Below are 92106 nucleotides of genomic sequence, written 5' to 3'. Positions count from 1 at the left end.
AACCGAGGAGAACCAGCCGCGCTGAGCAGCAAGAGATAAACTTACACCAAACCAGACTCAAAAGCAAATCACCCCCACACCAACAAGCCAAAACCATTGAAACAAAGCCAAAACATCGGCGTGTTGAAAACACGGCAACTAATCAACCTTAAGTCCAAAAAGATCTGCAAGCTTGCAAACACTCGGTCTACCGTATTTATTAACCAAGCACATCCAACGTTTTGCGTTCTCTTCGCCAAAGCGCGCAGCCTTACGCTTATAAGTATCTACCGTTAAAAATCGCGGCGGAATCGACTTACTGTTGTATTTATCTGCAACCATCACAATTTCTTGCTCAACTGTACGCGGAATATAATCGCCAGCAGGAAGCGGCAGATTTTGCAGGGCAACTTGCTCACTAGTCAACCCAACACCAGTATGATTGCGCGCAAACTGCGCAATATCTTCGCTAAAACCACGCTCAATCAAATATCTGTATCCACGCAAACCGTGCAAAATGTAATTCGGCCCGTCAAACTCCAACTTTCCATTCGCTGCCTTCGAACCGTCTTTAGCTAAAACAAAATACGTTCCAATATCGTGCAACAATCCGCCAGCAAACGCAGCATACTCGTCTACATAATCTTTCGGCGCGATTCCGCCACTAACTTTAGGAAGCTCAAGCGGATTTATGCCAATCAATTCTTTAAGACAAGACTTTGCTAAATCACACCTGTTCTTTAAATCTTCATTGATTTTAGACATTTGACTAAGCATAATTTGCTCAACAGCAGCTTGCGACTTATCCGCAAAATCCGCAAGATTCTCAAAATCCCCAAAATCCCCACTCAAATTAAGCTGCTTAAAAGCCAACAACTGATTTTGACGCCGCGCAAGCATCCAAGAAATCGTAGCAATAACAACACAATGGCAATGAATAAGATTATAAGCGTCTTCGCTAGGCGAGGCAGCGCGATGCAGCTTTTCAATCGTATTAAAATCAGGAATATTTGCAAGCATAATAATCGCACTCCTTAAACCCACTCAATTGCAAAACGGCCGTTTATTGAAAGCAAGCGCACAAGCAAACATAAGCACATACGCAAGCCAACACAAACGGCCGATTAGCAATAAAGCAATAAAGCAATAATTCGGGTTTTAATTATTTTTTAACTGCTTTAATCTGACCAGTATCTATTCTAGCGATTTTGCCAGTATTAGATATTTTAGATTCCTTAGTCTCTTTATTTTCGGACTTGCTTCCAGACTTCTCAGACTTCTCAGACTTCTCAGACTTACCTTCTCCAGAAACATTTGCCGCAGCAATATCTCTAGCGTTCATAATCGTAGTTTGCTCGGCGTCAACAGCAGCTTGCGCTGCAACATCATTGCCTTGCAAAGACTGAACAGCTCTAGAAGCAGCAACCTCTTCTCGCTTTAATCGCGGAGGCCTACGAGTAGAAACAAACAATGGCTGAACTTCTACAATCGGATTGTATGGAGCTAAACCAAACCACTTAACTGGCGTTCCAGCAATATGACGAATCGCATACTTCATCTTTAGCGATAACGCGCCACGCAAAGAAATATTCGACTCAGGCATTAACGCCTTGTGCAAAAGCACGTAACGAATTGGGCCAATATCTGGATCCGCATCTACCTTAGGGTAAACAGACTGCTGCTGCGGCAGCTCGCCCGTATGCGACAAATCGTGCATAATCTGATGCAAATACGCAGGAATCGAAGGAGAAACCTTAAATCCAAGCTTGATTTTAACGCGGAACAAATAGTCCGTGCCAAAATTCTCCACGCAATATTCGCGAGTAAACGGAGCGTCATCAGTTTCTACAGAAACAGCCCACCACGCGCGAGCGCGCTTAGGATGATCCGCAAAAATCGAGAAGAAAATACCAGTATCTAGACGCTTCATCTCCTTATCGGAAGTCAAATACACAATATTGTCTGCAAAATAAGGGATTCTAAAATCACTGTGTAACTTATCTAGAACAGGCAAAAAGTCCTTAGGCTTCATGTGCAATCGCTGCGAGCGCTCAATCTTAGTGCCATCTTTCCAAGTGAGCATAATAATCAAAATCGAAGCACCAAGAAGCATGGTAAACCAGCCGCCGTGCATAAACTTTGCCATAGAAGCTATAAAGAACAAAATCTCAATAATCAGGAAGACTACAGCAAATACTAAGGCGCCAAGCTTCTTATTTTGATACCACATGTGAACCGTAAGAAGTATTGTTGTGGCAATCATGGTAAGCGTAAGAGCAAGACCGTACGCTCCAGATATATGCTCAGAATCCTTAAACACAGCCAAAACTGTAAGCGTGGCAAGGCAAAGCACAAAATTGACAACAGGAATATAAAGCTGACCGCGAGTTCGCGCAGGGTATCGCACCTGAAGATGAGGCATCCAGTTAAGGCTGGTAGCTTCCGAAACCATAGTAAAAGCACCAGTAATCAAAGCCTGAGATGCAATAATGCCAGCTGTTACAGAAAGCACAACGGCAACGTAACGTAAATTCGGGCTTAGCATCTGGAAGAACGGGTTTAAGCCTTCTATAGACCACAATGCTTTATTGTTTTGATGCTGAAGCATCCAGCTGCCTTGGCCAAAGTAGTTTAGAATAAGCGCCACTTTAATAAACGGCCAAGTAACATAAACGTTTCCACGACCAACGTGACCCATATCGGAGTACAAAGCTTCCGCACCAGTTGTAGAAAGGAAGATAATGCCCATTAAGGCCATTCCTTGCATATTGTGCGAGCTGAATAAGAACTTTAATCCGTAAATTGGGTTCAAAGCCTCAAAAATCGCCAGATTTTCGCCAATATTCATGATTCCAACAAGCGCTAGGAATCCAAACCAAATCATAACGACTATGCCGAAAACTTTTCCAATTCTTTCAGTTCCGCGCTGTTGAACAGAAAACAGAATCACAATAATAATTACTGTGATCATTAAAGAAAGATTGTCGTTTTCTAAGAAGATAGGCCTAAACGCAGATATTGTGCGCAAGCCTTCTACTGCGGAAGATATTGAAACTGCTGGAGTTAAAACAGAATCCGCAAGGAACGCCGCACCACCAATCATTGCTGGAATCGCAAGCCATGCGCCTTTTCGCCTAATAAGCGAGTAGAGCGCAAAAATTCCGCCTTCGCCCTTGTTGTCTGTGCGCATTGCCACAAACACGTATTTTACAGTTGTGATTAGCGTAATTGACCAAAACACAAGGGAAAGCATTCCGTAAACTGCTTCGCGACTAATGTTTTGCAACCCACCTTGGCCAGCCAAGAATGTTTGAGCGGTGTATAAAGGAGACGTTCCAATATCTCCGTAAACAACGCCCAATGCCACTATTGACATTCCTAAAGTGAATTTATCGGAGCTGGTTTGTATCTTTGCCCACAATCTTCCAAGCGGGCCTCTAACAGCACTATCCGCAAGCTTTTCGGCTTCTTTAACCTCTTTTGCTTGCTGATACGCCAACGCCTCTCGTTCTTCGCGAGTGGTGGTTTTCTGAGAAACCTTTGGTGCCTTTGTAAAAGAAGCGGCCTTTAGAATCGCCTCTTTAGGGTTTGTTATGCCCTTAGCGGCTTTCTCAGATTCCTTTGCCACGTTGCGAAAATCTTTAGCATTATCGCCAGATAACGCTGAAACGCGTGACTTAGTCATGCTTGATTTTTCCTCCAAAAAGTAAAACCGCTTCTTGCATAATCTGCCATAATAAGAAGTCGCATACGGTCTTACTGCTTACAGTTTTATTTATTTATACCTAAATATTGTATACAACAACAGATATATAGCGCAAAATTGACTCAGAATCCTTGAAAAATAAGGGCTGATTTAAGCGCGATTAATGCCTAAATGTTAAAACCCATAGACTTCTTAAAACCCATAGACTTCTTAAAACCCATAGACTTCTTAAAACCCATAAACTTCATGCGTTGTTTTTAAGGTTGACTTTGCTACCTCCATCAAAGAACAATCAAGCGCGGTTGCTAACGATTCAAGAGTGTAAGGCACCATATAAGGCGCGTTCGGCCGCCCGCGGTAAGGCATCGGAGTAAGGTACGGCGCATCCGTTTCAACAGTTATGCGGTCTTTGCCAATGATTCGCGCAGACTCTTGCAAATCCTCATTTCCCTTATAGCTAATCGTTCCAGAAAAACTTGCGTACCATCCGTTTTCTTTTAGCACTTGAGCTAAGTCTTTTCCGCCAGAATAGCTGTGAAAAACTGTTCGCTCTGGCGCTCCGTCTTTTAGCAAAATTTCTACAACATCGCTATGCGCATCTCTATCGTGAATTTGAAGCGGCAAATTAAGCTCTTTTGCAAGCGCTATATGCGCACGGAACGAGTCGCGTTGGTAAATTCTTGCGCGTTCGCCTGTGCGGAAATAGTCTAATCCCGTCTCTCCAATCGCCACTACTTCTTTTGGATGCTCCATTACTAGCGAGCGCAAGCGTTGCATTGCTTCGTCAAATGGAATATCGTGATACGGCTTATAAACTACTGGCAAGCCGTCTGGCCCTTCTGCTCCCCTATGGCCATGTAAAGGCGCTTCGTTTGGGTGAATCGCTATTGCAGCACGTACGCAATCCGCGTGATCTGCCGCAAAGTCTATTGTTGGCTGCCAATCTGGGTATTCGCATCCAACTTCAATCATTTTAGAAACGCCTGATGCTTTTGCATGATTTACTAAGTCGTTTGCGCTAGGCTCAGCTATTAAATCTCGACCTTTTTGCTCTAATTCTTGATTAAGATTTTTTGCAAAATCCACTACGCTTAGCATATGCGTGTGGTCGTCTGCGATTGTTATGCCTTCTTTAATTAGATTCTGCCATATTTGGGACTTCTCTGTTAAAGAAGGCGCCCAATTGTGTTCGCGATGATGCTTACTCATGATTTACAAGTGTAGTCGCATATTTAACGCGACTTAAACGCGACTTTTGCGCTTATTGAATCGCCGCACTAATCGCAGCATACTGCGATTCCACAAGTCTGTAATACGCACCTTTTTGCGCCATAAGTTGATCATGGCTTCCGCGCTCCACGATTTGCCCATGGTCAATCACGCAAATCAAATCTGCATTCTCGATTGTAGAAAGCCTGTGCGCAATCACAAAAGAAGTGCGATTTTTAAGCAATTGAGCTAATCCTGCTTGCAAAGCTTCTTCTGTACGCGTATCTATATTGCTTGTTGCTTCGTCTAGGATCAAAATTCGCGGGTCTGCTAAAAGCACGCGCGCAAACGATATAAGCTGCCTTTGGCCTGCAGAAAGAGTAGCTCCTCGCTCTTCAATCTTAGTATCGTAGCCATTAGGCAATTCTTCAATAAACTCGTGCGCGTGAACTACTCGAGCCGCAGCCTCAATCTCTTCGTCCGTTGCGTCAAGCTTACCGTATCGAATGTTTTCTTTAACAGTTCCGCTAAATATAAAGCTGTCTTGAAGCATAACGCCCATTTGTTTGCGCAAAGATGCTAACGTTATTGAACGCACATCGTAGCCGTCAATTGTGATTGAGCCTTCGGAAACGTCGTAGAATCTAGAAAGCAAGCTTACAAGCGTTGTTTTGCCCGCTCCAGTAGGGCCAACAAGAGCAACCGTAGTTCCAGGCTCAACGTGCAAGTCAACTAAATTCAAAATCGGCTTTCCGCCCTCTTCGTAGCGAAAAACAACATCGTTTACGTCAACCTTGCCTTTAATTTTCGGCAATTCTTTTGCATCTGGCTTATCTACAATATTTGGCTTAATACTTAAAGTCTCAAAAATGCGCTCCAAATACACTGAGCATGTTACAAGTTGCGTGTAGAAGTTACCAATGTTTACAACTGGCTCCCAGAAAGTGCTCGAATACCACACAAATGCTATAAGCGTACCCGTGCTTATGTTCATACTGCTCGCGTTTGTTATGCCAACATAGTAGAGCAGCGAAATTGCTGCGCTTTCAATAATCGAAGCTCCAGGCCAAAGCAGCATTTGCACTCTAACATTTTGCATCCACGCTTTTCTAACTCCCGACTGCTGCTCTTGGAATGTAGCGTATTGCTCCGATTCGCGAGCAAAAGTCTGAGTTGTTTTTACGCCTGCGATTGATTCGTGCAAATATGCGTTAAGATTGCTTTGCTTATTTGATAGTTTTTTAGACGCTTTTCGTTGCAAAATTTGCAAAGTGCGAGTCCAGATTATAAAAACTGGGAATAATACAAGACTCCACAATGCCATTCGCCAATCCAGAGCAAACATTGCGATTAGTGTAATGATTAGCACAAAAACATCGGAAAACACGTTGATTAAACCAGAAGAAAGCGTGTCGGAAAGCGTGTTTATGTAGTTTACTATGCGAATCAAAATCTTGCCGTGTGGGCGCGAATCGAAGTAATCAAACGATAACGATTGCACGTGCGTAAAAATATCTCGCCGCATATCTTTAATTATCATTTGACCGAGTCGCGTAATTGCAAGCGTTCTGTAGGCTAACCCAAGCTCATACAGCACAATAAGCACGCCAAACAATGCAATAAGCGCGTACAAATAAGAAACGTTTTTATTAGGCAAAACTACGTCTATAAGTGTTTTTGTAATCATTGGAGTTACTGTCATAATGCAACTTCCGCTAATAACAACTAAAACTATTTTGACTAGCTGCCATGCGTACGGCTTTATGTATTTGCGAACGCGCATCAACTCGTGCAAATTTACGTGCTCTTCTTGGCCTTCGTCTTCTCTATAAGTGTTGCGCTGCGCCATTCTACTCCCCCTTAGCCTCGTTTGAATCTTCAAATCCCAAAGCTTTGCCCGTTTGCATACCAAGCTGCTTTTTGTAGATTTCCCAATATCTTCCATGCATTGCCACAAGCTGCTCGTGTGTTCCGCGCTCTACGATTTTGCCGTGATCTAGCACAACAATCATGTCTGCGTCTTTAACAGATGAGATTCTGTGCGCAATTGTGATTACTGTTCGCAAGCCGTCTAACTTTTTTAGCTCTTTTTGAATATGCTCCTCAGTTTCCATGTCTACTGCAGAAGTTGTATCGTCCATAATCAAGATTGCAGGATTGTTTGCTAGCGCGCGAGCAAGACTTAAACGCTGCTTTTGACCTCCAGAAAGGCCGACTCCTCGCTCGCCTACAACAGTTTCGTAGCCTTCTGGCATGCTCATAATAAAATCGTCTGCGTCTGCAATTCTTGCCATACGCCTAATCGTGTTATCTAATTCTTTGCAATTTTCCTCGTTTTGAGGCAATCCAAAGCTAATATTTCCTGCAATCGTATCGGAAAACAGGAATGTTTCTTGCGCGACTATGCTAACTTGATTTCTAACAGTTTCTAGAGGCCATTCGCGAACGTCTTTTCCATCAATCAAAACGCGACCGCGCGTAGTGTCATAAAAACGCGCTATAAGACTTACAAGCGTTGACTTTCCAGATCCCGTTTCGCCTAAGATTCCAAGCTTTGCGCCTGCTGGAACGTCTAAATCAATATCGCTTAAAATTGGCGAATCAAGATCGTCTGGGAACGCAAAATCAACGTGTTCAAAAGTTACACGACCCTTAACTTTAAGATTTTCCGCAGATGTAGATGGCAAATCAATATGCGATTCTTGCGTAAGAAGCTTACGAATATTTACGCATCCTGCGTTGAATCGCTGCCAATCGTTAATAAGCCACCCAACCATTCTTACTGGCATGTGGAGCATCCAAAGGAAGCTGTTAAACGTTACAAACGCGCCTAAAGTCATGCTTCCATTAAGCACAAGCCATCCGCCAAATCCTACTGTTACAAGCTCCAGCGCAAAGCCCATACCGTCCAGCCATGGCATGTATTTTTGCGTGTTTTTTGCAAGCGTAATATTGCGATTAAAGTAGTCTTCGTTGCATTTATCGAATTTCTGAGTTTCAAAAGGCTCGCGCACAAAAGCTTTTACAACGCGATTGCCTTCAATGTTTTCTTCTACCATTGAGTTCATGCGTGCAAACGATTCGCGAATCGCAAGGAACTTCGGCCTAGCATTCTTGCCCATAAGCTTTGCAAGCCAGAATAAAAATGGTGTAATTGCCATAAGTGCTAGAGCCAGCTGCCATTGGATTGAAAACATTATAACTAGCGCAAACACAAACATTACTAAGCAATCCAGCGCCATATAAGACACCCAGCTTAAAATGTGGCGAATCGCGTCCGTATCCGAAGTCATGCGGCTCATAATGTCGCCTGTGCGCGTGTGATTAAAGTACGTAAAGTCAAGTGAATGCAGCTTCTCGTACTCGTCGCTTACAAGGCGATACACGGCGTTTTGGCCGAATCTTTCCATTTGAAGCTGGTAAATATATCTTGAGCCTACGCGAACAATCATCATTGCAACCATTAGCACGCATACAAAAGCAAGCAAATCATGCTGTTTTCCAATAATGACTTTGTCTACAATAAAGCCGGAAAGCAGCGGCATTGTCATTGCCATTGTGTCGTTGATAGTAAAAAGAACTAGCGATACGCCTACTCGCCACATATCTGGCTTACAATATTGCAAAACCCAGCGCACATTACTCGCGTCTTTGCGTTTATTTGGATTTACATACATGCGCTAGATTCTCCCTTATTTTTGACTTCGCGATTTATTTTTTATTAAGTTTTATTAAGTTTATACTATTTTTCTGAGTTTATTTTTGCGCGACTATTTTTTACGCGACTATTTTTTACGCGACTATTTTCTGCGCAAGCACACGCACGCAATTACAAGCAAAAGCATGTGGCGTGCAGCCAAAGACCACACGCCACATGCTATAAGTTAAGCAATCAGCTTAGTAAACTTGCGCGAGTTATCGCTACAAATTTACTCACTTCTGCCAACCGATGTTTTCAACGAAAACGTTAGCATATCCAGCAGGACCGCCGTTAGCGAAGCCCTTCTTGTATGCCTGATAGGTTGGAGGAGCAGAAACTGGGAGTGTACCATACTCAGCGAGAGCCATGGACTCACCCTTGTTGCTCAATGCAGTCTGTTCTTTGTAGTCGTAAGTCTTACCAATCTTGCCGAGCAGGGCATCAATCTTCTTGCTGCCAGTGCCAGTGAAGTTGGAATCGCTCTTAGAACCGTAGACCTGGGAAGCGGATGCCAAGAAGCTCAATGGAGATTGGGAAACCCAAGCCATTGGAAGCACCTGGAAGTCGAAGGAGCTTACAGTCTTAGAGAACTTAGATGCAGGCTTGTTTACAGTCTTGCACTTCATTCCAGCCTTCTTCATCATGGCCTGGAATGCGTTAGCAAGAGCTGCCTGAGTGGAGTCATCGCCGAAGAAGGTAAATGTGAACTGAACGGTCTTACCATTCTTAGCGTAGTAACCGTCTTTGCCCATCTTGTAGCCAGCGGCCTCAAGAGTCTTCTTAGCGTTTTCTACGTTGAACTTACCATCAGCTGGGAGGTTGTTCTTGTAGCCAGCCTGGAACATGGAGAGAAGCTCCGAACCTGGCTGCTCGCTCTTCCAGTTCATACCCTGGAACTGAATCTTGTTGTAGGTGGCAACGTCGAATGCCTGGACAACGGCCTTACGCACGGCCTTGTCTTTGAATGCGCCAGCCTTTGCGTTTAAGTTAATAACACGAATCTTGGTGCTGTAGCCGTAACGGAGCTGAGCGCCCTTAACGCTACGAGCAGCCTTAACCTTATCCTTGGTGGAGATGGAATCCACGGAATCGATTTCGCCGTTCTGGAAGGCGTTCATTGCAGCGGTATCTTCCATACGCTTTACAACAACCTTGTCAAGCTTTGCCTTCTTGCCCCACCACTTTGGATTGCGCACGAAAACAACCTGATCTTCGGTTGCGGACTGAATCTCGAATGGACCTGCGCCCCACTCGTTGTGAGGATTACCTACCCAACCCTGGTTGAACACGGTTGGATCGGTTGCCTTTGGATGAACCAATGGAGCGAAAAGCAATTCCCAAGTTGCGCATGGCTTATTGTACTTAACGATTACTTGCTTAGGATTTGCGCCCTGCTCAACGGACTCAATGCAGTCGTAGCCCTCGTGAGATGGAACGGAGTAGGCTTCGTTCTTGCCATTCATAACTTCCCAAGTGGCCTTAAAAGCAGTGTAATCAATGTCTGTGCCGTCGTTCCACTTAGCCTTTGGATTCAAATCGTACTGAACTACGAGTGGCTTGTCGCTAACCTTCTTAACAGAAGTAATGTAATCAGGGTTGTACTTAACCTTCTCGCCCTTAACGGTATCGTAATAAGGAAGCGATGGCTGGTAGAAGCCCCACAAAGTGGCCATATAAGCGGTGTTACCGTCGTTAGAAGCGTAGTTCCAGTTTGGACCCATGTCGGAAAGCGAGAACGTGTAAGTACCGCCATCCTTAACATTGTCACGAGGCTGTGGATTGTCGTAACGCTTGTCAACCTTAGGCATTGGAAGAGCGCCAGTGTAGGAAGTATCCACACCTGCGGCTGGCTCTTCGGTCATTCCGCCCTTAGCTTTATCTGCCGTAGTGGCGGTTGTACCACCACAAGCGCCGAGCAGCATTGCAACAGAAAGTGCAGCTGCGGCGAATACAGTTAATTTACCTGCATTAGTTTTTTTCATGATTCCTCTCATTCCCCAGAAATGATGTCCACTTTCTGGTATGTGTGTAGAGTATATCTAATCTTTTGACATTTTGTGTTACGACTTTTTTAACAAATGCTGAATTTAAGCTTTTATTACTTAAGATTTAATCCAGAAAAAAGAAAATTAAATGCAGAAAACAGCAAAACAGAAAATTTTTTAGTTTATTTTGATTAAAAAACAAAATATATTACTTTTTTTAGAATTTATGCGCCTGTAACAAAAAATCGCGTGTGTCTTGCATAACACACGCGATCAAACTTGCCCTAAACAAAAGTTTAGGCGTATTCACAAAAGATTAGAATCAGACGCTTGCAACGTCATCAAACGAATCTTCTTCGTTGAGAATAATACGCTTGCGATTCTTCTCAATAACAGGATCTGGAATTGGCACAGCGCTAATCAAAGCCTTAGTGTACGGGTGCTTAGGATTATCGAATACCTCATCCGTTTCGCCAGATTCAACAATGCGTCCGTGGTACATAACAGCAATTCGGCTAGAAATATGACGAACAACCGCCATGTTGTGAGCAACAAACAAGTAAGCAACACCCAACTTGTCTTGCAAATCTTCAAGCAAGTTAATAATTCCAGCTTGAATAGAAACATCCAAAGCCGAAACAGGCTCATCAAGAAGAAGCAGCTTAGGGTTTACAGCCAAAGCGCGAGCAATAGCAATACGCTGACGCTGACCGCCCGAGAACTGCGTTGGGAAGCGATCAACCTGGTCTGGATTCAGCTCAACAAGCTGCATAAGCTCCGCAATACGCTGACGAATCTCTTCCTTCGACTTCTTTTGAACATGAAGAGGCTCTGCCAAAATATCGTAAACAAGCATACGAGGATCAAGAGAACTCATGGGATCCTGGAACACGTATTGAATCTTGGAACGAAGCTCGCGACGCTGCTCGCTAGTCAACTTATCGTTAAGCTCGGTGCCAAAGACGGTAATAGAGCCAGCTTCTGGCTTCTTTAAGCTCATGATTTCCATCAAAGTAGTTGACTTACCAGAACCAGATTCGCCAACAAGAGCTACAGTTTCACCTTCGCGAATCTCAAGGTCAATGCCATCAACAGCGCGAACCTCGCCAACCTTGCGTCGCAAGAAACCGCCACCTGTAATTGGGAATGTTTTAACTAAGCCCTTAACATCCAAAACAACCTTGCGATCTTCGCGAGGAATGCCTTCAAACATTGGCTTAATCGTTTTTTCGGTTTCCGCATGAAGCATCGCGCGAACAGTTTCGCTTTCTGCCTCAAGGCCCATCATATCGCTGGTATCTCCACTCTTTTCTTCTGCCATCAACATATCCATTGTTGGCTTAGAAATTGGAGTTAAGCGGCGAGTGCGCTTTTGATCAACGCGCGGAACAGCACCAAGCAAGCCGATTGTATATGGCTGAGTTGGGTGAGCAAAAATCTCCTCAACGCTGTTATGCTCAACCAAGTGGCCCGCATACATAACAATAACTTCGTCGGCAACGCCAGCAATAACGCCCAAATCGTGAGTAATGAAGATCATTGCGGCGCCAGTTTCTTTCTGTGCCTTCTTCAAAACATCCAAAACCTGAGCCTGAATCGTAACGTCCAAAGCGGTAGTAGGCTCATCGGCGATAATAATATCTGGGTTGTTAGCAATTGCCATTGCAATCATAACGCGCTGACGCATGCCGCCAGAAAACTCGTGAGGGAACGCCTTTAAACGCTCGGCTGGCTTAGTAATACCTACCAAATTAAGAAGCTCAATAGAGCGATCGCGAATCTGCTCTTCGGTCATATTTGGATTATGAATAACCAAAGCTTCCTTAAGCTGGTCTCCAATAGAAAACACTGGAGTTAAAGCAGAAAGAGGATCCTGGAACACCATTGCAATGTTCTTACCGCGAATCTTGCTCATTTCGGCATCAGACTTTGTTAAAAGCTCTTCGCCCTTATAAACAACAGAACCCTTAACCGAAGCGTTCTTATCTAGCAAGCCCATAACAGCCAAAGAAGTAACGGACTTACCAGATCCAGACTCGCCAACAATACCAATGGTCTTGCCGCGGTACAAATCAAAGTTCATATCGCGAACAGCGTGAACTGTACCAGCTTCCGAAGCAAAGCTGACTTGCAAGTTGCGTACAGAAAGAAGTGGTTCGTTGTTCTGATTTTCCATTGCAGAATCTTCCTTAATTGCGTTATTACCCATATCAGTCATGTTTACACCTCCAACAAGCCTTACTCGGCCTTGCCAACAGACCTAGAATATGGATCAATCGCATCGCGCAAGCCATCTCCAATAAGCTGAACGGAGAAAGTCAAAATAACCAAAACAGCCGATGGAACCAAAAGAACCCAAGGAGACGTCATAACGCTACTTTGACCAACATTAAGAAGAGTACCCAAAGAAGTATCTGGAGCCTTAATACCAAGACCCAAGAAGCTTAATGCGGTTTCGCCGTTGATTGCGCCGATAACACCAAGAACCGTGTTAATAATCAAAACGGAACCAAGATTTGGAACAAGGTGGCGAACAATAATGCGGAACGAAGAAACGCCTTCAAACTTAGCGGCACGCACATATTCACGTTCACGCAAGCTCAAAGTCAAAGTTCTAAGCGTACGAGCATAACCAATCCAGCCAAAGGAAGTCATACCAAAGGCAAGCCACAGCCAGTCGTTGCCGCCAGTAGCGGAGCTAACAATCAAAGCAATAAGCAAGAAGGATGGAACAATCAAAAGCATGTCTAGAAGCCACATGCCAACCTGCTCAAACCAACCTTCAAAGTAAGAGATAGCAGTACCAACCAAAGCAGCAATAATCGTAATCGAAATGGAGCTTACAATACCAATAGAAAGCGAGCGGCCAAGTCCGCGAACAACCATTGCATACATGTCTGATCCGCCAGGCGTAGTTCCAAGCCAATGCTCGGCGCTAGGAGGAGTTGCAAGAGCCGTAAAATCAGGCTCGTCGTAGCCCCACTTGCTAATCTTAGAGCCAAACAAAGCAAGAAGAATCAAGAGAACAAGTAAAACTAAGCCAACAACAGCGGATGGACGCCTAAAGAAGCGGCGCGTATAAAGCGTTATTTTGCCTGTGCGCTTAAAATTACCCCAAGAATTAGCAGTTGCCTTCTTATCAGCAGCAGACTCTTGAGCCTTTGAAGATACATCTTTTTTACTCATATCAATACACCTACACTATTGCGCAATTAGCTCAAACGAATACGAGGATCAAGCCAAGCGGAGAAGATATCTGCCAACAAGGCTCCGGCCAAAGTACACACGGCTCCGAACGCAGCAATAGCAACAGAACCATTAATGTCGTTATTAGAAATAGTTTGTACGAAGTAGCTACCCAAACCGTTAATTGCAAACACGGTTTCGGTAATCACAGCGCCCGTAAACACGCCTGCAATAGAGAAGGCAACGTCTACGGCAGTAGGAATCAAAGAAGTACGCAAAGCGTGACGACGAATAGCCACATTTAGAGGCAAACCCTTAGCGCGAGCAGTACGAACGTAATCAGCATTCATAGTATCAAGCAAATAGGTGCGCTGCGTAAGATGGTAGCCAACCATGCCAGGAACGGTCATAACAATTGTTGGCAAAATCAAATGCTGCAAGAAGTCAAGAATAAAAGCAATAGGATTAGAACCCTGATAGGAATGTAATCCAGTAACAAAGAACAAACGAGAACCAGCAGCGTTATTAACGCTGATTGCAGCTAAAACAATAAGTAATCCAAACACGGCGGCTGGAACAACAAGCAAGAACGTAGCAATAGAGTTAAGAACCCTGTCTTGCCACTTATATTGGCGAATAGCAGTATAAACACCAACGCTAACGCCTAAAACAATACCAAGAACAGTTGCGCATGTAACCAGCTGCACCGATGCACCGATTCGCGCAGCAATCGCAGGACCAACAGGCGCTTGCTCTGGGCTTAATCCCCAATCCCAACGAGTAAGAACACCAGTAATCCAACGCAAATACCTTGTAATAACTGGAGTTTGGTCGTTAATATTTGCTAAATCCAAAGAACGGTTAATCGAAGGAATTGGCGGATGCGGATGCCTAGACATATAGTTCGATCTCGGATCCATAAATGCACTTGCCAAGAAATACGTCATGGATACGGACACAAACAGCATCACAACATAATTCAGGCATCGTTTAACGATGTATCGTATCATTGTGACTCTTTTCTACGTCTAAACATTGTTACCTCCATCTGGTAACTGCAAACTTACGCTTGCACACTGCCATCATTTAATCACTAATTAAAAAGGCAAATCATAAGCGTTTAAGGCACACTTAAGTAAGCCCTAATAATTTGGACGTGTAATTAGTATATTTTTAGCTAACCTATGTACATTGCTTAAAATAAACATGTAATAACACGTAATAAATAGTAATCTTAACCAAAATTAATACATAAAATTGGCAAAATATCAAAATATTTAACGAAGTTACTTAAAATTTACGAAAATTAGTTGCGCAAATCGCCATAAACACATAAAAATGCATATTTTGCATAAATAAGACACGAACACTCGCGAACACTCACGAACGCTTTAAGCCACGCAAAACGCGACTCGTGCATTGAGCAAGCTACAATAACGCTTATTCACTGTTTTTAACAAGATAAAGGAGATATATGTCTGAAAACGTAAAAGCCGTTACACTAAACGACGTTCGCGAATATTCTAAGCATTTTAACGAACAGCGAGCAAATCGAGTAGCAGCAAACGCTTCGGTATCGAGCGGCGTTCTTAAAGCAGCAACAAGCTACCAGGGTCAGCGCGCACTTCCACGCGAATTTTCTATAGAACTAAAGCAAGGAACAATAACAAATCAGCAGCATTCTGGACGTTGCTGGATGTTTGCATCGCTTAACACTTTGCGCTACGAGCTTATGCATAAGTGGAATCTAGAAGACTTTGAGTTTTCCGAAAGCTACTTGTTCTTCTGGGACAAGATCGAAAAAGCAAACGCATACTTGGAAAACGTTTTGGCGACTTTAGATGAAACATTAGATAGCCGAATTTTTGAGAGCATCAACTACGGTCCGATTGACGACGGCGGATGGTGGCAAATGTTCGTTAACTTGGTAAACAAGTACGGACTTATGCCAAAGAGTGCATACCCAGATTCGCAAAACGCTACCGATTCCGAAGCATTCGTGCAATACATTAATAGCAAGCTTCGCGAGTTTGCATGCGAGTTGCGCGAAGCACACAAGAATGGCACTTCTATGGAAGAGTTGCGAAAAATGAAGATTCGCGACTTGGAAACTGTGTACCGCATGACTGCAATCGCTCTTGGCGAACCACCAGAGCGTTTCGACTTCTTTGCGCGCACTAAAGATGACGAAGATAAGAAGGACAATAAGAAGAGCGACGAAAATAGCGAGTCTAAGAGCGACGAAAAGAACAGCGATAAAGGCAGCGAAAAGCCAAAGAGCGGCAAAGACGATCGCCCAATGATTTGCGAATATGGCATTACGCCACTCGAGTTTGCAAAGAAGTACGTGCCAGTAGACGTAAACGACTTTGTAAGCTTGTGCAACTCCCCAATGGAACGCACTCCGTTCAACAAGCTCTACCAGCTTAAGTACACCACAAATGTTGCTGAGACGAAGGAAATGGAGTTTGCAAACGTTGCGCTAGAAGTGTTCCGCAAAGCCGCTGTGGATCAGCTAAAAGACGGACACCCAATCTGGTTTGCTTGCGATTGCACGCAGTTCTCGCTAAGGCAAGAGGGCTTCTTTGACCCAGCAGTTGTGCGCGTAGACGAGCTATTCGACGTAGAGTTTACATTCGACAAAGCTAAAGGCTTGGAATACATGGATTGCCCAGGCAACCACGCAATGACCTTTACTGGCGTAAATCTTAACAAAGATGGCGAGCCAGACCGCTGGAAGATTGAAAACAGCTGGGGTAAAGATAACGGCGAAGACGGATATTACGTTGGATCCGCGCAGTGGTTTGACCGCTACGTTACCGAAATCATTATTAACAAGAAGTATCTTGATGAAGCAACGCGAGCTGTATTGGATCAAGAGCCTGTAATGCTTGATCCATGGACGCCACTTACAAAGCGCTGCCGCTAAACTTGATTTATTGATTTAGCACAAGCTGATTTACAAACGCAGATTGCATTCGCATATTGCAAATGCAGTCTGCGTTTTTGTTTTATTACGCCTTCCTATTTGGTGTTGTATGCTCCTTGTTTGGCGTGTAGGAGGGCTGGGTGTTTCTACGCTCGCACGTTACAGCGCGCTCACGCCTTCGCCGCGCAGAAGCAGTGCTTCTGCTCTAAGCGGCTCAGCGAATCGAGGTGACTTCTCGCGCGCTATGCAGCTCGAAGTCGTCGATTCGCACAACGCTCCGCCTATTACGTGTGGTTTGTTGTTGCGGTTGTTCCGATTTGGCTTTGATTTTGTTTTTGGTTGAAGTTTGTTTGTAGGGTGAGTCATTGGATTATTTGGTATCGGCTGCCGCTCTTATACTGTTCGACCAAGAATCACCCAGCCCTCTTGCATGCTAGAACAATTTCGTATCGCTAATCGCCTGAGATTCTCGATTTTTCTTCTTCATTCGATGAATCACCATCAAAGATGCTGAGGTTCATCTCATTCAGGGCGAAAAATCTCGAATCTCTACCTAGCTTGCGCGACAACCTGCCTTCGAGCTTAAAGCGTAGCGCGCGAACGACGACCTACATTTCCGCTTTTTGTAGTCCGACACGCCGCAAATCAGCTACAAAATCGGGAAAATCTTGCGCATTTTGTTGTTGATTTTGACGTTTAGAGCTACAAAATCGGGGCAAGCGGCGAACACTTGAAAAAGATAAAAAGAAGCCCGGTGGGAAAGAGAAGACCCACCGGGGCAGAGAGAAAGAGAGAAGAAGGTTTCAGTTATGGGGTTCGCGAACGAACCTCACCGATGGATGAACCATCAGCAATATCTATTATAACCATACTTTTCTCGCGAAACACGCATATAAGCTAAAAATTTCCTGAAAAATTTTTTTAATTCCTGGTAGTATGCCTGTTTTTTGTTACATACGTCACTTGCAATAGAATCTTTTGCTCAAATCACTTCGATTCCAGCGATTTTTTTGCAGCGGCCAATCTTTCTTCGTCGGCTTTACGACGAGCAGCAAGCGCGGACTCAAAGCGCTCAAGCTCCTCATCAATCGCCTCTTTAGGAATCTTGGCAAAAATCGGAGTTGGCTTAGCAACAGGTGTGCCAGTAACCAATTCCTCGCTTTCCCACGGGTGAACAGTTTCACCAAGACGATAATCGCCAGTAATAATCGGATACTTAAAATCTGGATTATCTAAATCGGTTACCTCTTCGATTCTTGGAAGCGGCGAGAACACACCCGTGCCGCCAAGAGCTTCCCACACTTTTTGCGCGGAATGAGGCAAGAATGGCGCAAGCAAATGATTAGCATCCGAAACAGCTTGTGCAGCAACGTGCAAAACCGTTCCAAGACGAGCTTCGTCATCCTTAATCTTCCAAGGCTCCGTAGCAGAAATATACTTGTTGATATCTGACACAACGCGCATGGCCTCGTTAAGAGCGTTCTTTTGATGATGGCGCTCAATCAAGCCTCCAACAATCTCAAACGCGTTGGAAGTCTGATCCAAAAGCGCACGATCCATATCGGTCATGCAATCTTCATCCAACGGAGGAATAGCGCCAAAATTCTTGTGAATCAAATTTGCAACACGATTAACAAGATTTCCCCAGCTTGCAGCGAGTTCCTCGTTATTGTGGCGAACAAACTCTGCCCAAGTAAAGTCGGCGTCGGAATTTTCTGGCCCCGCAATGGAAATGTAGTAGCGCACAGCATCCACTGGGTAGCGCGCCAAAATATCTTTAACATAAATCACAATTCCGCGCGAAGAGCTGAACTTCTTGCCTTCCATAGTCATAAATTCGGAGGCAACAACCTGCTCTGGCATATTGAGTGGGCCGTAAACGCCAGATTCTCCACCCTTAGAGCCAGCGCCATTATACGCAAGCATCTCCGAAGGCCAAATCTGAGAATGGAAAGTTATGTTATCTTTGCCCATAAAGTAATAGCCAGGAGCCTTAGGATCGCACCACCAATCGCGCCAAGCGTCTGGCTTGCCCTGCCTACGCGCCCACTCAATGGAGGCAGACAAGTAGCCAATAACGGCGTCAAACCACACGTACAAGCGTTTATTTGGGTTATCAATCCAGCCTTCTACAGGAACTGGAATACCCCAATCAATGTCTCGCGTAATTGCTCGAGGCTTAACTTCCTTAAACAAGCCAATCGAGAAGTTAATAACATTTGTGCGCCATCCATCCCTGGAATTAAGCCAATCCAAGTTTGCGTTTGCCAAAGCTGGCAAATCGAGGAAGTAATGCTCTGTTTCTTCAAAACGCGGAGTTTCGCCGTTAATCTTAGAAACAGGGTTAATAAGCTCGTCTGGGTCCAACTCGTTTCCGCAAGCATCGCACTGGTCGCCCCTGGCGCCGTCCGCACCGCAAATCGGGCAAGTGCCCTCAATGTAGCGGTCTGGAAGAGTGCGGCCTGTAGAAGGCGAAATCGCAACTTTTTGAGTTCCCTTGTAAATATAACCATTCTTAAGGCACTGGCGGAACATCTCTTGAACAACATGCTCATGATTTGCCGTTGTTGTGCGCGTAAACAAATCGTAGCTTAATCCTAAATCGCACAAGTCTTTAGTAATCACGCGATTGTAGCGGTTTGCAAGCTCTTGCGCGCTCACGCCTTCTTTATCTGCCTCAACTAAAATCGGCGTGCCGTGTTCGTCGGTTCCCGAAACCATAAGCACGCTATTTCCCTTCATACGCTCGTAGCGCGCGTATACGTCGGAAGGGACGCCAAATCCCGCAACGTGACCAATATGACGAGGGCCATTTGCGTAAGGCCATGCAACATTCACCAAAATATGACTCATAGCCAAATATTATCTTGTTCAGCGAGGACACATTAGATAATGCAACGAAAAATCGCAGTAAAAATCACAGTAAAAATCACGGCAAAAATCACGGAAAAAATCGCAAGCATAAGCATGACTAGTCACACATAAACGCATAAACACATAAACACATTTTTTAAAGAGCAAAAACTAAAAATCCACTTTTACACAATCCCAAAAAATCGCGTAGACAAAAGATCAAAACACACTATTGTGTATAAAACCTAAAACATTAAAAAGATACATATTCGCGAGCATTACACAGAAAGGAGAAACATGAGCACTTTAACGCTGAGCAAAAAACGCACAATCCGCAATGACGAAAAAGATAAAAAATCAACAAAAGACTACAAAAGACACAAAGATTACAAAGTCAACAAAATCAGCGAAAACAATAAAGCTAGCAAAACTAGCAAAATCAACCAAATCAGCAAAGACGAAGAGCTGATTTTATTTTCGGAACAAGAAAACAATGATTTGCCATTGCTTATAGACACAAAGCATTTACCAGGGCCATTAAGCATGAAAAAACTGTGTAACTACGGAGCATTCAACAATCTTTCAATACGAAGCGGATTCGCTCAATCCACTGCAAAAACGCCAGAAGGACGTTGCGCTGTATTAAAAAAGTTGCTTCCAAGCGGAACCGTGGCCTGCGCTTTTACAGCATCTTGGATTTGGCTGGGCGGAAAAATCCCAAACATACTAGAGATAATATCCAACAGTCATTATCGAATAAAGCCACACGACCATCAGCTACAAGTGTTTAGAAGAAAATTGTTAAAAAAAGAGCAAAGAATGATTAAAGATTTGCGCGTAACTTCTGTTGCACGCACTATCTGCGATATTGCGCTAACTCCATCAAAAAACATTTACGACGAGATGCGAAGAGTAGATACAGTGTGCGAGTTGGTGCAAAAGTACAACACAAGTTTTAAAGACTGCGAAAAAATTATAGACAGCAATCCTTATTTTCCAGGGGCCGCTAAAGCCAAAGAGTGGATTAAATACATAATAGACAAGGAGGATATTCTTTATGACTATTAACACTGGAAATACTGGCGATACTTACGATACTTACGATACTGGCGACTTTAGCTCAATGCCTCCAAAGCCGCCAATCGTACTCACTGAGCAAGTTGCGTGCTGCGAAAACACAAGCAAAGACGTGCTATGGCATATTGCAAAGAACGTTCCTGACTTAAGAAAATGGGTTGTTGCAAACCCAATTGCGGACGCAAAAATGCTGGAATACATATCTCAGCAAGGCGGACCAGGCGTTAAACACAGTTTAGACGTGCTTTTAGAAGCCTACGAATACGCAAAAAATGGGGATTAATTGCTAGAACTTTTACACATTTCCACATTTTCCGCTTTTATTGCTGCAGCTTTTCCACATTTCCACATTTTTCGCTTAATTTCCTACTTAGTTGCTCACATTTTCCTTGATTTTTAAGCAAGCAGCATAAACTTCTTTGCGATTAGCAAAAGATCCATCGTAAAGCGGATGGCTGGAAACAACGCTAGTTATAGCATCTTTGATTCGCAAACCCTCGTTTTGCGAAAGGTCGCAAGCCATTTGCGCAAGCTGATCCACGCTTAAATCAACGTTTTGCTGCGCAACTTCATCTTCGCTTGCGCCCGCAATAACAAGCACAATCTCGCCGCGAGGAGGGTCATTTTCTACGCTTTTTGCAATCTGTTCAACAGTTCCACGGCGCACTTCTTCAAAATCCTTAGTAAGCTCTCTACAAAGGGCCATTTTTCGGTTGGCGCCAAAAACATTAAGAATATCGCGCATGGATTCGGCAATTCTATGCGGAGCCTCGTAAAACACGATTGTTCGCTTTTCCGAAAGAAGCGAGCGCAAATGCTGGCTGCGCTCCCCCGACTTGCGCGGCAAAAAGCCTTCGTAGCAAAAACGGTCTGTTGGCAAGCCCGAAAGCGCCAACGCGTCTAAAACAGCACTCGGCCCAGGCGCGCACGTAACTGGCAAATCGCGCTCTATTGCGCGACGAACAATGGCGAGGCCTGGATCGTTAATCGTAGGCATGCCAGCGTCGGAAACAACAAGAACCGTGCTGCCCTGCTCAACCTGGTCAAGCAGGCCATCCGCCTTATTGCGCTCATTATGATCGTGATACGCCACAACCTGCCCCGAAACGCGCACGCCAAGGCGATTTGCAAGGTCGTAAAGTCTGCGCGTATCTTCCGCTGCAACAATATCCGCGGTTTCTAGAAGATTAATTAGGCGCGCAGAAGCATCGCCCATATTGCCAATCGGAGTGGCCGCAAGAACAACCTTGCCTAAACTATCTTCTTCATTACGCATCTTAAATCTCCTTATAAAGCCTCTTAAGACTCTACACGAATTTATAAAATATAGCACTAAATAACACAATTAAAAACACACTAAATATCGCACTTAAAAACGCACTTAAAAACAAGGTATTTGATTAGAATTATGCTTAAGTTTATGTTTAGCATAAATTGCAAATAGGCAAAAGAAAAGAGATGCTATGAAAATTATAGAGCGCCAAATTAGAGGCATTGACGGAAGAGACGCAAAACTTACTGGCTACCTTTTAAACGACAATTTAGACAGTAAAGGAAAACAAGATAGGCCAGCCGTTTTAATTCTTCCAGGCGGCGGATTCTTGCGTGTTTCTAATAGAGAAGCAGAGCCTATTGCAATGAAGTTTGCAGCGGCAGGGTTCCACGCTTTTGTTTTGCGCTACTCTCTTGTTCCAAGCTCATACCCTACGCAACTTTTAGAGGCGGCAGAGGCAATGCGATTGATTCGCAACAACTCCGAAGAGTGGCACATAAACTCGCAAAACATTGCGATTATTGGCTTTTCAGCAGGAGGCCATGTTGCCGCAAATCTTGCTACTTGCGCAAGCAACAACGTTAAAGAGGCAAACGGATACAACGCCGAAGCCGTTAAGCCAAACGCTCTTATGCTCGCCTACCCAGTGATTTCTGCTGGAGAATACGCGCATAAGCCAACTTTCGAGCGTCTTTTTGGAAACGTTACCAGCGAGGAACGCCAGCAGCTTGTTGAGCAACTTTCGCTTGAAAACCACGTGGATTGCACAACTCCGCCAGTATTTATCTGGCAAACCATTACGGATCAAACGGTTCCAGTGCAAAATTCGATTATGTTTATAGACGCGTGCGTTAAGGCGGGCGTGAGTGTTGAGGCGCATCTTTTCCCTAAGGGGCCGCACGGTTTGGCGCTGGCGGTTAAAGAGACCGCCAAGCGCGATGAAAATGGAGCGGTGCTGCCTGAGTTTGTTCAGCCAGAAGTTCAGCAATGGATTGATCTTGCTTGCGATTGGCTGCGTCGCACATTTGCATAATCTAACTGCGTGCGCGCACTAGATTTTTCCCGAGAATGTTGCTCAAATCGGCAAAATCAACTACAAAATCGGGAGATTTTCCCCGAAAATGTTGTTCAAATCGGCGTGTCGAGCAACATTTTCGGGAAAGTCTCGGGCAAAATCACACGATTTTTGGCATAGGCGTTGTTAGTGAAGCTGTAAGGTTGACTTGAACAACGCCTGCGCCAGAATGAACTTCTACCTTTTTAAGCGTTACAGTGCGAGAATCAGCAGGCGCGTGGTCGTCATCCGTCATGGTTGCTGGCGACTTTACAGCAACAAGAGCCAAGCTATCAAAATCAACACCAGCCTTATTGCACAAATCTTGCGCTTCTTTCAACGAATCCGCAAAACCTGCTTTGTCGATTACGCGCTCAGCAGGCACACCATACGCCTCGGAACAAAGCAGATTAATACGCTCACGAAGAGACTTTCCACGGCGGCTTTCTGGAACTTTCGTTTCTGCATCATCTGTAATCACAGACACAAAATCGTCTAGCTGATCTGCCAATCCATCTCCGCCATCTCGGAAAAGATTGCCAACAATCGGCTTGCGGAATCCCAAAACCTTAGCTTGTTCAAGCAAATCTGGAACCTGCCCATCTTCCCCATCCCACAAATTAACAAGAGGGAAAGTAGGAATATCAAGCGACTCAAGGCGCGAAACGTGGAACGGGTAGCGCCAAGCAAGCGTTTCGTCATCTCGCCAAGTGCTGGCACGAGTAACAACAACCGCAGCAGCAGGCCACTTTGCGCCGAACTCGCGAGCAGCAATATCTAGCCACTTTTGCGCACCAGCATCCGTGCCATACCCTGCCTCCACAACAACAACATTGTGTAGCGCGCAAGCCATCTCAACGCTCACAAGGCTTGGAATTCCAAGAGAAACGTTGGCAAATGGCCCGCAATGAACGTAAATCGGAGAACCATTAATCGTCTCTGTTTTTGCAGGCTTTACAGCATCAGCAAGAATATTTGTGATTCGCCACAAGTCAACAAAATCGCCAAATTTAACAGGATTCCCGTCTTTTGTGCCAGCAATCATAGAAGATACACGATTTGCGATTTCTTCCATGCTTCTAGAAAGCACTACGATTTGCATAAGTTCGCAAGTTGGCGTTAATACAACGCGCTCCGCAACCGTGCTCTTGCCAAAATCAACAGCAATACTACGCAAAGATCTTGAAGGCACTTCGCTTACTCGCGGCACTAAAATCGTGTCTAAAATACCGTCGTCAATCGCCTTTTCTGCAAAAGAAACAAGCAAATTCTGCGCACATTCAATAGCCGCCATTTCTCCGCACAATCCCCAGTCAATCAACTCTGGGTGTGCAAGAGACGACTTTCCGCCACCGCTAGCGCCGCCTTTAGAACCCGCCGCAGTAATGCCCATGCTTGGCTGCCTCAAAACAGCCGCCGCATCTACTCCGCGTTCGCGCAAAGCGTCTACAAGCGCAATAGTGGTGGTTGTTTTGCCTTCTCCTCTAGAAGCCTTAAGAGGAGTATCTGCAGTAACGAGCAACACTTTACCGTGCTTTCTTGGCTCGCTTGGATTCCTCTTTAGATAATCCATAAATCCAAAAGCGTCGATTTTTTTAACCAGTCCAAATTGTGCAGTAAACGAATCAAGAATGCTCATATTCCCCACTTTCAGGCAAAACGCCTAATAGACGCTCAACAACAAATACTCAACAACAAACGTTCAATAACAGATGCTCAATAAGCGCTCAATAATAAACGCGCATAGCTAATGTAAATGAACAATTTTTATACTATACGATTGCATAGGCGTGGTATAGCAATATTACATTAAAACTATGCGCGTTATTAGTAACGTCTATAACGGCTTGCGATTAGTGATCGGAGCGATTAAAACCATTCTTCATACGCATGCTAGTTATGTACAGAACTGTATCGAGCAAAGAATCGGTTTCTTTCTTCAACTTTGCAGCCATACCCTCGTTCGCTTTAGCCAAAGCCGCGCGCACTTTGTCGTTACGAAGCTCTGCAATAATAGCTTCAGGATCGCGAACTAAATCACCGCAATCATCGCAATCATCGCCTTCGCGCTCTGGCTCGTAATCTTTCAAAGAAACGCCAAGAATCTTTGCAGCGGCAGCATCCGTAGCCTTAACCATCGCATGCCCAAGAGAACCAACAACCTCCTGGTAGCGCTCAATCGCATTTGCAGTGTCGTTAAATGCAGCATCCGCAAGAGCCGCAATAATGCGATTTTCCCAATAGAAGTTTTCGCTTGTTACGCGAGTAGTTGTATCTTCCAAATACTTTGGCGTTTCGTTTACATTTGGATAGAACGGCACAAGCGCATTAAACGGGTTAGAGCCGTAGGCCATCCACTGAATTGCGCGGAACGCTTCTGGCATATAAGGGCGGATTTGCATAACAGCCAACTGGCTTTGGCGATTAATGCCGATTGGGCGGAAAAGATGACGCGTATGCTCATCGCCAAGCTTTCCGTAAGGATCATACTGCGTGCCCTGATAGTGCGAGCTAAGCACGTACTTAACATCTTCAATCGTCACCTTGCGTTCAGGCTGACGCGCCCACGGAATATCGTTGCTATCTGGCCTATGATCCGCGTCTTTTCCATCCCACACTTCGTCATACGGATTCAAGAAACGCTCCATAAACCACGCGCGCGGCGTGTTGTACACATGATCGGCGTCTGAGTGAGAGCCAAAAGCATCGCGAGGATTAAATGGCGAAGCATTTTCCACCGCCAAATCCAAGTGATTTTCTTCAATAAACTCAAGCAAATCAGCCGAGCACATATGCTCTTCTTGGTCACCCAAAGCGTCTTCCAAATCGAACTCGTCGATTCCAAGCTGGTTTGGCATAACAACATACGCCTCGTCTGGCACGCGCTTAGCAATCCAGTGGTGTCCGCCAACAGTTTCCATCCACCAAATCTCGTTTACATCCGAGAACGCAACGCCATTCATCTCGTACGTGCCATACTTTTCTAGCAGCGCGCCCAAACGCTCAACGCCTTCGCGAGCGCTACGAATATAAGGCAAAACAAGCGTTAAGAAGTCTTCTTCGCCAATTCCACCAGGCACTTCTGGCTTATAATCAGCATCGCCTTCCTTGCCTTGCGCTTTTTGAAGCTCCACCATTGGGTCTGCGCCCAACACACGCTCGTTGGATGTAAGCGTTTCGGTTGCGCTCATTGCCACGTTTGCTTCGTTAACGCCGGCTTCTCCCCAAATTCCTTCGCGCAAGTCTGCGTTTGGCACGCTTGTGTATTGCATTGGATTATCTGGAAGCTCTACTGTTACGTGGCTAAGCACGGACTTATAAACACGCGGCTGGTCTTGTGGCTTTACCACCACTAAGCGCTTTGGGTTAAACTCGCCGTTTGCGGAGTCTTCGTTACGCGCAATAAGCGTGGATCCGTCGTAGCTCGCTTTGCGTCCTACTAAAATTGTTGTGCATGCCATATTTGCATCCCCTATTTTCTAATTTTTGATTATTTTGGTTATTTGATTATTTTGCTTGTTTAGATTATTTTGCTTATCTAGCTTATTTTGATTATTTTACGCACGCACATCTAATCGCAAGCTGCTTGCGATTTTCCAGCGCGAAGTCATATAAATCCTAAACGCTACGCCTCGCCCCTTAAATAAAGGCCATTAACGTCTACATAAGACTTGCAATGCCTAATCTCGTTTATAAGCTCGTTAAGATAAAAGCCCTCTTTAAGATTTTTAAGAGGCTCTTGCGTGCCAAAAACCTCTAGCATGTAGTCGTGATCCTTGTCTGGCGGCTGCGGGCCGTTGTAGCGCATTGTAACCGCAGGATTCGTGCAACCCACAAATCGGCTGGCTTGGCTGTTTCGCCCTTGCACCGCTTCTGGAATCATGGTTGGCATTGTGCGCGAAAAGTCTTGAGGAATTTGCAACGCGCGCGAATCGTTAAAGTCAAACATAAGCGATTCCACGGGCAAGTTTGCTACCGTCCAATGAATCCACTGGAATCCGCACACTGGTATAGCGTCGTCGTCTACAAATCTCCAATGCAAGTAGTGAACAAAATCTGGCAGATTATTTACATAAAACGGAAAAGACACAACGGGAACGCCGTCAACCTTATTTTCATTCGGCGCATCTTTTGCAAAGTTGCTTGGAATGGTGGTGAAATCTGTTGAAATATCCATGTTTTAAGTATCTCCCACCGCTGTGACTATACAAAATAATTCATTTTTACACAAATGCACTTCCGCACTTTGTACCATATTTGACCTAAATCACGTACAAAACCCGGAGTTATTTTCCGCACTTTGTACCAAAATCGACCCAATTTACGTACAAAAAGCGGAAAATCGTTCGCGCATTACAGCGCGCTCAGGCAGATTACAGCGTGCATAAAAGCGCTTCAAAAACAAGCGTTGCATTGCCATTGCCAGCAAGCCGCTTTTTAGCCACAGCAAGCGCGTCCAGGCATTTAAGCGCGCGCTCGGCACTAAGATTTTTTGCAAGAGCCGCAATTTGCGCCTTAAAATCTTGATTTACCAGCGGCGCTTTATCTTGCGCGTTGTTTATTAAAACAAGAGCATCGCAATACACGCTGCAAATGGCGTCGATTGCGCGGTTTAGAACGTCTCTGCTTACGCGAGTTACTTTGCGTTTAACATCGTCTTTTTTGCCAATCGCATTGTATGCGCTACGAATTTTAGGCGGAATTTTATCCGTTGGTTTAAGGCCATTTATGCGCAAAAACTCGCTTTGCTCAGCTTCAATAGACTTTTGCACTTCGTCTTCTGCTTGGCTTTTAGCATCTTCGATTAGCGTTTGCGCCAGCATAATCGCATCTATTGCGCTGCTAATGCGCAAAACGCCTGCCACAAGCTCTTCTCGCCTGCTTCTGGCCTGCTCGCTTGTAGCGTAAAGCATTGCCAAATCAACGTTTCCTTGCGCAATTCGCGCAACGCTCGCCGCCGTTTTTGCATCCACATTAGAGTGTTTTTGCACGTATTCTTGAACATCTTGGTCGCTTGGCTGCGCCAAATTCACTATTTGAGACCTGGATCGAATTGTTGGCAAAACATCTGCCGCGCTTGCAGCGCAAAGAATCCAAATTGTGCGAGGTGCTGGCTCTTCGATTTCTTTTAGCAAAACGTTTGTTGTGCGCTCAAGCATGCGCCCAACATCTTCGATTATTATGATTCGCCACGGCGCAACACTTGGCATCTGCTCGGAAATTGACACAATCTCGCGCACTTCGTCAATGCTTACTGTAACTTTGTCTGTGCTTAAAATGTTTACGTCTGGGCTTGTTCCAGCCAACACTTCACTTGCGATTTTATCTGTGTTTATTTGAGTGGCGGAGTTTTCGGCGGTGCGGCTGCTTGCGATTTTTTCGCGCGATTGCAATGCTGCTGCAAACGCTCTTGCCACTTTTGCGCACCCAAATCCCGAAGCGCCGCAAATAAGCCACGATTGCGCGATCTTGCTTGAATCGCCTTGCGCCACTTTTTTAAGACGCTCAACAACTTGCGCTTGACCAACTACCGATTCCCAAACGTCCATTGCTAAAATCCTAAAATCCTAAAATCCCTGATTTTCTAGCGATTCTGCGGCGTCTTGCGATCCTTGCGATCCTTGCGATTCTTCCTCACGCACACCAGCATTATCCAGCAGCTCGCCCATATCTTTAGCAATCAACTTAGATAAATCGCAAGCTGGCAAAGTGGCGTCTAAAACGCAAAATCTTTGCGCGTTTTGTTTAGCAAGATCTAAGAACGCTTCACGCGTGCGGCGCGCAAAATCAAGTCCCGCGCTTTCCATGCGATCCGCCTGCCCGTGCAAGCGCACAGCAGCATCTTTCTCGCTCATATCTAGCAAATACGTGCGATTTGGCCAAAGACCATTAGACGCCCACTCGCTTAAATCTCGCACGTCTTGCATAGTGAGTTCGCGCCCACCCGATTGGTACGCTAGCGAAGAATCAATGTAACGATCCGTTATAACAACCGCACCGCGCTGCAAAGCTGGAATAATGATTTGCGCAGCATGTTGAGCGCGGTCTGCCGCAAAAAGCAGCGCTTCTGTACGCGCGCAAATCACTCCGCCATGCAAAAGAATATCTCGCAACTGTTTTCCTAGCTGCGTGCCGCCAGGCTCTCTAGTCACAACAACCTCAAGTCCACGCGCCTGCAAAAAATCGCGCAAAGCGTTAACTTGCGTGGTTTTTCCAACGCCGTCTATACCTTCAAAAGATATAAAAAGCCCTTTGTTTAAGCCATTAAGCTCGCTGTTTTTAAGATCTATAGCCATTTTGCATACCTCTACCAGGTTTACTCGGCTTTAGACGTGGACTTTTTTGCTGTGCTCTTTTTTGCAGCAGGCTTTTTTGCAGCGCTCTTTTTAGTCGCAGTTTTCTTAGCAGCAGGCTTCTTTGCAGTCGTCTTCTTTGCAGCAGCTCTCTTGCGCTTTACAGGCCCTGCCGCGCGCTTTTGCGCCAAAAGCTCAAACGCAACTTGTGGCTCAATCGACTCAGGCGTATATTGCTTTGGCAGCGTGCGATTCGTAACGCCATCCGTAATATAAGCGCCGTAGAAGCCGTCTTTAATCACCACTGGCTTGCCGCTTTCTGGGTCTTCTCCAAGCTCCCTAAGTGGCGGTTTTGCAGCTCCACGCGTGCGCTTTGCGTACTTTGGCTGCGCAAAAAGCTCCTTGGCTTCGTCTAAAGTCACACTAAAAATCGCATCTTCGCTTGCAAGCGAACGATTGTCTGGCTTAGAATCCGCAGCCGTTTCGCCAGACGCCGCGCGCTCGTAAGTCTTAGTCAAATAAGGTCCGTATCGCCCATTATTCGCCTCAATCTTTGCACGCTTAACCTCGCCCTGCTCGTCAACTTCTTCCACAACGCCAACCAATCGAGGCAAACTCAAAAGTTGCAAAGCCTCTTGCAAAGTTATTGTTGCAGGATCCATTGTTTTAAACAAAGACGCCATTTTTGGCTTATTTTGGGCAGACTTCTTAGATTTTGCAGAAGACTTTGCGCCAGTTTTAGCGGAATCTGCGGCTGCTTGCGATTCACCCTCATCCGAAGCCTCACTCGAGGCCTCAACAAGAGCAACGTACGCACCAAAACGCCCGTTTCTAACTTCTACACTTCCGCCAGTTTGCGGATCCGTTCCCAAAACGCGCGGGCCTTCGGAGTTGTTTTCAATCAAATCCCTCGCAACCTGCTCGGTAAGCTCGTCTGGAGCCAAAGTGCTTGGAATCGAAGCTCTGCGCGCATTGCCCTCTTCGTCTAGATTCTTAGTATCTTCCAAATACGGGCCGTATCTGCCTACGCGAACATGCAATCCGCCGCCAATATCAATCGTGTTGATCTCTCGCGCGTCAATCTCGCCAAGCTGATCAACCTGCTTTTGCAAGCCTTTGTGTGCGGAAAAATCGCTAGCAGCCGCAACCACTGCCGCAGAATCGCCAGCTTCCGCCCCGTCATCTCCAAAGTAAAACTTGTAAAGCCAATCTTTACCAGCTTCCTCACCATGCGCAATGCGATCCAGGCCATTTTCCATGTCTGCCGTAAACGCGTAGTCAACATAAGTTGGGAAATTAGATTCCAAAAGCTTAATAACCGCAAAAGCAAGCCAGCTTGGAATCAACGCACGCCCACGCTCATACACGTATCCGCGATCAATAATCGTGGAAATAATGCTAGCGTAAGTAGACGGCCTACCAATCTCCTTAGCTTCCAACGTTTTAACTAAAGACGCTTCCGTGTAGCGAGCTGGCGGCTGAGTTTCGTGGCCATCCGCGCTAACTTGCAAAGCTTTAAGAACATCTCCATTAGCCATAGGAGGCAAAGCCTTAGACTGCTCGTCTTCGCTAAATCCGCCAAACACCTTCATAAATCCAGCAAACTCAATAACGGTTCCAGAAGCTTGGAAATTAGCCGTTCCAAAGCTGCCAGCTAAAGCGTCTAGCTTAACTGTAGCTGTAAAACCAGTGGCGTCCGCCATTTGAGATGCAAGCGTGCGCTGCCAAATAAGCGTGTAAAGCTTAAGCTGATCGGCAGGCAGCGCGCCCGCCAAATCCGCAGGATTTTTAAACGCAGACCCAGCAGGACGAATACACTCGTGCGCCTCTTGAGCGCCTGCAGAAGTCGTAGCGTACTGTTTTGGAGAATCCGCTAAATACTCGTCTCCAAAATTAGACTTAACGCAATCTCGAGCCGCAAAAATCGCCTCTTTAGAAAGCGTTACAGAATCCGTACGCATGTATGTTATATAACCGTTTTCATACAAAGATTGAGCCGCGCGCATAGTTTGGCGAGAGCTCATAGACAAGCGATTTCCAGCAGTCTGCTGAAGAGTAGACGTTGTAAACGGAGGCAACGGGCGGCGGCGATACGGCTTAGTGTCCATTGAGTTTACAACAAAATCGGCCGCGCCAAGATTTTGCGCAATCGCGCAAGCGTCCGCCTCGTTTAAATAGTGCGCTAAAGCAGATTCGCCCTTGGCTTTTTGAAGCTCGCCAAGCGAGTTAAAATCTTTAGAACCCGCCAAACGCGCTCCGTTTAGAGCCGTCATTCGCGCCTGAAAATCTACGCCGTTTGCGCTCAAATCCGCGCAAACATCCCAATAGCTCGCTTTTCTAAACGCCATTCTCTCGCGCTCGCGCTCAACAATCAAACGCGTTGCAACAGATTGCACTCGACCAGCCGAAAGACCCGGCCCCACCTTGCGCCACAAAACTGGCGAAAGCTCGTAGCCGTACAATCTATCCAACACGCGGCGCGTTTCTTGCGCATCAACCATGTGATCGTCAACGTCTCGCGTGTTAGCAAGCGAAGCCTGAATCGCGGGCTTTGTAATCTCGTGAAACACCATGCGCTTTACTGGCACTTTTGGCTTAAGCGCCTGCACAAGATGCCACGCAATCGCCTCTCCTTCGCGGTCCTCATCAGTTGCAAGGAACAACTCGCCCGACTTTGCCAGCGCGGCTTTTAAGTCGGAAACGGTTTTCTTTTTATCGGCCCCAACAATGTAGTACGGCTCAAAACCATTGTTTACATCTACGCCAAACTTGCCAAATTCCGCCTTTTTAGCGGCTGGCACCTGACTTGGCTGTGCTAAATCGCGAATGTGGCCAACGGACGCCATAACCGTGTATCCGCTTCCAAGATATCCGCCTATTTTACGCGCTTTAGTGGGAGACTCCACAATGACAAGCTTGTTCTGCTCTGTCATACTCTCTCCTTTCGTATCTGCACTCACATGCACTCGCATGCACTAAACACTAAATGCACTGCATATTTCGCGCTCACTACCTGCGCCAACTCTAACGCAACTTGCTTTATGCAACCTACTCTAACGCAACCTACTCTAACGCAATTTACGCATCATTCCCAATAAATCAAATTTTGCGAAATATCAGCATATACTCCTATATATACCACTTTAATGATTTTTTATTCAATTTTACTTATTTTTTTTATTTAATTAGACGATAGCATTTTTAACAAATCACTTTCATCAGGCTGACTTTGCGCATCGCTTTTTGCTGGCGGCGTAGGCGGCGCGCCCACTAGCCCGAGTCTGCTCAAAGGCGCGGCCGTGCAGTGTTTAAGAACCATCAAAACGCCGAACGTTAGGCCGCACACTCCCGCAACTGCCCAATATGTTAAAACGTGCGAAACGCCAATCGCCCATTTTGCACCCAATTCAACACCTGGCAAAATCTGATAAAACATGTACGCAAAATACACGATGCCAATAATGCCCATTGTAATCATTGCAGTTCCAACAATTTGCACGCTTATAGAAGACCTTCTACGACCAGGTAAATCCATTGCAGATCCGCGCGTAAAAGCCATTGCAGCGCAAGCGATTGCTCCCACCATTAGCACCGACATTACAACGTCTGCAGGCCTATGCCAACGGCCTCCCATAAGAGCCACAGCCAGCAAAAATGTTATTAACGCGGCCCCAGCTGCAACCCACGCTCTAAACGCTCGACTAACAGCGCAAATAAGAATCGCGCAAGCGGCCGCCATTAAAAGAGTGTGCCCCGAAGGCGCAGAGTTCTTTGCAAGAGTGGCAACGTTTACCAGCATTGGTCGCGGAAGAACGCGCTTTAGTGGCTCTGCTGCAAGCGATAAAGCAAGTATTGCAGCGCATTGGGCAAGCAGCCACCAGCGTTTTCTTATAATCACAACTATTAGCGCAGCAACGCATATTAGCACGCTCAAAACTATAACGATTATGGAGTTTCTAAGCGGCGCTAAAATCGCAGCAAGCGTTGATGGAATGGCGCTATAGCCAAAAGTGCTAATCACCATTTCTTCGTACGACTGACCTAACGAAGTTCGTACAGCTAAAAACCACACTGCCGCAGCAGATGCTGCAAAAAGAACTGCGCATACGACGCATAGCACGATTGTAGATATTCTAGGGCGATTCATCAATGGATCGAGCTTAGATATATCTTGATTAGCTTCGCTGCTATTAGAGTTTTGAGTTAGCTGACTATCGCCGCTAATCTGGCTGCCTTCAAATTGACTCATACCAGCATTTTATCAAACAACACTCCACTCGCTCCGACATACCTTTTCGCTTGAGAAGCGTAGCGCGAGCGATTTTCCCGCGTTTGTTTCTTTTCCCCCGCGTTTGTTTACGTTTTGGCCAATTTTGGGAACAAAGTCGGGAACACTTGCCCGCGTTTGTTTCTTTTTGCCCGCGTTTGTTCCCATTTCGACCAATTTTGGGAACAAAGTCGGGAACACTTGCCCACGTTTGTTTCTTTTTTCCCACGTTTGTTTACGTTTTGGCCAATTTTGGGAACAAAGTCGGGAAGATTTTTCAAAGATATTAACAAAAATACAGAAAACCCCCGCGCACCCACCAGAGGCCACTTACCCTTGCTGCATTCCTGCCCTGGGGGGATTGGGTGACGTAGTGCCACGCGGAGGCTCTACCTATATTACACGATTATGGATAAAAGTCGAGCGCAAGCCGCACGCAAGCCGAGCGCAAGTCGCAAGCAACCGCACCATTAGGCGCATCGCTAGGCGCGCCACACGCTTTTGCCGCTCTTCTTTGCATCCTCAACATCTGCATTAAGCTGCGACTCATCTGCCTCAACATCTCCAGCAATATAGCGCTCAACGAGTTCGCGCGCCTCGCTATCTTCATGCTGAACAGCTGGCGACTTCATAAAGTAAGAGCTAGGAGCCAAAATCGGCCCCGAAAGCTTGCGATCCAGCGCAATCTTCGCCGCACGCACAGCGTCTATAACAATGCCTGCGGAATTAGGCGAATCCCACACCTCAAGCTTGTACTCCAAGCTAAGCGGAACATCGCCAAAAGTGGTGCCCTCCAAGCGCACAAACGCAAACTTGCGGTCGTCAAGCCAAGCAACATAATCCGAAGGGCCAATGTGCACGTTGTGGTCATCCATATCGTGCGGAACAATCGAAGTAACCGCGCGCGTCTTAGAAATCTTCTTCGACTCAAGCCTAGAGCGCTGCAACATGTTCATAAAGTCCATGTTTCCGCCAACATTAAGCTGGTAAGTGCGGTCTAAACGCACTCCTCTATCTTCAAAAAGTCGCGCCATAACGCGGTGTGTAATCGTGGCGCCAACCTGGCTTTTAATATCGTCGCCAATAATCGGCACGCCTGCATCGCGGAACTTTTGCGCCCAAACTGGGTCGGAAGCAATAAAAACAGGAAGGCAATTTACAAACGCGCATCCAGCTTCCATAGCCGCCGTAGCATACGCCTTATCTGCCTGCTCGGAGCCCACTGGCAAGTAAGAAACAAGCACGTCTACATGCAAATCGCGCAAAACCGCGGCAACATTTACAGGCTCTTCTTTAGACTCGTCAATCATCTGCTTGTAGTAGTCACCCAAGCCGTCGTAAGTAGGGCCGCGCTGCACTGTAACGCCAAGATTAGGCACGTCTGCAAAGCGAATTGTGTTGTTTTGAGAAGCATAAATCGCCTCGCTTAAGTCGTGACCAACTTTTAAAGCGTCAACGTCAAAAGCAGCTACAAACTCAATGTCTCGCACGCGATATTGCCCAAAAACAGCATGCATTAATCCTGGAATTTTATCGCCATCATTGGCATTTTTGTAATATTCAACGCCCTGAACTAACGACGAAGCACAATTGCCAACACCGGCAATGGCAACGCGGATACTCATATAAACTCCTTAGCAAAAATTAGCGGCACACACCAACGCCGCACTAATACACTTTTATAATACTAGCTTTTACAAATATTACACATGATATTATGCATGATTAAAATTCCTCGTTGCATATGATTAAAATTCCTCGCCAAGCGCTAACTTGGATTGTATGGTTGCAAATAGTTATGGACGAAATTCGCACTCTTCTAGCACAAGACGCACTATAAGAAGCGCGGGCGCAGGCAATGCCGCTGGCAATGAGGCAGGCAATGGCGCAGGCAACAGAGCAGGCAATAGCGCAGGCAACAGGGCAGGCGGAAGAAATAGCGGAAGAAATGGCGGAAGCGCAAGGCGACCATACAATCGCAGAAGCCACAGAAGAATCCCAAAAAACTTTAGAACAAAACACCCGATTATTTTTTGGGCGCTAATCGTAGTTTTTACACCAATAATCCTTGGAATTCTAACGGTTGCGTGGATGTACGTAACAACAGACATTCCGCAGCCAGACAAAATCGCAATGGCGGATAAAACCAAGGTTTACTACGCAGACGGAAAGACGGAAATCGGCAGCTTTGCAGAGCAAAATCGCGAAATCATAAACTGCTCTGTGCTAAAGCCATATGTTGGAAACGCAATAATCGCAAGCGAAAACAGGTCATTCTATAAAGACGGCGGAATCGATCTTAAGGGAATTGGGCGCGCAATAATCCACAACGTAACATCTAAAGGCAGATGGGGCGGCTCTACGATTACGCAACAATACGCGGAACGCTACTATCTTGGCGAAACAAAAACGTATTTAGGAAAGCTGCACGAGGCCATTCTTGCGCTAAAAATTGCGCAAACGCAAGACAAAAACACCGTGCTGTGCAATTACATGAACACGATTTATCTGGGCCGCGGAGCGTACGGAATTCAGGCGGCAGCAAAAGCGTACTTTGGCGTGGAGGCAAAGGATCTTACGCTATCTCAAGCGGCAATGCTGGCTGGAATAATTCCTGCGCCAAGCAGCTGGGACCCTGCAATCATGCCTAAAGAGGCGAATATTCGATTCAAGCGCGTTCTGCGAATCATGCTTAAAGACAAGTACATTACAAGCGAAGAATACAAAAACGCAAAAATGCCGCAGACCATTAATCAAACCAAGCAAAACGTGTACGCGGGGCCGCAAGGATACCTTTTGCAGATGGTTCGTAGCGAGCTTACAAGCGGCGGCGCGTTTACAAAAGAAGACCTAGACACGGGCGGATACCGCATTATTACAACAATCGACAAAGCTAAGCAAGACCTTATGTTTAGCGTGGCAAGCCCAACGGCTGGGGCGCGCGGAGTTACGCCGCAGGGAGTGCAAACGGGCGCAATGAGCGTAAATCCTAAGGACGGGTCGATTATATCGGTTTACGCGGGCGACGACTACCTTTCTAAGCCGCTAAATAACGCCACTCAGGCGCTTTACGAGCCTGGAAGTACCATGAAGCCATTTGCGCTTATTGGGGCGATTCAGGCTGGCACAAACCTAAACACGCTGTTTAATGGCAATACAGGGCTAAAGTTTAAGGGAATTGACAAGCCAGTAAACAACTTTGCAAACACAAATTGGGGAATAATCAACCTTTATAAAGCAACAGCAAACTCTGTAAACACGCCATTTATGGCTTTGCAAGAAAAGCTGGGGCAAAAAGGCGTGGCAAATACCGCTGTTATGGCTGGGTTAAATGCGCAGCGCATTAACGGCAAGAATCCGTTTACTGTTCTTGGAAACGACCCTGTGCATATTAGTGAGATTGCGCGCGCGTATTCTACGATTGCAAACCAGGGGCGCAGGCCAGATTTGCACATTATTTCTAGCGTTAAGAACCCAGATGGCAAAGAGTTTTATAGGGCGCCGACCGCTGGAAAGCAGGTGTTTGCGGCGGCAGACATGGCGCTTGCTATTAAGGCCATGCAAGGCGTTGTGCAATACGGTACTTCGCCAGAGGTTAGGGGCGTTGGAAAGCCGATTGCTGGAAAGTCGGGAACCGCTAACGATTCTTCGGCGTGTAGCTTTGTTGGATTTACGCCGAGTGTTGTGACTGTGTTTGCTATTTGGAATCCAGATGCGCAAGGAAATCCTTTGCCTGTGCCAACTTTCCGCGGGTACCCTGGCGGAATTGGGTATTCGGCGCATTTGTTTACAAGATACATGCGTGCGGCGCTGGCTGGAACGGCTGCGGAAAAGTTCCCAGAAGCTAAAGATAATGGCAAAATTGGCGGCGAAGATGGAACTTGGGGGCTTGGCGGAAGCAAGCACGAGGCTGCGGACGACGAAGATGGCGAAAGCGAATCAAGTGGCGCAAATGGCGCTAATGGTGCTAATGGCGCTAATAAGGAAGATGGTTCTAGTAGTGAAGATCGTGCGAATGGCGCCAATGGATTGAATGGTTCTGGCGATGGCGGCACGAATAACGAGAACAGATCGGCTGGCAGTGGCACTACTAGCAGCGGCAGTGCTGGCGATGGGTCTGGCGGCGCGGGCAGCTGGAGCGGAGGCTACGGCACAAGCGGCACAAGCGGCACAAGCGGCCAAAATACTGCTGGAGCTGGCGGCGATTAATCTGTATTTTCCCGATTTTGTAGCTCAACACGCAGTTTAGAGCTACATTTTCGGGAAAAATCTCCCGATTTTGTAGCTCAACACGCAGTTTAGAGCTACATTTTCGGGAAAAATCTCCCGATTTTGTAGCTAATTTTGCCATTTTGAACAACATTCTCGGGAAAATCGCTCGCGCTGACTGCATCAAGTGAGGTAGAGATTCGAGATTTTTCGCAGCGGATGAAGCGAACCTCAGCATCTTTGATGGTGATTCGCTGAAGTAGCAAGAAAAATCGAGAATCTCGGTGATGAAAAATACGCAAAAGTTCTAGATATCCAGAAGGTTTGATGTATTTCTCTACGAGCAATAAATAGCGCCATACTGAGGCCTTGGAATATTAACGTTCATAAAACACCCGTAAAGGAGCGCGTCACTTGCGAGGAGAGAAATACTCAAACCTCGCGCAACGTTAAGTAGGAAGCCGCGCTACGCTCTAAGCGAAAAGGCAGGTCGGAGCGCTACTGCGCAAGGCGATTAATAATGTAGCGCTCAAGCGCTTGCGGCGTAAGATCTTTGTAGCCGTCTAAGTCCGCAAACTGCGGCCCGCCGCTAACATCTAAGTTAGAGTACGCTCTTTGCGCAAGAGTGGTCGCTCCCGAAGCCGCAGCCGACTTTAGCCCCGCAAACGAATCCTCAATCGCAATGCAATACTTCATGTTTTGCGCGCTAATGCCAAGCAGCCTACCTGCAGCCAAATACGGCTCGGGGCTTGGCTTTGTAGCATATCCGTCATCGCCGCAAATAAAGCCAGCAAACGCACCTTTAGGCGCATGATTCACAATGTTTTCAACAAGTCGCCTTGGCGAATTGCTCACTAAAATCGAAGGGATTTCTGCGTCGGCAAGCTTTTGCAAAAGATCTAAAACGTCTGGCACCCATGGAACTTCCGCGCTTTCGCGCTCGGCAACGTAGTCCACCATCGCATTGCCAATCTCTTCAACGCCCATCTTTGTTCCGCGCGCAATCATGGCTTCGGCAACATCTTTTAGCGACCCGCCCGAGTATTGCCATGCAAGCTCTTCACTCCACTCGCCGCCGTGTTCTTTTGCGATTTTAATCTCGGACTCGTGCCAATACGGCTCAGAGTCGATTAGCGTGCCGTCCATATCCCAAAAAACTGCTGCAAGCTTGCGATTTGCCGCAGCCGCCATCTCAATTGCCGATTTTTGTGCTGTTAACTCTGTCAATGCATTTTCCTCGGTTGCGCTCGTTGCCATTAATCCCCTTATATTCTTATACACTTATACACCTACGCGCTTAAGCGCTACTTAACTTATTCACTTATGCACTTATTTGCGCGTTTGCATTTGTGATTATCCACATATCCACAGTCTATTTAAACATTTGACTAGTATTTAGAAAAATCTAAACTAATGTTGGAGTAGGCGCTACAGTCCAAACGCACGCCACAAAACAATCGACCTATCGTCTTCTAAATCATTGCTTGCATAATCATTATATTGCGAATCGCCATTATTGCCTCTCGCATAAGACGACGGCAACTCGCGCTGAGGCACGCGAATATCCCGGCGCCAATCCTTTGCACGCTGCGAGCGCTGAACCTCCACAATGTTCCCATCTGCACTCGCTGCAAAAATGTTTCGCTCCGCACTCGCCGCCTCGTCAACCAAGCGCCTCACTTGCCTTTTAAGCTGGCGATTTTCTTCTTGAAGCTCCAAAATCCGCATAATTCCAGCAAGATTCACGCCGTTTTCTTGGCTCAGTTTTTGCGTTTGCACAAGCCTATCTATGTCTCTAAGCGAGTATCTTCTGGCTCCGCCTTCTGTACGCTGCGGCATAATCAAATGCAATCTATCGTATTGCCTAAGCGTTTGCGGATGCGTGTCGGTTAGGTTGGCTACGTGACTCACGGTAAAAATCGGCATGTCGATTTTAAAGCCCACTTCGTCCGCGCCATCAAGCGTTGCATTTCCACGCACTAGCGCCACTGCACACATCTCATACAGCGCCCTAATTTGGCGATCCAACCTAGCCATGACTTTCCTTTCTACACGCAAACAAATCGCAGCTATGCTCGCAAATCCTTAACTTCTTGCTCGTAATCTGCGCCACACGCCTTATCAAACTCTTTTGCAGCGCGCTTTACCGCCATTGTTGACTTTTTTGGAACGCGAATTTGCGCAATTCCAACAAACGCGCCGTCTTTGCCTGGCACACCTTCGCCTTCTACGCGTATTCTGCTGCCGCCCGAAGTTCCAGATGGCACCTTAAACACAACTGGCTCGCCATCTACGTTTTTAAGCGTGACTTTTGCTCCGTGCACAGCTTCGCTTAAGGTCAGCGGCAAAGTGGCCACTAAGTCGCAGCCTTCAATCGAGAATTGCTCCGACTTTTCCACTTGCACTTGCAAATACATGTCTCCAGAAGCGCCGCCAAATTTGCCTGGCTTTCCTTTTGACTTTAGGCGGATTTTTTGCCCGTCTTTTACGCCTGCAGGAATATGAGTTTTAAACGACTCTCCGCCCGATCGAAGCGAAACTGTAGCGCCTTTAAACGCTTGCTTAAACGTTAGTTTTATAGACGCTGTAATGTCTTCGCCACGTTCAGGCGTGTTTTGCGGAGCAGATTGAGCAGATTGAGCGTACTGGCCGTACTGCCCGTAGTCTGCGCCGCCAAATCCTGCTTGCGACTGCGCGCCCGCGCCGCCCGTAAACATGGAGAATATGTTGCCCATGTCTGGCCCAGCTCCGCCCGTGGAGAATCGCACGCGTGAGCCGCCGCCCATTGGCGACCCGCCAAACATTGATGAGAAAATGTCACTGAATCCGCTTGCGTCGAATCCGCCTGCTCCAGAGCCGCCAGCGAATCTTGCTCCGCCTGCTCCGAATTGGCGAATCGCATCGTAGCGAGCGCGCATCTGCTTATCTTTCAAAACATCGTACGCTTCAGATACATCTTTAAATTTTTCTTCTGCTTCTTTAGTTTTGTTTAAATCTGGATGATATTTTCTAGCGAGTTTTCTGTACGCTTTTGTAATCGTGTCTTCGTCAGCATCTTTGGAGACGCCGAGAACCTTGTAAAAATCTTTGGCTAGCCATTCATTCTCAGCCATTTAAGCTCCTTTTTCTTGAGCCACTGGCATTTATCTAAATAACCTATATCTAAATAACCTACCCGCGCTGGCAGCTTAGAATCTAAACCGCCAACACGAGTAGGCATGGGACTTGCAAGTAGACGTTTGATGCAGTGCGCGAGCTAGACAAGCTAAACAAGCACTAACACTAGCGATGTTTCACGCATTGTTTCACGCATTGCTTTTGTTTCACGCATTGCTTGGAGACGCCACTACAACTCTTGCCGCACGTATAACGCGATCGCCAATCCTGTAGCCCGACTCCACAACAACATCAACCGTTTCCTTAGTAGCATTTGCATCTGGCTTGTGTAGAATCGCATCGTGCTTAGTCGGGTCAAAGTCTTCGCCTTTTTCGCCAAACTTTTCTACGCCAAACTTTTCAAACGCCTTATCTAATTTTGCGGCCACGGCCTTGAACGAATCGTCCATTGCGCCGTGTTCGCGAATCCTATCAATGTCGTCTAAAGCTGGCAATAAAGCCGTAAGCACGTCTGTTATTCCATGCTGCCTAAATCTGTCTTGCTCTTTTGCGGCGCGGTTTCTAAAGTTGATGAACTCTGCTCGCTCGCGCTGCAACGCTTCCAAATAGTCCGCCGCCTCTTTTTTGGCTTTGCCAAGAGGTGTTAAGGAATCGTCTTCTTCGCTGCTTTGCTTGTTTGCAGAATTGTCATTTTCTTTAGATTTACGCGCGTTGGATTCGTCGTCGGTTGCTTGCGATTCTTCCGCAGCAGTGTCTGTGTTAGCAGCATCCGTGTTAGCAGCAGTGTCTGTGTTAGCAGCAGCATGCTTTGCTTCGTGCTTTGCCTCATGAGTTTCCTCATGCGCTGCAACGCTATCTGCCACAGCGCTATCCGCCGCACGCGAATCGCCAGCAGCCGAATCGCCAGAATCCGACGGCACGTCTTCCAAACCGCTCAAGTAGTCGTTGGCGTTAAACTCGGACATTACTTGTTGTCCTTATCGTCCTTGTCGTCGTCCACCACTTCGGCGTCAACCACGTCGTCATCTTTAGAGGCACCTGCATTTGCATCAGATGCAGAACCAGCGGCACCAGCCGCACCAGCGCCCGCAGCACCAGCCGCGCCCTGCTGAGCATAAAGCTGCTGACCAATCTTTTGAGCAGACGTCATAAGCTCGCTTTGCGCACTCTTAATCTTCTCAATGTCATCACCCTTCAAAGCTTCCTTCAAAGCATTCACCTTTTCGGTAACTTCCTTGGAGATTTCATCGGAAAGCTTATCCTTATTGTCGTTTACAAGCTTTTCGGTCTGGTAAGCAAAGGATTCTGCCTGGTTACGAGTATCCGCTTCTTCCTTGCGCTTCTTATCTTCCGCTTCGTGAGCTTCCGCCTCTTTAACCATGCGGTCAATCTCGTCCTTTGGCAAACCAGATCCGCCAGTAATCGTCATGGACTGTTCCTTGCCCGTGCCCTTATCTTTAGCAGAAACGTGCACAATGCCGTTAGCATCAATGTCGAAAGTCACTTCGATCTGCGGAACGCCACGAGGAGCTGGAGCAATACCCGTCAACTCAAAAGTGCCAAGAGGCTTGTTGTCGCGCGCAAACTCGCGTTCGCCCTGGTATACCTGAATCAACACGGATGGCTGATTGTCTTCTGCAGTAGAGAACACTTCAGATCGCTTAGTAGGGATTGCGGTATTACGCTCAATAAGCTTCGTCATAATTCCACCCTTGGTTTCAATTCCCAAAGAAAGTGGAGTTACATCAATAAGCAGAACGTCTTTGCGGTCTCCCTTAATAACACCCGATTGCACAGCTGCACCAACAGCCACAACCTCATCTGGATTCACGGACTGGTTCGCTTCCTTACCGCCCGTAAGCTCCTTTACAAGCTCCTTGACGGCTGGCATACGAGTAGAACCACCAACAAGCACCACGTGATCAATCTGGCTTACAGAGATGCTAGCGTCGGAAAGCACGTTGTTAAATGGCGTACGGCAGCGACCGAGCAAGTCGGAAGTCATCTCCTCAAAGTGCGCACGAGTTAAGGTCTCGTCCAAATGCACTGGAGTTCCATCTGCAGTCATAGCCAAGTATTGCATCGAAATTGAGGCGGATGTAGAAGAGCTAAGCTCCTTCTTTGCCTGCTCAGCAGCTTCCTTCAAGCGCTGCAAAGCAATCTTATCTTTGCTCAAATCAACGCCGTACTTGTTCTTAACTTCGCCAACAAGCCAGTCAATAATCTTCTGATCCCAGTCATCGCCACCCAAGTGGTTATCGCCATTAGTGGCCTGCACCTGGATTGTGGAGAAGCCGTCGTCATCCTTACCAATCTCAAGAAGCGACACATCGAAAGTACCGCCACCCAAGTCGAACACCAAAATGCGCTCGTCTTCCTTGCCTTTTTCAAGGCCATAAGCCAATGCAGCAGCAGTTGGTTCGTTAATAATACGCAGCACGTTCAAGCCTGCAATCTTACCTGCATCCTTAGTTGCCTGACGCTGAGCATCGTTGAAGTATGCTGGGCATGTAATAACAGCATCGGTTACTGGCTCACCAAGGTAGGCTTCTGCATCGCGCTTCAACTTCATCAAAACCTGAGCAGAAATCTCTTGTGGAGTCCACTTCTTGCCATCAATCTCAACGGACCAATCCGTGCCCATATGGCGCTTTACGGAGCTAATCGTGCGATCAACATTAGTAACAGCCTGACGCTTAGCAACTTCGCCAACCAAGATTTCTCCCGACTTGCTGAAAGCCACCACGGACGGTGTTGTACGCGCACCTTCTGCGTTAACAATAACTGTTGGGCTGCCGCCTTCAAGCGTTGCAATGCAGGAGTTCGTTGTTCCTAAATCAATACCTACTGCGCGTCCCATAATATCTCCTAGCTATCTTATCTATGTACCTTTTAATCTATGTACCCAAATTCTTGGCAGCCAGCCTTGCGACTAGCCACTTTTTCTTTTTACAAAACTTGAGTCTAACACACTCAAGTTATTAAAGTCAAGCATTTTTGCGCGCGTTTCGCAAAAACTTAACACTCCCCCACTCAACTTTGCGCAGCGAGCGCGCCTTCCTGCACACCAAGTAAGTAAGGCGCACCCACGTTTGTTCCCTTTTCCCCGCGTTTGTTCCCATTTTGGCCCATTTCGTAAACAAACTCGGGCACACTTCCCCGCGTTTGTTCCCATTTCGACCCATTTTGGAAACAAACACAAGAACACTCCCCCACGTTTGTTTCTTTTTCCCCACGTTTGTTCCCATTTTGGTCGATTTGGGAAACAAATGCAGGAAAAAAGAAACAAAAGCAGGAGAAAGTAAACAAAAGCAAGGAAATCGCCCTCGCGCAACACCAAGCAAGTGGAATATGCGCGTATTATTTTCCGCACTTTGTACGTGATTTAGGTCAAATTTGGTACAAAGTGCGTCAACTGGTTCCGCTTTTTGTACGTGATTTAGGCCAAATTTGGTACAAAACCCGTCAAATCGCTTGCGCGGACTAGCCGCGCGAACGTCTTCGCTTGCGTTGAAAGCACACAGTGCTTTCAACCTTGAGCAAGCTCAGCGCTCCGAATTGCCTTTTCGCGCTACGCTCTAAGCGAAAAGGTAGGTCGGAGCGCAAGCCATTTTGTGCGATATCAGTTATAAGCAACAGACATCAGTGCAGGCGCGCATCGCAACGCATCGCGGCCAAGCTACTTACTAGCGTGCTTACGGCGCTTAGCAGACACTCCAAGTCCCGCCAGCCCCACAAACATAGCGGCGAACGCGCTTAGCGTTGCAGAATCAACGCCAGTCTGAACGCTCAAACTACCGCGAGAAGAACCGCCCCTATCAGCATCTGCCGCATTCAGCGCCGCAAGAGCAGCACGCGCCGCACGAAGCCTGCTCAAAGCTGCATCAACCTGCGCCTGAGTTGCATTTGGATTGGCAAGAACAGCACGCGCATTCTGCAATGCAGCGTTAAACTCGCTAATCACGGCAGCAGCATTCGCAGCGTTCGCAGAAGCATTAGCATTCACGCCATTAGCAATATCCGCAAGTGCGCCATTTACCTCCACAATCAGCATGGACTTATCAACCGCAGCAGCGCCAACACCAAAACCAGTGCCAACATAACCGCTACCGCCGTTGCCAAACGAACCAAGCGAGTTGTAGAAGTCCATTATCTTCTGCTTTGCAAGCTGCAACTTTCTAAGAGCCGCATCAACCTCGGCCTGCGTTGCATTTGGATCTGCAAGCACAGCATTTGCTTCATTCAGAGCCTTGTTGTACTCAGCAATATCCTCGCTATTAGCAATCAAGAACGGAATCGAATCGCGGAATGTAGGGTCATTTTCTGCCTCATTACGCAAATCAGACTTGTCGGTGCCATGCTTGCCTCTAAGGGCAGCCTTGGCATCCTGGAGCCTCTTCAAAGCCGCGTCAACCTGCGCCTGAGTTGCGTCCTTGTCTCCAAGCACAGAATTTGCTTCGGCAAGTGCATTCGCGTACTCTTCGGCTTCTTTGCTTCCTACAGCGTTCTGGAACTCTGGCGTCTGCCTGAAGGTGTCGTCAGCACCAGCCTCGTTAGACAAAGCGCCCTTCTTGGTTGCATAGTCTTTTTCGATCTTCGACTTGGCTTCTTGGAGCTCCTTTAGAGCCTTATCAAGTTCCTGCTGGGTTGGAACCGTAGTGCCTGATGGGAGATTAGCCTTTGGCTTGCCAGTAGTGCGGTCGAACTTCTCAAGCATCTCCTTGGCAGCCTTGAGCTTCGTGTTGTATTCCTCAAGAGCTTTCTTAGAAGCCTCATCACCCTTAGCAGTCGCATTCTTGTACTCTGGAGTGTTCTCGAATACGGTATCGCGCTTGTCGTCGTCGTCAACCTTCGACAAGTCAACTTCTTTTTGAAGATTAACAGAGCTGGTCTTGTAGTTAGCAGTAATCTTTTCCTTTATGTCCTTCAGCTTCTGAAGGGCATCGTTAACTTCCTTTTGGGTTGGGATGTCGGTTGCATCAGACTTTGGCGCAGAACCGTCGTCGTTGAACTTCTTCAAGAGGTCTTGAGCTTTCTGCAACGCAGCCTTGTATTCCTTTACATCAGGAATATCTTCCTTGCTATTACCCTTCTTGGCAAGAGCGTTCTGATACTCTGGGCTGCTCTCAAAAGCAGGATTATGAGCTGTGCCAGTATCATCCTTATCATCAGCTTCCTTCTTGAGGGCAGCTGCGTTGGTCTTGAAGCCATCGGTGATTGCCTTCTTGGCAGCCTGCAACTCATCAAGAGCTTTCTTAACATCAGCATTGGTTGGCTTTGAGTCAGCTTCAGCGTTTGGATCAGGGTTATTCACCTTGTTGATAAGATCCTGCGCAGCCTTAAGCTTCTTGTTGTAATCTTCCAGCTTCTTGGTTGCGGAAGCAGCAGAAGTTGCAGCATCACCGGTTTCAGTCTTCGCCTTTTCAAGCGCATTCTTGTACTCAACTGTCGCCTCGAACGGAGGAGTTACATCATTGCCATGTTCGTCCTTATCGCCAACCTCCTTTTCAAGAGGCGTTGCGTCGGTCTTGAAGCCATCGGTAACAGTCGTCATAGCATCTTGCAAGGTCTTAAGAGCTTCGTCGACTTGCGCCTGAGTTGGGATATTGGCTTCACCATCATTTGGCTTGCCGTTATCATCGAACTTCTTAAGGATATCGATAGCCTTCTTCAAAGCACCATTATTAGTGTTCTCATCGAGAGCTTCAACAGCCTTCTGAGCCGCGGTCTTCTTTTCCGCAGTCGCAGAATCGTCATCCTTAATCGCCACAGCATTCCTATACTCAGGAGTCTGCTTAAAGCCGACGCTCGCAAGTTCCTTTGCATCCTTCAGCAAAGACGCATTGGTCTTGTAGGTGTCGGTAATAGTTTGCTTAGCCTTCTTCAAGGCATCAAGTGCCTCGTCAACCTGCTGCTGAGTTGGGTGCTTGCTAAGCGCAGTATCCGTGGCAGCCTTTACAAGTTCGCGAGCCTTGTTAAGTGCATCCTTGTAAGCCTTGACATCGGCGTTTTCGTTGTCGCCATCCTTCTTGGCCTCGGCATTCTTGAACTCTGGCGAGTTCTCGAACTTGCCATCTATAGAAGATCCTTCAGCATCAGCTTTAGACAAATCCGCCTCAGTCTTAAGATCGTCAGTCTTGGTTGCGTAGGCATCAAGAGCTTGGCGCTTCTCGTCGAGCGTCTTGAGAGCAGCGTCAATCTCGGCTTGCGTTGGCTGAGCGTCAAGCGGTGTATTGCTCTTAGGGTCGTGCTTTGCAAGCAACTCCTGAGCCTCGGCCAATGCCTTGTCGTAAGCGGCCTTAGCTTTCTTGGCGTTATTGTTTCTATCGGTATCTTCAACCAACTTAGTTGGGTCAGTTGTGTCTGCCTTCAAGAAGTGAGGATCAGATGCGTTGCGGTATGCGTCGGAATCCTTTGTTCCCTCAACAGCCTGCTCAGTACCCGATGCGTCTTTACCGTTCTTATCAACGCTTGCCTGAAGCTTGTCTACAGTTGTGTTGTACGTCTTAAGCGCCTCTCGCTTCTCGTTCAAGGTCTTAAGCGCGTCATTCACTTCCTTCTGAGTTGCATCAGGCTTCTTGAGCAATTTCTTAGCATCCTTCAAAGCATCGTCGTATGCCTTCCAAGCAGCAGATGCTTCACTGTTCTTATTAGTATCAGCAGTCGTACCATCTTCACCCTTATAGTCAGGTTTTGCCGTATTCTTATATCCAGGCGTCTGCTTGGTGTTGTCGTCCTCGTTAATCGACTTAATCAAGTCGTCGGTCTTAGTCTTAAACTTATCCAAGCCTGCAACAGCCTCTTTAAGCTTTGCAAGAAGCTTTGTCACATCCCTATTCAAAGGCTTACCCTTAGCATGCGACTGGATGCCGTCAAGGTAGCTAGCACTATTTGTGTCGCCACCCTTGACAGGCACTTTGTCAGTCGAGATTACTTTACTATTAGGCTTGCCATCTACCGTATCTTGAGGCATCTCATCATTAAATGCCTTTTTCAACTTCTCGAGCGCATCATCATACGCTTGCTTTGCCTTCGCTTCGTCAGAACCTGCAGCACCAGCGGACGCGTTTAGATACGCTGGGCTTTTAGTTATAGCCAAACTCTGAAGCAGCGCCGCCGAAATCTTGCTCGTGTCAGTTGCGTACTTATCGATTACTTTACGGGCTTCAACAAGTTTATTCTTAACCGCATCAACCTCATCTTGCGTTACGGTGTCCGGATTCTTCTTGGCTTTATCCATCAAGTCTTTTGCAGCATGATATGCGTCGTTATATTCCTTAAAGTCTTTAGCAGCTTGTGTAGCCTTCGCAGCGTCGGCAGGATCTTTGCTTTGTGACAAATCAAAAGCGTTGAAGTAGGCTGGCATCAAATAACCACTGAAGTTGTCTGCAAGCGCTTTACCAAGAGCGGTTTTATCAGTAGAGTACTTGTTGTCAGCATGAAGTGCTGCTTCAGCGTCTTCAAGCGCTTTCTTTGCTTTGTCTACATCGGCCTTTGTAGCGTTCTTTTCACCAAGCACTCTCTTAGCTTCTGCAAGTGCCTTATCGTAGTCTTCGACTGCCTTTTTAGCGTTAGCGTCTGAGTTTTTCTTCGCGGCCGCGTTCTTATAGAACACACTCTGCTTGCCATCATTGTTATCGAAGCTATTTTTAACGGCAGCATCAAGAGGAGCCTTGTTGGTTGCGTTCTTGTCTAGCGCAGCCTTGGCTTCCTTAAGCTTCTTGATAGCCTCGTTCACTTCCTTCTGGGAAGCGTTTGGATCTTTGGCAAGATCGTTCGCCTTCTTAACAGCGTTATCGTAAGCTGTGCGCTCTTTCTCGCTCGAGTTCTGGTAGGTTGGGTCGGCAGTCTTGAGCTTTGCGTCGCCTGTCTTATCAGCATCGCCCGTGTTCACCTTGCCATCTGCAGCAATCGCAGCGTTCAACTCATCCTTGTTGGTGGTGAAGTCGTTAAGCTTCTTGCGAGCCTCGTCCAGCTTTGCCTTGGCATCGTCAACAGCCTTCTGTGTGGCGTTCTGGTCGTCCTTTACAGCTTCAGCATCTTGAAACGCTTTATCGTAGGCTTCCTTGGCTTTCTTAGCATCTTCATTCTTCGTGGTATCGGCATTGCCATCAGCATCCTTGAAATCAGGATCCGTGACGTTCTTATACTGATTTGTTGCTTGCGTACCAGTTGGATCTTTGCCTTCCTCAGCCTTGCCGTGATCATCAATCGACTGCTCAAGCTTGGTTTTATCAGTCTTAGGACCATCAAGCTCGGCGCGCGCCTTATTCAGCTTAATCGTCGCGTTATCAACCTCAGCCTTAAGGTCTTCACTTAAATCAGCATCAGCTGTAGTTCCAACTTTCTTAAGTGTTTCTTTGGCAGCATCAAGTGCCTTGTCATACGCATCTTTCTTATCCTTAGACGCGTTGTAATACGCAGAATCAGTTGGAGTCTTCTTGTCAGCAGCAAGCTGGTGACCGTCAATTGAACCCTTCAAATCACTTGTCTTATGATTCGTCTGCGGCACAAAGATAACGTTAATTGCCTTAGGCGTATTCCAAGGTTGGTTGCCGTTTTCCATGTAAACATTTCTATACATCGTCAATCCATACGGCAAAACAAACAGGCGCGCCTTATATACCTTGCCTTTTTTGGCAGCAACAAATACCGGCTTAGCTTCATTATCCCAGGAATACGAACCAGCTTCCGATAAATTATCGCCGAGGTCCACACCAGAATTATCAACCTTCTGACTATATTGCCAATAAGCACCGCTCATATTGCCAAGCGACAACTCAGTGGTAGGTTGGCCGTTCTTGTCAATCACGTAGCCCACATGCGACTTCTTGGCCTTTCCATCCACACCTTCATGGTCGAGCTGCTCGTTGCCCGTGAGGTCACGCAAACCAGAATTCTTATCCTTTGCCGTAGCTTTCAACAAATCAAGAATCTTATTTGTATCAAATTCTTCTGCTTTAGTTGAATCGTAGCGGTAGATAATAGTCTTCTTATCTTCGCTCCATGAGAAACCTTCGTCTGTGTCGCGACCATCAATCTTGTCTTTAGTCCACGAAACGTTGTAATCCTTGCGAATATCTGCCAAACGCGTGAGCTTGTGCGCCTTTACGTCAGAAGTAAACTCGGCAACCGCCTTATCGGTCTTAATCTTAACGGTAATCTTGTTTTCCGCCTGACCATTCGAGATGCCCTTATTAGAGTCACCAGTTGCAGTAAGATTGCCAGTAAGGTACGAAAGCGAAATCTGCTTCTCGTAGTCGGTAGCGCTTAATCCAAGCTCTGTTTTGTCTTTATTAGCTTCGTAAATAGCCTTCTTAATGCTCTTAATCTCAGCATCAGAGTAAGCGAGTGGATTGTAGATAACAGTTGCTTTGTCATTTGCAGGAACAGAAATATCCTTTTCCTCAAGCTTCTTCAACACGAGGTCGCGCAAAGCAATCTTAGGAGCGTCGTTTGGATCCACGCCGTCGAAGTTGATGGTAAATTTTCCGTCAGCGCCAATGGTCACCTTGTCTTCTGACACGTGATTAAGGCGCGCTAGCTTCTTTTTAATCTCGTTTTTTACTTCATCAGACACCTTGGACGGGTCAGTGTCCTCAACAATCGGCTTATCGATACGCGTGTCGTAGCGAGCAACCGTAAGAGGCAGCACGTCAGACTTGTAGCCAAGGTCGGAGACGAGGTAGGTCTTGAGGTTATTCACGCCCGTAACATATGTTGTTGGCTCGCCCGTCTTTGAAGTTACCTGATTAATTTTTGCAAGCTGACCATCGTCATACGCCCGCTTATCAGTAATAACAATCTTTTTATCAGGGTCATCAGGTGTGGTAACCTTTTTTGTGTCTTCCCCACGCACGCCAACACCAAACGCCTGACTTGCAGCAGCAATTTGGTCTTTTACCGACAACGGTTTCGATGTCTTCTTGTCCTTAGCCTCAGTAGGAGCATCCAGAGCTTCTTTAAGCTTTTCTTGAATTTGCTTTTCTTCAAGCTTTTGATCGTACTTTAAAACAATCGAGCCAGTCTTTTTTGGTGGAATAAGCGTTGCTGCACGCGCAATATTCGTCTTGTACAGCAAGACTTCCTGCCCATCTTTTGTGCCATACACATAGATGCAGCGGTTTGCGGCATAACCTTGTGCGCCATTAATGCCTCCCTCTCTATAAAGATTGGTCATTTTAAGTGTTGCCGAACCATCATTGCTTGTGGTAAAGGCATATTTTCCAGAATAAGGTTTATGCCAATCTCCTTCAGCGGAATAGTATTCTGCATAATCCTTGGAATGTGTATTACTGTGAATATCAATGTTATCGTCCGGGAAAATAGCAACTTTCGTAATGGTGCTACCGTCAGATGGCTTTGCAAATTTAAAGGTTACTTCTTGGTTTTGTCCGCTTTCAACATACACATTGTCAGACTTGCCCCATGCGTACATGTTTGGGAGCGTGTCTTTTGTTTCTTTTGAAAGTGTTATTTCACTGTTAGCTTGTGGCCCTGGGTCTGGCGCTGCAGAGGCTTCGCGATTTTCGCCACCCGCAGCCTCGTCGGTTGACGGATTATCAGGCAACGAACGCCTATTGCGAACCCTCGCGCCGCCATCTTTGTTCACAGCACCTTGCTTATTTGCATCAGCAGGAGCATCGCTCTTTGCGTCGGTAGTAGTAGAACCAGCAGGCGTATTCCCACTTACGTCCTGCTGATCCACAACATCAGCTGCATTCGTTTCAACTTTTGCAGCACTTTCCCCAGCCAGCTCAGTCTTACTCTTATTAGCCTTAGAATCGGCCTTATCAGAAGTCTCAGCCTTCTTAGAAGCGTCAGCCTCAGAACCATCAGCGGACGCAGTCTCGCCCTCAGCCTTGCCCTCAGCCTCAGTCTTGCCCTTGCCTTCGTCCTTAGCGCCCTCAGCCGCAGCCTCGTCCTTAGCCTCAGCCTTCTTATTAGCAGTTAAATCCTGCTCATTTGCAGCATTACTTGTCTTAACAGGCGCAGAAGTAGTCTCCGCCGCCATTGCAGGAGTTGCGCCAAAAGCAATCGCCGCGCCAGCAATCACGCCAGCAGCTCCAGCAGAAAGAGCAGCCACCTTACGCATATCAACAGCCTTTGCAACACCATTGTTGGCTGCGGAATTCAATGTATTCTTTGCAATCTTGTTGGTGTGCTTACCAGATTTTGTGGTCATGTTCTCCTCTTTCCGTGAGTTTAATTCGATTTACTTGATATCGCTTTGCGCGTCTACCATTGGCGCCCAAAGTGCTATAGCTTTTGACAATAACAATTTAAAGTCCCATAGGTTACATCTATAATGATGTATCTAACCTCTGATAAGTCATTATAACATTTAATAAAAAATTTTGAAGACTACCAACAAATGTTTATAGCTTTGGGGGATACATACCCCCCCCCCCAGGCCTTTTATTTCAAGGGTTTTTGCGGAATATTTTTTTATGCATTTCTGGCGATTTCAACACGCCAAGCGCCGTTTTTAGCTTAATTTCCTAAACATTTGTATATGATACAAATCACATTTTTCCCGCTTTTTGTACGTGATTTAGGTCAAATGTGGTACAAAGTGCGTCAACTTTTTCCCGAAAATGTTGTTCAAAATGGCAAAATTAACAACAAACTCGGGAAGTTTTTCCCGAGAATGTTGTTCAAAACGGCGTGTCGAACAACATTTTCGGGAAAATCGTTCGTGCTGACTGCATCAAGTGAGGTAGAGATTCGAGATTTTTCGCCGCGAAAGAGGCGAGCCTCAGCGCCGAAGGTGGTGACTCGCCGAGAGAGCAAGAAAAATCGAGAATCTCGGTGATGAAAGATACGAAAAAGTTCTAGATATCCAGAAGGTTTGATGTATTTCTCTACGAGCAATAAATAGCGCCATACTGAGGCCTTGGAATATCAACGTTCATAAGACCCCCGTAAAGGAGCGCGTCACTTGCGAGGAGAGAAATACTCAAACCTCGCGCAACATCAAATAGGAAAGCGCGCAGTTACAGCGCGCTGCGAAGTAAAATCTCCTCGAGTGCGCGCTTAACCGAATCAGGCAACGTGCACTTCCATTGCGCCCACTTAGCAACCTCAGGGTGCTGCGGCGCATGCGCATTAGTCAAGTCAACGCTTTGCTGATGTCGCTCAAACTCGCTCTCGCTAGTGTATTCAAGCGCACAAAGCTCACTTATAGCACTCGCACTGCCATCAGCTTGGCGAATCGCATCAAAAGCAATCTCCTTGCCGCGGTACGGCATTTGCGCTTGTAAAAGCAACCTGTAGCAATCGCCAATCTTAGGGTCTTGCGCAATGCACAGCCCTCCATCCACAATCACGCGCACGCAATCGCCAACAGGCACATTGCACACAGAAACAGTAAGACTTAAGTCGCCCTCTTCGCCTTCATATGAAACTTCTACAGCCTTAGATTCAAGCTGATTTTCCCCAACAAAAACGCGGATTTTGCCAAAGTCTGGGCAAGCCACGCCTCTAAACACCACGCTCCAATCGCGCTTGGAAGGCAGCGAAGAAACGGCACTATTGCAGCCCGTTGCAGCGTTAATCACAAACTGCGTGGCCCCATTGCCATCTCGCCAAATAAGCTCCATGCGCGTATCGGCAGTTTTTCCAGCGCACGCGTCTTCAAATCGGCCATTATCTTCGCGCATCACAAATTCGCCGCAATCCCCTGGGAATGCAAGAACGCGCAAAGATCGCGGATTTTCAACGCTATTAACCGCAGCCGCCGCCTGCTCGCTACTTGCGCAAGACGCCTCACTCGGCAAAACTTGCATTGGCACAATGGCCCCAGCACGCGCAAACACTGGCACGCGGTCGATTCCTCGCCAAACCTCAAGTCTGCGCCCAGCACCGCCGCGCGAAACGTAGCGCCTTCCGTCAAAGAAATCGTACCAATCGCCTTCTGGAAGCCAAACGGCAGTGCACCCACGCCCAACTTGCGCGCACCCCTTGCTAACGATTGGCGCAACAACAAGCTGGCTGCCAAAGCGGTACTCGTTCGGCATCTCGTATGCTGCAGGTGTTTCTGGCGATTGCCAATACATTGGCTCTACGATCGGCCTGCCGCAAACCGCCGCGCGATAGTTCATCGTATACAAATAAGGCAGCATTTGCGCGCGAAGTCGCAGCATTTTAACCATCGCATTGCGCGTTTCGGCAGGGAAGTTCCACGGCTCCTTGCCCGCAAACGGCGAGCAGCTGGAGTGAAGGCGATTAATCGGGCTAAACGCGCCGAACGCATACCAGCGTGCCTCCAGCTCATCGCATCGCACACCAAGCATGTGGCCGCCAATATCGTGGCTCCACCAGCCGTAGCCAATGTTAGACGCCGTAGAAGTAAAGTAAGTTTGGAAGGCCAGCGAATCCCACGTTGTTACGCTATCTCCCGAAAATCCCACTGGGTAGCGGTGCGAGCCAGGCCCCGCGTAGCGCGAGAACGTAAGCGGCCACGCGCCGCCGCGCCCCGAATCCTGGTAATGCACGTGGTTAAGCATCCAAAGCGGATCTAAGCCAGCCTGCTTTGTAACTCCGCCCTGCTGCCAATCAATCCACCAGAACCCAACGCCCTCGTTCTCCATGCGCCGATGCATGTTTAGGTATGCTCGCAAAAAGCGCGGATTTGTAAGGTCAAACTCAACTGCCTTGCCGCTTGCAGGGTCAATTCCCATATCGCGCGCAACTTGCGCATAGTCTTCTTCAAACGCGCGCACGCCGTCTCGCGGATGCAAATTAAGCGTTACAGCAAGCCCGTCGCTGGCAAGTTGGCGCAAAAACGCGCGATGATCTGGGAACAAATCGCGGTTCCACGTGTAGCCAGTCCATCCCGAACCGTACTTTGGGTCCACATCCGTTACGTGCCAATCCATGTCGATTACGGCAGTAGAGAACGGTATGCCTTCGCGCTTAAAGCGGCTCATTAGCTGCAAATATTCGTCTTGACTGTACCTGTAGTACCTGCTCCACCAGTTGCTCAGCGCAAATCGCGGAAGAAGCGGCTGCGCGCCCGTAAGCTTGTAAAAGTCGCGAATTGCGCCTATATAGTTGTGACCGTAGCCAAAGAAGTATAGGTCTTTAGAGGTTGATTCAGGGGATTTGGCAGATTCGCCAAGCCCACTGCCATCTGCCTTTGCGCGCGGCTCCACCCATGCCCCGTATGGGTTTTCTTTTCCATCAACAGCAGCCGCATACGCGATTTTTGCCGAGCGCGAATCGTCTAACACGGCCCACCCGTCGCGAGATATTACGCCCGTTCCAAGCTTAACGGCCCCATCCGCCTCGTCCACCGTTCGCGCCGTGCCAAGCAGATTGCCGTGGCATTCGTCGCCGTAATGCCATGTGTTGAATTGCGAGCCTGGCACTCCGCGCACAACAATGCTCAAGCCCTCTTTGCTAAACGGCTGCTGGTTGTACGAAATCAATAGTTTTTCGGTTTCGACTTCTATCCAGCCATTTTCCAAGTTTTTTACGCTGTATTTTGGATTAAAAGCGCGTGACGCCACATCTTCGGTTGCTTGCGATTTTTCCGCGGCAAACTGCGCGCTGCCCTCAAAGTTTCGCCTTACAACTGTTTGCGTAGGCGCGTCTACGAACCCGCCGTTTTCGCTCCACTCAAGGCGCACAAGCGAATCCGTGATTAACGTAATTCGCCAATTTTTGCCGCTTATAACCTGCGACTCTTTTGCCTTAGTCAGCGGATTTTTGGAGTAATCGTAAAAAATGTGCTCGTCTTGAACACCGCGTGCGTCTTGTAAAGTCATTCGGTTTGCCCTTTTCTACTTGCAACATCTACTTGCAACATCTACTTGCAACATCTACTTGCAACATCTACTTGCAACATCTACTTGCGACTTCTCTACTTATCTTTTCTACTTACCGCTACCAGTTGAAATTCCAGCAATAAACTGCTTTTGGAACACCAAGTACACTACTATTACAGGAATAATAGCAAGCGATGCCGCAGCAAACAAACCGCCGTAGTCGGTTCCAAATCTTCCACTAAAAGTCTTCAATCCAACTGCAAGAAGCTGCTTTTTCTCGTCTGTAATCATAAGGAATGGCCACAAATAGTCTTCCCAATTCCACAAGAACGTAAATATTGCGAGCGCAGCAATAGTATTGTGGCTCATTGGCAAGATTATTCTGTGGAATATTCTAGAATCCGAAGCTCCATCCAGTTTTGCAGCCTCAATCAGTTCGTCGGATATTCCGCTTATTGATTGACGGAATAAAAAGATTCCGAATGCGCTTATTAAGCCTGGAACTATAAGCGCGCGATACGTGTCTTGCCAGCCAAAGCTAGTCATCATGTCGTATTGCGGAATGATTGTTACCGCCCAAGGAACCATCATTGTGCTTATTACTATTCCAAAAAGCAGATTTCTGCCACGGAACCTCATTTTTGCAAACACATATCCAAGAACGGCGCTTGTATAAATGGCTATTACTGTTTTAACCACCGATATAAACAGCGAGTTAAAGAATAGCCTCAAAAAGTCGAATTTTTCTTGAATCCCAACGTAATTTCCAAACGTACTTGGCTTTGGGAACAGCCCGCCGTCAACGCGCACAATGTCGCTGTTTGGAGCAAAGGAAGATACAAACATCCAAATAAATGGCACGATTGTTAAGAAAGACAATAAGAATAGGAATATTGTAAGAGACCAGCTAATGATGCTCTTCTTAAGATTATTTTTTTTCATACCAACTCACTATCCTTAGACGCTTTAAACATTATGAATGTTAGGATTCCAGTGATTATAAATAGAACAACGCTCATTGCAGAGGCGATTCCAAAGTTATATTTTTGGAATGCTTGATCAAAAATCAAATAGCTGATTGTGTACGTTGACGTTCCTGGACCACCGTTGGTCATAACAAGAATCTGAACGTACGCTTGAATATAGCCAATCATAGATGTGATTACTATAAAAAGTGTTGTTGGTTTTAGCAATGGAACTGTTATTCTAAAGAATTTTTGCACGCTGTTAGCGCCGTCGATTTCTGCCGCTTCGTAAACATCTTTTGGCAAGTTCATTAATCCAGCCAAATAAAGCACCGTTGCGTAACCAAAATCTTTCCAAATTGTCATTATTATGATTGCTGGCATAGCCCAAGTGGAACTGTGCAGCCAATTGATATTTAAGCCAGTAACTCTATCAATCATGCCAAACTGCGGGTCAAACATCCACATCCACACAAAGCTCACCGCCACCAACGGCGTGATTGTTGGCATGTAAAAAAGACCTCGCAATGTGTCTTTGCACTTAACAAGCTTGGAGCTTAACAACATTGCAAAACCAATGCCAAGAATAACTCGGAACACAACGGATACAAACGTAAAGATTGCAGTGTTTGCTATTGACTTCCAGAATAACTTATCTACTAAAATCTGTTTAAAATTATCTAGCCCAACCCAATTGTATGTTCCAACAAGCGGATTCCATTCGTGGAAGCTGCCTGCAAAAGCCTTATATATTGGATAGGCAAGAAAAATCACAAAATAAACAATCAGAAACACTACTGCTATATTCCGAAAGGAGAAGGTTCGAGAAAGAGCAGTGCTTATTTTTGACATACCACCATTATGTTTTCTCATTTTGTACAAATGAGAATCCTGATTTACCTGTTTCATGATTTTCCTTGCCTTACCTACTGAGCACAATGATTACTAGTTATAGCTAGTTTTGACTAGGCAACTAATCGCTTATATCGATGTCGACTTATAGTCAACTTAAATCGACTATTTCTAGCTGCCTAGTCTGCTTTATTCTTACTTATGCTCTTTGAAGAACTCGTACTTACTTTCTGCAGACATAAACTTAGAATTCTTCATATCTTTGACCATTGTTGCTTGAGCCTCTTTGATTGCAGCATCAATAGACTCACCATTTTGCATAACGTTCTGGAAAGCAGCCTTGCTACTTGTTTCCACAGTAGAAGGCGTGATTCCTGGCCAGATTAGGCGATCTGCACGCGGTTGGATCGCAGCCATTACTGGAGCCTTTAGAATCTCAGGATCGTTTTGCAAAGACTTCTTTGCTGGGAACGAGTTCAAATGTTTTACCGCCGAGCGAATAAACGCGTCGTTAGCAAGAATGAACTTAATAAAATCTTGAGCAACCTCTTGCTGTTCTTTTGACTGATGAGCGTTAATTCCTGGAGTGGATTCGCCGTTGAAGCGGTCGTAAGCAAATGGCTTTTCTTTTGTAAATGTTGGAGTTGGGAAGATTCCGTATTCAACATCTGGGTACTTTTCTTTTAGCACACCTTCAAGCCATCCCCAGGCATAAACCATTCCAGATTGACCGTTTCCAAAGCTCTGAGTGTAATCTGTACCAAAGTCGGTAGAAATAACCTTGTCTTTGTCGTACAAATCCTTCAAGAACTTCATGTTTTCACGCGTGACTTTGTTGTCATAATTAGGCTTCTTGCCACTTGCATCAAAAGCAAGCTCGCCACGCTGATAGTTCAATCCTTGATTGATTGCAGCATAAGCATCGCCATTCACGTTGAATCCAGCCTGTTCCATCTTGGAGCCGTTCCACTTAGTGAGTTTCTTTGCCACTTCGCGCAACTCATCCCAGGTTGTAGGAATGTCTGTCTCGGTTAAGCCAGCTTCCTTCCAAAGCTTCTTGTTGTAGTAAATGTTTCCCGTATTAATTACGGAATCAATGTACTTTACATTACCTTTAGCATCTTCATGCGCACTCGCCGTTGCATAATCCGATTCCATAGCAGCCTTGTCAATCTTGTAATCGGCAGCATATGGGCGAATAAGCTCATCCTTGGAATTGTGAATATTAAACAAAGCTGGGCCTTTTGTTCCCTTTAGAGCAAGTGGGAGCTTTGTCCAATAATCATCCCAAGCAACGTTCTTAGTCTTAAACTTTACATTTGGATAAATCTTTTGATAATCCTTAATCATGTCGTAAATCGGATCTGTGGATGCGTCTCCCCAGCTCCAATACTCAAGCTGGATTGGCTTTCCTTGATTTACTAAATGATTTGGGTCGTACTTTAAAGCTTGACCCATAACAGCTAGGCCTTTGTCTTTCTTTGTATCGGTTACTCCTGCTGCACCATTATTCCCACATGCGGCAAGCGTAGAAATCATGCCCAAAACTGCTATACAGGATATGCATATTTTTTTAATCTTCATTGTTACTCCACTTCCTCGTGAAATTGATGGGTAATTTTATAATATTGCTTTATGTTTGGTGCGGTCAAACATTAAAAATGTAAATGTAAAGGTTTTCATTTTAAATCCCTAATACTAGGCGATTTTTGCAAGAATAAACGCCCTTTAGACGGCGTGTCTAAAAATGTAAACCTTTTCATTTATGATGACTAGAAGCATGGTAATTAAAAAGAAATGCAGTTAAAACAGTGTAGTTAAAACAGTGTAGTTAAAACTCTTAAAAGAGGTGCGATTTGTCAAAAACTAGTATTTGCGATGTAGCAACACTGGCTGGTGTATCAATTGCAACCGTCTCCAGAACATTCGCGCATCCAGAAAAAGTATCAGCATCTACTCGCGCAAAAGTTATGCGCGCCGCCGAACAGATGGAATTCACTGTTTCTAGAACCGCTGGGGAACTTAAAACAGGTAGGTCATACCGAATAACGCTTCTAATCGGAAGCAGCAAAATCGAATGGTTTAGCTCCGCGATTATAGAAGGCCTAAATAATGTGCTACAAAAAAATGGATACGACCTTGTAATCTACCTTTTAGAAGAAGTTGAGCAAAGAAAAACCTTCTTTAAAGAATTGCCTTTGCGCGCAAACACAGACGCAATAATCGTATCTTCATTCGACATAAGTAACAGTGAGGCAGAACAGTTACAGCGCATAAATGTGCCAATTGTTGGAATAAACTGTACAGCTTCTAAAGTGCTTTCTGCATCAATCGGAATCGACGACTCGTTCGGTATAAAACTTGCGATTCAACACTTAGCAACATTAGGGCATAGGCGTCTTTTATACGTGTATGAGCATTTTTGTTCGCCTTTCCACTTTAGCTCGTCAAGAAGAATCACAAGCTTTGAGAATGTGTGTAGAAACATTGAAGGCATGCAATGGAAAGTGCTGCCAATAGACACCAAAGATGACCCCATAAATGCCACACTTTCCGAAATTTTTGCACAAGATAATCCACCTACCGCAATATGTTTCCACCAGGATTCAACAGCAATGCCATTTTTGTTTAGATTGCAGAAATTGGGGATTAGAGTGCCAGAAGATTTGTCGATTATTGGATTTGACAATGGCACGTATGCAAAAGAGGCAGAGCTAACTACGATTCGTCAAAATCCTAAAATTATGGCGGAACAGGCTGGCAATATTGCAATATCACTTATAGAAGGCAAGCCTGTGGCAAGAAGGCATATTACAGCCCCGTTGCAGCTTATTATAAGGAAATCTACGGCTGCACCTAAAGCAAAATCGTGAATACTAAGATAGCACCTAAAGCAGAATCGTGAACACGCTTGCGATTACAAGCATAAGCGGATACCACGCATACATAAGCCAGCGGAATTGCTTAGTTTGCTTAGGGCCGTCGCCATACGGACTGCGATAGTGCAGCACAGCCACGCCAACACCTGGCGCCAAAAGCGACATAGCGCCGAAAGCGCCTGCAATCAGTTCCATGCGAATCTCGTGGTTTTCTAGGAACCTAAAAATCAGCACAAATCCTAAAAGTAAAGCTCCGCCCCAAAAAATATTCTGCCTAAAGCCGACTTTGCCGAAAAGATTCCACAATATTCCTGCAACCAGGATCACTGCGATTGACGCCACTTTTTGCGCGCCCTTAAAACGCGCACGAACCATGTCGATTCCCGAAAGCACAAAAAGCGCAATAACAAGCCCAAACACTGGGTTTTGCGAGCGCATGTCGAAAGCGCAACCAAAGGTTGTAAAGTCGTACGGAACCTCGCAAATAAGCGCCAGCACAAGCAGCCGAAGCGTGTAAAGGTTTAGGTTATGCGTGTTTTGATATCCGCGAACGAGCAGCCACGCGTACCACGGCAGAGCCGACCAGCTTATAACTTCGCACACTACGGCGGCGGTGAGGCTCCACATGTTGGAGTTGGAAAGACCGCCAAAAAGGTGCGGAATCACGGTTGTGCCAAACGCGCTGAGCATCATCATTACAGCGCCGAGCAGCTTGAACTTTCTGAGCGTAATCCCCATTTTTATGTTCTTGTCTGCGCGGATCTTTGGTTTTAGCGCGTCCATAATTCACCTCTTGCTCGCAGCGTGGCGTTAAGTGCGTATAGCTTTTGCTGTCATTGCATAATCATTGCAATTGTATCAAACCCAGGCTTAAATCTCTGCAGTGCGCTTTTTCTTTTATCCCGCGTTTGTTCCCTTTTGCCCGCGTTTGTTCCCATTTTGACCCATTTCGTAAACAAACTCGGGCACACTTCCCCGCGTTTGTTCCCTTTTACCCGCGTTTGTTCCCTTTTTGACCCATTTCGTAAACAAACTCGGGAGATTTTTCCCGAAAATGTTGTTCAAAACGGCAAAATCAACAACAAAAAGCGGAAATATCGTTCGCGCAACGCCAAACGATGAAACGGATTACAAAACAAACACGGCAAAGGACTGCGCGCCGAGTTTAAGCGCGGAAGAATCGCAAGCAACCGCTCCAATCGAAATCCGCGGCTGCAAAATCGCCTCTGGCGTAAGCCCTGCAAGCGCGCTAAGCGCAATCGTCTCCTCGTTTAATCCAGGATTCATAACCACAATGATTCGTTCTGTAGAAGATTCGCCATCCGCGCCAGCCGACCCATTCGATCCAGCCGCGCATCGCTCGTACGCAAAACTGCGACCATCCACAGGCGCGTGCAACACTCGCCAAGTGGCATCCGCATGCAACGCCGCGCATTCGTGACGCAAAGAAATCAGCGCGCGCACCCAGTTAAGCAGCGAATCACCATTCTGCTCCTGACCCAAAACCGTTGGAATCTCGCCACTTTGCACGGCCTGCTTACGCGAGTTTGCGCAAGTCCTTCCATCCGCGCGCGCCTCAACAGGCAAATACAACTTCGACTTTGCGGCCGTGGAGAATCCAAAATTCTTAGAATCATCCCACTGCATTGGCGTGCGCGTGCCCGTGCGCGCATAACCGCCCTCTTTTGTAGGAATGTCGCGGTATTTCATGCCGATTTCGTCGCCGTAATACACAAACGGCACGCCTGGCATTGTAAGAATCATGCCAAACGCAATCCGCCTTTCGCGCTCGCTTAATCGCGGAGCAAGGCGCGGAGTATCGTGATTGCACGTTATAAAGCTAAAGTAGCCCTCGTTGCAAGTGGCCTCATACTGCGGGCAATAATCGTCTAAAAATGGGCAAATACTGCCGCCGCCGCGCGCGTTAAAGTAGCTGTGATCGTGCTCGGGATTGCTATCTAGCGCATTATCCACATCTCTAGCCAAGCGCGCATAACCGTTTGGCTGCCCATCCCAGCGCCAATTCAAATAGAAGTCCATGTCGAACCCAGCAGCCAGCGCCTGACGCGGCCTGCCCCACTCCGAAACGAAAGCAGCCTGCGGATACTCGGCTTTTACAGCACCCAGCATTTCTTGCCATGCGCGAATCGTGTTGTCTTTGCCAAGACTTCCCGGGCCATTGTTGTCGTCGTTTTTTACAAGCGAATCCGCCATATCTACGCGGAATCCATCCGCACCGAGTGCAAGCCAGAATCGCATAACATCAACCATTGCGGCACGCGTTTGTGCAGCCTCCGTGGAATCTGGCGCGGATTGCCACGCGCAATCCCTATGCGCAAAACCGTAATTTAACGCTGGCTGGCACTTAAAGAAGTTAAGAATATACGTGGCATCTCGCTCACTTTCGCCGCCAATAAACGGCATGGAATAGCCACTAAACGCGCTGTCTGTCCATATATATCGCTTGCTAAACTCGTTTTCTTGCGCGCGCGAGCTTTGCTTAAACCACTCATGCTCCTCGCTTGTGTGCCCTGGAACAAGGTCTAGCAGAATGTGCATTCCGCGATTGTGCGCCTCGCTAAAAAGACGCTGCAAATCCTCGTTTGTGCCGTAGCGCGCTGCCACCTTTTTGTAGTCGCGAACGTCGTAACCCGCGTCTTTAAATGGCGAATCGTAGCAAGGATTTAACCAGATTGCGTTGCAGCCAAGCGACTTTACGTAGTCAAGCTTTTCGATTATGCCTGGAATGTCGCCGATTCCGTCGCCGTTTGAATCGTAGAAGCTTTGTGGGTAGATTTCGTAGAATACGGCGTCGCGCAGCCATTGTGCATGTTCGTTTTGCATATTTCCCTCATTTTGTTGGCGTGACTTGTCTTGTCTTTTGTCTTATCTTGTCTTTTATTTTGACTTATCTTTCGTCGTGACTTGTCTAATCCTATTTTACTATTCACTTTCCCGCATTTGTTCCCCAAAACACCAAAAATGGGAACAAACACGGGCAAAAAGAAACAAACACGGGCAAGTGTTCCCGCATTTGTTCCCAATTTGACCCAAAACGTAAACAAACACGGGCAAAAAGAAACAAACACAGGCGCGAAGGCAGGTCAAAGCGCAACCAATCAATGATAAAATTCCGATAAATTTACTGATTTACAAAATAAAATACAACTTTTTATCAACAGCAATCAGTTTTGCCGGAAATTTTTCTAATAGTATGCAACATGATTTGCAAACTACAATGTATACGTGTATACTACACATTGCTTATAAACAGATTTCAACAACAAATGTGACGCTGCAAAAACGCAGAGAAACGTCGAAGTTGCGCCACATGAAATTTGTTACTATGCCACCAAAGAACATGCCAAGCTGGCATGATATAGGAGGTCAAGGATGACGAATATGAAGAAAGTGCTGGGCGCAGGCCTCGCAATCGCCACTATGTTTGGATTCGCCGCATGCGGTTCTAGCACCAATGCTGGCTCCAGCAGCAAGTCAAACCCAGTAAAGCTCACCGTATGGTCTTCTTCCGAAGATCAGAAGGCTGGCGGCTGGATTCAAGCTATGGAGAAAGCCTTCCAGAAGGATCACCCAGAAGTTACTTTTAAGAACGCTGTTGTTGCACCACCAGATGCTGCTAAGACAGTTAAGCAAGACGCTAAGGCCGCTGCCGATGTTTACCTGTTCCCTAACGATCAGCTCGGCGACTTGGTAAAGGCAAACGCAATTGGCGAGTTGAGCGATGACGCTGCCAAGCAGGTTAAGGAAGACAACGATGAGACCATCATCCAGTCTGTAACCGCTCAGGACGGCAAGCTTTATGGCGTTCCATACATGGGCAACACTTGGTTCATGTACTACGATAAGTCCAAGTTCACCGACGAAGACGTTAAGTCCCTCGATAAGATGCTCGAAAAGGGCAAGGTTGCTTTCGATATTAGCAACGCTTGGTACCTTCCAGGCTTCTACCTTGATGGCAACATGACCCTCTTCGGCGAGAAGAGCAACGACGGCAAGGCCGGCATCAAGATTGGTGATAAGGCTGCCGAAATCACTAAGTATGTTGCAAAGCTCATTCAGAACAAGAACTTTGTAATGGATGGCGACGGCGCTGGCTTGTCTGGCATTAAGAACCACACTGTTGACGCTTACTTCTCTGGCTCTTGGGATGCTGGCGACGTAAAGAAGGCTTTGGGCGACAACTACGCTGCTGCTCAGCTTCCAAAGTTTAAGTCCGAAGACGGCGAGCACCAGATGAAGTCCTTCGCTGGCTCTAAGGCTGTTGCTTACAACCCTAACTCCAAGGCTCCAGAGATGGCTGCTAAGTTCGCTGCATTCCTCGGTTCTAAGGAATCCCAGGAGCAGATGTACAAGCTTCACGGCGACATCCCAGTTGCTAAGGCTTTGAGCGATCTTGTTAAGGATAACCCAGCCGCTGTTGCTCAGATGAACACCATTGCTAACACCTCTGTTTTGCAGCCAACCGTTCCAGAAATGGGTGCCTTCTGGGATCCAATGAAGACCTTCGGCACTGCATTGGCCAACAAGGAAGTCAACGACGGTAACGCCGCTGCAAAGATTGCAGACTTCCAGAAGGGCTTTGAGGAAGCTCTTAAGAAGTAGCGAAATCAGTAAGTATTAGCACTAAGTACTAACTTACAAACTATTTTCTAAACTCAAATTCTTGTTTAGAAAAACACGGCAAGGACGCCCCGCTCCCCTAAGAATAGTAAATCGGGGCGGGGCGTTCTTTGCTTGTATAAGCCCCACAATTTTACGGAAAGGCATGTCATGACTGGCACGACATCCACCAAGCGAGGGAAGCGAAAGAAGGCACCTTCTGCCGATGAATTTGTGGCTCCTTCGCAATACTCATTACAGGAGGCTGCAAAGCACGCAGACGCACTGTCTTGGGTTTCGATAATTATCTTTGGTTTTGGTAACTTCGTTCGCAAACAGTACGTGAAAGGTCTCGTATTTCTTTTATGCGAGGCTGGAGTTCTTGCCTTCTTGGCCACAACTGGCGCGGAATATCTGCCAAAATTCGGTACGCTCGGCACTAGAAAGCAAGGCAGAGTAAAGATTAACGGCTTCTGGCACTACGTTGCTGGAGATAATTCTGTTGAGATTTTGCTGTATGGCGTTATGAGCATTGCAGCAATTATTGTTTTAGTTTATTTGGCTACTTTATCTTTGCGCAGCGCATACAAGGCTCAATCCTTTGTAAAGCGCGGAGAAAAGCCTATCACCTTTGTTAAAGATGTTGAATCTTTGCTCGACCGCCACGCGCACGTTGGTTTTATGACTCTTCCAACCGCTGGAATTGTTCTGTTTACGGTATTGCCATTAGCATTCATGATTTCAATGGCATTTACAAACTACGACCGTGACCACACACTTCTTTTCCACTGGGTTGGTTTAGACAACTTTGTTAAGATTCTTGGAAACACAACTGGAACCATTAATGCTGGAATCTTCTTCGATGTTTTGATTTGGACCCTTGTTTGGGCCTTCTTCGCTACGTTCTTGAACTTCTTCTTTGGCATGTTTATGGCAATGATTATTAACAGACGCACTACCCGCCTTAAGAGCTTGTGGCGCATCTGCTTCTCTCTTACAATCGCAGTTCCACAGTTTGTGTCTTTGCTTGTTATGCACAGCATGCTTCAAAGAGATGGCGCCATTAACCGCCTTCTTATCTCTTCTGGCTGGATTCATTCTCCACTGCCATTCTTCCAGGATGCTACTTGGGCAAGGGTTACCGTTATTCTCATCAACCTTTGGGTTGGTATTCCTTACACAATCATGCAAATCACTGGTATTTTGCAGAATGTTCCAGCAGAACTTTACGAAGCAGCAGAACTCGACGGTGCAAGCTGGTGGCAGCGCTTTATGAACGTTACTATGCCATACATCTTCTTTGTTATGACTCCATACTTAATTACAACGTTCACTGGCAATGTTAACAACTTCAACGTTATTTACCTCTTGTCTGGCGGCGAGCCAACACCAATCGGCTCTTCGGCAGGTAAGACTGATTTGCTCATCACCTGGCTGTACAAGCTTACGGTTGATAAAGATAACTACAGCATGGGCGCGGTAATCGGCATTATGACATTCATTGTGCTTGCGATTGTTGCTTTGATAACATACCGCAACTCTGGCTCCTACAAGAATGAGGAGGGATTCCGGTGAGTAATAAGAAGGATCTTATGCAAAGCGAACAAACTGTGCATAGTACACGCAGCGTTCCATTCTGGCGCGATCAGCGCGTGCGCCGCATAATCGGAGATATCATCACTCATATCTTCCTGATTATTATGTCTATTATTTGGCTCGCGCCAATCGTATGGGTGTTCTTGGAAAGCTTTAACCAAAACACCGCTCCATACCAGACAACGTTCTTCCCAACTAAGTACACGTTTAACAACTACATTCAGCTGTTTACTGAGCGAGAAGTTCTTGACTTCCCACGCATGTTCTTAAACACCTTGATTGTGTCTATTTTCGTGTGCATTATCTCTCTGTTCTTCGTGCTTGTAGTAGCGTTCTGCATGTCTCGCTTGCGTTTCCGCGGTCGTAAGACATTTATGAACATTGCTTTGATTCTTGGCATGTTCCCAGGCATCATGGCAGTTATTGCTATCTACTTCATTTTGAAGGCTTTTGGATTGACGAATGGCTCTGTTGTTCTTATCTCCCTGATTATCGTATACTCTGCTGGTAGCGGCATGGGCTTCTACGTTATGAAGGGTTATATGGATACGATTCCAAAGTCTTTGGACGAGGCGGCCTACTTGGATGGCTGCACAACTTGGCAAGTATTCTATAAGATTATTCTTCCAATCTGCAAGCCTATGATTGTGTTCCAGGCTATTGTTAGCTTCTTGGGTCCATGGCTCGACTTCGTTCTTGTTAAGACGATTGCTCGTACCCAAGATAATTACACTGTGGCTTTGGGCTTGTACCAAATGTTGCAGAGAGAATACATTAATCACTGGTTCGCACGATTCTCCGCTGGAGCTGTGTGCGTTTCCATTCCAATCGCAATCCTGTTCATTGTCATGCAACGATTCTACGAAGAGTCGATGTCTGGCTCTGTTAAGGGATAGTAAACTCTGCAGCAATTGTGGGGTTTGAAAAATGGGGGCCGAACGTTAAAAGCGTTTCGGCCTTCATTTTCTGCTCAATACTTTAAAAAATATAAAAGGATATATTCATGACGTTCCCATCTTCAACACAATGGCCAGTTTATTCGGGTCAGCTCGGATTCTCACTTAACGAAAAATCGACCACATTTACGCTTTGGGCGCCAACAGCATCATGCGTAACACTGCGACTTTTTGAAACAGGAAACAACAGCGAACCGTTTAAAACACGCGATTTAAAGCCATTGCGCGACGGAGCATGGAGAACGTCAATATTGCAGAGGCTAGATGGCGTTTACTACGACTTTCTTGTTACTTTTGCAGACGGAACAGTAAATCGAACAAGCGACCCATGGGGCGTGGCTAGCGGCGTAAATGGCGAGCGCAGCCTTGTTATTGACGAAGATCGCGTGTCTCCTGCAGGCTGGCACAAAGATAAATCGCCAGAATTTGTGCGCCATGCAACTGTTGTGTGGGAAATGCACGTTGAAGACTTTAGCAGCAATGAAAATGGCGGATTTAAGCCAGAGCACCGCGGTCAGTATCTTGCTTTTACAGATTCGCATACGACTTTAGATGCAGATAGCAACTTCCCTACTGGAATTGACTATCTTAAAAAACTTGGCGTAACTCACGTTCAACTAATGCCAATCTACGATTTTGCAACTGTGGACGAGGTTGCGATTGATGCAGCGCGCAAAGATGGCGAAAGCGTTGATTCGCTTTACAATTGGGGCTACGATCCGCACGCGTACAACGTGCCAGAAGGCGCATACTCCAGCAACCCGTACGACGGCACGGTAAGAATCCGCGAGTGCAAGGCAATGATTGGCGCTTTGCACAAGAATGGCATGCGCGTAGTGATGGATGTTGTTTATAATCACATGTTTGAAGCCGCGTCGAACGCGTTTGAAAGCGTTGCTCCTGGATACTTCTGCAGGCGTAAAGAAGATGGCGGATTTGCAAACGGATCGGGCTGTGGAAACGAAATGGCTTCCGATCACCCAATGTTTAGGCGTTTTATGATTGAGTCTATTTTGCATTGGGCGCGCTGCTACCATGTGGATGGTTTTAGGTTTGACCTTATGGGCTTAGCGGATGCGCAAACTTTGAACATGATTCGCGCAGAACTAGATAAGCTTGATGGCGGCAAAGATATTCTTATGTATGGCGAGCCGTGGGGCGCGGGTGCTGCAGCTGTTGGTGATGACTGCCCTATGGGAGATAAAGCTGGGCGCGGCTTCCTTGATTCTAGAATCGGCTGGTTTAGTGACGAGTCTAGAGACACGCTTAAGGGCAACGTTATGGATCATCACGACCGCGGCTATGTAAACGGCAACGAGTTTTGGACGGCGGATCCTGTGCGAAACGCGTTTAACGGCTGGCGTGGCATGCCTTGTGCTGGCAAGAGTGTTGGCCAAATTGTGCAATATGTTTCTGCTCACGACGATTTGACTTTGTGGGATAAGCTGTGCATTTCTATGCGCGACAACGCGTCTAGCTGCGATTTTGACGCAAGTGATCCAAACAGTGTTGCAGACATCTTCAGCGCAAACATTCTTAGCGCTGGCATAATTTTGTGCTCCGCTGGAATGCCATTTATGCTTGGCGGTGAAGAGTTTGGCCGCACAAAGCACGGCTGCGATAACTCCTATAATCGCGGAGTTGCTATGAACCAGCTTGATTGGTCTAGAGCTAAGCGATTCCAGCCACTTGTGGACTGGTATAGCGCACTTATAAAACTTCGCGCTAAGAACGCTGATTTCTACGATGCTCAGCACACTCGCCTTACGGCATCCGATAACTCCATTCTTGCAGAGCAAATTGGAAGCGACTTGATTGTATGCGCAAATCCTATGAAAGATGCGTCTGCAACGGTTGATTTGCCTGCTAAATCTGCAAGACCGTGGCGCTGTGTGTTGGATTCCAGCGAGTACTTTGATAAGTGGACGGGGCACGACTCTGGTAGCCGCGCGGCAATGCTTTGCGACGATAACGGCGCTCAGCGAGCGATTCACATTCCGCCGCGTACTTTTGTTGTGTTAAGCAACAAGCGCGCTTAATCGCGCGAGTTTTAATTGCTCGAGTTTTAATCGCTCGAATTTTTTGAGTGCGCGAATCGCATTTTATCCCGATTTTGTTCCCTTATTCTTGTGATTTGGAAACAAAGTCGGGATTATTTTTTAAAGGCAAAACCTTGTAATTTCCTTAATTGTTCCTTATAAATTGCCAAAGTGAGCGAATTATTCCTGCTGTTCTGCTAGAATCATTTTTAGACTTTATACCCCCCTTGCGTATGTTCGCGATGGTGGAGAGGAGAAAGTTCAGCAACAAGACAGAGACGCAACATAATAAACAGTTAGCGCTTTGATCTTACAACTTGATAATTAAACAAATATCCCCACCCCCCCAAACCTAAATGATTTGAAGAATGAGGTAAATATGAACGCTAAGATTGCAGCCGCCATCTCTTTGGGAGCTAGCTCTTTGGTACTTATTGGAAGTATTGGAATTGCAAATGCATCCACAGATCCCGCTACAACCTTGACGCCAGAAACCACCGTTGTTTCTGCTACAGCGCCAGATTCTGTTGGCGAGCAAACCAGCGAAGGCTTTGACCGCGTAAGTGAACCTGTTGCTGTAGACCCGAAAAACAATGCAGATAGTGCAGGAGGTAAAACTAATCAAGATAACTCCGGATCTGATGCAGCAGCACAAGTAGATAAAGATGTGCAAGAGATTATATCTGAAATACAAAATCTTCAGAATAATCCTATTATCTCGGATGGTTTTAAAGATAAATTAGCAAAAGCAAAGCAAAACGCAAATACGGCTGACGATGCAGCCAGAACAGCTTCAACAGAAGTTGATACTGCAGAAAATGAAACTAAAGAAAAGATTCAATCTGCTATAAACGCTGTAAAAGAAGCTGAAACTAAAGTAAAAGAAGCTCAAAAAGAAATCGAAAGCGTAAAATCTGATTTTGGTAAAGCAAAGAATAAATTCGATGAACTAAAAAACAAAATAGCAACGATTAAAGATAGAATAAATAAGTCTTTAGAGTCTTTAAATGATGAATCTAAGAAAGAGAAAGTTAACGGTCAGCTAACTAACGCAAATGGAGTTATTGAGCAAGATAACAAATCAATTAATCAATACGGCTCAGAGATTGAAGAAGCAAAAACTAAGCTAAGTAGTGCTTTAAATAAGCTTGCAGCTTCTCTTGAAAAGGGCGAAAATGCACTAAAGGTAAAGCAGCAGAATCAAAACTATGTGCCAGCCCCAGCTAATCCAGAACCACAGCAGCAGGATCAAGATCGCGACGATGCACAGCAAGAACAGCCACAGGCTGCCCCACAGGTAGAAGCTCCTGCAGCCAAAGAATCTGGCAGCAACTCACGCACAAATAGCCACTACGCTGCAGCTGGCAAAGCGTACGAGAACGGCATTCTAGATGCCCAGGCCTTAGAAAAGTTGGGCACTCAGGCTGCTGGCGAATCTGCCCCTGCAGTAGTTCCTGCAGCAAATAAGGCCTCTGCAGGCGCACAGAAAGCACAAGCAAATCAGACTGCTGCAAGCACCACTGCAAGCAATGCAGGCAACGCTTCTGCCTCTTCTGCATCCGCCACGTCTTCTTCCTCTTCTTCCTCTTCTGCAAGCGCCGCTGCAGGCGCCGCAAAGAGCGCAGACTCCAAGAGCACAGCCAAAAACAGCAATGCAAAGGATTCCGCAGACTCCGCAAAGAGCGCAGATTCTTCTGATTCCGCCAGCTCCGAAAGCCAGTCGGATTCCGCAGACTCCAAGAGCAACAAAAACGAAGAGTCAAATAACGAAGATTCCAAGAGCAGCGATAAAAGCGCTCAGGCATCTGCCGCAAACAACGGCGCGCAGGCCGCTGGCAACAACACAACGCTAATCGCAGCTGTTGCAGGAAGCATAATTGCTGGAATCGGCGCAATCGGCGCTGGTTGGCACTTTATGCGAATCCGCCGCAAGTAGTCGTTTTAAATATTGCAAATAAAACCGCAGTTGGCATTTAACCTTCTGCGGTTTTTGCTTATTCTCACTAAAATCGCCTAAAATCGCCTAAAATCGCCAATATTGCAAACGATGTCAATACTTAATATAATTGTTGCTTAGAGCGTGCCTCAATCCAGCGATGTGTTGAGAGCCCGCACTTTTTAGCATCGTTTGCAACAAATTCGATGCTCGTACACGTGCCACGATTAACAAAGGAGCATCATGAGCACAACAGACAATGGCAAAACAAAGGCTGCCACGCCTGTGCCCGTAGAAGAAAGCGCAGAAAGACTTGCTCGCCCACTAATTAAACTTGCAAAAGCATGCGGAGTCGCAACTTTCTACATAGACCAACTAGGCGACTACACAGAGATTACGGACGAAGCGCTTGTAGGCGTTCTAGACGCCCTGGGCTACCCTGCAAAAACAAGCGAAAACATTGAAAATTCGCTAAAAAGCGTTCAAGAAAAGCGCAATAGCGAGCTGTTGCCACCAACCGTGGTGTGCTTTAGCGGCACAAAAACGATTGTTCCTATTCACGCTGAAGAAGCCACAAGCAGCCCAGAAAAAATTCACATAACGCTTACGCTAGAAGATGGGTCGCAATACGAAGAGCCTCTAAACAGATTTGAAAACAGCAAGGAAGACGGATTAACTCTTGAACTTCCACAAGACTTGCCAATGGGATACCACACTCTTCTTGCAAAAGTAGAAGATAAAAATGGCAAAACCGTTGCTCATGCGCAGTCAACTTTGATTTGCGCGCCAGCAAAAATCCCACTTCCACAAAGCGTTAAGGAACGCCATCGTTGGGGCTACATGACTCAGCTTTACTCCGTGCGCTCAAAGGAATCTTGGGGCGTTGGTGATTATGGCGATTTGCGCAGGCTGCTTAAAGACGCTGGAAGCATTGGCAAAGCCGACTTTATGCTTATAAACCCGATTCATGCGTGTGCTCCAGTTGCACCTTTGGAGCCTTCGCCTTACTTGCCAGAATCACGCAGGTTCTTAAACGTTACATACATTCGTCCACAAGATATTCCAGAGTACGCGCAGCTTAGCGAAAGCCAGCGCAAAGAGGTGGAAATTTTGCACGCGGGCGTAGAAGCGCTTAATAACAATCCAAATCCAATGGATATTAACGCTGCGTGGAACGCAAAACTTCCAGCATTAAGGCTTATTTTTAAGCAGCCTAGAAGCGCAGAACGCGAGCAGGAATTCGCAGACTTTAAGGCTCGTTCTGGCGCAGATTTAGATGCTTTTGCCACCTGGTGCGTGGCCTTTGAGGTTTGGGGCGCGCCTTGGGGAGATAATCTTTGGTTTGAAACCACAGGCAAGGGCACTCCTCAGATTGACACACTTAGAAGCGAACACGCCGATTTGCTTGAATTCCACCGCTGGCTTCAGTGGATTGCAGACGAGCAGGTTGCAGCAGCACACGCCGAGGCCAAGGCCGCTGGAATGGCGATTGGCCTTATGCAAGACATGGCAGTTGGCGTGCACGGATACGGCGCAGACGTGTGGTGGAGCCCAGAGCGCTTTGCTAATGGCGTTAGCGTTGGCGCTCCTCCAGACTTCTACAACCAGCAGGGCCAGGATTGGGGCCAGCCTCCATTTGACCCTAATTACTTAGACGAAACTGGCTACATTGCCTACCGAGACATGGTTCACAACGTGTTCTTGCACGCTGGCGCGGTTCGCATTGACCACGTGCTTGGACTTTTCCGCCTTTGGTGGATTCCACGCGGCCAGGGCGCAAAGAACGGCGCATACGTTTACTACAATGTTGACGCCATGCTTGCGGTTCTTAGCATTGAGGCCACTCGCGCAGGCGGATTGGTGATTGGCGAAGACCTTGGCACTGTTCCAGCGTACGTTTCTAAAGTTCTTGCTTCTCACGGCATTCTTGGAACGGTTGTTGAATGGTTTACACACAATGATGAAGCCGAAAAGGCCGCTAAGAAGGCTGGAAAGAAGGAAATCATATTTGCAAATCCTTCTACCTACCGCGAATACGCTTTGGCTTCTGTTACTACTCACGATATGCCTCCTACTGCAGGCTACCTTGAGTTTGAACACGTTAAGATTCGCGAAGAGCTGCACCTGCTTACCGATTCTGTAGAAAGCTTCCAAAAGGCTGCTAGCGCTGAGCGAGACGCCATGATGAAGATGCTTTTGGACGGCGGCTGGATTAGCAAGGATGCGGCCGAACATGTGGAAGATCACGTGCAAGAAATCGTAGAAGCCATGCATGCGATTATGCGCACTTCCCCATCTTTGCTTTTGCAAGTGGCACTTGTAGACGCTGTTGGAGAGAAGCGTTCGCAGAATCAGCCTGGAACCAGTACGGAGTATCCAAATTGGCGTATTCCTCTTGCAGACAAAGATGGAAATGTTGTTCACACGGGCGATGTTTTTAAGTCTCCACGAGTGCTTTCCATGGCCAAAATCATGAATGGTGAAAAAATTTAACCAATAACCCAAAACAACAGTAAAATTACCATCAAAAAAGTAAAAAGAAAGGTTAAAAAAGCTTTGCAAATAGAGCAATTAGAGGTATACTAGTAATACATAAAGTTGCTCATGCAAGTAACTTCTTCCCTCTCCGCGTGGTGCGTAGGATGGCTTGTAGACACCATTTTACGCACCACGCTTTTGATGTCCTGAGTGAGGCGAGCGTCTATGGCGATGCTCGCCTCACTAACATATTAGACGCTACATATTAGACGCTTAGCCCACTTTCATGTATGCTTTGACTAATCGCGGTTAGCCGCAACATACTTAGCAAACACGCGCTCTAGAAGCGGCGTGTGAAGCATAATCAAAGATCCCCATCCAAGCAAAATCAGCAGCGGCAATCCCTGCAAAAAATACTTTAGCGAAAGATAAACAAGCGCAAAGAACACGCAATCAAGCAAAAACATCATAAAAGTAGTTGCCGCATAGCTCACACCAAAAATCAGCGAGTTAATAAAAGTTCTGCCAATCGAGTTTTCAAAACGCGCTTGCAGAGCAAAAACCCACTGCGCAACAATAATCCACAAAATGCTAATCGCAAACTTTATTATTAAAAGCGGAGTGAGTTGCAAGAAAATCCAAGACCACACAATCAGCGCTAAAAGTGGCCCTAAAATAGCCCAAATAATGGTGGCCTTAACAAAATTATTCTTAAAAGACTTAAAGTAGATTGCTGTTGTATGCGCCTCGCCACGCTCAATTCTTCTGGCAGTTTCGTGAGCGGCTGTAATAGAAGCACCAATTGTTATAAGCGGAATACTTGTAATAATCATTAAAACAGTAAGCCAGACCGCATCTGCAAACGATTCCATTCCTTGTGCAAACTTTGAATCAGGGCTTCCAAAAGAAATCATTACAACCACTCCTGCCTAATGTGCGCATTTAAACGCAAACTTAACCAACAATACACTATAAATATAAATGATTAAATATAAATGATGGTGGCTGCAGACGCGTGCAACCACCATCGCTAGATGCCGAGATTCGAAGGAGAAAAAATCTCAGCCCTTTACCGCACCAGCCATAACACCTTTAATAATGTACTTCTGGCAGATTAGGTAGAAGACTATGATTGGAACAATTGCCATAACCAAGCAGCCCATCATGGCACCCATTTCAACGGAACCATAGCCGCCCTTCAAATATTGAACTGCAATAGAAACCGTCTTGTACTTGTTCAAATCCAAAGTGAGGTAAGGAAGAAGGAAGTCGTTCCAAATCCACATTGTTTGCAAGATAGAAACGGATATAATCGCTGGCCTCATAATCGGAACAATAATCTGGAAGAATATGCGTGGCACAGAAGCGCCATCAATCATTGCAGACTCTTCCAACTCTTGAGGAATGCCCTTTACAACACCAGTGAAAATAAACACAGCCAAACCTGCACCAAATCCAAGGTAGATAATCCACAATCCCCAAGGGGTATTCAATCCAAGCTTTGTAGTGATGTTGGAAAGCGTGAACATAACCATTTGGAATGGCACAATCATGTTGAACAAGAACAACACGTAAAGAAGTTTTGCAGCCCAGTTATTTACGCGCACAATCCACCAAGCGCACATAGAAGTGCAAAGCAGAATCAAAATTACGGCGCCAACTGTTACCACAATCGTCCACCAGAAGCTCATAAGCAAGTTGGTGCGATTAATGCCAAGAACGTAGTTGTCAAAACCAATAAACGACTTTGGAGTAAGCGAAAATGGCTCGCTAGCAATATACACCTTTGACTTAAAGGAGTTTATAAACACTATCGCGATTGGGAAAATCCACAGCAAACTCACCACAGCAAAAAGCGTGGTCCAAAGCGCAGGATGCTTAGTCTTCTCGTTCATGCTGCCACCTCCTTAGATGTTGCCAACTTGTTCTGAACCAAGGCAATAACAGCCACAATGATGAAGAATATAACTGCCTTTGCCTGGCCAACACCTTCGCCGTTAATCCTTCCATAGAACGTGTTAAAGATGTTCAACGCAAGCATCTCCGACTTTCTAGAAGGAGCACCATTAGTCAATGCCAAGTTCTGATCGAATAGCTTGAATCCGTTTGTAACCGTTAAGAACGTGCAAACCGTAATAGAAGGCATCATAAGCGGAATCGTAATCTTAAACAGCGTTTGAGCTGGGCTTGCGCCGTCAACAGCAGCAGCCTCAATAACGTCTCCTGGAAGCGCCTGCAAACCTGCAATGTAAATAATCATCATATAGCCGATTTGCTGCCAGCATATCAAAAGAACCATGCCCCAGAATCCGTACGTTGCAGAATAAGTAATAGCGCGGCCAAAATAACCCAAGATGCCATTAAGCACTACCTGCCAAACGTAGCCCAAAACAATGCCGCCAATCAAATTTGGCATAAAGAACACTGTGCGGAACAGGTTGGATCCTTTAAACTTTTTTGTAAGCATGTAAGCAATTGCGAATGCAATAACATTAATAACAATTGTTGTTACAATCGTAAAAGCCGTTGTAAATACTAACGAATGAAGGAAGTGTGGGTCGCGCAAAGCCTTGCGATAATTGCGTATTCCAACAAACTTTCCGTCGGTAACAGTGTGGAACTTAGTAAAGCTAAGATACACGCCCATTACAAATGGCACTAAAAAGCCAATTACAAAAGCGGCAAACGTTGGCAGAGCAAATAACGCCCACCACTTGCGTATTGCCTTTCCACTCATATTAATCATGATTCGTCACTTTCTCCTCCTTGAGTACGACGCCGAGCGAGCAAGCGCGCCCGAACCAATACTTTTATATTACTACATGCAACAGCAATGTCAAACGTTGTCATTTTTTTGCATGTCGCAGCAAAATATACTAAAAATAAAATGTGAAAAAAATCCTAATTTTTGGCGATTTTACGGCAAAATCTGCTATTATTGTTCGTATTGCAAACGTTTGTGTAATAAATGCAAATTGAGCAGGCGCAAGTCGCGTATGCTACACCGCTTGTACACTAACTTTGTACATATTTTAGTAATATTAATGAAGATATTGACGAGATATTTTGCTGTGCGAATAAAGGAGTTCACATGCCGGCTAATATTCAAGACGTTGCCAACCAAGCGCACGTATCAGTATCTACTGTTTCACGCTCGTTTACGCGCCCAGACCTAGTTTCTGCAGCAACCCGCAACAAAGTGTTGACTATTGCCGAAAAACTAAACTTTTCAATATCGCGTTCTGCGGCTGCTTTAAAATCTGGAAGAACACTAAGAGTTGCGCTTCTTATTAGCGGCAGCATGCGACTATGGTTTACTGCGTCTATTATGCAAGGCCTAAATCAAGTTCTTCACCCAGCTGGCTACGATCTTTCAGTCTTCCAAATATCTAGTAGTGAAGAGCGTGCGGAATTCTTTAACATGCTTCCTACGCGCAGAAATGCAGATGCTGTAATTGTTTGCTCATTCGACGTAAACAAGGAGGAAGTTGATTCTCTAAAGGCCACTGGCGTGCCAGTTTTGGGAATAAATTGCGTGAATCCTTTGGATTGCAACTTTGACGCAACTATTAACATAGATGACGATCAAGGCGCTAGGCTTATGGCACGTCATCTTATTGGTTTAGGCCATAAAAACATTGCCTACATTCGCACAAACCGCGATATTTCCCTGCATTTTAGTGTTTTGCAGCGCTACCATTCTTTTATTGACGAATGCAAAATTAATGGCATTACTCCTATAGAAATCGCAGCACCCGAAGGCGCGGATCGCATAAGCTCAATCGTTTCTTCGCTTTTAAGCAATACAAACGTTCCAACGGCAATCGCCTGCCAAGAAGATGCAATAGCAATTCCGCTTATGTTCCAGCTTTCTAGAAGCGGCTACAGTACTCCTGGAGACGTTTCGATTATTGGTTTTGACGATAGTTTCTACGCAAGAGAAACGGGGCTAACAACAATTCGTCAAGACCCTGTTGAGATGGCAAAAAGCCTAGCCAAAATGACTTTGTCTTTGATTAATGGCGATTACTTAAGCAAAATCTGCAGATACATTACCATTCCTGCACAGCTTATAGTTAGATCTAGCACAAGTCAGATTGAAAATAGCTAGTTGCTATCGACTATCGACTAACAACTATCGACTAACGACTATCGACTAACGACTATCGACTAACGACTATCGACTAACGACTATCGACTAACGACTATCGACTAACAACTATCAACTATCTTTACACTAAAAAAGAGCTTCAAACCATTAGGCTTGAAGCTCTTTTACTTGTCACTAATGCACTGTGCTAATGCAATTACAAAAATGACATATATTAAATTATGAATTTAATGAGCCAGTTTTAACCCAATTCTTTGGATTAATCCTGATCTTCGTGAGCCTGAGCAACTTCCTTAGCCCAATTGTCAACGAAGGCGCTCTTAACCTTATCCCACTTGCCAGTGCCCTGAGCATACTCAAGCAAAGCGGAGCCAAGATCGTTCTTCCAGTTGTCAGATGGCATCATAGTGAAGTTCCAGCTTACAGGAGTCTTGCCAGACTGAGCATCTTCAACAGCAGCAGCAGTCAAAGGATTCTCAGACTTTATATCTGCAAAGCTCTTGAATGGAGTGGTGAAGCCCATCTTCTTAGACATAGCTTCCTTGCCGTAATCAGAGGTAAGAACCCACTTCAAGAAGTCCTTGGTTGCCTTCTTGTTGGCATCCGAAGTCTTCTCGTTAATGCACCAGTAGTTCTCGGAACCAGTAGCCAAGCCTTGCTTTTCTTCGCCCTTAGCACCAATGTAGATTGGGAGCATGCCAAGGTCTTCGGCCTTCATGCCAGCCTTCTGCAAATCGGTCCAAGCCCAAGTACCATTCTGATAGAACACAGCCTTGCCAAGCGAGAACTCAGAGTTTGCATCCTCACCAGTCTTGGAGCTGAGCTGAGTTGCAGGAGTGGTGGAATCTGTAATGTAAAGATCGAAAATCTTCTTGTAGCCATCAAGGAATGTACCCTTAATCTTTGCTGGCTGCTTGGTAACATGATCTTCCTTGAACTCGTAGTACAGAGGAAGGTTTGCAAGGTGGGTCTTAAAGCGCCAATCAGAGCTGGAATCGAAGCCAGCAGAAGTGAAGGCGCCATCAACGCCAAGCTCACCCTTACGAGCCTGAATGTCGTCTGCAACAGCCTTAAGCTTATCGAAGGAGTTAATCTCTTCGGCAGACTTTACCTTTGCGTCCTTAAGCTCGGTGTACTTCTTAAGCAAAGCCTTATTGTAAATCAAGCCGTAGGTTTCCATTGCGTATGGAACGCCAACAACCTTGTCTCCATCCTTAAGAGCAATATCCTTGTTCTGAAGCTGCTTATAAAGCTCGGTATCCTTAAGATCTGCGGTGTAATCCTTCCAGCTTGCGTAGCCAACAGGACCATTAACCTGGAACAGTGTAGGTGCTTCATCGCCCTTGCTGATTTCGCTCTTAAGGGACTGCTCGTAAGTGCCAGAAGCAGCATTCTGAACCTTTACAGGAATGCCAGTCTTCTTGGTGTATTCCTTAGCAACTTCCTTCCACTGATCAGCAGATTCTGGCTTGAAGTTAAGGAAGTAAACTTTGCCCTTATCGGAAGAATCCGAAGAGCTAGAACCGCATGCAGCGAGCGCACCAAATGCCATTGCTGAGCAAGCTACAAGCGCAATTGTTGACTTAATTGTACGATTCATCATCGAACCTTTCTCCTATGCCGTCGGCCTACCTTTTGGCCGCCGCACCCCTAGGTGCCCTTTCGACATTCTTTATTATGCCTCAAATATAAAAATATTGCAAACGATAGCAGTGTTGATATAGCGGCGTGTCGCATATTTTTAGCAAGCAAAAATTAGCAATTCCAGCGAACGATTACACGATCGCCTTTATAAGTTCCAAGCGCGCAATAGTGCGCGGTGTCTAATCGGAGCAAACGCGCCTGCTGGGCATCTACCCCAAGCCATCTGGTTGCTAAAATCCTAAGAATATGCGCGTGAGCTACAATAATCACATCCTTGCCGCTTTTAAGTTTTGGCAAAACAGAGTCGATTATTTTTTGAGTGCGATTAGAAACATCTTGTAAAGATTCTCCATTAGAGCGCACCACTTTTACAGTTTCTCCGCTTGGTAGAACCTCTTGGCAAGAATCCGACATAAAATCTGGAAGAGCTTTAGGGCCATCTTTCCAAACATCCCATGACTCAACGCCGCTTAGCGCAGAAACGTCTTTTCTTGTGCGCCCCTCTGCGCAGCCGTAATCCCATTCGGCGGCGTATTCTAGCGGCGTGCAATGCGTAAATCCGGCCAACTGAGCGGTTTGGCGAGCGCGAATAAGCGGGCTTACAAACTGGCAATCCTCGCTAAAACCGTTTGGAAAGGCCTGGCGAATCCTGGCGCCTGCGTTTATAGCCTGATTGCGGCCAACTTGTGTTAGTGGAATATCGGTGCGGCCTGTGTGCTGGCCAGATTCACTCCAAACAGTTTGGCCGTGGCGCAAAAGCACGAGTCGCCCTTCGGGCGCGCCCGAGCATGTTGCTGGAACGTCTTGAATCGCGTACGAATCTGCGCTAAATGAACCACCATTAACGTCAACGTCAATACTGTTCAGCATAATCCACGCCGCCTTAGCACCACCAACAAGTAAAAAATCTGCGCTTGGTGCCTTAGCGCAAATCTAAACCCATTACATACAAACTGGCTTCACTGCCAAGTTCGCTCACTTTTATAACACTTTTATAACACTTTTACATGCCAATTTCTAATTGGTATTTCAATTTGGTATTTCAATTTGGTATTTCGTTGCCATTAACATAAAAACATGATGTCAACTCAGAATAATGTACAGAATAATGCGCAAGACGGCGAACAAAACGGCGCACAGAACGTATATGCGAACCAAGCTATTCAAACGCTTCTTAATCGCAGATCTATACGCGCTTTTAAAAACAATCCGATTAGCGAAGATGTTGTAAAAACACTAGAGGCGGCGGCACAGCGCGCAGCTTGCAGTCAATTTTTAAACGACTGGTCGGCTATTAAAATTACGAGCGCAAGTCTTAAACAAAAGCTTTCCAAACTTGGGAATCAGGCCTATATAGCCACTGCCCCACTTTTGTACATTTTTATTATTGATCAGCACAGAAATGCTGCAATCGCGCGAAAAAGCGGAATTGACACAGACGGAGACGACTTTACCCTTAAAACGGGCTACAGATTCTCGCAGTCGCAGAACGATGCGGTTCTTGCGCTACACGCCATGGAAACAGCCGCGGAATCGCTTGGACTTGGGTGCGTAATCCTTGGTTCAATTTTAAACAACATTCCAGAGCTAATTGAACTTTTGAAGTTGCCAAAATACACGTACCCCGTTCTTGGGCTTGCGATTGGCGAGCCAGACCAAAGCCCCGAGATAAAGCCGCGAATGGATTCTGGCATGCAATTTTTTGAAAATGAATACCCTAGCAGCGATGACGTTTTGCTTGAAAATCTGGCAAGCTTCGACGAAAGAGTGCATAAATACTACGATTTGCGTAATGCAGATAGGCCAGTGGACGCATTCAGTGCGCAAATCGCAAAGCTTGCTGTGGATTCTGGCGCTAAAAACCATAGTTGCGAATCGCAGCTTAATGCGCAAGGATTTACTTTTAAGTACTGATTTACTAATTTACTGATTTTTAGCGCATACGCGGCTTATATCCGCGTTTTCTAGACTTAGGTTTGGTTGTTTCAAACCGCGAGCGCATATCGCAGTACTTACGAATCGCAGGATTTGAATGCGTTAAATGCCAGCTGCCGCAATAATCGCATTTATAAACCCAAAGTTTTGCTCCGCGCTCCTTAAAGCTTTTATCCGCTGCCATAAGAGCCTGCCCTTTATTGGCGTACATTATTTTTTGGGTAGATTCACATCTGCGCGGAGTAAAGAAATACATATAACTCATGGTATCACCACAGCAAACTGCGCTGATTTGCTTGCGTTTGTTCCCTTTTTCTTGTATTCGTTCCCTTTTTCTTGCTTTTGTTTACCATTTGACCCAAAACGTAAACATTTTCGGGCAAAAGGGAACAAAGTCGGGAATCAATAAGTTCAATTTAATGTCTTTTTAGTTCAATTCTTAATTATTGCTCAGTAAAAATTCAATCAAAATTCAAAATAAATTCAATTTTAGGCTTGCAAAATGAGTTTTGGCGCGTAAAATTGTCTTTTAATCGCCGCAAAGTTCAATTTATAGCTTCTATTTTGAACTTTGTTGTACGTTTGTTCAATTTACGAATGCTGATTTTATAAGCTTCTATAAGATGGTGTAAAGAAAGACGGATTATGGCACAGAATTTTGCAAACGACCTTAAAAAGGCCATGAAAATCAAGGGATACAAGCAGATCGATGTAATCGAGCTTGCAGCAAAAAGTGGCCATAAGCTTGGCAAAAGCCAGTTAAGTCAATATTTAAGTGGAAAAACTGAGCCTCGCAAAGACGTGCGAGATATGCTCGAAGAAATTCTTGGAATTAGCAGCAATGGAATCGGCAGCAATTCGATTAAAGGTGGCCATTCTTGCGCAAAAACCGCGCAAAAGTCGCCAGCAGATTGCAGCGAGCAGCACGAAGAAAATCGCAAATTAACAGAAGAAGAGCTTTCCAAAACACTTAAACGTAGAAATTTCAACAAATCCACCAAACTTGAACACGTGCTTTACGACGTTCGCGGCCCAGTTGTAGAAGAAGCAAACCGCATGGAAGCAAACGGAACGCATATTTTAAAGCTAAACATTGGAAATCCTGCGCCTTTTGGATTCCGCGCCCCAGACGAAGTGATTTACGACATGCAGCAGCAGCTTATTGACTGCGAAGGCTACTCGGATAGCCGCGGACTTTTCGCCGCGCGCAAGGCGATTATGCAATACGATCAGCTTAAAGGCATTCCAGGCGTGCAAATGGAAGATATTTACACTGGAAACGGCGTTTCCGAGCTGATTAACCTTTCTATGCAAGCGCTGCTTGATTGCGGCGACGAGATTCTTATACCAAGCCCAGACTATCCGTTGTGGACCGCGTGCGCGAGCTTGGCTGGCGGCACTCCTGTGCACTACATGTGTGACGAAAAATCGCATTGGTACCCAGATATTGCCGATATTCGCTCTAAAATCACGCCTCGTACTAAAGCAATCGTGATTATTAACCCAAATAATCCTACGGGTGCGCTGTATAGTCGCGAAGTTTTGGAAGAGATTGTTAAGATTGCGCGCGAATTTAATTTGATTATTTTTGCGGACGAGATTTACGACCGTCTTGTTATGGACGGCAAGAAGCATATTTCGATTGCTTCTCTTGCTCCAGACGTGTTCTGCGTAACCTTTAGCGGACTTTCTAAGTCGCATATGATTGCTGGCTTCCGCATTGGATGGATGAGCCTTTCGGGAGATAAATCCAAGGCTAGCGACTACATTATGGGACTTAACATGCTGTCTAATATGCGCTTGTGTTCGAACGTTCCTGCGCAATCAATTATTCAGACTGCTTTAGGCGGATACCAGAGCGTTGAAAAGTATTTGGAGCCAGGCGGACGCGTGTACGAGCAGCGCGAGTACTGCTATAACGCGCTTCAAGAGATGGATGGCGTAAGCGTTGAGCGACCGGATGCTGCTTTCTACATGTTTGTAAAGCTCGATCCTGCTCGCTACAACATTCACGACGACGAACAGTTTGCGCTTGATTTGCTACGCGATCAGAAGTTGCTGATTGTGCACGGCAAAGGCTTTAATTGGCAGACTCCAGGCTACTTCCGCGTAGTCTACTTGCCGCGCTTGCAAACGCTTCGCGACGCAATGGGCAAACTCTCCAGCTTCCTCTCCTACTATCGCCAGTAGAAAAATAATTTTTGTATAAACAAAAAAATTATTATTAATTCTGGTCACATTACAGAAATTATGCATATAGTGCCACGCTAAAAAACTTAACATGGCACTATATTTTTCATAGGAGGAAGGAATCAAAGTATTTACTACGCAGCCTATTCTCTTATAGATGCTGCTGGACCAATTGACTCACGCAGCAGCACAGTAATAGGTAAACATACGTGACGGGATGATGCGCGTTCATATCCAGCATTCAAAGTTTCTACTATATATTCAGCAGCTAAACGTCCCTTAGCTGTAACAGGCTGTTTAACTGTTGTCAACGGTGGATTACTACATGCAGCCTCATCTATATCATCAAATCCTGTAACAGAAATATCGCGTGGGATTTGCAAACCAGACTGTCTAGCAGCATCCATTACTCCAAACGCAATAACATCACTAAAACAGATGAATGCAGTTGGTAATACAGAATTATTTTGTTTTATTTGTGCAAAAGCTTCTTCTCCTCCAGTACGAGTACATGGCACTTCAATAACATTTTTCTTATCGACCAGTGGGGCTATTCCATTCTCTTCTAAAGCAGAAATCACACCATCAATACGGCGACGAATTGTTCCATGCCAAGAAAGATACCCATCATCATTGCCTGATTCTGGAGAAATCACCACAAAATTGCGATGGCCCAATGAAATAAGATGCTCAGTTAATTCTTTCATAGCGCGCGTCTCATCAATATTGATACTCGGAGCCTGGCTATGTACTTCACTGTCAACAATCACAAATGGCTTTCCTTGCTGCATAAGAGCTTCAACTTCACCACGATCTTCTTCTAAACCAGTTACTATAAAACCGTCAACTGCAGCATAAGGAATTGCTTTTAACATAGAATTACGAAGTGGAGGCACTAAAAGAAGCGTCAATCCCTCTCGCTCACAGATTTGCCCAATACCCTGAATAAACTCCGAATAGTATGGATTTTCTAGCACTCGGCCTAATTGCTGTGGTAGTAACAATCCCAAACTATTTGTCTTTTGAGTTCGCAGCATATAAGCAACAGGATTGCGCACATATCCCAGTTCCTTTGCAACTGAAAATATGTGTTCTACAGTTTCTGATGATAAGCGATCAGGAGTATTATATGCAAAGGAGACAGCAGATTTAGAGACACGCGCTGCATCAGCAATATCCTGCATTGTAATTTTCTTTCCCATGCTTCACACTTCTTACTTCTACATTATTTTTTACTGTTGAGCTCGCAATACAATCATAGAATTATCTTTATTGGGGCGCCAACTATCTCCAACAGTTACACCATTTATAATTCGCCAATTATGATTTTGCAATTGTTGAGGTAGCTTCGATGAATTATACTCTACTAAATTACTACGTGAAATAATCATCAAAAGAGATTCTTCCTTATGCTCTCGCGAAATAATGACAGTATCTCCATCAACAGCGTAACAACTTTGCGTACCTCTTCGCAACGCAATATGATCACACCGCAATGCATTTAATTGAACAATTGTACGGAATATTTCAGCATTTGTATCAAGACTATCCCACTGCATGCCAGAACGGCACCCTGGATCATTATCGCCAACCATACCAAGCTCATCACCGTAATAAATCATCGGAGCACCTTCGCAGGCAAACATGCAACAGTAGGCAGTTATGCAATCCTCAGTATTATTTTGATGCGCAGTTAAAACACGCTCAGTATCGTGACTACCCAACAAATTCATCATCCCATGGTGATATCCATACGGTATACGCTCCTGCAAACGGTTAATACCATTAACAAAATCGTATGCATTGAATCGCTTTGTCGCAGTAAAACCTAAAACTAAATCACGCAAAGTATAATTCATTGTGCTATCGGTAGTGTCTCCTTGCAGCCATTGAGCAGGGTCTCTCCATTCTTCAGCTATCAAACATAATTCTGAATTTTTTGCTTTAACAACTTGCCTAAAATCCTGCCAAAATTCTGGATAAATAAAATATGGAACGTCAAGACGATAACCGTCGATACCTTGATCAATCCAATATCTCGCAACATTAAAATGGTGCTCACGCACCTTTGGATTAAACACATTCCACTTCGGTAGATATTCACAACCAGAACAGGTTTTATAATTAGGCACAGGCAATGACTTAACTGGAAAGTTTTTCACTGAAAAATAATTAACATATTCTGAATTATCTTCATTTTTAACAACATCTTGAAACATCCAATGAGTTTTACCACAATGATTTAAAACTGCATCTAGCACTATACGTATATTCCGCTTATGTGCTTCATCTACCAATGTATGGAAATCTTCAAGAGTTCCTAAAAGTGGATCGATTTTAAAATAATCGTTTGCGTCATAACGATGATTTGTTGCAGCAGAAAAAATTGGATTCAAATAGAGCGCGTTGCACCCTAAATCATGAATATAATCAAGTTTTTCTGTAATTCCAGCAATATTACCACCTAAGAAATTCTCAGGCGTAGGCTCAGCATCCCATGAATCAAGCGGCACATGACCTTCAGTTAGCATACCGTAGCCTTCACAACGATAGAAACGATCAGGAAAAATCTGATAAAATCTTGCATCAGGCAACCACTGTGGTATAGACATAATAAACCCCATCCTTAATATTTCTACAATTTCTAATCTTTCATACCAGTATTGGCAATTCCTCTAACAAGCGCACGTTGGAAGAAAAGGAACACAATAATACTTGGTATTGTTGCAGTCAAAGTTCCTGCCATCAAATAATTCCAAGAGGTTCCGTAACGCCCTACGAAAGATGCTAAACCAATCTGAATTGTACGAGTTTCATCCGTATTCGTAACCAATAATGGCCAAAGAAAATCATTCCACGCAAAGAGAAAACTAAAAATACCAAGCGTTGCAAACGCTGGGGACGACAATGGAACGATTACTTTGAAGAATATTCCAAACCTGCCACAACCGTCAATGCGCGCTGCCTCATCAAGCTCTCGAGGAATTGTTGCAAAATATTGGCGAAGTAAAATAATTCCAAACACATCTGCAAGTCTAGGAACAATCAAAGCATACAGCGTATCAACCCATCCCAAATTAGCGACTATCTCATAAGACGGAATAACAATCACAAAATTAGGAATCATCAATGCAGAAAGCAGCAGAATGAATATTGTTTTCTTCAAAGGAAATTCTAATCGCGCAAAAGCGTAGGCGGCAAAGGCATCAAATATTAAATGTCCTACAACAATTCCTACCGTCATCAATAGCGTATTCCAATAATATTGCGCAAACGGCGCCGCTTGCCAAGCGTGAATATAGTTTTCCCAGTGCCATGATGTAGGAAAAATTGAAGTATTCGTGTATGTTTCAGCACGCATTTGCAAAGAAGTAGTGAACATCCACAAAAATGGAATGATTACTGTTGCTGAACCTAAAATCAGAATCGCATGACGCGCCAAACGCGACCATAATGATGATTTCATTATTCTTCTCCTTGTGCTCCAGAAACTTTCCATTGAATCATCGTCACGCCTAGCACTAGCGCAAGCGTAATGAACGCTATTGCTGTTCCATAGCCAAAATCACCGAGCTTGAACGCATCACGATACATCATCATGCCAAGCACTTCCGTGCCTCCGCGAGGACCGCCACCCGTGAGCATGTATGCAAGATCGAAGGATTGGAAGCTCGTTACTAATGCCTGAACTACTACAAAAAACGTCATTGGAGATAGCAATGGGAAAGTAATCTTCCATAATTTTTGCCACCCAGTAGCTCCATCTAATGCAGCCGCTTCATACACGCTTTTTGGCAATGCTTGTAACGCAGTTAAATACAAAATAGCGTTAAAACCAATATTTTTCCACACGGTCAAAAGAATTAATGCAATAAGCGCAAGCCAGCGATTTTGTAACCAATCTGGTCCGTGTATATTGAATTTCATCAACACACTGTTCACGAATCCAGAAGGATCGAGCATATATTTCCACACAATGGCTGCAGCCACAGAAGATGTAACAACTGGAAGGAAGTAAATACTACGATAAATACTCCTACCTCGTATAGGCGCATCAAGCAAAAGTGCGAGCAACAATCCAGTCAGCACACTTAATACACATACACCAGCAGCATAAATAATTGTTACCATTAAGCTGTTGAAAAACTCAGGATCTTGGAAAAGACGAACATAGTTTCCCAAGCCAATAAATTTCTTTTCTGGAGAGAATCCATCCCACGATGTTAGTGAAATATATACAGCAGACAACACAGGGTACAGCACGAAACCACCAATAATAAGCACTGCTGGCAACAAGAATACCGCAGCACAAATTACCTGATCTTTCTGGTAGTGCCTGTGCACAGACTTGAGAAAATGACGTTTTTTCATTACATACTCCTTGGATGCAAAGAACTCCGATAGCTGAGCCAACTTCATTTCATTCGGCTCAGCTATCGGCAAATTATTTATGCAATCAACCCTTTGCAATCACGTCGTTCACTGACTTTTCAGCATTCGCAAGCGCTTCGTCAACACTCTGCTCTCCAGCGAAAGCCTTCTCCACAGCCTTTGCAAATTCAAAGGAAATCTTTGGATACAATGGCGTATTTGGACGCGTATGAGCAATGCCCATTTGTTCCACAAACGGAATTAAACGAGGCTGTTCCTTCTTCACCCAATCCAAATACTTATCAGACTTTGCAACACTCTTCGTTACAGGAAGCATTCCGGTCTTTTGTGACCACTTGATTACCTGTTCTGGCTGCAAGAACCAGTTCAAGAACTCACCAGCAGCCTTGGCACGAGCGTCAGAATTATGGAAGACGATTGCTTGTTCACCACCGAGATTAGTTGCTTCCTTGCCATCCTTTGGATGAGGGGCTTTTGCTACACCGAAATCAAATGGTGGATCTGGCGCCCAGATGCCAACCATCCAGCTACCTTCCTGAGCAGAGCCACCCTTGCCCTTTTCAAATTCGCCCCACTTAGCATATGGGCTCACGCCGCTCTTGATAAGATCCATCCAGAAGTTCATAGCCTTCTTGCCTTCTGGTGTATTGAATGCAGCCTTAGAATTATCCTTCGTCAAGAATTCGCCGCCAGCTTGCCACAAGTTGACCTGGAAGTTCCAAGTTAAACCTTCGCCGTTATCTCCTGCTTGAGTAAGCAAATCATACCCTGGCTTGCCTGTCTTTTCCTTGATTGTCTTGGCAACTTTCTTCAACTCATCCCATGTTTGTGGTGGTTTGTTAGGATCTAACCCAGCTTCTTTATAAACGTCCTTGTTGTACATGTACGCAAGATTATTGGCAGTAACTGGCACAGAAACTTGTTTGCCGTCAATATGACCATAGTCAATCAATGCAGGAGTCACATCATCGAGCGTTTTCGAGCTGATAACCTTAGAAAGATCAGTCAAATTGCCCATTTTTGCAATCTGTGGCACCCATACCAAATCACTTATAGAAATATCTGGCAAACTCTTCGACGAAGCCGATGCACGAAGCTTCGTCATAAAATCAGAATTCGGAACGCTCGCAGTCTTAATCTTAATATTTTTATGCGAAGCATTAAAATCCTTCACCATCGCATCAAAGGTATCGGCATTAGCTCCATCCCAATAATGCCAAATGGTAAGCGATGTTGCACCATTAGCGTCGGACGATTTTGTACTACCGCACGCACTTACGCTAATAATCATTGCAGCAGCACCAATCAGTGCACATATTTTTGTAAGTTTCTTCATTGTAACCTTCTTTTTATCTGCATATGTTAACTTGCACTCATTTTGCATTTAGAAAATGGATGACGAACTATTCTCTAAAGCACCAGAAAACAAACTAATAATTTTTTTATTCTTTGTTGTATGACCACATAACAAGCAAACAGTTTTTAATTGCCGCAAACACTGGCTCATATGAATCTACATGTCATGTTCACACAGACACCAAATCAAAAATGCACGCTTGTTTCTACCTCCTCCCCTCCAACTCCGAAGACATTATCTTTAGATACCCACTGTTTGTCATCAAGCAATGCCTTAAATTGGAACTTTTTACCTTTAGGCATTCTCTCCATTTCAGTCTCCTTTGAACTGCAATGCTAAACTCTTGTAAATCAATTTACTACATTGTTAAACAAACGTCAATCCCTTAAAATAATTACACGTTATCTACTTGCCGCGCTTGCAAACGCTTCGCGACGCAATGGGCAAACTCTCCAGCTTCCTCTCCTACTATCGCCAGTAATTATGCATCTTGCTTGCAAGCCGCAGCGACGCGAATCACGACACAAACAACAAAGCGCAAAAGTAAATACATTTCGGAGTAGTTAAGGGTATTTCGGAGTAGTTCGGAGTAGTTCGGAGTAGTTCGGAGTAAAACGCCGCAATAAACACAGCAAAAACCCAACAAAGCTATACAAGAGTAGGGCCCAGCACACTTCGGAGTAGTTCGGAGTAGTTAAGAGTAGTTAAGGGTATTTCGGAGCAAAACAACAATGTACTTAATAACACGCTGTAAATACTCTTAATTTACGCATGATATTCCAGTCAAATCCTTGAAAGAATAACACTCTCTATATCCTTCTTTTGATATAGTAATCACAAGAATTATTCGTATAAAAATCGCGCAGTAATGCTTCGATATTTAAGGCGGAACAATGGAAGAGTACAAGATTGAAGAGATTAAAGACCTGAAAGAAGGTCAGTATTTTGATCGCAAAAGTGCTCACATAAAGCCTAAAGATATACTAAAACACGTCATTGCCTTTGCCAATGCAGACGGAGGCACATTAGCTATCGGCATCGATGATAATGGCGAATTATCTGGCACAAATTATACGGGGGCTCATTCTTTAGACGAATACGAACTAGCAATCCAACAAGATATCATTGGTCAGCCTTCAATCGATTACAGTAAGTTAGACTATGAATCCGAAGATGGCAAAAATGCATTATTCATCATTCATATTGATTGCTCAAAAAATAAACTTATTAAAAATCGAAGTGAAGAAGTTTATTTAAGAATTGGAGATAAAAGCGTCAAACAAAATTACTCTCAAATTAAGAAATTAGAGTATGCTAAAGGCGAAAGATTATTCGAGGATAATCTAATTCCAGATGCCAACCTGGCAGATCTTGATGAGCAATTGTTGAATGAATATAAGAAACAACTTAATTGCGAACATTTACCTAATCAGCAAGTATTAGAAGCTCGCGGATTTATGCATCAAGGTCAACTAACTGCCGCATCAATTCTAATGTTTGGCAAAAATCCAAGCTATTATTTCCCACAAGCTCGTCTGAGATTCCTGCGATATGAAGGAACACATCGTGAGACTGGCGCACGAATGAATATTGTTAAAGATCAAACCTTTGACGGACCGATTCCAACAATTATTCGCCAATCACAAGCAGCTATACGAGCGCAATTACGCGAATTTGAATATCTTGGAAACGATGGAAGATTCAAAGTCGTACCAGAATATCCAGAATTTGCTTGGTTTGAAGGAATTGTTAACGCCGTAGCACATCGCGATTATTCATTAAGAGGCGATTATATTCGCGTTAGCATGTTTGACGATCGATTCGAGATATTCAGTCCTGGTTCCTTGCCAGATATCGTTACATTAGAGAATATGCGACATACGCGCTACGCTAGGAATCCTCGTATTGCTCGCGCGTTAGTTAACTTCGGCTGGGTTCGAGAACTCAATGAAGGAATTAATAGAATTTATGAGGAAATGGCGGAATTTTATCTCAATGATCCTCAATACAGCCAGCCAAATCCTTACTCTTTATTGCTGACGTTAGAAAATAACTATGCTTCGCGTCAAATGCGTATGGACGATCATATAAATGAGTTAGAGGAAAAACTAAATAATGGCGAGTTCAATGAGAATGAGCGAAAAATTCTCGCATATTCATATAGCAATGATCGAATTACCGTAAAAACAGCTGCAAATCTTATTAATATGAGCGAAGCTACAGCGCGAAAATTATTACGTGGACTTGCTAATAAACACGCTCTACTGTGGCATGGAAACTCTAAACTTGACCCTAAGCAATATTATGCGCGCATAAAGGATTAGATCAAGCACAAAGAAAACAGTTAAGAGTAGTTAAGAGTAGTTAAGAGTAAAACACGGCAATAAACACAGCAAAAACCCAACAAACCTATACGAGAGTAGGGCTCAGCACAGTTAAGAGTAGTTAAGAGTAGTTAAGAGTAAAACACCGCAATAAACACAGCAAAAACCCAACAAACCTATACGAGAGTAGGGCTCAGCACAGTTAAGAGTAGTTAAGAGTAGTT

59 protein-coding genes and 1 other RNA gene are annotated in these 92106 nt (G+C 45.7%); 16 read left to right on the top strand and 44 right to left on the bottom strand.

All coding sequences use genetic code 11. The features are described 5' to 3' along the window. Positions 1–138 precede the first annotated feature (138 nt). The 9 genes from QP420_RS04860 to QP420_RS04820 form a co-directional block, all read right to left on the bottom strand. A complete protein-coding gene (locus QP420_RS04860) occupies positions 139–999 on the bottom strand; it encodes an HD domain-containing protein (protein ID WP_481616713.1) in 861 nt (286 codons plus the stop codon). A 142-nt stretch (positions 1000–1141) separates the two neighbouring features. Then, a complete protein-coding gene (locus tag QP420_RS04855; protein WP_481616712.1) occupies positions 1142–3664 on the bottom strand; it encodes a KUP/HAK/KT family potassium transporter in 2523 nt (840 codons plus the stop codon). Between the two features lie 249 nt (positions 3665–3913). Then, the gene (locus QP420_RS04850) at positions 3914–4894 is read right to left on the bottom strand and encodes a TatD family hydrolase (protein ID WP_016795332.1); all 981 of its coding nucleotides are present in this window, start codon (positions 4892–4894) and stop codon (positions 3914–3916) included. A gap of 52 nt (positions 4895–4946) precedes the next feature. Next, positions 4947–6743, bottom strand: a complete 1797-nt coding sequence (locus tag QP420_RS04845) for an ABC transporter ATP-binding protein (protein WP_481616711.1) — start codon at positions 6741–6743, stop codon at positions 4947–4949. A 1-nt stretch (position 6744) separates the two neighbouring features. Continuing rightward, on the bottom strand, positions 6745–8571 hold the full coding sequence (locus QP420_RS04840; protein ID WP_481616710.1) for an ABC transporter ATP-binding protein: 1827 nt from the start codon (positions 8569–8571) through the stop codon (positions 6745–6747). 256 nt (positions 8572–8827) lie between these two features. Then, a complete protein-coding gene (locus QP420_RS04835) occupies positions 8828–10576 on the bottom strand; it encodes an ABC transporter family substrate-binding protein (protein ID WP_481616709.1) in 1749 nt (582 codons plus the stop codon). A 325-nt stretch (positions 10577–10901) separates the two neighbouring features. Next, positions 10902–12797 carry an ABC transporter ATP-binding protein gene (locus QP420_RS04830; RefSeq protein ID WP_481616708.1) on the bottom strand — a complete coding sequence of 632 codons (1896 nt, stop codon included), beginning with the start codon at positions 12795–12797 and terminating at the stop codon, positions 10902–10904. Positions 12798–12817: 20 nt separating this feature from the next. Then, positions 12818–13765, bottom strand: coding sequence for an ABC transporter permease (locus tag QP420_RS04825; protein ID WP_101889802.1), 948 nt, complete (start codon positions 13763–13765; stop codon positions 12818–12820). A 26-nt stretch (positions 13766–13791) separates the two neighbouring features. After that, complete coding sequence (locus tag QP420_RS04820) at positions 13792–14775, bottom strand: ABC transporter permease (RefSeq protein WP_032813401.1); 984 nt, start codon at positions 14773–14775, stop codon at positions 13792–13794. Between the two features lie 464 nt (positions 14776–15239). Between QP420_RS04820 and QP420_RS04815 the strand changes: the two genes are divergently transcribed. Then, a complete protein-coding gene (locus tag QP420_RS04815; RefSeq protein ID WP_481616707.1) occupies positions 15240–16694 on the top strand; it encodes a C1 family peptidase in 1455 nt (484 codons plus the stop codon). A gap of 987 nt (positions 16695–17681) precedes the next feature. Here QP420_RS04815 and metG read toward each other — a convergent pair. Further along, positions 17682–19547 carry a methionine--tRNA ligase gene (gene metG, locus QP420_RS04810; protein WP_481616706.1) on the bottom strand — a complete coding sequence of 622 codons (1866 nt, stop codon included), beginning with the start codon at positions 19545–19547 and terminating at the stop codon, positions 17682–17684. Between the two features lie 297 nt (positions 19548–19844). On the opposite strand from metG, the gene QP420_RS04805 reads away from it, so the two are divergent. Next, positions 19845–20615: a hypothetical protein gene (locus QP420_RS04805; RefSeq protein WP_481616705.1), complete on the top strand. Its 771-nt coding sequence runs from the start codon at positions 19845–19847 to the stop codon at positions 20613–20615. 55 nt (positions 20616–20670) lie between these two features. Next, complete coding sequence (locus QP420_RS04800) at positions 20671–20907, top strand: variant leucine-rich repeat-containing protein (protein ID WP_060787260.1); 237 nt, start codon at positions 20671–20673, stop codon at positions 20905–20907. Positions 20908–20994: 87 nt separating this feature from the next. Here QP420_RS04800 and rsmI read toward each other — a convergent pair whose 3' ends face one another. Then, positions 20995–21900, bottom strand: coding sequence for a 16S rRNA (cytidine(1402)-2'-O)-methyltransferase (gene rsmI / locus QP420_RS04795; RefSeq protein WP_481616704.1), 906 nt, complete (start codon positions 21898–21900; stop codon positions 20995–20997). Between the two features lie 187 nt (positions 21901–22087). Between rsmI and QP420_RS04790 the strand changes: the two genes are divergently transcribed. Continuing rightward, positions 22088–22930: an alpha/beta hydrolase gene (locus tag QP420_RS04790; RefSeq protein WP_481616703.1), complete on the top strand. Its 843-nt coding sequence runs from the start codon at positions 22088–22090 to the stop codon at positions 22928–22930. 142 nt (positions 22931–23072) lie between these two features. On the opposite strand, the gene QP420_RS04785 is transcribed toward QP420_RS04790, so the two are convergent. The 9 genes from QP420_RS04785 to QP420_RS04745 all read right to left on the bottom strand — a co-directional run bounded on the left by QP420_RS04785 (position 23073) and on the right by QP420_RS04745 (position 35136). Then, a complete protein-coding gene (locus QP420_RS04785; RefSeq protein ID WP_481616702.1) occupies positions 23073–24590 on the bottom strand; it encodes a formate--tetrahydrofolate ligase in 1518 nt (505 codons plus the stop codon). Between the two features lie 214 nt (positions 24591–24804). Next, positions 24805–26412: a C69 family dipeptidase gene (locus QP420_RS04780; RefSeq protein WP_481616701.1), complete on the bottom strand. Its 1608-nt coding sequence runs from the start codon at positions 26410–26412 to the stop codon at positions 24805–24807. 164 nt (positions 26413–26576) lie between these two features. Beyond that, complete coding sequence (locus tag QP420_RS04775; RefSeq protein ID WP_060787244.1) at positions 26577–27128, bottom strand: YbhB/YbcL family Raf kinase inhibitor-like protein; 552 nt, start codon at positions 27126–27128, stop codon at positions 26577–26579. A 196-nt stretch (positions 27129–27324) separates the two neighbouring features. Further along, positions 27325–28500, bottom strand: coding sequence for a DNA polymerase III subunit delta' (locus QP420_RS04770; protein WP_481616700.1), 1176 nt, complete (start codon positions 28498–28500; stop codon positions 27325–27327). Positions 28501–28518: 18 nt separating this feature from the next. Further along, a complete protein-coding gene (tmk, locus tag QP420_RS04765; RefSeq protein WP_481616699.1) occupies positions 28519–29247 on the bottom strand; it encodes a dTMP kinase in 729 nt (242 codons plus the stop codon). A 20-nt stretch (positions 29248–29267) separates the two neighbouring features. Further along, positions 29268–32177, bottom strand: coding sequence for a type I DNA topoisomerase (topA, locus tag QP420_RS04760; protein WP_481616698.1), 2910 nt, complete (start codon positions 32175–32177; stop codon positions 29268–29270). A gap of 248 nt (positions 32178–32425) precedes the next feature. Continuing rightward, a complete protein-coding gene (locus tag QP420_RS04755; RefSeq protein ID WP_481616697.1) occupies positions 32426–33493 on the bottom strand; it encodes a phosphatase PAP2 family protein in 1068 nt (355 codons plus the stop codon). A gap of 314 nt (positions 33494–33807) precedes the next feature. Then, positions 33808–33904, bottom strand: an RNA gene (ffs, locus tag QP420_RS04750) — signal recognition particle sRNA small type. An 89-nt stretch (positions 33905–33993) separates the two neighbouring features. After that, positions 33994–35136, bottom strand: coding sequence for an inositol-3-phosphate synthase (locus QP420_RS04745; RefSeq protein ID WP_060786871.1), 1143 nt, complete (start codon positions 35134–35136; stop codon positions 33994–33996). A 157-nt stretch (positions 35137–35293) separates the two neighbouring features. Between QP420_RS04745 and QP420_RS04740 the strand changes: the two genes are divergently transcribed. Then, positions 35294–37720, top strand: coding sequence for a transglycosylase domain-containing protein (locus QP420_RS04740; RefSeq protein WP_481616696.1), 2427 nt, complete (start codon positions 35294–35296; stop codon positions 37718–37720). Between the two features lie 498 nt (positions 37721–38218). Here the strand turns inward: QP420_RS04740 and QP420_RS04735 are convergent, their stop codons facing one another. The 10 genes from QP420_RS04735 to QP420_RS04690 all read right to left on the bottom strand — a co-directional run bounded on the left by QP420_RS04735 (position 38219) and on the right by QP420_RS04690 (position 59009). Beyond that, complete coding sequence (locus QP420_RS04735; protein ID WP_481616714.1) at positions 38219–38911, bottom strand: HAD family hydrolase; 693 nt, start codon at positions 38909–38911, stop codon at positions 38219–38221. A gap of 237 nt (positions 38912–39148) precedes the next feature. Beyond that, positions 39149–39757, bottom strand: coding sequence for a heat shock protein transcriptional repressor HspR (locus QP420_RS04730; protein WP_060786873.1), 609 nt, complete (start codon positions 39755–39757; stop codon positions 39149–39151). A gap of 32 nt (positions 39758–39789) precedes the next feature. Beyond that, entirely contained in the window at positions 39790–40833 is a 1044-nt protein-coding gene (locus QP420_RS04725; RefSeq protein WP_481616695.1) for a DnaJ C-terminal domain-containing protein, read from the bottom strand. Positions 40834–41043: 210 nt separating this feature from the next. Then, entirely contained in the window at positions 41044–41802 is a 759-nt protein-coding gene (gene grpE, locus QP420_RS04720; protein WP_481616694.1) for a nucleotide exchange factor GrpE, read from the bottom strand. After that, positions 41802–43697: a molecular chaperone DnaK gene (dnaK, locus tag QP420_RS04715; protein ID WP_481616693.1), complete on the bottom strand. Its 1896-nt coding sequence runs from the start codon at positions 43695–43697 to the stop codon at positions 41802–41804. Before dnaK ends, grpE begins: the two co-directional genes overlap by 1 nt. A gap of 819 nt (positions 43698–44516) precedes the next feature. Beyond that, positions 44517–52022 (bottom strand): coiled-coil domain-containing protein, encoded by a 7506-nt coding sequence (locus tag QP420_RS04710; protein WP_481616692.1) that lies wholly within the window; start codon positions 52020–52022, stop codon positions 44517–44519. Positions 52023–52833: 811 nt separating this feature from the next. Then, the gene (locus tag QP420_RS04705) at positions 52834–55608 is read right to left on the bottom strand and encodes a glycoside hydrolase family 31 protein (RefSeq protein WP_481616691.1); all 2775 of its coding nucleotides are present in this window, start codon (positions 55606–55608) and stop codon (positions 52834–52836) included. Between the two features lie 108 nt (positions 55609–55716). Beyond that, positions 55717–56550 (bottom strand): carbohydrate ABC transporter permease, encoded by an 834-nt coding sequence (locus QP420_RS04700; RefSeq protein WP_481616690.1) that lies wholly within the window; start codon positions 56548–56550, stop codon positions 55717–55719. Next, positions 56547–57482 carry a carbohydrate ABC transporter permease gene (locus tag QP420_RS04695; protein WP_081090941.1) on the bottom strand — a complete coding sequence of 312 codons (936 nt, stop codon included), beginning with the start codon at positions 57480–57482 and terminating at the stop codon, positions 56547–56549. The genes QP420_RS04700 and QP420_RS04695 overlap by 4 nt, the downstream gene beginning before the upstream one ends. A 138-nt stretch (positions 57483–57620) precedes the next feature. Then, entirely contained in the window at positions 57621–59009 is a 1389-nt protein-coding gene (locus QP420_RS04690; RefSeq protein WP_481616689.1) for an extracellular solute-binding protein, read from the bottom strand. A gap of 272 nt (positions 59010–59281) precedes the next feature. Here QP420_RS04690 and QP420_RS04685 point away from each other — a divergent pair, with 272 nt between their 5' ends. Next, positions 59282–60298 carry a LacI family DNA-binding transcriptional regulator gene (locus tag QP420_RS04685; RefSeq protein ID WP_481616688.1) on the top strand — a complete coding sequence of 339 codons (1017 nt, stop codon included), beginning with the start codon at positions 59282–59284 and terminating at the stop codon, positions 60296–60298. A 15-nt stretch (positions 60299–60313) separates the two neighbouring features. Here the strand turns inward: QP420_RS04685 and QP420_RS04680 are convergent, their stop codons facing one another. Both QP420_RS04680 and QP420_RS04675 read right to left on the bottom strand, forming a co-directional pair. Further along, positions 60314–61087 carry a TraX family protein gene (locus QP420_RS04680; RefSeq protein ID WP_481616687.1) on the bottom strand — a complete coding sequence of 258 codons (774 nt, stop codon included), beginning with the start codon at positions 61085–61087 and terminating at the stop codon, positions 60314–60316. Between the two features lie 345 nt (positions 61088–61432). Beyond that, positions 61433–63148: an alpha-amylase family glycosyl hydrolase gene (locus QP420_RS04675; RefSeq protein WP_481616686.1), complete on the bottom strand. Its 1716-nt coding sequence runs from the start codon at positions 63146–63148 to the stop codon at positions 61433–61435. A 549-nt stretch (positions 63149–63697) separates the two neighbouring features. Here QP420_RS04675 and QP420_RS04670 point away from each other — a divergent pair. The 6 genes from QP420_RS04670 to malQ all read left to right on the top strand — a co-directional run bounded on the left by QP420_RS04670 (position 63698) and on the right by malQ (position 73944). Beyond that, positions 63698–64927 (top strand): extracellular solute-binding protein, encoded by a 1230-nt coding sequence (locus QP420_RS04670; RefSeq protein WP_060786437.1) that lies wholly within the window; start codon positions 63698–63700, stop codon positions 64925–64927. 168 nt (positions 64928–65095) lie between these two features. Further along, positions 65096–66499 (top strand): carbohydrate ABC transporter permease, encoded by a 1404-nt coding sequence (locus tag QP420_RS04665; RefSeq protein ID WP_016839868.1) that lies wholly within the window; start codon positions 65096–65098, stop codon positions 66497–66499. Next, positions 66496–67416: a sugar ABC transporter permease gene (locus tag QP420_RS04660; protein WP_004131368.1), complete on the top strand. Its 921-nt coding sequence runs from the start codon at positions 66496–66498 to the stop codon at positions 67414–67416. Before QP420_RS04665 ends, QP420_RS04660 begins: the two co-directional genes overlap by 4 nt. 107 nt (positions 67417–67523) lie before the next feature. Next, a complete protein-coding gene (gene pulA / locus QP420_RS04655; RefSeq protein ID WP_481616685.1) occupies positions 67524–69515 on the top strand; it encodes a type I pullulanase in 1992 nt (663 codons plus the stop codon). Between the two features lie 379 nt (positions 69516–69894). Further along, entirely contained in the window at positions 69895–71451 is a 1557-nt protein-coding gene (locus QP420_RS04650) for a hypothetical protein (RefSeq protein WP_481616684.1), read from the top strand. 243 nt (positions 71452–71694) lie between these two features. Further along, positions 71695–73944, top strand: coding sequence for a 4-alpha-glucanotransferase (gene malQ, locus QP420_RS04645; RefSeq protein WP_481616683.1), 2250 nt, complete (start codon positions 71695–71697; stop codon positions 73942–73944). A 284-nt stretch (positions 73945–74228) separates the two neighbouring features. Here the strand turns inward: malQ and QP420_RS04640 are convergent, their stop codons facing one another. From QP420_RS04640 to QP420_RS04630, 3 genes are all read right to left on the bottom strand, one after another. Next, entirely contained in the window at positions 74229–74843 is a 615-nt protein-coding gene (locus QP420_RS04640) for a DUF624 domain-containing protein (RefSeq protein WP_481616682.1), read from the bottom strand. A 147-nt stretch (positions 74844–74990) separates the two neighbouring features. Continuing rightward, on the bottom strand, positions 74991–75824 hold the full coding sequence (locus QP420_RS04635) for a carbohydrate ABC transporter permease (protein ID WP_481616681.1): 834 nt from the start codon (positions 75822–75824) through the stop codon (positions 74991–74993). Beyond that, the gene (locus QP420_RS04630) at positions 75821–76675 is read right to left on the bottom strand and encodes a carbohydrate ABC transporter permease (protein WP_481616680.1); all 855 of its coding nucleotides are present in this window, start codon (positions 76673–76675) and stop codon (positions 75821–75823) included. The genes QP420_RS04635 and QP420_RS04630 overlap by 4 nt, the downstream gene beginning before the upstream one ends. A 345-nt stretch (positions 76676–77020) precedes the next feature. Here QP420_RS04630 and QP420_RS04625 point away from each other — a divergent pair, with 345 nt between their 5' ends. Continuing rightward, the gene (locus tag QP420_RS04625) at positions 77021–78040 is read left to right on the top strand and encodes a LacI family DNA-binding transcriptional regulator (protein WP_481616679.1); all 1020 of its coding nucleotides are present in this window, start codon (positions 77021–77023) and stop codon (positions 78038–78040) included. 259 nt (positions 78041–78299) lie between these two features. On the opposite strand, the gene QP420_RS04620 is transcribed toward QP420_RS04625, so the two are convergent. Together QP420_RS04620 and QP420_RS04615 are read right to left on the bottom strand one after the other, a co-directional pair. Then, a complete protein-coding gene (locus QP420_RS04620; RefSeq protein ID WP_415689725.1) occupies positions 78300–79643 on the bottom strand; it encodes an ABC transporter substrate-binding protein in 1344 nt (447 codons plus the stop codon). Positions 79644–79795: 152 nt separating this feature from the next. Next, complete coding sequence (locus tag QP420_RS04615) at positions 79796–80554, bottom strand: histidine phosphatase family protein (RefSeq protein ID WP_481616678.1); 759 nt, start codon at positions 80552–80554, stop codon at positions 79796–79798. Positions 80555–80761: 207 nt separating this feature from the next. On the opposite strand from QP420_RS04615, the gene QP420_RS04610 reads away from it, so the two are divergent. Further along, positions 80762–81598 (top strand): nitroreductase family protein, encoded by an 837-nt coding sequence (locus tag QP420_RS04610; protein WP_481616677.1) that lies wholly within the window; start codon positions 80762–80764, stop codon positions 81596–81598. 19 nt (positions 81599–81617) lie between these two features. On the opposite strand, the gene QP420_RS04605 is transcribed toward QP420_RS04610, so the two are convergent. Beyond that, positions 81618–81884 (bottom strand): hypothetical protein, encoded by a 267-nt coding sequence (locus QP420_RS04605; RefSeq protein ID WP_155639659.1) that lies wholly within the window; start codon positions 81882–81884, stop codon positions 81618–81620. Between the two features lie 380 nt (positions 81885–82264). Here QP420_RS04605 and QP420_RS04600 point away from each other — a divergent pair, with 380 nt between their 5' ends. Then, positions 82265–83809 (top strand): aminotransferase class I/II-fold pyridoxal phosphate-dependent enzyme, encoded by a 1545-nt coding sequence (locus QP420_RS04600; RefSeq protein WP_481616676.1) that lies wholly within the window; start codon positions 82265–82267, stop codon positions 83807–83809. A 143-nt stretch (positions 83810–83952) separates the two neighbouring features. Here QP420_RS04600 and QP420_RS04595 read toward each other — a convergent pair whose 3' ends face one another. From QP420_RS04595 to QP420_RS04570, 6 genes are all read right to left on the bottom strand, one after another. Next, a complete protein-coding gene (locus QP420_RS04595) occupies positions 83953–85011 on the bottom strand; it encodes a LacI family DNA-binding transcriptional regulator (protein WP_481616675.1) in 1059 nt (352 codons plus the stop codon). A gap of 30 nt (positions 85012–85041) precedes the next feature. Continuing rightward, positions 85042–86421: a glycoside hydrolase family 13 protein gene (locus QP420_RS04590; protein WP_481616674.1), complete on the bottom strand. Its 1380-nt coding sequence runs from the start codon at positions 86419–86421 to the stop codon at positions 85042–85044. 32 nt (positions 86422–86453) lie between these two features. Beyond that, positions 86454–87275 (bottom strand): carbohydrate ABC transporter permease, encoded by an 822-nt coding sequence (locus QP420_RS04585; protein WP_004112888.1) that lies wholly within the window; start codon positions 87273–87275, stop codon positions 86454–86456. Beyond that, positions 87275–88180 carry a carbohydrate ABC transporter permease gene (locus QP420_RS04580; protein WP_481616673.1) on the bottom strand — a complete coding sequence of 302 codons (906 nt, stop codon included), beginning with the start codon at positions 88178–88180 and terminating at the stop codon, positions 87275–87277. The genes QP420_RS04585 and QP420_RS04580 overlap by 1 nt, the downstream gene beginning before the upstream one ends. Before the next feature lie 85 nt (positions 88181–88265). After that, positions 88266–89537, bottom strand: a complete 1272-nt coding sequence (locus tag QP420_RS04575) for an ABC transporter substrate-binding protein (protein ID WP_481616672.1) — start codon at positions 89535–89537, stop codon at positions 88266–88268. Positions 89538–89743: 206 nt separating this feature from the next. Next, on the bottom strand, positions 89744–89869 hold the full coding sequence (locus tag QP420_RS04570; protein ID WP_004113751.1) for a hypothetical protein: 126 nt from the start codon (positions 89867–89869) through the stop codon (positions 89744–89746). 582 nt (positions 89870–90451) lie between these two features. Here QP420_RS04570 and QP420_RS04565 point away from each other — a divergent pair. Then, positions 90452–91882 carry an ATP-binding protein gene (locus tag QP420_RS04565; RefSeq protein WP_481616671.1) on the top strand — a complete coding sequence of 477 codons (1431 nt, stop codon included), beginning with the start codon at positions 90452–90454 and terminating at the stop codon, positions 91880–91882. The last annotated feature ends 224 nt before the right edge of the window (positions 91883–92106 follow it).

Origin of the sequence: Bifidobacterium sp. UMB1197, from assembly GCF_030217745.1 — a bacterium.
Taxonomy (GTDB): domain Bacteria; phylum Actinomycetota; class Actinomycetes; order Actinomycetales; family Bifidobacteriaceae; genus Bifidobacterium; species Bifidobacterium vaginale_B.
The sequence above is the reverse complement of the archived record's forward strand: the minus strand, read 5'-3'. Positions and strand labels throughout refer to the sequence as shown.

What these genes read in the sequence shown, in the direction of transcription:
- QP420_RS04860 (WP_481616713.1), bottom strand. Translation starts at nt 999, where the DNA reads ATGCTTGCAAATATTCCTGATTTTAATACGATTGAAAAGCTGCATCGC.
- QP420_RS04855 (WP_481616712.1), bottom strand. Translation starts at nt 3,664, where the DNA reads ATGACTAAGTCACGCGTTTCAGCGTTATCTGGCGATAATGCTAAAGAT.
- QP420_RS04850 (WP_016795332.1), bottom strand. Translation starts at nt 4,894, where the DNA reads ATGAGTAAGCATCATCGCGAACACAATTGGGCGCCTTCTTTAACAGAG.
- QP420_RS04845 (WP_481616711.1), bottom strand. Translation starts at nt 6,743, where the DNA reads ATGGCGCAGCGCAACACTTATAGAGAAGACGAAGGCCAAGAAGAGCAC.
- QP420_RS04840 (WP_481616710.1), bottom strand. Translation starts at nt 8,571, where the DNA reads ATGTATGTAAATCCAAATAAACGCAAAGACGCGAGTAATGTGCGCTGG.
- QP420_RS04835 (WP_481616709.1), bottom strand. Translation starts at nt 10,576, where the DNA reads ATGAAAAAAACTAATGCAGGTAAATTAACTGTATTCGCCGCAGCTGCA.
- QP420_RS04830 (WP_481616708.1), bottom strand. Translation starts at nt 12,797, where the DNA reads ATGACTGATATGGGTAATAACGCAATTAAGGAAGATTCTGCAATGGAA.
- QP420_RS04825 (WP_101889802.1), bottom strand. Translation starts at nt 13,765, where the DNA reads ATGAGTAAAAAAGATGTATCTTCAAAGGCTCAAGAGTCTGCTGCTGAT.
- QP420_RS04820 (WP_032813401.1), bottom strand. Translation starts at nt 14,775, where the DNA reads ATGATACGATACATCGTTAAACGATGCCTGAATTATGTTGTGATGCTG.
- QP420_RS04815 (WP_481616707.1), top strand. Translation starts at nt 15,240, where the DNA reads ATGTCTGAAAACGTAAAAGCCGTTACACTAAACGACGTTCGCGAATAT.
- metG (WP_481616706.1), bottom strand. Translation starts at nt 19,547, where the DNA reads ATGAGTCATATTTTGGTGAATGTTGCATGGCCTTACGCAAATGGCCCT.
- QP420_RS04805 (WP_481616705.1), top strand. Translation starts at nt 19,845, where the DNA reads ATGAGCACTTTAACGCTGAGCAAAAAACGCACAATCCGCAATGACGAA.
- QP420_RS04800 (WP_060787260.1), top strand. Translation starts at nt 20,671, where the DNA reads ATGCCTCCAAAGCCGCCAATCGTACTCACTGAGCAAGTTGCGTGCTGC.
- rsmI (WP_481616704.1), bottom strand. Translation starts at nt 21,900, where the DNA reads ATGCGTAATGAAGAAGATAGTTTAGGCAAGGTTGTTCTTGCGGCCACT.
- QP420_RS04790 (WP_481616703.1), top strand. Translation starts at nt 22,088, where the DNA reads ATGAAAATTATAGAGCGCCAAATTAGAGGCATTGACGGAAGAGACGCA.
- QP420_RS04785 (WP_481616702.1), bottom strand. Translation starts at nt 24,590, where the DNA reads ATGAGCATTCTTGATTCGTTTACTGCACAATTTGGACTGGTTAAAAAA.
- QP420_RS04780 (WP_481616701.1), bottom strand. Translation starts at nt 26,412, where the DNA reads ATGGCATGCACAACAATTTTAGTAGGACGCAAAGCGAGCTACGACGGA.
- QP420_RS04775 (WP_060787244.1), bottom strand. Translation starts at nt 27,128, where the DNA reads ATGGATATTTCAACAGATTTCACCACCATTCCAAGCAACTTTGCAAAA.
- QP420_RS04770 (WP_481616700.1), bottom strand. Translation starts at nt 28,500, where the DNA reads ATGGACGTTTGGGAATCGGTAGTTGGTCAAGCGCAAGTTGTTGAGCGT.
- tmk (WP_481616699.1), bottom strand. Translation starts at nt 29,247, where the DNA reads ATGGCTATAGATCTTAAAAACAGCGAGCTTAATGGCTTAAACAAAGGG.
- topA (WP_481616698.1), bottom strand. Translation starts at nt 32,177, where the DNA reads ATGACAGAGCAGAACAAGCTTGTCATTGTGGAGTCTCCCACTAAAGCG.
- QP420_RS04755 (WP_481616697.1), bottom strand. Translation starts at nt 33,493, where the DNA reads ATGAGTCAATTTGAAGGCAGCCAGATTAGCGGCGATAGTCAGCTAACT.
- QP420_RS04745 (WP_060786871.1), bottom strand. Translation starts at nt 35,136, where the DNA reads ATGAGTATCCGCGTTGCCATTGCCGGTGTTGGCAATTGTGCTTCGTCG.
- QP420_RS04740 (WP_481616696.1), top strand. Translation starts at nt 35,294, where the DNA reads ATGGTTGCAAATAGTTATGGACGAAATTCGCACTCTTCTAGCACAAGA.
- QP420_RS04735 (WP_481616714.1), bottom strand. Translation starts at nt 38,911, where the DNA reads ATGGCGGCTGCGGCAAATCGCAAGCTTGCAGCAGTTTTTTGGGATATG.
- QP420_RS04730 (WP_060786873.1), bottom strand. Translation starts at nt 39,757, where the DNA reads ATGGCTAGGTTGGATCGCCAAATTAGGGCGCTGTATGAGATGTGTGCA.
- QP420_RS04725 (WP_481616695.1), bottom strand. Translation starts at nt 40,833, where the DNA reads ATGGCTGAGAATGAATGGCTAGCCAAAGATTTTTACAAGGTTCTCGGC.
- grpE (WP_481616694.1), bottom strand. Translation starts at nt 41,802, where the DNA reads ATGTCCGAGTTTAACGCCAACGACTACTTGAGCGGTTTGGAAGACGTG.
- dnaK (WP_481616693.1), bottom strand. Translation starts at nt 43,697, where the DNA reads ATGGGACGCGCAGTAGGTATTGATTTAGGAACAACGAACTCCTGCATT.
- QP420_RS04710 (WP_481616692.1), bottom strand. Translation starts at nt 52,022, where the DNA reads ATGACCACAAAATCTGGTAAGCACACCAACAAGATTGCAAAGAATACA.
- QP420_RS04705 (WP_481616691.1), bottom strand. Translation starts at nt 55,608, where the DNA reads ATGACTTTACAAGACGCACGCGGTGTTCAAGACGAGCACATTTTTTAC.
- QP420_RS04700 (WP_481616690.1), bottom strand. Translation starts at nt 56,550, where the DNA reads ATGAAAAAAAATAATCTTAAGAAGAGCATCATTAGCTGGTCTCTTACA.
- QP420_RS04695 (WP_081090941.1), bottom strand. Translation starts at nt 57,482, where the DNA reads ATGAAACAGGTAAATCAGGATTCTCATTTGTACAAAATGAGAAAACAT.
- QP420_RS04690 (WP_481616689.1), bottom strand. Translation starts at nt 59,009, where the DNA reads ATGAAGATTAAAAAAATATGCATATCCTGTATAGCAGTTTTGGGCATG.
- QP420_RS04680 (WP_481616687.1), bottom strand. Translation starts at nt 61,087, where the DNA reads ATGGACGCGCTAAAACCAAAGATCCGCGCAGACAAGAACATAAAAATG.
- QP420_RS04675 (WP_481616686.1), bottom strand. Translation starts at nt 63,148, where the DNA reads ATGCAAAACGAACATGCACAATGGCTGCGCGACGCCGTATTCTACGAA.
- QP420_RS04670 (WP_060786437.1), top strand. Translation starts at nt 63,698, where the DNA reads ATGACGAATATGAAGAAAGTGCTGGGCGCAGGCCTCGCAATCGCCACT.
- QP420_RS04665 (WP_016839868.1), top strand. Translation starts at nt 65,096, where the DNA reads ATGACTGGCACGACATCCACCAAGCGAGGGAAGCGAAAGAAGGCACCT.
- pulA (WP_481616685.1), top strand. Translation starts at nt 67,524, where the DNA reads ATGACGTTCCCATCTTCAACACAATGGCCAGTTTATTCGGGTCAGCTC.
- QP420_RS04650 (WP_481616684.1), top strand. Translation starts at nt 69,895, where the DNA reads ATGAACGCTAAGATTGCAGCCGCCATCTCTTTGGGAGCTAGCTCTTTG.
- malQ (WP_481616683.1), top strand. Translation starts at nt 71,695, where the DNA reads ATGAGCACAACAGACAATGGCAAAACAAAGGCTGCCACGCCTGTGCCC.
- QP420_RS04640 (WP_481616682.1), bottom strand. Translation starts at nt 74,843, where the DNA reads ATGATTTCTTTTGGAAGCCCTGATTCAAAGTTTGCACAAGGAATGGAA.
- QP420_RS04635 (WP_481616681.1), bottom strand. Translation starts at nt 75,824, where the DNA reads ATGAACGAGAAGACTAAGCATCCTGCGCTTTGGACCACGCTTTTTGCT.
- QP420_RS04630 (WP_481616680.1), bottom strand. Translation starts at nt 76,675, where the DNA reads ATGATTAATATGAGTGGAAAGGCAATACGCAAGTGGTGGGCGTTATTT.
- QP420_RS04625 (WP_481616679.1), top strand. Translation starts at nt 77,021, where the DNA reads ATGCCGGCTAATATTCAAGACGTTGCCAACCAAGCGCACGTATCAGTA.
- QP420_RS04620 (WP_415689725.1), bottom strand. Translation starts at nt 79,643, where the DNA reads ATGATGAATCGTACAATTAAGTCAACAATTGCGCTTGTAGCTTGCTCA.
- QP420_RS04615 (WP_481616678.1), bottom strand. Translation starts at nt 80,554, where the DNA reads ATGCTGAACAGTATTGACGTTGACGTTAATGGTGGTTCATTTAGCGCA.
- QP420_RS04610 (WP_481616677.1), top strand. Translation starts at nt 80,762, where the DNA reads ATGATGTCAACTCAGAATAATGTACAGAATAATGCGCAAGACGGCGAA.
- QP420_RS04605 (WP_155639659.1), bottom strand. Translation starts at nt 81,884, where the DNA reads ATGAGTTATATGTATTTCTTTACTCCGCGCAGATGTGAATCTACCCAA.
- QP420_RS04600 (WP_481616676.1), top strand. Translation starts at nt 82,265, where the DNA reads ATGGCACAGAATTTTGCAAACGACCTTAAAAAGGCCATGAAAATCAAG.
- QP420_RS04595 (WP_481616675.1), bottom strand. Translation starts at nt 85,011, where the DNA reads ATGGGAAAGAAAATTACAATGCAGGATATTGCTGATGCAGCGCGTGTC.
- QP420_RS04590 (WP_481616674.1), bottom strand. Translation starts at nt 86,421, where the DNA reads ATGTCTATACCACAGTGGTTGCCTGATGCAAGATTTTATCAGATTTTT.
- QP420_RS04585 (WP_004112888.1), bottom strand. Translation starts at nt 87,275, where the DNA reads ATGAAATCATCATTATGGTCGCGTTTGGCGCGTCATGCGATTCTGATT.
- QP420_RS04580 (WP_481616673.1), bottom strand. Translation starts at nt 88,180, where the DNA reads ATGAAAAAACGTCATTTTCTCAAGTCTGTGCACAGGCACTACCAGAAA.
- QP420_RS04575 (WP_481616672.1), bottom strand. Translation starts at nt 89,537, where the DNA reads ATGAAGAAACTTACAAAAATATGTGCACTGATTGGTGCTGCTGCAATG.
- QP420_RS04570 (WP_004113751.1), bottom strand. Translation starts at nt 89,869, where the DNA reads ATGGAGAGAATGCCTAAAGGTAAAAAGTTCCAATTTAAGGCATTGCTT.
- QP420_RS04565 (WP_481616671.1), top strand. Translation starts at nt 90,452, where the DNA reads ATGGAAGAGTACAAGATTGAAGAGATTAAAGACCTGAAAGAAGGTCAG.